Source organism: Clostridium lapidicellarium (genome assembly GCF_041224415.1).
In the GTDB taxonomy this organism is placed as follows: Bacteria; Bacillota; Clostridia; order Clostridiales; family Clostridiaceae; genus Clostridium_B; species Clostridium_B lapidicellarium.
Genome location: NZ_JBGFFE010000004.1, coordinates 1 through 115,343, shown reverse-complemented (window position 1 = coordinate 115,343; position 115,343 = coordinate 1). Strand labels below are relative to the sequence as shown.

The window sequence follows — 115,343 nt, the reverse complement described above, 5'->3', positions numbered from 1 at the left end:
TTATTGTGATTTAAGTAATTTAGAAATACACAGATAGATTATTATCCGTGTATTATAATCATTATTTTAAGTCTTTGATTTGATTTTTTAGTATATTAAAGTATTTGCGTGTAGGTACATTTAATTGAAAAATCTAGGGGTGAAAATCCCTGGAATGAGGTTTAATGCAATATAAGTTTAGATACTGGAGATTTATGGATTAGTGTAATGGATATGTTACTAATGTTACCGAATTTATTAATATGAAATGTTATAATATCCATACAACTTAACTTTAATATGATGTTGAAGGTGATTTTGTTGAAATTAATAGCAATAAAGGTGCATATGGTTAACTGGCTAAAAAATATGGCTTATGGTTCCAAACCAACCGTTAGTGGGTATACAGCTGCTGGACACTGCCCTAATTTTGCCACTCATTGCTGTTTAACATGTGATAGATGTTGGAAAAATTATCATGGTAAGAAATAATTTTGCTTGGATTGTGTATATCCACTAGGATAAGCACTGTTAATTGGCGTTTATTCTCATTTTATTCATAAAATAATTGGATTTGTTGCAAATAGTTAATTAATATGGCACCAAGTTGTAATAGAAACCATGTATACTTATAAGTGTCCTGAGGGAATAAGCCTTAAAGAAAATGAAAATAATTGCTTTATATAAAAATATTATTGGTAATTACTATTACTGGTGTCTGCGGTTGCAGGGCACGTTAAATTTAAATGCAACCGCCAGCAGATTCTTTATAAAATCGATCTCCCTTAAGATTATACAAGATAGGCATCCTAAATGGTGGGTGCTTATTTTGCTTGGAGGAAAATAAAAAATAATGGAAAAGAAAAATAAATAAATTATTCGGATACATGAATGAGCGCCAGATGTCATACAAAAATGTAAGAATAGAAATGAAATTCAAAATGAACGGTGTGGACAAATACTTTACAGGTTAAAAACAGCATAAAAATGCCGTAAAAATTTATAAAATATCATACAGTTAATAAAGATAAACCTGAAAAAGAAAATAACAAGTAACTTTTGGAAGAAGTTACTTGTTTGTATATGGGTTCTTTCTCGTATAGCATGATTTTGTGAATTTACAAATTCTCTGTAATTATTCACTCGCACACTCTATTATTATATTATAGCTGGAACAAAAAATACACTCATTTATGGTATTTTTATTAATTTGATAATTTTCGTGCAAAATAATGTGATTATTTAGCCATGAGCTATTATCTTGGTTCAGGCTATTTTTATTTATTATTTTGCATAAATTAAATTAGTTTATCGGATTTTTCTCTCATCTCAAGCTGAATTTGCGCAGGCAATTGTTGATATATTTCTTTTATATAATCTTTGTCGGTTATAGCTTCGTAAATTGATTTTGAAAGAATTTCAGTAAATTGTTTTTTAGTCAGATCAGATACTTTTTTAAATTTGAATGAACTGACAACAGATTGAACAGCTTTATTTATAGAATTTCTGAGCATAAATACATCACCCCACTTTTAAAAAATAATTCTAGAAAATAGTGTGGAAACCTTTGGGAGATAATGTAATTGTCATAAACTTTTGTTTTGAAATGATTATGGATTTCTATAGTTGTTGATGCTATAATTTTTATATTGGTAAGAAATATAGTAAAAAATGATGCAAGAAAGGTGGACTAAGCTTTAGTAAAATTTGCTAAAGGTAAAATATGAAGGTAAAAAGAGTGAAGGGCAGTACGTTTTGTATCGACACGGGGATGACGTATATACCTTTTTATAAGATCAATGAAAGGGAAATTATCATGCTGGATACGGGATGGGCAGGAGAAAGAAGAGGGATAAATGAAATCCTTCAAAGGAATGGTTTTAAAGTCAAAGGTATAATATGCACTCATGGACATATAGATCATGTGGGAAATAATTCATATTTGAAGGAAAAATATGGATGCAATATTGCTATGCCAGCCTATGAGGCATTTATATGCAGCTCTGCAGTAAATTTAAAACTTTATTATAATAATCAGACGTTATCCGATATAAAAGAACATTTCGGGAGTATGATCTGTAAAACGGATATTATGATTTTAAACCACCAGCATTCGGTGTCTGTAGGTGGTGTTGAATTTAAAATTATTCATACACCAGGTCACAGTCCCGCACATATATGTATTATTACTCCTGATGATGTTGCATATCTTGGAGATTCTCTCATAGGTTATGAAGTCATGAAAGGGGCAAAAATGCCTTATGCTTATATACTTACTGAAGATTTGAAAAGCAAGAAAAAACTTTATGGTTTAAATTTCAGTGAATACATAGTGGCTCATAGGGGGATATTTGACAATATTACAAAACTCGTGGCCGACAATATAAATTTTTATAAAACCAGGGTGGAAAAAATATACGATATAATAAGCGGTTCCATGACAATGGAAGAGATTATGAAATCTGTTATAAAAAAATTCAAACTGCATGTAAACAGCAAGTATAAATATGCCGTTATGACAAAAATGCTCGAGTCCTATGTACAGTATCTGGATGAAATGGGAGTCATAAAATTGGGTGTGGATAATGGGGCCCTTAAATACTCAAAGATAAAATATACGGACTGAAATTTTGTTTTAATTACTTTATTGGAGATGACATGAAAATTTATAATGTCATCTCCCTGTTAATTGAAAATGAATTTATGTCATTTTTTTTGAACTACGAGCAGATTATAACCATTGTAATTTGCATCCGTAGAAATTATTTTGTTTCCCTCTTTTTTTACACTTTGCGGAACATTGTTTATAGGGTCGCCGTCATCTAGGTAAAATCCTACTTTTTGTCCGGATTTTATCTTGGAAAGTTCTATCTTTACTTTTACAAAGTTCATAGGGCATTTTACCCCTCTCAGATCCACAATTTTGAAATCTGAAGTTTTATTCCGGCTGTTAACTTCACAGCTGTTTTCATTTTTTTCTTTTGGAAGTGTTATTTCCAGCTTCCCGTTCAGGGATTTGTACATGGCCTCTACTTTGTTGTAGAGATATTCAACTTCAGGTGCTTTAGATGATATGTCATTTGTCCCGTCAATTTTATAGTCTATAAGATCCTGAAACAATTTTTTAATTGAAGATTTGACATAGCCCGTTTCTATAAAGTTCCTGTTGAATTCTTCAAATATTTCCCTGTCTTTGTTGGAATCCACCCCTCTGAGTACCAGAAGAGTCCTTGCTGAAGACAATGCGGAAGAGTATAGATCTGAGTTTTGTTTTGTATTCTTGTACCTTTCCAGTGATGATTTTGCATTTGACAGATCAAGTTTTATGATGTCCATTACACCCGAACTGCATTCTCCAGGTCCGCGGCCTTTCAGTGAAAATTTTTCACAGGCTCCGAAATCAAAATATATATCCGGATCTTCAACAAATTTATCCACATTGGTGTATTTGTTTATAAGCTGTTGTATGTCTTCGGATTTGTTGCCCAAAAAATCATAAAAATTTTCATGCCCGGAATTTAATTTCAGTTTGGCAAGCTCATATATGAATAACGGTACTTTCTTTACAGGAACATCCCCATAATCATCCCCCATTCTGGCTATATTTGATCCCACTTTACCTCCAAAGGATATGGAATACATAGGTACGAGCCCATTTTTCGTACGCTTGGCTCTTCCATGAAGGCCTATGGCACCTTTTTCATGCTGGGCACAGGAATTTGGACAGCCTGATATAAACAATCTTGGCAGTGCATCTCTTAATTCAGATGAGGCACCTTCAAATTTTTTCTTTATGGCTTTTAAAAGATTTTGTGAAAGACATAATCCAAGCTGGCAGGTGGAGGCGCCAACACAGGTTACAGAATTGTCTATATTGTATATGGAAGTAAAGGTACCCGTTATTTTTATGAGGTCTTCAGCATCTTTTTTCTTTAAATCCCTTATAAAAAAGCCCTGGGTATTTGTGACCCTGATGGATATTTCATAGTTCAATTTTTCTATAAAATCAAAGACTTTATTTAAATTTTCCACTTTTAGATTCCCACTTTGAGGATGAATGTAAACAGAATAATAACCTTTCTGTTTCTGTGGGAACAGTACATTTCTGAATTTCCTGTCTACTTTTATATCTCGGACTATTTTAGCATCAGAATGCAGTATAAATTCATTTTCATCCACTTGTATGTTGAGATCGCCTTTTTTCTTTAATTTGCGTATTTCCCCTTCTAATTCTTCAACAAATTTTTTTCCACCTAATCTCATGAGTATGAATCTTATTCTGGCTTTGTTTTTGTTGGTTCTGTCTCCCTCTGCTTCAAATACGTTTTTAAGACCCTGTATATAGTAGAGTATTTCATCTGCAGGTATAAAATCACTTAATTTTAAAGCTACTCTTGGGCTTCCGCCGAATCCTCCGGCTCCATATACCTCAAAACCTCTTTTGTCATTCACTATTTTTGCAATAAAACCTAGATCTGATATGGTTACATTGCCTGTATCTTTTGAGCTGTTGGAAAAGCCTATTTTGTATTTTCTGGGCATATTCATGGTAGTTGGATCTTTTATGAGATAGTTAGTAGCTGCCTTCATGTAAGGTGTCACGTCAAAGACGTCATCTATTGAAACACCTGAAAGAGGGGAACACTCCACGTTTCGTACGGTATTTCCACCAGTGCCCTTTGTTATTATGCCAACTTCTATAAGAGAATTTAATATTGGATAGGCATCTTTTAAATCCACACTTTGAAATTGAATGTCCTGTCTGGAGGTGAATTTCAATTTACCTTTTGAATATTTTTCGGCCAACTTGCTTATATGTTTGAACTGCTTTAAGGATATGACCCCTCCCGGTATCCTGGTTCTTACCATGTAGGTTTCTTTTTTCCTCTGTTCATATACCCCCATGGAAACCCTGAAGGCTTTAAATCTTACGGGATCTATTTTATCATTTAAATATTCTTCAGACTTTTCTTTTATGTCTTCTATGGATTTGTAATGATCTTCATTTATTTCTATCATAATTTCACTCCTTTTTAAATTATTTTGTATTCAGGTTTTTTAACATTTTTGTCCTTGTCAATTTTAAATAAGTTAAATACCGGCTTTTCTTTTTCAAGAGATAAAATTCCATATAATATTTTATCATCAAAAGCGAGCCTTTTATCTTCTTTGGATGGTCTGGAAGGTGAATACGGGTGGGAATGATAATTTCCAATCATACTGAGCTTTGCAGTTCTCATAAGTTTTACAGCTTTGAACTGTTCGGCGGGATCCATGGAAAAATGCTTACTGCTGTGATCCTTATTCGTCAAAACATATATTTTTTTTATGAGAATATCTTCGCCGTGGTTTAATCCTGCAAGATAACCACAGCATTCATCTGGAAATTCATTTCTGGCCTGCTCTAAAATTTTTTTATACTGTAGTTTGTCTATATATATCATAACCGTCACTTGCTCGATTTCTCTGTTTTAAGATCACAAGCAGCCTGCTTATAGTCTATCAATTTTTTTATCGTGGGGTGATCACCGCATACTTTACAGCTTTTGTTTTTAGATACCTTTATTTTTCTAAACTCCATTTTAATCGCATCGTAAGTTAAAAGGTATCCGGCAAGATTGCTTCCAATTTTGAGTATGTACTTGAGAGCCTCTGTTGCCTGAAGTGTTCCTATAATTCCACCCATTACGCCCAGAACACCTGCTTCCCTGCAGCTTGGGACGACATTTGCTGGAGGCGGCGATTGAAAAATACATCTGTAGCATGGAGTGCCATTATCAGGTATGTAAGTGGTGAGCTGTCCTTGAAATCTTATTATTCCCCCGTGGGAAAATGGTTTCTTGGAAAATACACAGGCATCATTTATTAAAAATTTGGCTGGAAAATTATCTGTACCATCTATTATGAAATCATAGTCCTGATCTTTTATTATATCCAGTATATTGTTTGAATTTACAAGCTCATTATAAGTTATTACATTTACATCCGGATTCAATTTGTTTATGGTTTCCTTTCCGGATTGAACCTTGGGTTTTCCAACGTCTTTTGTCTGGTGTATTATCTGCCTTTGAAGATTTGAAAGATCAACTACGTCTCCATCTACGAGACCCAAAGTCCCCACTCCTGCAGCGGCAAGATACATTGCAGCCGGCGCTCCCAAACCTCCTGTACCTATTATGAGAATTTTTGAGTTCAAAAGTTTTTCCTGGCCTTCTACACCTACCTCAGACAGAATTATATGTCTTGAATATCTTTCTATCTGATCTTCGCTAAAATCCAATGTTTCCACCTCCCATGAAGTATAAAAAATCAATCTTGTCATTTTCTTTTAAAACAGTACTGCTGAAATTGTTTCTGTCCACAAATTCATCGTTTAACTGTACGGAAACCATATCCGGCATTTTTACATTTTCTGTTTTTAAAACTTCTGTTACAGTCACCCCTTTCTTTATGTCCTTGCCTTTTCCATTAATTGTTACTTTCATAGTACCCTCCTTATTGATGAATATAGGATTTTATCTTTTAACCGTTTTGGGAAAAAGACTTTATATTTATATCTTAAGACTTTGACAAAATAAAAAACTTTCCTGTTTTATAATTTACAAGAAAGTCATTTTATAATTTTCTCATCTTTCAGGTAAATTATATAACCTGTTGGAATTGGCACCTTTGAAATAATCAGGTTGCCGGGCGTCATAGGGCCAGTCCCTCTGCCTCTCTTGATAAGAATTCAATATTTAATTTATTAAATACTAACACATTTAAAATAAAATTGTCAATAAACGTAAAAATCATATTGACAATTTTGAGAAAGTGGTATATTATATAAAATAATTCAATTTCTAAAACTTATGAGAGGAAAGAGTAGATAGAGGAATTTAGTTTAAGCGAGTCCGGGGCAGTGAGAGCCGGGTGCTGTAGCCTGTATTGAATGGGTCTTCGAGGTGCCCTGCGAAATGATAGTAGCAGGAGACGGTAGTCTACCGTTAAAAAGACAGGGTATCGAGTAAAATCCGTACCTGAATGAGATAGTTTGTAAATAGGTGGTACAGCGAAATTTTGCATTTCGTCCTTTTGGATGGAATGCTTTTTTTGTTTATCAAAATCTATTTTTCAAATTAATAATGGGTGGCACCGCGGTCATTTCGTCCCAGTTTGTGGATGAAATGGCCTTTTTGCATTTAATATCAATTTATTTGGAGAAAGGTGGTAAAATGATAAATTTGTCTGAAGGGGAGTTTTGCAGTTATAAAAACTTGAAGAAGAATTTTCCGCTGTTCATGAAAAGCAGCGGGGATGAGACGACTCCTATAAGTATTTATTACAGTTTAGCCGGAAAAAATAAATTTCTGCTTGAGAGCATACATTCTGAAAATGAGATAGGCAGGTATTCTTTTATAGGTGTGGATCCATATATGAAAGTGAGAAGTTGTGGAAACGACATATGTGTGGAAAAAAAAGGTTCATTAGAGAAAGTGAAAGGAAAAGTACTTGATTATATTAGAAAATATTTGAATGTTCCCTATGAGACTTTAGGCCTTTCCATTCCGTTTACAGGAGGGGCAGTAGGGTATGTGGGATATGATATTGCAAGGCAATACGAGAAGCTGCCTGATGAAAATAAAGATGATATTCAGACTCCGGAATCCTATGTGATGTTTTATAAAAAGTTTATCTGCTATGATCATTTCAAACATGAAATTTATTTCATTTACAATTTTATGAAAGGGGATAGTGTGACTTATCATGAGGTAGAATTTCAGCTGGAACAGTTAAAAAATATGGTAGGCAGGGGAAATTCATTTCATGAACTTGAGGGAAAAAATGCGGCAAAACATGTTACTTCCAATGTTACGGAAGAAAGATACTGCAAAATGGTGGAAAAGGCCAGAGAATATATAAAGGCAGGCGACATATTCCAGGTGGTTTTGTCCCAGAGGCTGAAGTCAAAGAGTATTTCCGATCCCTTTGACGTGTATAGAAGGCTCAGATCTGAAAATCCATCCCCTTATCTGTTCTATATTGATTTTGGAGAATTTAAGATAGCAGGGTCGTCACCTGAAAGTCTTGTATCTGTGAAAAACGGAAGAGTGACCACCAATCCCATAGCGGGCACAAGACCAAGGGGTAAAAATGTAAAGGAGGATATAAAACTCAGGCAGGAACTTTTAAGTGATGAAAAAGAGAGAGCAGAACATGTCATGCTGGTGGATCTGGGAAGAAACGATATAGGAAAGATAAGTGAATTTGGTAGTATAAATCTGGATAAATTTATGGACGTAGGCTTTTGTTCCCATGTAATGCACATAGTTTCAAAGGTGTCAGGCAGGCTGAAGAAAAATTTGGGATATATAGATGCATTGATATCCTGCCTTCCGGTGGGAACTGTATCCGGAGCTCCAAAGATAAGGGCAATGGAAATAATTGACGAACTGGAGGACAGCAAAAGGGGAATATATTCGGGAGCTGTAGGGTATTTTTCCTTCAATGGAAACATGGATACCTGTATTGCAATAAGGACCATACTTTTTAAAGACGGGTATGCCTATGTTCAATCAGGGGCAGGTATTGTCTATGATTCCGTTGCTGAAAATGAATATAGGGAAACACTTAACAAGGCCAGGGCCATGATAGAGGTGATATAATGATACTTTTGATAGATAATTATGATTCTTTTACCTACAATCTCTACCAGTATGTTGGAGAAATCTATGAAAATGTAAAGGTGGTGAGAAATGATCAGATATCTTTGAGGGAAATAGATGTGCTGAATCCGGATGGGATAATACTTTCTCCAGGACCTGGAATACCTGAAAATGCAGGTATATGTATAGATGTAGTCAGGAAATTTGGAGCTCGGATACCGATTCTGGGAATATGCCTTGGACATCAGGCCATAGGCTGTGCCTATGGGGGCAGAGTGGTGAGAGCGGGGAATATAATGCACGGGAAAACATCCCAAGTGGCTTTAGAACAGAGTGAAATATTTGAACATTTGAAAGATTCCATAGATGTGATGAGATATCACTCTCTTGTTTTAGAGAGAAAAAGTCTTCCCGAGGAGCTTGCTGTAATTGGCGAAAGCCTTGATGACGGGGAAATAATGGCTGTAAAACATAAAAAGTATAGAGTCTATGGACTTCAATTTCATCCTGAGTCCATTCTTACGGAAAATGGGAAGACAATTATCAAAAATTTTGTGGAGGGGATTTGCAATGCTGCAGGAAATAATTGAGGATGTTATAGGTGGAAATGATCTGGGAGAAAAAGAAGCTTATGCTTCCATGAATGAGATCATGCATGGAAGGGCAACTGATTCTCAAATAGGAGGATTTTTGATAGCTCTCAGAATGAAAGGAGAAACTTCTAAGGAGATAACAGGCTTTGCCAGGGCGATGAGGGACAATGCCCTGACCTTAAAGCTTGATTCTGATTATGTCATCGACACCTGTGGAACCGGCGGTGATGGTGGAAAGACCTTCAATATATCAACTGCAGCTGCAATAGTTGCGGCTGCTGCAGGAGTGAAGGTGGCAAAGCACGGTAACAGGGCAGTGTCCAGTAAAAGCGGGAGTGCAGATGTACTTGAAAAGCTTGGATTTGATATAAATTTAAATCCGGAGGATGCCAGAAGAAGTATAGATGAAAATGGTATGGCATTTCTCTTTGCCCAAAAGTATCACAGTGCCATGAAAAATGTGGCAGGTCCAAGAAAAGAATTGGGGACAAGAACTGTGTTCAACCTTCTGGGGCCGCTTACGAATCCTGCCTTTGTAAAAGGACAGGTGCTTGGAGTATATGATAAAGACTTGACTCATCTGACGGCTGAAGTGCTTATGAATCTGGGATGTGAAAGAGCTCTGGTGGTTCACGGAGAGGACGGCCTCGACGAGATAAGCACTACATCTAGGACTTATGCAAGTGAGCTTAAAGATGGTAATATAAAAGATTATACTATAAATCCGGAAGATTTTGATATCAAGGTCTCCAGCATGGATGACATAGCAGGCGGCACAGCTTTTGAAAATGCCAAGTCCATAGTTGAAATTTTAAAAGGCGGTAAAGGTCCCAAAAGGGATATTGTGCTTTTGAACAGTGGAGCGGCACTTTATATTGGGAAAGCTTCCGGGAGTATAGCAGAGGGAATAGATATGGCAGGAGAAATTATAGATTCAAAAAAGGCCTATGAAAAGCTGCAGGAACTTGTGAATTACAGGATATTGTAAGGAGGTGATAAATAAAGTGATACTTGAAGATATAATTGCAAAAAAAATACCCAAGATCAGACGGGAAAAACAAATTGTACCCGCAGCAAAACTTGTTAAAAACTTTAATGATTCGACAAAGAGGGATTTCAAAAGAGCACTGGACAAAAGAGGGATATCCATTATTGCCGAGATAAAAAAAGCTTCTCCTTCAAGGGGAGTGATACTAAAAGATTTTGATGCAGTGAAAATAGCAAGAATATATGAAAAATTGGATATAGATGCAGTTTCCGTACTTACAGAAGAAAATTTTTTCCAAGGAAATGATAGATATATAGGTGAAGTTAAAAAAGTAAATTCAAAACCTGTACTGAGGAAGGATTTTATAATTGATCCATATCAGATATATCAGTCGAAGGCTCTTGGAGCAGATGCCCTGTTGCTTATAACTGCAATTTTAAAAGATAGATTGAAAGAGTATTACAAGCTGGCGGAAAAAACTGGGCTTCAATGTCTGGTGGAGGTTCACGACGAGAGGGAACTTGAAACTGCACTGCAGACGGAATGTAATATCATAGGTATAAACAATAGAAATCTAGAGAATTTTTCGGAGAATTTAAAAAACACAGAAAAACTTATAAAAAAAATACCTTCAGGTATTACCGTGGTATCTGAAAGCGGGATAAAAAACGAGGAAGATGTAAGATATCTGGAAAGTGTTGGAGCAGATGCAGTGCTTATAGGCGAGACCTTTATGAGAAACGTAAATAATGTATCCAGACTCCATGAATTTGTAGGTAATATAAGAATATCAAGTTTTAAATATTAAAATTCAAATATAAAATATTAAATTTGGTAGATTTTCAGTCTTAGCTGAAAATCCTCATTAATTGTGAATTGTAAATTGTTAAAGTTTGTTCTTTGAACTTTATAATAAAGTGGCAGCATTTGAACAAGTATGGGGGGTGCAGCCTGTGACTCTGGTGAAAATATGCGGGATAAGGAGAAGCGCTGATATAGAAATTTTAAATGAACTGATGCCGGACTATGCAGGATTTATATTCTGTAACAGCAAAAGAAAAGTAACTGTAAGTGAAGCAGAAGAGCTTATAAAAAAATTAGACATCAGTGTCGGAAAAGTGGGAGTCTTCAAAAACAATGATGTGGATGAGGTAATTGATGCAGCCCGATATTTGAAATTGGATGTAATTCAGCTCCATGGAGACGAAAATGAAAAATATCTGAATTGTTTGAAAGCTTTTAATATATGGAAGGCAGTTCATATAGATGTAAATCAGGGGTACAGTGAGGATATTGTGCAAAAAATACACAGTACATGTAAGCTGGGAATTGAAGCCTTGCTGCTGGACAGCAGTGTAAAAGGCAAAAGAGGCGGTACCGGAATGAGTTTCAACTGGAATGTATTGAAGGATATTCATATAGACAAAAAATTGGTTCTGGCAGGAGGGCTTAATTCAGGGAATATTGTTCAGGCCATAAAAATTGTTAGACCGCAGGTGGTAGATGTGTCCGGCGGTGTAGAGGAAAATGGTATGAAAAGTTTTAAAAAAATAAAAGATTTCATAGGGAAAGTGAGGAGTATATAATGGAAGGAAGATTTGGAAAATTCGGCGGCCAATACGTTCCTGAGACCGTGATGAATGCAATCACAGAGTTGGAAAGGGAATTCAACGAGGCCATAAAAGATAAAAAGTTCATAGATGAATACAAATATTATCTTAAAGAATATGTTGGAAGAGAGAATCCATTGTATTTTGCCAAAAATATGACGGAAAACCTGGGAGGAGCCAAGGTATACCTCAAGAGGGAGGATTTAAACCACACCGGGGCACATAAGATAAACAACGCCCTGGGCCAGGTACTTCTTGCCAGAAGAATGGGGAAAAAGAAAGTTATAGCTGAAACGGGCGCGGGACAGCATGGAGTTGCAACTGCAACTGTAGCTGCCCTGTTTGGAATGAAGTGTGAGATATTCATGGGTGAAAAGGACATAAAAAGACAGGCCCTTAATGTGTTTAAGATGAAGATATTGGGGGCAGAAGTGACCTCTGTTACTGCTGGAACTGGGACGCTGAAGGATGCAGTAAATGAGGCCATGAGAAACTGGGTCTCAAATATAGAAGATACTTTTTATGTAATAGGATCCGTAATGGGACCTCACCCATATCCTACCATGGTGAGGGACTTCCAGAGAGTTATAGGGGACGAGGCCAGAAGACAGATTCTGGAGAAAGAAGGAAAACTACCTGATTATATTATAGCCTGTGTAGGCGGCGGAAGTAATTCTATGGGTATTTTTTATCCTTTTGTGGAAGATAAATCCGTTAAACTCATAGGGGTGGAAGCAGCGGGAAAGGGACTAGACACAGACAAGCATGCGGCAACCATAGAAAAGGGCTCCGTAGGTGTGATCCACGGAATGATGACCTATGTGCTCCAGGATGAAGATGGACAGATACTTCCTGCCTATTCCATATCGGCAGGTCTTGATTATCCTGGAGTGGGTCCGGAGCATGCATATTACAATGATGTAAAGAGGGCAGTTTATAAATCTGCCACGGACAGGGAGGCAGTGGAAGCATTTGCCTATCTTTCAAGAGTGGAGGGGATAATTCCCGCCCTTGAAAGTGCACATGCAGTGGCCTATGCCATAAAGCTTGCCCCAAAACTTGACAAGGACAAGATAATTATCATAAATTTATCAGGAAGAGGAGACAAGGACATGAATACCATGGCAGCTATAATGGGGGTGGAATTATAATGAACAGGATAGATTTGAAATTCAGCCAGTTGAAGGAAAAAAATGAAAAGGCACTCATACCTTTTATAACGGCAGGTGATCCGGATTTGGAAACTACTGTGAAAATTGTACTTGCAATGGAAAATTCAGGAGCGGATATAATAGAATTGGGTATACCCTATTCGGATCCTCTGGCAGATGGTGTTACAATACAGGCATCTTCAAACAGGGCACTTAAAAATGGAGTGAAGATATTCAAGATAATGGACACAGTGAAAAACATAAGGGAAAAAACACAGGTGCCTCTCGTGTATCTGGTCTACTACAGTTCCATATTCAAGTATGGAATGGAGAAGTTCATAAAAGAATGCAGCAGCTGCGGCATAGATGGACTCATAATACCGGATCTTCCCATAGAGGAGAGAAAAGATATCATAACAATGGGAGGTAAGTATGGAGTGTACCTTATTCCTCTTGTGGCACCTACGTCCAAGGAGAGAATAGAAAAAATAGTAAGGGGTGCCAGGGGATTTGTGTACTGTGTTTCCGTAAACGGAGTTACAGGTGCGAGAAACTCCATAAACACTGATATAAAAGAATATATGAAAATTGTTTCAAGCTACACTGACATACCCAAGGCGCTTGGATTTGGAATATCATCTGCAGCCATGGCTGAAAAATTCAAACCTTACTGCGAAGGTATAATTGTGGGCAGTGCGTTGATTGACAAAATAGCGGAGGGAAAAGATAAGGAGGATATGCTGAATAGTGTGAAAGCATTTATTGGAGAATTGAAAAATGCCTTAAAACAGTGATTTGATTCTGTGTTTTTAAAAATTACGTTGTAAAAGTGTGTGTTAAGAACGCCTCTTTACAGGCGTTCTTTTGATGATTCTCTTTTTTGATATATAGAGCAATTTCTAAAATAATTATTTTGATATTGTTGAAATAGAAACAAAAATTTAATATAATATTATTAATATACCGGCAGATGGGAGGATGAGCCATGAACAAAGAAGAACAAGTCCTAATGGGTTTTTGGGACATATTTAACAAGAGAATTTGGCTTGATGGCTTTAAAATGAAAGCCAGCCTCAAGGATTACAAGCCCTCTGAAGTACATTGCATGGAATATATTGAAAAAAATGCAGATTCCAATGTGACAAAACTTGCGAAAGCCTTTTATATAACAAGAAGCGCCGTAAGTAAATTAACTAAGAAGCTTATAGAAAAGGGTCTTGTCGAAAGCTACCAGAAGCCGGATAACAAGAAAGAAATATATTTCAGGCTTACTAAACAGGGAAAAACAATTAACAAAGTCCATGAGAAACTGCACAAGGAGTTTCAAGAGCGGGATAGGGTTGTGTTTGAGCAGATAACCGAGGAACAATATGACAGTATGCTTAATTTTGTGGAAAAGTATAATAGACATTTGGATGCAGAGATAAAAAAATTAGGTGTAGATATTACGTCTGGTTATTGTGATAAGCTATAGGCAGCCAATTCTATTGAGAGTGGGCTGCATTTTTATTACTAACATTTTGTTGACAAAGACTCAAAAATGCGATAGGGTATCTATGGGTCTTAAGACACAAAATTATTTCAATCAAAATGGCCCCAGGATAATAAGGAGGAAAAAGAATGAATATCATTGGAATTATTGCAAGTCAGCGTAAAGAAGGAAATACCGCCTTTATTGTAAACAAAATACTTGAAGGTGCCAGGGAACAGGGAGCGGAAATCAGATCATTTAGTTTTAGTGATCTTGATATCAAACCATGCCGGGGCTGTTGGGCCTGCCACAAAGGCGATCAGGGTTGTGTTATCAATGACGACATGCAGGAAATTTATGACGCCATTGAGCATACCGATGCCATCGTTTTAGGCTCGCCGATTTACATGGGACAGATGAGTGCCCAGGGTAAGATATTCACAGACAGGCTGTTTGCGAGATTTTCTCCACGGTTTTCTCCATTTTTCAAAGAAAATACTGTGAAACAAAGGCTGATTCTTTCGTTTAACCAAGGTAATCCTGATGCCGGACTGTTTAGACCGTATATTGATTACACGAAACACATATTTGAGGTGCTGGAATTTGATGTTAAAGAGGTGCCTGTCGTTACTGGTTTGCGAAATGAACCGGCATATGAAAGGGAAGATCTACCCATGGTCTTGAAAAATTTCGGTTCGTCGTTGGTTTCGAAATGATTTCTAGATTAAGTAAAAGATAGAGCGTTTATAAAACTGTTCTTAAAGTATTTCTACTCCCATATTGTATCTATTAGTAGCTTATATATCTCTACCTTATTGAAAAACAACAAAGCTAGGGCAGTGAGATTTTCAACGTTGGAGGCAATTTGTAGGGAACTCAAATGCCAGCCGGGGGATTTGCTGGAATATAAAGAAAATGATTAGCGTGAACTTTCAATGCTCCTAAAAGCATAGAATATGTAGTTGAAATGATGGGGATGCTGGACATTATGCAGGCAGCCCTTTTGCCTTTTTTGTCAGTGTATATATTTATGCTGAACTGTTGAAATAGCTGAAATGTAGAAAAAAGTAAAATAATGTTGTATAATGGATTTTGCAATATCAAAAATCAAAAAGAACATTTTAGGGGGTATTATGAATCTTTTTAGAAAAAAGTCATTGAATCAAGTTAAGGAGAGCATTCAAAAAACGGGTTTGAGTAAAAATCTAAGGGCAAAGGATATAGCGGCCCTTGGAATCGGAGCCGTTGTTGGTGTGGGAATATTTGTTGCTACTGGTGAAGGGGCTCATATGGCAGGACCAGCTATAATACTGTCGTTTATATTTGCAGGAATAGTAGCTTGTTTATGCGGTTTGTGTTATTGTGAATTATCCACAATGTTTCCGGTAGCAGGGAGTACATATTCATATGCATATATAGCTTTTGGGGAATTCACAGCTGTGATCATAGGATGGTGTTTGACAGCGGAATATATTGTAGCGGCGAGTGCGGTGGCGTCCGGATGGTCGGGAACATTGAGGGGTATATTACAATCTGCAGGTGTTTCACTTCCCAAGGCTATTTCCACGTCTCCATGGAATGGTGGAATTGTGGATTTACCTGCTATTGCAATAATAATGCTTTTGACGGCGCTGCTCTATACCGGAATGAAGGAGAGCTCAAGAGTAAATAATATGATTGTTGTAATAAAGATATCCGTGATTTTACTCTTTATATTTTTAGGCGTATCACATATAGATACATCGAATTATCACCCGTTTATTCCCAATGGATGGCATGGAGTTTTTACGGGAGCCGGAACTGTATTCTTTTCATTTCTGGGATTTGATGCTATCTCCACTTCAGCTGAGGAGGCCGCTGATCCCAAAAGAGATGTATCAAGGGGCATAATAATGTGTCTTATAGTAGTGTGTATCCTCTATGTATCAGTGGCGACAGTGCTTACGGGAATTGTCCCATATAAGGAAATCGTTTCTGATAATGCGGTACCTGAAGCTTTATTCAGATTGGGTATAAGGTGGGGTTCTGCCCTTGTAGGTGTAGGTGCCATTTTGGGAATGATTTCTACTATGATAGCGGTTTTATATGGACAGGTGAGAGTTTTTATGGCGATGTCGAGAGACGGACTTCTCCCTAAGGCATTTTGCAAAATACACAGCAAGCACAAGACTCCATATATAGCTACTGTAGTTGCAGGGGTAATAGCTTCGACAATAGCGGGATTTTTGCCGCTTAGTGTTATAGTTGAATTTGTAAGTATTGGAACTTTGATGAGTTTTATGGTTGTATCTGCAGGGGTTATATATCTTAGGAAGACCATGCCGAATTTTGAAAGAAAGTTTAAATGCCCTGGAGTTCCGTTTACACCTATAATAACTATAATATGTTGTATAGCACTCTTGGTATCCATGAGGGCTGTAACCTGGATTGGGTTTATAGTCTGGTTGTCTATAGGACTTATTGTATATTTTATCTATGGAAGAAAACACAGTGTATTACAGCAAATTGAAGATAAGAAAAAGATGACTGTTTAGTATTAAAATGGCGAGAAATCATACGCTTGTCTTAGGCGGTATGGTGGATCGCCTTTTTAATTTGATTGAGAAATTGTTATTTTACAAAACTTGTACATTGGCTTGTTATAATAGTATAATGACAATATAATTAATCGAAAGTGAGCTGATATAATGGAAAATATACTTGAGTATTACAAAAATGAGTTGAAGTGGAACCCGCCTTTTGCTGAGATATTTTCTAAATATTCACCGGATGGATTAAAGGGATATTTGGTGATGCGTGAATCTGTTCAAGAGGGACACCTGTCTAAAAAAACACAGGAGTTGATTTTTACTATACTGGACAGCTTGGATAATGAGGTAAGCGGTGCAAAGGCACATGCTGTTGCTGCCATAGAATCTGGATTAACTATGGAGGAATTGGTGGAAGCGTTCATAATTGTAACTATTGTCAAGGGTATAAATGTAATGTGCAAAGCAGGTGTTCAGGCCATTGAGGCGGCAGAAAAAAGATATAAGGAAATAAATTCAAATATATAGGAGGATTAATATGGAAAAGATACAATATGTCTGCCCAAAATGTGGCGGAAGGGAATATGAGTCCGATCAATTTCAAGCAACAGGAGGAAATTTTGCAAAGATATTTGATGTGCAGAATAAGAGATTTGTCACAATAACCTGCAGGAGATGCGGATATACAGAGCTGTATAAGGCTCAGTCCTCAAGCGGATGGAATATTTTGGACCTGCTTATAGGGAACTAGGTACCGTTTATGATTCAATTAGAAAAGTCGATTAATGTTAAATAATAGTTAATTACGGTTAATTTTTTAAAATTTATAGTGCAATCATGCGTCTGGTTTTGTATAATTAGGAGCACAGTTAGGCTGAAATTGGCAATGTGAAAAACTGTGCATTGTCTAAATTGGAGGTTATAATAACATGAATGTTCTTGTGCTCAATGGCAGCCCAAAAGGAGAAAAAAGCAATACACTAAGGATAACTAGAGCTTTTTTGGATGGGCTTGAGAAAGTCAAAAATTGCAATGTGGATATAGTGAATATCGACAAAAAAAATATAGAACACTGCAGGGGATGTTTTAACTGCTGGACCAAAACTCCGGGTAAATGCATAATAAAAGATGATATGGAACAACTCATAGAAAAGTATGTGGTATCAGATATTGTCATCTGGAGTTTTCCGCTTTACTATTTTGGAATGCCGTCAAAAATCAAGGCTTTTCTTGATCGTATGCTTCCCACTAATCTTCCATACATGGATCTGAAAAAAGATGGAACCAGTGGGCACCCGCCCCGGTATGACCTGTCAGATCAAAAATATATTCTCATTTCTACCTGCGGATTTTACAGTGTTAAGAATAACTATGATGCTCTTTTTAAACAGTTTGAGATACTGTTTGGCGGCAAACTGTCAAAAATAATTTGCCCTGAGGGAGAATTACTTCATGTCCCGCAGCTTGAAGGAAAAATTTCAGAGTATCTGTCTTATGTAAAACAGGCAGGTAGGGAATTTGCAGGCAGTGGTGTCATTGACAGTAACACGCGGAATAAACTTAGTGAATTGCTGTATCCTCCTGATGTTTTTGTGGAAATGGCAAATGCCAGCTGGAATATTTCAGAAGGGGATTCTTCACAGGGAAAACTGCCGCAGGACAGAGCTTATAATTTTATAAAACAGATGGCGGCTGTATACAATCCTGAAAGCTACACGAAAGATATTCTAGTTGAAATATATTTTACGGATATCGATAAAACTTATCAACTTTGTCTGGGAAAGCAGAAATGTACTGTCAATATTGAGAATTTTGCTCCATATACAACCAGAATTGAGACGACTTTTGAACTTTGGGAAAAGATTTCGGAGGGAAGGGTCAATGGGGCGGAGGCTCTGATGAAAAAGCAGTACAGGGTGCTGGGTGATTTCAACACGATGCTTAAAATGGATGCCTATTTTGGGACAAAAAGGAAAACGGCTGAAAGGAGACCTGTGGAAAATAAAACAAATATGGCCCTGATTCTGTTTCAGTGGATAGTATTTTGGGTGGTAATTCCTATAAACGAGGTTTGGGGAGGTGCTGCAGGAATTGTCTTTTGTTCTGTTATACCTCTTTTGTCATATAAGTTTAAACTTACAATTTACGATAAAATGAGTATACCATTGGTGTGCATTTTGAGTATTCTGGCAGTGCTCGGGGTGAGTTCAATACCTCTGCTCTGTCTTTCATATATTGTATTTGGGCTTATGTGGATATTGTCCTGTGGGGGCAGAATACCCCTTACTGCATATTATTCATGTAATGATTACAATGGGGAGGATGACTTTCAAAACCCGCTTTTTTTGAAGACAAACAGGATTTTGACTGCAGCTTGGGGTGTGCTTTTTTTAATAATTGCCCTTTTTACTTATTTCTTAATGGAAAGTACCTTATCCAGCTATACCGGTCTTGTAAATTCAATTGCACCTGTGATCATGGGTATTTTTACAAAGTGGTTTGCGAGCTGGTATCCGGCAAAAGTTGCCCGGGGATAATGTTTTAAATAACTTTGTTTCTAAGGATACCTATATTTTCAACCTCACACTCTACAATATCGCCTTTTTTTAGGAATCTTGAAGGATTGAATCCCATGCCAACCCCTGATGGGGTCCCAGTTGCTATGATATCTCCCGGCCTCAATGTCATTCCTGAGGACAGCTCATTTATTATAGTGGGAATGTCAAATATGAAATTCCTTGTATTGGAATTCTGCCTAAGCTCTCCATTTACTCTGCTGCAAAGATTCAATTCTACAGGAAATTTGATTTCGTCCTTGTAGACTACACATGGTCCAAATGAAGTAAATGTATCAAGGCTCTTTCCTCTATACCACTGGACATGTTTTTGTTGAATATCTCTTGCACTTATATCATTCATAATAGTATATCCAAATATATGGTTCTCAGCCCTTTCTTTCGGTATGTTAGTTCCTTCTTTCCCTATTATTACCGCCAACTCAACTTCATAATCCAATTGATTGGTAATATCTGAATGACTGTCTATAAAATCTCCCGGACCTATTGGACTAACAGCCCTCTTTGAAAAATATACAGGATGTTCAGGAATATCTATAGAATCATCTTTAAAACTTTTGGCAGTTTCTTTTACATGGTCTATATAATTGAGGCCCAGACATATTACATCGCTTTCCGTTTTTCCTATAGGTGCGGCTATTGTGACATTGGATTTGTCATATACACTGTTTTTGGGGTAATCTGAATCATTGTATATATATTTTAATTTTTCAATATCTTCATCCTTCAGGTTTTCTATAAGATCCTTCATGTTTTTATACTGACCCTTGAGCTTTATACTGCCGAGATCAATTATATTTTCCATGCTTTTACTGTACATTCCAAGCTTTTTTTCGCCTCTGTCATGTTTAAAAATTATAAACTTCATAATATCACCTTTCCTTTAACATTGTATTTATCTAATGAAGTATTAAATATTTTGTTTTACATTTCCTTTAAATCATAGAAATAAAAATTGTATTTGAACTGGGACAGTAAATATTGACAGAATGAAATAAAAAGATTAACATATATAAAACAAGCATTTTATTAAAATTGAAGAAGAGTGCTGCATTACTGTTTTAAGTAGTATTGCAACACTCTTTTATTTGTTATAAGTGAGGTATTGCAGATGAAGAAAAGACTTGTAGAACTTGATGTATTGAGGGGTATTGCATTTCTCATGGTTGTAGTTCAACATACAATAGGAGGGTATTCCTATTCGAAAGGCATATCATACGGCAGTATGGTTTTATCAAGAGCTATTTATATAATTGCACAACCTGCAGTTAAAATATTTTTGGTATTGATGGGCATGACACTTATATACACCTATATCGATAAATTTCATTGGAAATCATTTTATATAAAAAAGGTGAAATTCTTACTCATACCGTATATAATTTTTTCTATATTGGACATATACCTGCTAAAGGATTGGGGAAAATTAAAAAATATTTTTGGACAAATTGTTACGGGAAATGCAGCATATCACCTCTGGTATATGGGTATGGCTATTAGAATTTATGCTTATTTTCCGGCAATAATTTTTATCACAAGGGTAGTGCGCAAAAAATCCCATGCATTCAAGAGAAATTTTCTTTTATTGTACAGTGCTGCCTATATATTTGTACTTGAAAACAACGATGATATTTGCAGCTTTTTGGGCAAGCTCATATTTGGGAATCCTACAGAACTTCAGCAGAAATTTATAAACGTATCCCCTGCAGCCTGGTTTTTATATTTTGTAATAGGTGTTTATGCAATACTTGGTTATAGAAAGTTCAAGAATATGGCTCTGAAATACGGAAAGGTAATTATTGCACTGTATATGTTTGTTGCAGGGACAGTGTATTGCAGAAGCATAAATTTATTTGGAGACAATTTTTTCATATATGATAAATTCAATTGTGAAATTGATGTAGCAAATGGTATTCTGTGTATGATGTCATTTTATGTGCTTTCATTATATATTGTAAAGAAGAAATTACTTTGCGGCTTCTTTAAATTTATAGCCAGGTATTCCTTCCCATCTTATTTATTTCACATAGTGGTGCTCCAGCATTTTGCCAACAGCATACATCAGACAAAATATTTTTATTCGCCTCTGATTCTTCTGATACTGACGGTGTTCGTAACTTCCTGTATTTTTTACATCGTTGGATTTATTCCGTTTAGCAGATATGTTACAGGAGTTAAAGAAAATTTTAGTTTCCATAAAAAGAAAATTAATGGACCCAATAACTCATTTATAGATAATTACTATTGTCAGAAAGGGAATGTATAAAGTTAATTTTTATAAATACGATATTTATGTACGTAATGTTTTTTATTTAAAGCTGCACTTGTCTATTCAGTATTAAATCAAGCTTCAAACCTGCAATTGTTTGATAGGAGGGTTTATAGATATATGATTGAATGGTACAAATATCCGTGGAGTGAAGTAGTTAAAGAACTAAACAGTGATACATATTATGGACTGGATGAAGAGCAGATAAAGCCTCTTAGAGAAAAATACGGAAAAAATGAAATCATCATGCCGGAAACCAAGAGCTTATTTTACCTTATACTTAAGCAGCTTAAGGAAATATGGGTATTGTTGCTGATATTTTGTACAGTTTTGTTTATATATTCAGGTATTGGAAACTATGGGATTATATCTTTGGCTATCATCTTTTTAAATATATTTTTTACAGTCTTGGAGCAGTATAAAAGAGAAAAAGGTATAAGGGAACTGCAAAAATTGAATTCAGGGGCGGCGAGAGTAATAAGAGACGGGCGGACTATGAGAATACCTTCTGGAGAACTTGTAGTAGGAGATATAGTTATAATTGGCAGGGGTGAAGGTGTACCTGCGGATATGAGAATTGTTGAAAGCAATGATTTGAAAGTAAATGAGTGTTCTGTTACAGGAGAAAATTTTTTAGTTGAAAAATATGAATTCAAAATAGATGATCGGGAACCATCACTTTCTGATATGAAAAATATGCTTTTCAAATCTTCCTATATAGCAGATGGTGATGGTACGGGAATAGTTACAGCAGTTGGTATGGATACCCAGGTGGCTAATATAATAAAACTTTTGCTTGAAAGTGAAGAAAAAAGGGAATTTTTTGGCTCGAGAATAAATAGGGTTATGAATGCTTTTAGCCTTTTGTCGGTAATTTGTGCTTTGGCAATCGGCATACTTATGGATTTTACATTCGGCATAAATATTTACCGTGTTGTAAAGACAATGGCAGTTTTATTTTTAAGTATTATTCCCCAGGTAATGATTGCTGTAATTTCTCTTGTGGGAGTGATTTTGCTAAAAAAGTTCAAAAAAGAGGATATGATTTTTAAGGATCTGCTGAGTGTGGAAAAGTTTTCAAAAGTTTCAGCAATTTGTACAGATAAGGTAGGAGCTTTTTCCAAAAACAAAATGAGAATAGTAAAGGCCTATGGGAGTAATGGCATCGTGGATATAAATGGAGAAACTTTGAGAGACGGCATGGGTGAAAGCCTGTATAGAATGATAAATATAGGGCTTTTATGCAATGATGTAAAATCTGTGAAGACAAACGGGGAAAACTGGGTAAAAAATTTAGTGGAAGCCTCTCTTATAAGGTTTGGAGCTAGAAACGGCGTATATAAAAAGGAACTGGATAAAAAATACGGCAGGGTATTTGAAATTTTGTTTGACAGTGAAAGACGTATAACTACCACTGTAAATAAGATGGACAAGAAGTATAGAGCTCATGTTAAAGGGGCTACGGATTCTATTTTGAGCAGATGTACACATATATTGAAGAACGGTTTGGAAATGGAAATAACGGAAGAAGATATGGAATCTATAAGGAATGCCGACATTAGCATGTCCAACGAAGGCTTGTATGTCGAGGCATTTGCCTATAGGAATTTTAATTATGAACCAAGTATAAAGGAAAATATCGAGAGCAATTTGATCTTTGTGGGATTGATTGGTTTCGACAATATGTTAAAGGAAAATGCATCGGATTCCGTAAAAAAGGCACTGTCTCTTTCAATAAAACCTGTTATCATTACGGATGACAGTAAGCTTACAGCTCTGGCCGTAGGTAAGAAAATGAACATTGCATCTAGAATTTACCAGACAATTTCCGGAGTTGAAATGGACAATATGACGGATGAGGAGTTTGATCGTATTGGAGAAAAAATAATCTTCTTTTCCAGAATAAGTTCCAAACATAAAGTTAAAATAATAAGGGCATTGAAAAGTTATGGTTATATAACAGCTATAACGGGATGGAAACTTACGGACTTGCCTGCACTTAAGATATCAAATGTGGGTATAACCAACACCAAGAGTAAAATAGTAAAGAAATTATGTGATATATTTGTTAAGGATATGGATTTTATGGGATTTTTAAAGACCATAGAGAATTCAAGAAAAATTATGAATATGATAAAAAAGATAATTGTATATATTATAAGCTGCTGTACAGGACTTGCAGTATTTTTGTCAATGCTTTTTTTATATGGTTTTGATACTTCCCGATATGTTGTAATGGAATCTCTTTGGTTTAACTGTGTTGTCATGTTTTTGTCGGCTTTGTCTCTCATGAATCAATATAAAGATGAGGACGGTGATTATATACCATCTACGATTGACAGGGATATAATAGGAGAAAATTGGGGATTTATTTTGCTTGGAGGATTTTCCATGGGAGTTTTGTCTTTTATATCCTTGTATGTGTCCGATCTGTGGCAGAGTAAGTTTTCATTTTTGACCTCCATTTCAATTTTGAATTTCTGTGCCTCAATATTTGTATACAGTTTTTCCAATAAAAAATTTTTTCAAAATAAGATTTCAAATATAATTACGGTTGTAAATATTATTTTGCAATTGGCCGTAACTTTTATTGCGGGCAGGTTCTTGATTATGTTCAATTTGGTCTATTGGGAGATACTTTTTGTATGCGTGCTGATATGGACTGTTTTATGTGTAAACATCAAATTCCACAAAAATCAATATGATTAATAAGTTATTTTTAGGCAAATATGATAATATCGAACTGCATTGTATGGAGGTATCATTATGACCATGAAAAGGCCTTTGGTATTTTATTCTGTATCCTTGTACCTGGGATGTTTATTTGCCCTGTTATTTTTAGACAGTATTTTAGCGGCAGCGATAATGGCTGCTTTTTTTCTTATAATATTATTTTTCACGCTGGAAATTAAAGCTTTTATGATAAATGTAATGTTCTTTTTATTTGGAATACTCAGCTTTTATATGTATTTTGGCATAGATATTCAAAGCCCCGGAAAAATCAGAGTTGTGGGTGTTAAGAACTATTATTTTATAGGAGATTTTAAAGGCAGAAAAATTATACTGGAGGGTAAAACCAAGGGTCTGGAAGAAGGACAGAGGGTAGAGGCAGAGGGTAGATTTAAAAGAGATTTCGATGTTGAAAAGGGAATTATCGGGCATTATTATATGACGGGATACAAGTACTGCAAAAGTGACTTGGTATGCCGCTCTTATGAATTCAAGAAAAATCTTCATGAGAGATTTAAAAATATGATTGGAAAGGAGAGGGCGGCTCTTGTCATGGCTCTATGCTACGGAGAAACATCTTATATAGACAAGGATCAGATGAAAGATTTTCAGGAACTGGGTATAGTTCACGCCGTGAGTGTTTCAGGTTTTCACATGGCTCTTGTGTATATGGTGCTGGAATATACGGTCGGTCTCAGAATAGCCATAGTTGTATCTCTGCTCTATGCATTTTTTACAGGTATGGCGGCGGCAACCATGAGATCATTTATAATGATAGTTATATTTAAATTGGCAAATGTATTTTTTAGGGAATACGACAGCATATCTTCTCTGGCTTTGTCGGCCCTTGTTTTAATTGTATTTAAACCTTATTATATAGTGGATATAGGATTTGATCTATCTTTTTTGGCAACCTTAGGCATACTTTTGTATAATAAGAATATATTTAGGAAGTTATATAGACTACCTGAAAAACTGGCATCAAGTATAAGCTTGACTCTTAGCTCTCAGATTTTTTCAATTCCATATATAGCTTTTACGATACAGAATTTCAGCTGTGGATTTATTTTAGGCAATCTGTTTTTAATTCCACTGTTTTCAATAATAATTGTGCTTGGGAACGGTGCACTGTGCCTGTATTCCTGTGAAATACTGTTCAAGTATGTGTGTAAAGTCATCGGCTTTGTCTTTACTGTGATGGATGGTGCAGGTATAATTGCACTGAAGTTGTGCCCTGAAGTGATGTATTTGAGTTATAGAGATGGGCTGATAGCTATTTTGTTATTTACATCTGTTGTAATGTGCAGGAAAGGATATAGAAAATTCAAATACATCCCTACTGCATGTTTGATGTTTGTAATAATTCAGGAATATGCATTTTTTACCGGCATATCCTTTGTAAATGCGGCCAGCGGAGAAGCTGCTCTTATTGAAAAGGGTCTGAACAAGATTATGATATGCAATTATGATTGTTTGGATGCCAGGTGGATATGGGACATCGAGAAGCAGCAGCCCATAAATAAAGTTATAACTAATCCGCCTGAGAATTTCGCCTATGATTTAGGCGGTGGTTCCTATTTGAAGATAAGTGGTAACTCCGGGAATAACATGGAGATGACACTTGATTCTGGGAGCAGGAAATTTAAATTTTTTTTAGATAAGAGTAATAAGAAGACAAATATGAAAGATTCCCTGGAAAAGGGAAGTTCCTATGTTATAATGTTTAATATGATCTTCAAAGTCAGATGATTACCAATAATAATTAGGGTGGAAGTGAACAAAGGTGATTGATATAGCTGCTTTTAATAAAAACTTGAAAAATGGTCATATAGAAAATTGCTATCTATTCTGCGGAAATGATGAATTCCTTATGAGGGAGAACATAAGGCTGTTGATTAAAAGGGTATTGAAACCCGATTTTATTGATTTGAACTATGTAAAATTTGATGGGAATTCACTGGAAAACTTCGACGCCGTGATAAATGCCTGTGAAACCCTTCCCTTTATGAGCGATAAGAAAGTCGTGCTTGTGTATAGAGCTTCTTTTATGGAAGAAGAAAGGGGTTATAAGAGCAAACTTTCCGGTGAATTTAAAAAAATAAAGGGCTATTTGAAGAATGTACCGCAGCAATGCATTCTGATATTTTACTGTGTATTTAAAAGTAAAAGGGATAAACCGGGCAGAATTATATACAGCCTGGATAAAGATATATGTGTGGTTAAAGCCGATAAAATAAAAGGATATCAACTGGAAAACAAAGTTCAAAAGTTTTTTCAGATTAGGGGTAAGAACATAAGAAAGATGGATCTCAGGATATTTTGCAATCTTATGGAAGGAAACAACCTCAGTGTAATAGAAAATGAAGTGGAGAAGCTGTGCTGTTATACCTGCGGCAGAGATATAAAGAGAGAAGACATCCAGAAAATGTTTTTAAGCGGCAGTGAAGAGGATATTTTTGATGTGGTGAATGCCATCTCGAATAAAAATTTAAAAAGAGCGCTTTATCTGCTGAATGAACTTGTGGACAGCGGTGCTAAAACAAACTATATTTTGTCCATGATAGAGAGACAGTTCAGCATGCTTTTTAAGATCAAATTATTGCTGGAAAGAGGGAAAAAGAAGCCCGAGATCATGAAACTGTTAAAAATCAAATCAGGATATGGATACAGTATAATGGTTCAGCAGAGTAAAAAATTTACCTTAAGACAGCTTAAAAGATCCATAGGACTTTGTCTGAATACGGAAAAAAATATGAAAAGCCTTTCTTTAGATGGAAAAACTGAATTGGAACTTCTTTTGATAAATACAGTCGCATAAATAAATAACCGGTGCTCACCGGTTATTTATTTATGCAGTCAATCCGTTTAATTTCAAAGTCAATTTGGATTTATCCCTTGCTGCTTTATTCTTGTGAATTATACCCTTTGATGCAGCCATATCCAAAGCTTTTACAGCCTCCCTTAAAGTGGCTTTAGCTTCTTCTGCATTTCCATTATCAATAGATGACAAAAACTTTTTTTCAGTAGTTTTCAGTGAAGATTTTATCATCTTATTTCTCAATGTTTTAGTTTGAATAACTTTTATTCTCTTTTTTGCAGATTTTATATTTGCCATGTTTTCACCTCCTTGTGTTTTTATGGAGTTTAAATAAATGTACATTGTCAATTGTACATTGTGAGTTGTCAGTTGTCAATTGTGAAGAGTATATTGTGAATGTTAATGACAAATAATATGTACTGTGAGAACAACTTGGCAAATAAAGGAGTGATATTTAAAATGTTTGATGTGAGGACGGACTTGGCAGTAGAAACCAGGGAGAAATGCTGCAGGGAAAGAGGGGGCGAGGTTCCGGGAGTTGAAGTTGAGGAAACTTTGGAAGATGGTATAAAAGTGACCTATGTGAAAATAATAGAGGATATTGGAGAAAAGATCATGGGGAAGCCCAAGGGCTCCTATATAACTGTGGATATGCCCAGGCTCACCCATTATGATGGTGAGATGAGGGATAAAGTCAGCAGGGTAGTTGGAAAAGTATTGTCGGGTATGATAGATTTGGATAAGGATATGACGGCACTGGTGGTGGGAATGGGAAACTGGAATATAACCCCTGATTCCCTGGGACCCAAAGTTATTTCAAAACTTATGGTCACCAGACATTTAAGGCAGCTGCTGCCTGATAAAATAGACGAGAGAATAAGGCCTGTATGTGTGATATCTCCGGGAGTGCTTGGAATTACCGGTATTGAGACCAGTGAGATAATACAGGGAGTTGTCAGTAAAGTGGAACCAAATCTGATAATTTGTATAGATTCACTGGCATCGAGAAAAATGAACAGGGTAAATTCTACGGTTCAAATAGGAAACAGAGGAATATCTCCGGGCTCCGGGGTAGGCAATAGAAGAATGGAGTTGAGTGAAAAGACGCTTGGAGTACCTGTAATAGCCATAGGAGTTCCTACAGTGGTGGATGCCGCTACCATGGCCAATGACACCATCGACATGGTTCTGGACGAAATGATAAGGCAGACGAAAAAAGGAGAAAAGTTTTATGAAATGTTGAAATCCATAGACAAGAATGAGAAGCATCAAATGATAAAAGGTCTTCTTGAGCCCTACAGGGAAAATATAATGGTTACGCCCAAAGATGTAGACATGGTGGTGGATTCCATTTCGAAGGTTATTGCAAATGCTATAAATATAGCTCTTCAACCTGCATTGGGCTTGAATGATATAAATACCTTTCTAAATTGAAAGATATGTATAAAATTTATAAAAGGGTCCATCCTTATAATAAGGATTTTATTCCTGTCTGGGGGTGACTTTTTTATGAACAGGAAATCTATTGCAGCTGTTCTTGTGGCTTGCAGTATAATAATTTTTCTGGGATTTACAATTATAACTGCAGGACTGCCTAAATTTATAAAGGATGGATCTGATTTTAGAATAAATTGTACCAGGGAACCTTTTGATTTCAGTGTAGATGTGGGAAATTATTCACTTAACATAGACAGAGGCATAGGTGGTAACTTCAGGAGGGGTTCCAGAAAAATTATAGATGTGGTAGGCGGCAAATTATATTCTGGAGCTTCTTATGTAATAGATATGACTCAAAATGTATTTGAAGACATAGAGAGCTATTTTGGAAGATGACCTTCTTTTAACTATAGGGTGATTATGATATAATTTATTCTAGTCGTTATATTCGAAAAAAGACTTGATTGTGGAGAAATTTCATTGATATTGGGGGAAATAGTATGCAGAGTGAAAGACAGAAACATATAAGAAATTTTTCTATAGTTGCCCATATAGATCACGGTAAATCCACACTTGCAGATAGATTGATTGAGAAAACGGGAACTCTTACTGAGAGAGAGATGAGCTCTCAGGTGCTTGACAACATGGAATTGGAGAGAGAACGGGGAATAACGATAAAATCCCAGGCAGTTAGACTTATATATAAGAGATCTGACGGTGAAGAATATATTTTGAATCTTATAGATACACCGGGTCATGTGGATTTTAACTATGAAGTTTCAAGAAGCCTTGCAGCCTGTGAAGGAGCTATTCTTGTAGTGGATGCGACTCAGGGGATACAGGCACAGACATTGGCAAATTGCTATTTGGCCATGGATCATGATCTGGAAATTGTTCCGGTTATAAATAAAATAGATCTTCCAAGTTCCAGACCGGAGGAAGTAAAGCAGGAAATAGAGGATGTCATAGGGATAGATGCGGAAGACGCCCCTCTGGTTTCTGCGAAGACAGGTTTGAATATAGATGAAGTTCTGGAGGCTGTAGTAAATAAGATACCTTCACCACAGGGAGACGAAAATGCACCCTTGAGGGCACTTATATTTGATTCCAATTATGACAGCTATAGAGGTGTAGTTTGTCATATAAGGGTAAAAGAAGGTTGTATTAAGCCGGGAGAACAGATAAAACTTATGGCTGCGGGAAAAGTTTATGAAGTTACTGAAACGGGAATATTTGTTCCGAATTTTATGCCAAGATCAGAATTGAAAGCTGGAGATGTTGGCTATTTTACTGCGTCCATTAAAAATGTAAGAGATGCCAGAGTGGGGGATACGGTGACTGAAGCGGGCAGGGAAGCATCGGAACCCTTAAAAGGTTACAGACCTGTGGTTTCTATGGTATACAGCGGCATATATCCAGCAGATGGGACAAAATATGACGAACTAAAGGAAGCACTGGAAAAACTCAGGGTCAATGATGCAGCACTTTGCTTTGAACCGGAAACATCTGCGGCACTGGGATTTGGCTTTAGATGCGGGTTTCTGGGGCTTCTTCATATGGATGTTGTGCAGGAGAGAATAGAGAGGGAATTCAATCTCGATATAATTACTACAGCTCCATCCGTCATATATAGGATACATAAAACAGATGGTACATTGGTAGAACTCACCAATCCGACCAATATGCCTAAGGCGTCTGAAATAAAGTACATGGAAGAACCTATAGTACAGACATCTATAATAACACCTTCAAAATATGTAGGGGCTGTCATGGAACTTGCCCAGGGAAGAAGGGGCACTTTTAAGGATATGCAGTATATAGAAACTACCAGGGTATCTTTGAATTATGACATCCCGTTAAATGAAATAATATACAATTTTTTTGATGTATTAAAATCAAGGACAAGAGGGTATGCATCTCTTGACTATGAATTGAAAGGTTATAAAACTGCCGATTTGGTGAAACTGGACATACTTTTAAATGGAGAACCCGTAGATGCACTTTCCATGATTGTCCCGGAGGAAAGAGCTTACGAGAGAGGCAGGAAAATAGCTCAAAAGTTGAAAAACATAATACCTAGGCAGCTTTTTGAAGTACCGATACAGGCGGCTGTGGGCGGGAAAATTATAGCTAGAGAGACTGTGAAGGCCATGAGAAAAGATGTACTTGCAAAGTGCTATGGAGGAGATATATCCAGAAAGAAGAAACTTCTCGAAAAGCAAAAAGAAGGTAAAAAGAGGATGAGGCAGGTAGGATCTGTGGAAATCCCACAGGAAGCTTTTATGGCGATACTGAAAACAGATGATTGAGCGGTGAGGAAGATTTGAATAAGAAAAAAACTGTATCTTTGTATATCAATATACCTTTTTGCAAAAAAAAGTGTCTCTATTGTGATTTCCCCTCTTACAGCGGTAAAGAAGAATTCATGTTGGATTATTCTAAAGCACTGGCCAGGGATATAGCTCTTGTAGGGGAGAGAACTGTAAAAACTATCTTTATAGGTGGAGGGACACCCACATATCTGCCTCTAGAAGCTTGGGAAAATATACATGGAGCTTTGAAGAAACTGAATTTGGGAAGCAATATTGAATTTTCAGTGGAGGGAAATCCAGGAACTTTTACAGAAAAAAAATTGAGACTTTTAAAAGTCATGGGAGTCAATAGGTTGAGTATAGGACTTCAAGCCTGGCAGGATTCACTCCTAAAAAAAATTGGCAGAATTCATACTGTGAACGACTTTTTAAAGGGGTATGAGATGGCAAGAAACCTTGAATTTTCAAATATAAATGTTGATCTTATGTTTGGACTTCCAGGTCAGACTTTTGAAAATTGGAAGGAATCCCTTGAAAATGTGGCTGCCCTTAACCCGGAACATATATCATGCTATAGCCTTATAGTTGAAGCACACACTCCTTTTTATAATATGTATAAAAGCCGTGAATTGAAACTTCCAAAAGAGGAGGAAGAAAGGCGGATGTACTATTTTACATTGGAGTTTCTTTATAAAAATGGTTATAATCAGTATGAAATATCTAATTTTGCAAGGAATAAAAAAGAGTGCAGACATAATCTGGTGTATTGGGACTTGAAACCTTATATAGGGTGCGGCTCCGGTGCACATTCCTATATAGACGGCCGCAGATACAGAAGGACATCAGATATAGAGAAGTATATTTCGGAAGGTTCTGAGGGAAAATTTGCGGAGCTGGATAAGCATAAAAACTCCATTTGTGATGATATGGAAGAATTTATGTTCATGGGACTTAGAAAGATAAATGGAATTTCAATAGAGGATTTTAATGATAGGTTCAACAGTAACATTTATTCAATATACGGCAGTGTGATAGATAAATATGTCAAAAATGGATTATTGGTGGTCGATGGAGATAGAATATATTTAAATAGGAGAGGAATAGAAGTATCTAACAGTGTAATGTGTGAATTTATATTGACATGATATTATTTGTATAAGATAATTTGAGCAATCTTGAGAAAACATTATGAAATTCACTTTAAACAGAATAAACTATAGTATTTGTTAAAATAATATAGTTTGTATGGTATTGACAAAAAAAATTATGAGTGATATTTTTTAATCATAGTGGTTAGCACTCAACAGTAATGAGTGCTAATAAAGAGGTGATATTATGGAAATGGATGAGAGAAAGATAAAAATACTTCAGGCAATTGTTAATGACTATATAGATACTGCCGAGCCTGTGGGATCCAGAACCATAGCTAAAAAATATAACTTGGGGGTAAGTTCTGCTACCATAAGAAATGAAATGTCGGATTTGGAGGAAATGGGTTATTTGGAACAGCTTCACAGCTCTTCAGGGAGAATACCTTCCAATAAGGGTTACAGGTTGTATGTAGATAAATTGATGCATATACCCAGATTGAGTCCTGAAGAAATGTATATAATAAAAAGCCAGATTATAACAGATGCGTTATTTGAAGTTGACAAAATAATAAAGCAAGCTATTTATCTTTTGTCTGAGCTTACAAGACTTACTTCAGTGGGGAGGGCGCCTTCTGCAAGAAAAGGCCGTATAAAGCATTTGCAATTGATAGATATAGAATCTAACAGTAACATTTTATTGGTGCTTATAATTGACAGCGGAATTATAAAAAACAACCTTATAAAAATTAAAAGGGCCATTTCTGATAATAACTTTGTTAAATTGAATAATGCGTTGAATTTTAGACTGAAAAATTTATGTGTTGATGACATAAATATAGAGGTTATAAATAAATTAAAGAATGATTTAAAGGGATACGAGGATATAGTGGATGAAATAGTCTGTGTTTTATACGATAAATTGAATGATGTAGATAATTCAGAGATATATATGCAGGGTGCTACAAATATATTTAACTACCCGGAGTATAAAGACATAGATAAGGCCAAAGAATTTTTATCCATGCTGGGTAATAAAAACAAGGTAAGCAGTTTATTAAACAGTGCCTCAAGCATTTCAGTAAAAATAGGAAATGAAAATTATATAGAGGGTGCGGAGGACTGCAGCGTAATATCTGCAGTATATAGCTTAAATGATGAACCTGTAGGTGAAATTGGTGTAATAGGACCTACGAGGATACCCTATTCTAAGGTTATATCTGTACTTGAAAGTGTAGTAAAAGAAATGAACATCATTTTAAATCATACCTATTTTGATGAAAACAGGTAATGTTATGCTAAAATGGATTGTGTAATTTAAAAAATTTGATTTATGGAAAGAATAATAAAATGTTAGTTGGATTGGAGGAAATGTCTAAATGTTGAAAGATGAGGATATGAATGCTCAGAATGGCGAAAATAAAAATGCCGGCGAAAAACCCGATGAGGATATTGAAAGTGAAAAATGTTGTTCAACAGACAAAAAGGTAGATTTAGATGAAAAATCACAAGAATCCGATAGTAAGAATGTAGATGAGAAAGAAAAAAAAGATGAAGAAGAGAAGTCGGAATGTAAATCAGAAACTAAGGAGTCAAAATCTCAGGAAAAGGAAACAGAAGAAAAGAAATTAGATGAAATACAGGAAAAAAGAAAGAAATTGCAGAAAGAACTGAAAAAGGAAAATTTTAGATTAAAGGATGAAAACAGCAAGATTATGAATAAATTCAATGCTATTCAGGATAGACTTTCGAGGACAACGGCCGAATATGACAATTTTAGGAAGAGAACTTCAAAGGAAAAAGAGGGAATTTATTCTGATGCATGCAAAGATATATTGAAGGAAATACTCCCCGTATTGGATAATTTGGAAAGAGCAGTAAAAGTAGAGGGAAATGCTGAGGATTTAAAAAAAGGCGTGGAGATGACTATGAGGCAGTTCAATGCTGCATTGAAAAAACTAGATGTAGAGGAAATACCTACGGAAGGGGAGTTTGACCCTAATATCCACAATGCAGTTATGCATGTGGAGGATGATAAATGTGATAAGAATTCCATAGTAGAGGTGTTTCAAAAGGGATACAAAAGAGGAGATAAAATAATAAGATATAGCATGGTGAAAGTAGCAAATTAAGCTTAAATGAATAATCAACTGAGTTAAATTTAGGAGGTAAGTTAACATGTCAAAAATAATAGGTATTGATTTAGGAACAACAAATTCTTGTGTTGCAGTTATGGAAGGTGGAGATCCAGTAGTTATAGCAAATTCTGAAGGTTCAAGGACCACTCCTTCAGTAGTTTCCTTCCAGAAAAATGGTGAAAGACTGGTGGGTCAAGTAGCTAAAAGACAGGCAATAACAAATCCAGATAAAACTATAATGTCCATAAAGAGACAAATGGGGACGGATCATAAAGTAGAAATAGATGGAAAACAATACACACCTCAGGAAATATCGGCTATGATACTTCAAAAGATAAAATCTGATGCTGAGGCCTATTTAGGAGAGAAAGTAACCGAGGCAGTTATAACTGTACCTGCGTATTTCAATGATAGCCAAAGACAGGCTACTAAGGATGCAGGAAAGATTGCAGGACTCAACGTAAGAAGAATAATAAATGAACCTACGGCAGCTTCTCTTGCTTATGGCTTGGATAAGATGAATACAAATCAGAAGATATTGGTATATGATTTAGGCGGAGGCACTTTTGATGTATCTGTTCTGGAACTGGGAGATGGGGTATTTGAAGTTAAGGCTACAAATGGAGATACCCACCTTGGCGGAGATGATTTTGATCAGAAGGTAATGGATTATATAGCGGATACTTTTAAAGCTGAAAATGGAATAGATTTGAGAAAAGACAAAATGGCACTTCAGAGATTGAAAGAGGCGGCTGAAAAAGCAAAAATTGAATTGTCATCTTCCATGCAGACAAATATAAATCTGCCTTTCATCACTGCGGATGCCAACGGCCCCAAGCACATAGACATGAATTTGACTAGGGCAAAATTCAATGAACTTACAGAGGATCTGGTAAACAAGACCAAGGAACCCATGAAAAAAGCCTTAAACGATGCTGGAATTACAATAAATGATATAAACAAGGTCATACTTGTAGGAGGTTCTACTAGGACACCTGCTGTTCAGGAAACAGTTAAGAACTTCACCGGAAAGGAACCTTCCAAGGGAGTTAATCCAGATGAGTGTGTGGCAGTAGGAGCAGCTATTCAGGCAGGAGTACTTACCGGAGATGTGAAAGATGTACTGCTTCTAGATGTAACACCACTTACTCTTGGGATTGAAACTTTGGGAGGAGTTGCAACTCCACTTATCAAGAGAAATACTACTATACCGACCAAAAAGAGCCAGATATTCTCCACTGCAGCCGACAACCAGACTTCTGTCGAGATCCACGTAGTTCAAGGTGAAAGACAGATGGCAGCAGATGATAAGACTCTTGGAAGATTTACTCTTTCGGGCATAGCACCTGCGCCGAGAGGAATTCCGCAGATTGAAGTTGCCTTTGATATAGATGCAAATGGTATAGTTAATGTTTCAGCTAAAGATAAGGCAACCGGCAAGGAAGCTAATATAACAATTACGGCTTCTACTAATTTGAGCGATAATGAGATAGATAAAGCAGTAAAAGAAGCTAAGAAATATGAGGAACAGGATAAGAAGAGGAAGGAATCCATAGAGGTTAAGAACAATGCGGATCAGCTCGTATATCAGGCAGAAAAGACTTTGAAGGATCTTGGAAGCAAGGTATCAGGAGAAGACAAGAAAAATGTGGAGGATAAGGTCGAAGCTGTCAAAAAAGTGAAAGACGGCGATGATTTGGATACTATAAAGAAGGCTACAGAAGATTTGACCCAGGCACTTTATAAGGTTACATCCAAAGTATACGGACAAAATGCTCAAGCAGGTCAGAACCCTGGAGCAGGTCCAAATCCAGGTGCAGGCCCAAATCCGGGAGCAGGCCCAAATCCTGGAGCAGGTCCAAATCCGGGTACAGGCAATAAAGACGGGTCTGAAAATAAAAATGATGACAATGTAGTTGATGCTGACTACAAAGTAGATGATGATAAATAAGTAATATTTTGCCTTCACGATTGTGTAATAAACGTGTATAATAGTAATAGTTAAGGGATGAGTTTTTGCTCTTCCCTTAATTTAAGTAGAAAATTAGATTTTTACTGTATAATACTTTAATACTTTCATTTTAGGTGGTGAAAAATAAGAATATGGCCAAAAAAGATTATTATGAAATACTCGGCCTTAGCAAGGGTGCCAGTGATGATGAAATAAAGAGAGCATTTAGAAAATTAGCATTAAAATACCACCCTGATAGAAACCAAGGAAATAAGGAAGCCGAAGAGAAGTTTAAGGAAATAAATGAAGCCTATCAGGTACTGTCAGATCCACAGAAAAAAGCTCAGTATGATCAGTTTGGCACAGCTGATTTTAGCGGCGGTGGCTCTGGATTTGAAGGAGGATTTGGTGGATTTGATTTTTCCAATATGGGTGATTTTGGAGATATATTTGATTCTTTTTTTGGAGGAGGATTTGGTGATGGATTTTCCTCGTCGTCAAGAAGAAAGAGAAGGAAAAATGCACCGGAAAAGGGTGCAGATCTCGAATACACGTTGAATTTAACTTTTAATGAAGCAGTTTTTGGTACTGAAAAGGAAATATCTGTAATAAAGAATGAAAAATGTCCTTCCTGCAGTGGAACGGGACTTAAAAAAGGAGCTCATCCACGTACCTGTGATAAATGTGGTGGAACAGGGAAGATAAAGATTCAGAGAAATACTCCTCTTGGAAGTTTTGTGAGCATGAGAACCTGTGACAAATGCGGAGGTACAGGTACTATTATAAGAGACAAAGATGTTTGCCCAGAATGCAAGGGCAGAGGTACTGTCAGAAAACGCAGAAATATAAAGGTGAAAATTCCAGCAGGTGTGGATGACGGCAATGTGATTCCTATAAGAGGACAGGGTGAACAGGGAAAAAATGGAGGAAGTACAGGAGATCTCTATATAAATATTAGAGTGGCAGCTCACCCTAAATTTAAAAGAGATGGATTCGATATTTACATTGACACTCACGTAAGCTTTGGAAAGGCAGCCCTGGGAACAAACATTAAAGTGTCCACTATAGATGGAGACGTGAAGTACGAATTGCCGGGAGGAACGCAGTCTGGAACCGTATTTAGATTGAGGGGAAAGGGTATCCCCAAGATCAATGGAAGGGGAAGAGGAGATCAATACGTAAAAGTGATTGTAGACGTGCCTAGGAATTTAAATGAGAAGCAGAAAGAAGCCATAGTAATGTTGATGGAGGCAAGTGGAGAAATTCCTGCAGGTGGAACTGGGAGAAAGTCATTTATAGATAAATTTAAACGTGGATTTAAATAATTGTGGATGCTGACAGCTTTTTGTTAAGGGCTGTCAGTAAATTTATTCGAGTGTTTAGTTCAGGAGGGAATCTATGCAAAAAGAATGGATGGAAGTGTCAATTACTACCAGCAGCGAAGCTGTGGAAGCAGTTTCTGGAATATTGTATAATACGGGAATTAAGGGGGTGTCCATAGAGGATCCTAAAGATATTGAAATTGAAAAAAAACGTCCCCAGGATTGGGATTATTTTGATGAAGATGTGTTAAAGGTAAAAGATGGTGCTGTGGTAAAAGGATATTATAAAGATGATGAAAACTTTGAAAAATATTTGAAATACATAGAAGATAAAGTGAATAATCTAGGGAATTATGGAATAGACAAGGGGAAAGGTACAGTTACTGTAAATAAAGTTAAAGAAGAGGATTGGGAAAATAATTGGAAACAATATTATAAACCTTACAGGGCCGGGAGTAGGGTTGTAATAAAGCCCATATGGGAAAAATATAATCCTAAAAGGGATGATATAGTGGTCCAGCTTGATCCGGGCATGGCTTTTGGTACTGGAACTCATGAAACGACCAGAATGTGTATAAAATCCCTGGAAAAATACATAAGACCTGATACACGGGTGTTTGACATAGGTACCGGGTCGGGAATACTGGCTATAACTGCGGCAAAACTTGGAGCTAAATATGTTACTGCTGTGGATGTGGACAGGACGGCTGTAGAATCCGCCCTGAAAAATATTAAATATAATGCTGTAGAAAATATAGATGTATTTCAGGGAAATCTTATGGAAGCAGTTTGTGGAAAGGCAGATGTAATAGTTGCCAATATAATTGCAGATGCTATAATATCTTTAACTGAAGATGCAGAAAAATTTTTAGTTCCTGGAGGAATATTCATATCTTCAGGTATAATAAACGATAGAAGTCAGGATGTAGTTGAAAAATTAAAGGGCAGTGGATTTAAAATAGAGGAAATAAATGTCGATGGAGAATGGGTATGCATAGCGGCAAAAAAGGATGATATGAAATAATGAATAAATTTTTTGTACCTGAACAGGATATACACTGTGGAAGGGCTTTTATTAGAGGTGATGATGCAAGACATATAAGCAGGGTCCTCAGGCTTCAGTGTGGAAGTGAGATAAATATAAATAACTGCAGTGGTAGAGAATTTCTGGGTAAAATAGAAAAAACGGAAAAAAATGTGGTCGTTGTAAAGATATTAAAAGAGCTGGAACTTTACAATGAAAGTCCTGTCAATATGTATTTGTTTCAAGGACTTCCAAAATCAAGCAAGATGGATTTGATTGTTCAAAAAGCTACGGAAATAGGCGCATGTGAAATAACTCCCGTTATCACCAAAAGAGTTGTAGTAAAGGGAAATTTTTCCCAATATAAAAAGGTTGGCAGGTGGAACAAGATTGCCGGAGAAGCCTGTAAACAGTGTAAGAGAAGCAGAATACCGCTAGTAAATAATCCCGTTAATTTTGAAAGACTGCTGCAGTCTTTAACTTCCATGGATTTAATTTTTGTTCCCTATGAAAATGAAAAAAATCTTGGAATAAAAAATGTGATTGCTTCTATAAAGAATAAAGATGCCGTAAAGGAAGTGGCGGTGGTAGTTGGCCCTGAAGGCGGGTTTGAGGAGGAAGAAATTGAGCTCCTTAGGAATATGAAATCCTACATAGTTACCCTTGGCCCGAGAATATTTAGAACAGAAACTGCAGGGTTTGTTTCTCTGACACTTCTTATGTATGAATTGGGGGATTTAGGAGGTATTGTCAAGTGAATTCAGTTGACAGCAAAAAGGTTGATTTGTCCCTGGACAATGAGAAATTTTTTCACATTTATGGTCATAATAAAACAGTGGGTCTGTTCACCCTTGGATGCAGGGTAAATCAATATGAAACGGAAGCCATGGCGGAAAAATTTATATCTGAGGGATATAGCGTAGTGAATTTTGAAGATCATGCAGATGTGTATGTAATAAATACATGTACTGTGACAAATATGGGAGACAAAAAATCCAGACAGATGATACATAGAGCTAGGCGAAAAAATAAAAGAGCCATAATAGCCGTAGTGGGATGCTATTCTCAAATTTCTCCCGGTAAAGTATCCAAGATAGAAGGGGTGGATGTGGTTCTGGGCACTAGAAATAAGGGAGATATAATTTATTTTATAAAAAAGGCATGTTTAGAACAGAATAAAATAATAGAAGTCGGTGATGTTCTTAAAAATAGAGTTTTTGAGGATCTCAGCATAGATAAATATCAACATAGGACCAGGGCTTTTGTTAAAATACAGGACGGATGCAACAGATTTTGCTCTTATTGTCTTATTCCATTTGCCAGAGGGGCGGTATGCAGCAAACCTCCTTCCAAAATTTTAGAGGAAGTGGAAAAACTTGCCCATAACAATTTTCGTGAGATCACCCTTTCCGGAATACATATTGCCTCTTATGGAACAGATTTGAAAAGCGGCTGGGATCTTATGAAAATACTTGAGGAAGTAGACGGGGTGAGCGGCATTGAAAGAGTCAGGATTGGCTCTATAGATCCCAAATTTTTTACAGATGACGTCATAGACAGAATAAAAAAATTGAAAAAACTGTGCCCTCACTTTCATCTATCCCTGCAAAGCGGATGTGATGAAACTTTAAGGCGGATGAATAGGCACTATACTGCCCTGGAGTATGAGAGAATAGTCAATGAATTGAGAAACAAGATAGAAGATGTATCCATAACCACGGATGTCATAGTTGGGTTTCCCGGAGAAACGGAAGATGAGTTCAACAAGACCTATGATTTCCTAAAAAAAATGAAACTATCTAAGATTCATGTTTTTAAATACAGCCCCAGAAAAGGCACCAGGGCTGCAGATATGAAAGGACAGATAGATGGGAAGGTGAAGGAAGAGAGAAGCGGTGAAATTATAAAATTGGATAGGAAACTGGAAAAAAAATTTATGGGCAGCTTTTTGGGAAGAAACATGGATGTATTTTATGAAAGTAAATTTCATGGTGATAATAATTGCTATGAAGGTTATACTCCCAATTACATGAAAGTCGTATCAATGGGGAAATCCGGCGAAAATCCGGTGGGGAAAATTTTGCGCACTGAACTTGAAAGTGTGGAAAGTGGTTATATTCGAGGGAAAATAAAAAGTTTTATTTGAATTTAGGAAGGATATTTTATATTGATTATTGAATAATTATCGTTAAAAGGGGGTGACAACTATGGAAGAATGCGTTTTTTGCAAAATAGTAAAAGGTGAAATACCATCTGAAAAAGTATATGAAGATGATACGGTATTGGGTTTCAAGGATATAAATCCAGCTGCACCGGTACATGTACTTATAATACCTAAAAAGCATATAGAGAGTATAAATGATCTTACTGAAGAAGATTCCAATATTATTGCTCATATATATTTGGTTGCAAAGAAGATTGCAAATGAATTTGGTTTGAAGGAAAAAGGATACAGGATTGTGACTAACTGCGGTGAAAAAGCAGGACAGACAGTACCTCATATTCATTTTCATTTACTGGGCGGCAGGACATTTAAATGGCCACCGGGCTAAATTGAAGGTCTTAATTGAAATTGTTGACAGTGTCCAAGAATTTATTGTATAATTGCTATGTGCTATTTGACCTATGTTAACTGTATTTAATTTTTAAAATTAGATTGAGCTAGCGGAGGGAGGGAGATAATATGTCAGAAATAAAAGTTGGAGAAAATGAAACTATCGAAAGTGCATTGAGAAGATTTAAGAGAAAATGCGCTAGAGCTGGTGTTCTTTCTGAAGTTAGGAAAAGAGAGCACTATGAAAAACCAAGTGTAAAGAGAAAGAAAAAATCGGAAGCTGCTAGAAAGAGAAAGTACAAATAAATAGAATTCTTTGAAAGAGGGGACCAAGTAACAAATGTCTCTTAAAGAAAGATTGCAGGAAGACTGGAAACACGCTTTAAAGTCAGGTGATAAACTAAAGGCAGATACTATAAGCATGGTCAAAGCTGCCATTTTACTGGTTGAAAAATCCAATGGGAAAAGACTTGACGATGATAAAAAGATCATGGATATAATATCAAAGGAAGTAAAGCAAAGGCGTGAATCCATACGTGAATTTGAAAAGGGTAAAAGGCAGGATTTAATAGATGAGACAAAATCTGAAATAGAGATTTTGTTGAAATACCTTCCTCAGCAGTTAAAGAAAGAGGAAATTTCCGAAATTGTTCGGAAAGCAGTTAATAAAGTAGGTGCACAGAGTATACGGGACATGAAGAAGGTTATGTCAGTTGTGATGCCTGAAACCAGGGGCAGGGCAGATGGCAAACTTGTAAGTCAAATAGTCAAACAGTATCTAAATAAATAGAATAGAAAGGTTGGGATTTTATCTCAACCTTTTTTATAATATGAAAAATTAAATAGTTCACAGCTTTAAGTAATTTATCATCCATGTATCTCATAAATTAATAAAGGTAATACAGTTGGGATATAAATTCTTAGAGGTGGTATTGTGAAAAATAAAATGTATGATACAAAGCAGAACATTGCAGATAAACTTGATTTGCCAAAGGATATAATTTTAAATATGCCTCAGATTAAAATTATAGGAAATGATGAGATAATAATAGAAAATCATAAGGGCATTATATTGTTTGAAGACAGCCAGATAAAAATTAATTCAGGTATAGGGTTGATATCCATATATGGAAGTAAATTTGAAGTGCTTTTTATAGGTGGGAGCACTATAACCATAGGAGGAAAATTTAAATCCATAGTTTATGAGGGAAACTGATAGATTTTCTTTTAAAAATTATAGAAATGGAATAATTTTAATTGAGATACAATCTCTTATACCTGAAAAGTTTATTAACCTTATGTGGGAAAATGGCATCTATATGAAAAATATAAGGAAAAAAAGCATTACTACTATGACCATGAAGATAAATCTTAAGGATTATGATAAAGTAGAATATATAGCTAAAAAAACTGATGCCAGAATAAAAATAATCGGAAGAAGGGGCATTGCCTTTTTTGTGATTAAGCTCAAGAAAAAGATAACCTTAGTGTCGGGAATAATTTTATTTGTTGCAGTGATATACTGTCTATCCACATTTGTATGGAAAATAGAAATAGATTCTTCGGGAGAAATTGCACCCTATAGAATAAGACAGCAGCTTAAATCCTATGGGATAAAACCGGGTACAAATAAGAGTAAGATAGATGTATATAGTGTAGAGAAGGATCTCATGAGAGACAATGATGATATAATGTGGGTGAAGGTCAGGCTTCAGGGCTCTGAATTGAATATAAACGTAGTTGAGAAAAAATCTCCTCCTGATATAAGTGAGGATAATACGCCCTGTAACCTTGTAGCGAAGAAAGACGGAAAAGTACTGAGAGTATATACCACTTTAGGTACTCCCGTTGTGAAAGCCGGCGACGAGGTGAAAAAAGGGCAGCTTCTTGTTAAGGGGGAGCAGGGAATTGAAGGTTCCAGTTACAGCGTGCACGCTGCAGGATATGTCATATGCAGCACCATGTATGAAAGCAGTGCCCTTGTGAAAATAAACGGTGTAAAAGATGTAAGGACGGGGAGGAAGATGGATAATTATTATATTAACCTGGGAGGCAAAAAGATATATCTAAAAAAAGATAATGATAAATTTAATAAATATGATAGAATAGAGGAAAGCAAATTTATTTTTGGCAGAGAGACTTATTTTGAGGTCAAAAGGAAAATGATAAAAGGGGATGCCCAGAAGATAGTAAAGGATACAGGAGAAAAACTTTATAAAAATATATGTTCCAATTTAGATAAATCCGTAAAAATTGTAAATAAAAATATCACCTATGAACCAGGTGAATCCTACAAAGTGAAAGTCCAGGTTACAGCGGAGGAAAATATAGCTGTTTCTGATGCAGAACCAAAGTGAATTTATAGAGCAGTAAAAAACAAAGGGTGATTTTAATTGAAAAAATTGTCATTGAGAAAGCTTTTTTTAGAAAAAAGAACTGAGAGGATAATTGCTTTTATAGCAAGTTTTGTATTCATCTATTCTTTGCTGGCATCCGGATTTACAACGAAAAAATATAATCTGTCCGAGGGAGATATTGCAAAAGCTGATATAAAAGCTCCTAGGGACGCCAAGGATGAATTGTCTACAGAAGCAAAGATACAGCAGGCAATAAATGCCGTCCCAATCCAGTACAATAAAAAGCCTGAAGTCAAAACAGAAAGTTTAAATAAATTAAATGATTTTTTTTCAAAGGTGACGCAACTGGATAATTCCCAGTTAGATCAAAAGAGCAAATTACAAAAATTAAAAAGTGAAAGCAACATAAGTTTAAATGATGACGATTTTCTGTATATTATGGAGCTTAATAAAGATGAAATAAAACAGCTTCAGGACTTTTTGCAAAAAAGTATAGCAGATATGTATGACAGCAACAATATAAGCGACAATACCCAGAAAAACAATCAGGAGGATATTAAAAAAGCCCAGCAGAGTATACTGCTTAAAGTGAGCACTTCAAATTTCAATAAGAATTTGAGACAGCTTGCCACTGATATAGGATTTTCCCTGATTTCGCCTAATTTTTTTTATGATAATGACAAAACGGAGGAATTGAGGAAAGAAGCAGAGAAAAAAGTTATGCCTGTCATGGTAAAAAAAGATCAGATTATAGTGAAGGAAGGGGAACCTGTAACTAAATATCAGATAAAAATGCTCGAGAATTTCGGACTTTTGAATAACAGTCCCTATTTTCAGTGGCATATCTATTTTCCGCTGGCTTTATTGGTACTTTTGATACTGGCTGTTCAATGGGTTTATTTGTATAAATACAATAGAAAAATTTATGAAGATCCAAAAATGCTTGTAATGATAAATGCACTTAGCTGCCTAAGTGTGCTTTTATCCAGGACTATTGATCTTGCCTCGCCGTTTTTGATACCTTTGGCATTTGTACCCATGATAATGACGCTGCTTTTAAATAACAAGGTATCAATGGTTGTGAATGTGCTGAACTGTGTCTTTATAAGTGCAGCAGTGGAATTTAGCCCCGATATAACCATACTGGCCCTTGTGAATGCAGTGGTTGGAGCCATTATACTAAAAAAGATGCAGCAGAGAAATGACATATTGTTTGCATCCATGTATATGCTTGTTATAAATGGAATAATTACTTTTTCAATGGGTTTTTTGCTCAGCAATAATTTGGTGGATGTCACTAAAAGAGGAATTTTTGCAGGAGTTGCGAGCATAATTTCTGGAATACTGGTTATAGGATTTCTTCCTCTATTTGAAGGGGTGTTTAATATAGTTACCACTATAAAACTTTTGGAACTTTCAAATCCAAATAATACTTTATTGAAGAAACTTTTAATTGAAGCCCCCGGTACTTATCATCACAGTATATTGGTTGGCAATTTGGCAGAAGTGGCGGCCGAAAAAATTGGAGGCAATCCCCTTCTGGCCAGAGTTGCAGCTTACTATCATGATATAGGAAAATTAAAAAGACCATATTTTTTCAAAGAAAATCAACTTGGAAAAGATAATCCCCACAATAAATTGACTCCTAATTTGAGTACTTTGATAATAATGTCCCATGTAAAGGACGGGGTGGAAATGGCGGAAGAATATAAACTGCCCAAGATAATAAAGGACATCATAGAGCAGCATCACGGCACCTCTCTTGTAAAGTATTTTTATTTGATTATGAAAAATTCAAGTAAGGATCCTGATGATGTAAATGAAGACGAGTTTAGGTATCCGGGTCCGATACCGGAGACCAAAGAAGCAGGTATAATAATGCTGGCTGATGGTGTAGAGGCTGCTGTGAGGTCTATTGGGGACCCTGACAAGGGTAAAATTCAGAGTATGGTAAACAATATAATAAAAGATAGATTGGATACGGGCCAGCTTGATAATTGCGATTTGACCCTGAAGGATATAAGTAAAATAAAAAATGAGTTCTTCAGAGTATTGGTTGGCATATATCATCATAGGATAGAATATCCATCAGATAAATTTTCTGATAAAGTCATGAATAAATTGAAACAGGAGGATAAAAAGTGATTTTTTTGGATAATAGACAGGATAAAATAGATGTTACGGAAAATTTGAGGAAAAATGTCAAAGAAGTTATAGAACATGCTTTAAAGGAGGAAAATGTAAATATACCCTGTGAAGTGAGTGTAATTTTTGTAGATAACAATTATATAAAAAATATAAATAGGGAAAATAGAAATATAGATAAGATCACAGATGTATTGTCTTTCCCGATGTTGGAATATCCTAAAGGCCAGGTGTTTAAGGATGTATACATAGATTATGATTTTCAGCCCAGTGATATGGATGGGAAAAATTTAGTGCTGGGGGATATAGCAATTTCTCTTGAAAGGGCGGAGCAGCAGAGCAGAGAATTTGGCCACTCATTTTTGAGGGAAGTGTGTTATTTGACAGTGCATTCCCTGCTTCACCTTTTGGGATATGATCATATAAAAGAAGAGGACAAGAAAATTATGAGAAAAAGGGAAGAAAAAATATTGCAGAAATTTGAACTTTAAGGGATAATTTTAAATATGGTGGTTGGTTATATAATGAAAGTTAAAAAATTATTGGATAGCTTCAATTATGCGATTGAGGGAATAATATATTCAGTTAGAACACAGAGAAATATGAAAATACATATGGTAGCGGCTGTTTTAGTACTTACAATGTGTTTTTTCTATGATTTGAGCAAATTAGAAATTTTGGCTATTATAATAACCATAAGTATGGTCATTATGGCGGAACTTTTTAACACGGCAGTGGAATTTGCCATTGATGCTACTACTAATTATTACCATCCTCTAGTTAAAATTGCAAAAAATGTAGCAGCAGGAGCAGTGCTCATTTCAGCCATAAATGCTGTGGCAGTAGGATATATAGTATTTTGGGATAAATTAAAATATATAAATTTTATGGTTATGAAAAAGGTTAAGAATACAAATCCCTATACAATATTTATAATACTTGCTATTGTATTTATAGCAACCATAGTTGTAAAAGCTATTTTTGGAGAAGGTACTCCTCTTAAAGGAGGAATGCCAAGCGGACACAGTGCTATAGCCTTTTCCATAGCTACTACCATAGCTTTGATAACCGGACAGCTTGCGGTAGTTGTGTTGAGCTACCTCATGGCCTTTATAGTTGCCCAGAGCAGAGTGGATTCAGAGGCACATTCTGTCAGAGAAGTGGTTTTTGGAGCTGTATTTGGTATTTTAATAACAGTATTTTTATTTATAATATTTGGGTAAGGAGAAAAGCTATGTTTAAATCAGGATTTATTACGATAATAGGGAGACCCAATGTAGGAAAATCTACACTTGTAAATGGCATTATAGGAGAAAAATTGTCGATTGTATCCCGTAAACCACAGACTACCAGAAATAATATAAATGCTATTTTGACTAAAGATAACTTTCAACTGATTTTTGTAGATACCCCGGGCATACATAAACCAAAAGATAGGTTGGGGGACTATATGGTCAAATCTGCTGAAGGCTCCATGAACGATGTGGACTTAATACTTTTTTTGACTACACCTAAGGATGTGATACATGAAGGAGACATACATATATTGGAGAATATAAGTGCAGTCAAGTCGCCTGTGTTTTTTGTATTGAACAAAATAGATAAAAATCCAGCTTCAAAAGTAGCAGTAACTTTGAAAAATTATTCTGAATTGTTTAATTTTAGGGAATTTGTACCTATATCCGCATTGAAGGGAAAAAATGTAGATGAACTTGTGGATCTCATGGTAAAATATATGCCAGAAGGTCCTAAATATTACCCGGAAGATGCCATTACCGACAAACAGGAGAGATTTATAGTTTCTGAGATCATAAGGGAAAAAGCTCTCAGGCTGCTTTCTAATGAAGTTCCCCATGGCATAGCCGTTGAAATAATTTTCATGAGGAAAAATTCTGGGGGAATATGCAACATAGAGGCAAATATAATTTGTGAGAGGGAATCACATAAGGGGATAATAATAGGCAAAAATGGGTCAATGCTAAAGAGAATATCTTCTTATGCAAGAATGGATATTGAAAAATTTCTGGATTCCAAAGTTTACCTTAGAGTTTGGGTAAAAGTCAGAAAAGAGTGGAGAGACAACGATAGGCTGCTGAAAGAATTGGGCTATAAGATGTAGTTTTTGCCAGAAAGAAAAGTTTTTTTCTCCTTAAAAAAAGGATATAATATAAATATAAGCGGGGGAGATGATTATCTGGCTGTATTTAAAACTAGAGCTGTAATAATAAAAACTCAGGATGTAAGAGAATCTGACAAATTAGTCTGGCTTTTTACTGAAAAATTAGGTAAGGTATCTACTGTAGCTAGGGGGGCAAAAAAAAGCAGAAGCCCACTGTTTTCGACCACGCTTCAGTTTTGCTATGGAGACTATGTTTTATATAAAGGAAAAAGTATGTATGTAATAGATGAAAGTATGCTGATAGATTCTTTTCAAGATTTGTTGGACGACTTAAAGGATTTGACCTATGCTTCTTATTTTTGTGAACTTATGGATATAGCAATGAATGATGGAGAAAAAAATGAAATTATGTTCAAACATCTAGTTTCTGCATTTTATCTTATAAGAAGCCATGCAGTGGATATTAAAACCCTGGCCAGATCTTTCGAACTGAAAATTTTACAGGCCACAGGATATGGACTTAATTTTGATTACTGCTGTATGTGCGGAAAAAAAATCACTTCATTTAATTACTTTAGCTTTCAATATTTAGGGGGAGTGTGCGATAAATGTAGAAGAACCAATGGTATGAACATAGATTATGCTGCTGGAAGCGCACTTAAATATTTATCAAAAGCTTCTCTTGAAAGTGCATATAAGGTTGTATTGTCTGATAGAGTAAAAAGAGAGCTGTATAAACTTTTGAACCTTGTTATTTCCCAGAATTATTTCAAAAAGCCTAAAAGTCTTGAAACTTTAAGGTATCTTGAAAATTTTGAGAAAAATAAAATCTAAAAGGAGAGAAAAACATGAGTGAAATAACATTGGAAAAAATCGATATTATAAGAGAGAGAACAGGAGTTGATTATACTGAGGCAAAAAAAGCATTGGAGGTCTCTGAAGGTAATGTAGTTGATGCTCTTATATATATAGAGCAAAATAAGAAATCTGCTAAGGATAGTCTGTACACCACCAAGGATGAGTTTCTAGAATGGCTTAAGAATTTGGTAAAAAAGGGAAATATAAACAGAATAAAGATAAAAAAAGATGACAAGGTGGTAGTCGATATTCCAGTGAATGCAGGCATTGCAGCAACTTTAACAGCTCTTGTATGGCCGCCGCTTATAGCTATTGGGATATTGACTGCGGTAATTACACAGGTAACTATAGAGATAACAAAAGATGATGGGACCGTAGAAGTGGTAAACAAGGTAATAAAGGGCGGAGTGAAAAATACTGTAAATGATATGAAAGACAAGGTATTTGATGCTGCATCTTCTTTTAAGGATAAATTTAAGGACAAAGACAGTAGGCAGGATGGTAAAAACACGTATAAATATACCGTGAAGTTTGATGATATGGATAATGAAGATTCCGATGAAGACAAGGACAAAAATTAATATTTTATAATAATGTGATATAATAACTTTATAACTTGTAATTTTAAGTGCTGTTGTTAAAAATTCCTCTTAGTAAATATTACAAAAATTATTGACTTACTACAAAGGGAGAGGGTGAGTACCATTAAATTATCACCAAGACAAGAGAAAATAATAAAGTTGGTAAAAGATAATGCGCCCATAACAAGTGAAAAGCTGGCATCCCGCTTGAGTGTCACAAGGGCGGCACTTAGGCCGGATCTGGCCATACTTACTATGACGGGTATATTGGAGGCAAAGCCTAAGGTAGGATATATATATTCCAAGAAACCTTCCTATAGTCTTATATATGACTATATAATGGATATAAAAGTAAAAGACATAATGTCAAAACCGGTAATAGTAGACGAAAACACTACTGTCTATGATGCCATAGTATATCTGTTTTTAAATGATGTGGGCACTTTGTTTATAGGAGATAAAGGAATTCTGGTAGGTGCTGTTTCCAGAAAGGACTTTTTGAAGATAGCTATTGGGAGCACTGATATGCACAAAATACCTGTGGGAATAATAATGACCAGGATGCCCAATATAATATTTGTTGAAAAAAATGATGTGGCCTATCTTGCAGCCAAGAAGATAATGGAGCATGAGGTAGACAGTCTGCCGGTAGTTGAAAAAATTCGGGATAGTTTAAATAATGAGGTACTTAAAATCGTAGGCAAAGTTTCAAAAACAAATATAACAAGACTTTTTGTAAAGATAGGGGAAAATAAATAATCTGGTAAAAAATTAAATATTGGAACAGGAAGATGGCATGTTAAATTTTATATGTAAAGGAGGGGTGTTATGAATGAAAGATAAAAAATATGTTTATCTTTTCAATGAGGGAAATGCTAGTATGAGGGATTTACTGGGTGGAAAAGGCGCAAATTTAGCAGAAATGATAAACATTGGTATACCTGTTCCAGAAGGATTTACCATAACTACAGAGGCCTGTATCAAGTATTATGGAGAGAACAAAACTATATCCGAAGACATTATAGAGGAGATTTATAGTGCACTTGGAAAAATTGAAAAGAAAACGGGTAGAGAATTTGGAAATAAAGAAAATCCTCTTTTAGTATCTGTCAGATCAGGGGCAAAAATTTCCATGCCTGGAATGATGGATACTATACTTAATTTAGGCTTAAATGACGAAACGGTGAAAGGATTGGGCAGGCTTGCGGGAAATGAGAGATTTGCCTATGATTCCTATGGGAGATTCATTCAGATGTTTTCAACTGTAGTTATGGGAATTGAAAAGAAAAAATTTGAAGATGTACTGGATAATGCAGAGAATGCAGAACTTACAGTATCCGATTTAAAGGAAATAATTGTGAAATTTAAAAAAATTTACAATGATGAGACAGGAAGTAATTTCCCTCAAAATCCTGAAAGGCAGCTATTGCAGGCCATTGCCGCTGTATTTATGTCCTGGTATAACCCGCGGGCTGTAATATACAGAAAATCAAATGGAATTTCAGATAAATGGGGTACGGCTGTAAATGTACAATCCATGGTATTTGGAAATATGGGAGAAACTTCGGGCACAGGTGTGGCATTTACCAGAAATCCTGCTACCGGAGAAAAATCCGTATTTGGTGAATATCTTATAAATGCCCAGGGAGAAGATGTTGTTGCAGGAATTGGAATACCACAGCCCATAATAAATTTGAAAGAAGATCTTCCGGAGTGTTATTCCCAATTCATGAATATTGCACATAAATTGGAAAATCACTACAGGGATATGCAGGATGTGGAATTTACCATAGAACGGGGAAAACTGTATTTTCTCCAGACCAGGAGCGGGAGGAGAACTGCACAGGCTGCACTTAGAATAGCAGTGGATATGGTGGAAGAAAATTTAATCGGAAAGGAAGAGGCTGTACTCAAAGTTGAACCCAGACAGCTGGATACCCTTCTGCATCTAAATTTTGATAGGGATGAGCTAAAAAGAGCGGATGCGATAGCAAAGGGGCTTCCTGCATCACAGGGAGCTGCCTGCGGAAGAATATATTTTACATCAGAAGATGCAAAAAAACACCATGATCACGGTGAAAAGGTAATACTTGTGAAAACTGAAACCTTACCTGAAGATATAGAGGGAATATCAGCTTCAGAAGGTATACTTACTACAAAAGGCGGAATGACTTCTCGTGCAGCTGTAACGGCTAGGGCAATGGGAATTTGCTGTGTAACCAGCTGTAACAATTTGATAATAGATGAAAAGGCAGGAAATTTTAAAGTTAAGGACAGGCTCTACAGGAAAGGTGACTATATATCGCTGGACGGCAGCACCGGGAATGTATATGGAAAATTCATGCAGACAGTGTTACCTGAAGTGTCAGGTTATTTTAGTATATTCATGGGCTGGACGGATGATATAAAGAAAATGGCAGTTAGAGCCAATGCGGATACTCCGGGGGATGTCAAAAAGGCAGTTGAATTTGGAGCCGAAGGAATAGGGCTTTGCAGGACGGAGCGTATGTTCTTCAATGAAGACAGGATATCTTACATTAGAGAAATGATAGTTTTCAGTACAGAGGAGCAGAAGAGAAGGGCATTGTATAAACTTTTGCCTAAACAAAAAGAGGATTTCATCAAAATATATGAAGCTGCAGGAGAAAGATCCGTAACGATTAGGCTCCTGGATTCATCACTATATGAATTTTTACCTGCGGATGAAAGTTCCATAAAGAATTTGTCTGATAAAATGGGTGTGAATTTTCAGAAGTTAAAAAATACTGTAAGATCTTTTCATGAATTCAATCCCATGATGGGACAAAGAGGCTGCAGGCTTGCCATTTCTTATCCTGAAATAGCGGAAATTCAGACCAAAGCTATTATGGAAGCTGCTATTGACGTTAAAAGGGAAAAGGGATATAATATAGTTCCAGAGATAATGGTACCTCTTGTAGGAGGGGTAAGAGAGTTAAAATATGTGAAAAATATAGTTGTAAAAACGGCGGATGAAGTGATAAAAGCCAGTGGTATTGAATTGGGATATAAAGTAGGTACGATGATAGAGGTTCCAAGAGCTGCGCTTACTGCTGACAAAATAGCGGCAGAAGCTGAATTTTTTTCTTTTGGGACAGATGATTTGACTCAGATGACTTTTGGATTTTCAAGAGATGATCTAAGCAAATCCTTGAGTTCATATTGTGATAAGAAGATATATGAGTTTGATCCATTTCAGAAGATAGATCGAGCTGGAGTGGGTAAACTCATAGATATGGCTGTAAAATTAGGCAGGGAAACGAAAGCTGATATAGGACTTGGAATATGCGGCGAACAGGGAAGAGATCCTTCATCGATAGAATTTTTTCACGATATTGGATTTGATTATATTTCTTGTCTTCCTGTTAAAATACCTGTGGCAAGGTTAGCTGCAGCCCAGGCTCAGATAAAGGATCCAAGGTAGATTAATGGTTGAAAATAGGTAGTTTTTAAAAGTGGATGATATTAAAAGATAATTAACCGACCTTTTGCTTTTTAGGGAAAGGTCGGTTTTATGTGCGGAAGTTTAAAGTCATTGGAAGGTAGTATCAAATTTTTTTTCTATATATTTTCCAAATTCTATTGTGAATTTAAGTTGATTTTGACAGCTGCTGGAATATTTTTTTAATAAATAGATAAAAGAATTATGATTGCACTTCAATATATTATTATAATAATCCCTCGATATTTTCCAAAATTTTTGAGGAAACGATAGATAGGAAATAATATATTTGTAGTCATCTAGGGTCAGCGGGAAAGTTTTTTCATAGAGTTCCAGACAGGATATGGTGGTATCAAGCCTCCAATTGGTGGAGTTCCTTTTTAGGAACCTTCTGAAAAAATAGGATATATCATGGGCACAGTAATCTATACTGCATTTGTCGAAATCAATTACCCAGATATTATTTTCTTCATCAAATATTATGTTTTTGTTTACGTAATCTAAATGACATAGGCTGACACTTAGATTTTTATAATTTATGTTTGAAGATATTCTGGCTGATATTTTGGCCAGCATGAAATTTATTTCAAAGTATCGTAAAAATAATGTAGAAAATTTGTCCTTGTATTTAAAAGCTAAATTTGAGCAATTTAAAAGTTGATTTAAGTGTTTTTGAAAAGATATATATATATTTTCAAAATTTACCCTAAGTTTACTTCCGTCTATTGGAAAAAAATTTTTGCTTACGAGATGCATCTTGGATAAATTGGAAATTGCATATAGTAAATGCAGACTATCGTCATAGCTGCATTTGACTCCTATTATCCAGGGAGTCATTATGAAGAGCATTCCTTTGTATTTTACGAAACGATTTTTTCGGATTGTAGGCAGTATTCTGGGAACTCTGATCCCATTTCGAGAAAGCCATTCTATTGCTGAATATACGAAAAGCAAATTGCTTTCGTCGAAGTATACCTTTTTTAAACAGTAATTTTTGTTTGAATAATTTACCTTATATACGGCTCTTTGTTTATCTGTATTTTTAAATTTAATTCTGATTATATCTGCATCTGCCATATCATAATGAGGCAAAATGTATTTTTTTACGTTTTCCTCAGATAATAAATCCATATAAAACTCCTTAAAATTTCTTTCTCTATAATAATATTAAAAGTTTCTTTATATTATACATTTTCATTAAAAAAAGGAGTTTTCAGCTGTGAAGTAGAATAAATTTATGAGGTGATTGCTGTGAAGATAAGGGAAAAGATAGAGCACAAAGAAAAATTGATACTGATACCTCAAGCTGCCTTTTCTGTTGAAACAATGGGAAGGAATGTAAAGGAAAAAAAGGATGATATAAGAACCGATTATATGATAGACAGAGACAGAATAATACACAGCAAATCTTTTAGAAGATTAAAGCATAAAACTCAGGTATATATAAAGATGCCGGGAGATCATTATAGAACTAGGCTTACTCATACATTGGAAGTGAATCAGATAGGAAAGACCATAGGCAAGGGAATAGGATTGAATGAGGATTTGATAGAAGCTATAGCCATGGGACATGATATTGGACATGTGGCTTTTGCCCACAGTGGTGAAGAACTGCTCGATAAACTTCTGCCGCAGGGCTTTAAGCACAATGAAAACAGTGTGAGGGTACTTACTAGAATAGAAAAACAGGGCAAGGGGCTTAATTTAACAAGGGAAGTACTGGATGGGATATTACATCACAGCGGTTTTACAGATAAGTCAAAGGCCTTTACCCTGGAGGGACAGGTAGTCAGATACAGTGACAAGATAGCTTATGTGAATCATGACATAGATGATTCCATAAGGGCTGGGCTGTTGAATGAAAGCGACATACCTGGTATTGCCATAAAAGTATTGGGGAGAACCAACAGCAATAGAATAGATACTCTGGTTAAAGACTGCATTTATACTACTATGGAAAATATTAAAAATGGAATAAAACAAGTTGCTCTCAGCAATGAAGTATTTGATGCACTCTGTGTACTCAGAAATTTTATGTTTAAAAAAATATATAAAGGAGATATATTGAAGGCCGAGAGAGATAAAGCTAAATTTGTACTTGAACAGGTATTTAACTATTTTTTCAAACATCCGGACAAAATGCCTGAATTTTATTTTAACATTGTAAAGGAAGAGGGTATTTACAGGGGAGTGGCGGACTATATATCCGGAATGAGCGATGATTATTGTCTTATAATGTTTCACAACATATATGTACCTAAGTTTGTTATATGTTAAGGAATAATTTCTGCTATTATATGGGTAAAATACAATTGGGTAGTAACTGAAATTGAAGGATATTTAATTTCTGTAAAGAATATATATAATATATTCTTACTTGGGAATAAAAATTTTTAGCATTAAAGAAGGAATATAGTAATTTATGTCGAATATATTTATCCTTGGACGCAATAATTTGGGTTTATTAATTTTTAAGATAGGTGGGATTATTTAGTGATATCGGAAGATGTCATTCAAAAAGTAAAAGAAGAAAATGACATAGTGGATGTAATATCTGAAAGTGTGAAGCTTAAAAAATCGGGGAGAAATTATATGGGATTATGTCCCTTTCATCATGAAAAAACTCCATCTTTTAGTGTATCAAGAGACAAACAGATATACAAATGCTTTGGATGCGGAGAAGCGGGAAATGTATTTACATTTATAATGAAGTATAAAAATTTAAGCTTTCCAGAAGCAGTGAAGTTATTGGCAGATAGAGTAAACATAGATATAGATTTTGATAAGGGCAGCAGCCATAGAAAGAATACTTTTCAGAAACTTTACAAATTAAATACGTCGGCTGCAAGGTATTTTTTTAACTGTTTAAAGAAAAGTGAAAGCGCTAGGAATTATTTGTCGAACAGGGGTATAACTGAAAATACCATAAGGAGATTTGGATTGGGATATTCTGTTGACAGCTGGAATCATATGCTTAACTTTTTAAAAAATGAGGGATTTACGGAACTGGATATGGTTTCTGCAGGACTCATAATCAAAAGCCAGAAGGGAAATTATTACGATAGATTTAGAAATAGGATAATTTTTCCTGTATTTAATAGCAGGGGGAAGGTAATAGGATTTGGAGGAAGGGTACTTGATAATTCAAAACCTAAGTATTTAAATTCACCGGAGACTTCTCTATTTAAGAAAGGCACTAACCTTTACGGACTAAATTTTGCACTGAAGGGGAATTTTTCAAGAGTGCTTATAATTGTAGAGGGTTATATGGACTGTATATCTCTTCATCAATGCGGCATAACCAATGTGGTGGCTTCGCTGGGAACAGCCCTTACTGTAAATCAGGCTAGACTTATGGCAAGATATGCAGATAAAGTTATAATATCTTATGATGCAGATACGGCTGGTCAGATGGCAACGGTACGTGGTATGGATATACTAAAGAAAGTTGGCATGGAAGTTGAGGTACTGCAGATACCGGACGGCAAGGATCCAGATGAATTTGTCAGGGACAACGGCAGAGAGGGATTTTTGAAACTTGTAGATAAAGCTGTTCCCCTTATAGAGTATAAAATCCAAAATATAAGGGAAAGCGTGAATTTTAACAGTACGGAAGGTACTGTTAAATATGCAGAGAAAGTACTTGAAGTACTGGCAAAAGTGGATCCTATAGAAAGAGAAGTGTATTTGAAGAAATTATCGGAAGAAACAGGCATAAGAGATCAGGTACTTTATGATATGTTAAATGAGAGGAATATCCAAAAAAATGTAAAAAAACATGAAAATATGAATATAGATATGGGTTTTGGACAAAAATTATATTTAGAACCAGCATATTTAAAGGCGGAAAGGGCTCTCTTAAAGTTAATTCTTGAAAATGAGGAGGCTTTTAAATATTCACTGGATAAAATAGGTGCTGAGGATATTATACTGGAAAGTCACAGGAAAATATATGGATATATAGTGAAGAATATGAACTATGATGTAGAAAAACGAAAAAAATTGATAGAGGTAAAGTGCGATGATGTGAATACATCTAAAGAGTGGGTAGAGATTATGGATACCAGGATATTATATGATAATTATGATTATAGAGGTTTAATAGATGATTTTGTAAATAAGATTAAAAAACATAGATTAGAGGAATCCAAAAATTATATTATTGGTGAAATAAAAAAGTTCGAATCTGAGGGAAGATTGAATGAATCTTTGAAATTGGCACAAAAGTTAATTGAAATACAGAAAAGGATTGGTGAGTTGCAGTAATGGTTAAAGGAGGCAAGAAAATGAAGAGTAGAAATTCAAAAATACAGCTAGTCAAAAAGCTTATAGAAAAAGGGAAGAAAAAAGGCACTTTAACTTATAAAGAGATAATGGATGAATTGGAAGAGGTGGATTTAAGCCCTGAACAGATAGAGAAAATATATGAAACACTCGAATCCATGGGTGTAGAAGTAACTGGAGATTTAAATGGGACTAATAAAGATGAAAAGAATTTGGATTTGTCGGTTCCGGAAGGTGTGGCCATAGATGATCCAGTTAGAATGTATTTAAAAGAAATAGGAAAAGTTTCATTGCTCTTGCCGGAAGAAGAAATATCCCTTGCCAAGAGAATAGAGGCGGGAGATCAAGAAGCTAAAAAGAAACTTGCGGAAGCTAATTTGAGATTGGTAGTCAGTATAGCGAAGAGGTATGTAGGCAGGGGAATGTTGTTTCTGGATTTAATCCAGGAAGGAAATTTAGGGCTTATAAAAGCAGTTGAAAAGTTTGACTACAGAAAGGGGTACAAATTCAGCACCTATGCTACCTGGTGGATAAGGCAGGCAATTACAAGAGCAATTGCAGATCAGGCAAGGACTATAAGAATACCTGTCCATATGGTGGAGACAATAAATAAACTTATCAGAGTTTCCAGGCAGCTGCTTCAGGAATTAGGCAGGGATCCACATCCTGAAGAGGTAGCCAAGATAATGGAAATGCCCGTGGATAAAGTTAGGGAAATTATGAAGATAGCCCAGGAACCCGTATCCCTTGAAACCCCTATTGGAGAAGAGGAAGACAGCCATCTTGGAGATTTCATACCGGACGACGAAGCACCTGCACCGGCGGAAGCGGCAGCTTTTACAATGCTCAAGGAACAACTCATAAATGTTCTTGACACCTTGACTCCCAGGGAGGAAAAAGTGCTGAGGCTGAGATTCGGGCTGGATGACGGAAGGGCAAGAACTTTGGAAGAAGTCGGGAAGGAATTTAATGTGACTAGAGAGAGAATAAGACAGATAGAAGCCAAGGCTCTTAGAAAACTGAGGCACCCGAGTAGAAGCAAAAAGTTAAAAGATTATTTAGATTAAAGCACCAATTAAAGGTGCTTTAATTATTTTATGATATAATTATTAACAAAGAAGGTGATAGTGAAGTGAAAATTACCTATAGAGCTGCAAAAGGAGTAGGTGTGTATTTTATTATAGGTTTGATGATTTTGTATGATGCCGTACTTATATTTTTAATAAATTTTGTGAATTCCTATGAGATATATAATTTATTAAAATTTACATTGCTCTTTTTAAATTTATATCAGCTTTATTATATTGTTATTTGTGGTACTCTTAAATATTCGATGGATGAAGATAATTTGTATATAACCAGTGCGCTTAGTCTTAAAAATGAAGAAATTCCATTTAAAACTATTCAGATGTACCAGAGCTCACAGGGACATATAAGGGGAGTTAAATTATCAGGATACGGTAAAAATAAATTTGCAATAGGTAGATCTTTTATTGATAAGATAGGTAACACCTATATGTTTGTCACTTCGACTAAAAATGTAGTGTATTTAAAAACAGATACTGCAAATTATGGATTATCTCCGGAGAATTTTAAAAAATTTACAGAAGAATTAGAAAAAAGAAGGATAAATTGTTTTAAATGGGAAAATAGACTGAGTAAGAGTATTTCCATAAACAAGGAACCTAAATTTTTCATTCCATTTATAATTACTTCTATAGTTGTTGTTTTACTTGCGTTGATACCGATAATCTTATACTTGTATGGAAAATTACCAGATAGAATGCCCGTTAGTTTTGACACGAGATTTATGGCTGTAAAGTTTGGGACAGGCAAACAATTTGCATTCAAACAGATGTCTTATGGAATCTTAAACATGGGAGTACTTTTTTGTATGTATTATGCAGGATATATTTACTCAAAATATGATAAAAGGTATTCTTATAAATACATATATATATCTTTTATAGTGGCACTGTTTTATTTTATCATGCAGATTAGAATACTCTGCACGTTTAGATAGGAGAAGTATATGGAAATCAGTTCAAGGCTAAAAACTGTTGCGTGTATGGTGGATAAATGCCGCTGTGCAGCGGATATAGGTACGGATCATGGATACGTGCCTATTTATCTGATAAAAAATCATATTTGCAGCAGGGTTATAGCATCAGATATAAATATAGGTCCCATAAAGAAGGCTATGCTCAATGTAAAATCTGAGAATTTAAGCGGCAGGATAGATTGCAGACTTGGAGAAGGTCTTTCCACCATAGCTCCTGGAGAAGCAGAGGAAATAGTGATTGCAGGGATGGGAGGAAATCTTATAGCGGATATAATAGAAAGCCATATTGATGTATTTAGAAAGTCAGATTCTTTTGTACTTCAGCCCATGCAGAATTCAGAGGTACTGCGGGAGTATATCTATAAAAAAGGTTTTAAAATATTAGATGAAGAATTATGTATTGACGAAAATAGATTTTATGAGATAATTAAAATAGAATATGCTTCTGATATAGAGAAAGTTGACAGTATATTTTATGAAGTTGGAAAAATTTTAATAGAAAAAAAGCATAGGTATCTCTCAAAATTTATAGAAAGCAAGATAGAAAATTACAGGAAAATAATTTTGAATATAAAGGGCCATACCGAACTGGCCAATAGAAGGAAAATAGAGCTACAGGCTAAAATAAGGAAATTGCGGGAGCTGATATGATGCAGTTGAAAATAAATGATATAAAGAATATAATTGAAAAGTATGCACCTCCTAGACTTAAGGAAAGTTATGACAACGTAGGACTTATGGTAGGAGATATGGAATGTGAGGTCACTTCCATATTGGTGTCATTGGACTGCACTTTGAAGGTTATAGAAGAGGCACAGCAAAATAAATGTAATCTTATATTTACCCATCATCCACTTTTGTTTAAAAGGCCGGACAGTATAACTGTGGGCAGCTTGCTTGGCAAAAAGATAATGATGCTGATAGAAAATCATATAAATGTTTATTCCTGTCATACCAATCTTGATTCTGCACAGGGAGGAATAAATGATATAATTATGGAGATGCTTGGGTTTGATTCCAGTGACGTCATTGAACCTGTGAAAGTTGATGGCAGATTAGAATATAGGGATGGAATAGGAAGGATAAGCCGTCTTAGAGAACCTATTATTTTAAGCGAGCTCTGCAATAAGGTAAAAAGGTGTCTGGAAATACCTTCAGTTAGGTATGTGGGAAATGAGTTTAAGCTTATAGAAAAGATTGCAGTGATAAATGGAAGCGGACAGAGTTATTTTAATGAAGTAAGATTGCAGGGAGTCGATTGCATAATTACAGGAGACACCACTTATCATTATGTCAGTGATTTTGAAGAACAGGGTATAGCGGTAATTGATGCAGGTCATTTTGGGACTGAATGGCCAGCTATGAAAAAGGTAGCTGTGTTTTTGCAAAATAAAATAAAATCCCTTGGATTTGAAAATAATGTGATTTTATCAAAAGTTAACAGAGATCCATATAAATGTAAGTAGAAATGAATTTAAATTCATTTCTACTTTTTTGTATTAAGTGATTTTAAAGTTCAGGTAGCAGAAAGGGGAAGAGAAAATAAATGTTAGATTTACTTTTAAAAATTCAGCAGGATAGAGAGATTATAAAAAAAGCGGAAAAAGTTTTAAAGGAAAGACCCAATAATGATTTTATGAAAGAGAAAAAGAAACAGTTCGATGAAAAAAAATCAGAATATAAGAATGTAGATTCCAAGCTTAAAATGGTTAAGGAAAGCATCGAGCAGTTTGAAAAAAAACTTCAGGATGTAAGAAAAGAATTGAAACAGGAAGAGGATAAACTTTATGGAAATATGAAATATGATTTGAAATTCATAAATACTCTGGAAAAATCTATTAAATTAAAGGAAGACGAAATCAAGGATCTTGAAGAAAAGAGTTTGGATATGATGTGTGAAGAGGAAGATCTGTCAAAGGAAAGAGATGTTCTCAGAAAAAAATTAATCGATATAAAAGATGAATTTTATGAAAATAAAAAATTTGGGAATGACAAGATAATTGAAACTAAAAAGAATATGGAAGAGGCTGAAAAGGATATATTGAATTGTGAGAAAAAACTTCCCCCAAGATTATTGGATAAATTCAATGAGTTATGTTCTGTTAAAGGAACTGGAGCCGCGAAAATATTGAACGGGGTGTGCTCAGGATGCAGGATGAAAGTATCTGCCGTGACTATAGATGAGATCAAAAATCACAAGAATATAGTTTATTGTGACAATTGCGGGAGGATAATATATTATGGCGGCGATTCTAAATAATCTGTGGTTTTCTATATAAAAAATTTGAATTACTATTGTAATATAATAATAACTATGATAAGATGAGTAACGTAAGTAAACCAGACAATCGCTGCTTTAAAATTACAATTACAGCAGAGGAAAGTCCGAGCTTCATAGGGCAGGGTGCTGGGTAACTCCCAGTCAGGGTGACCTGAAGGAAAGTGCAACAGAAATATACCGCTGCAGAAACAGATTATATTTGATTTTGACTGCAGTAAGGTTGGAAAGGCGAGGTAAGAGCTCACCAGCGCAGGGGTGATCCTGCGGCTGTGTAAACCCCATCTGAAGCAAGATCGAATAGGAAAGCATGAGAAAAGTGGCCCGCTTTGCTTTCGGGTAGTATCGCTGGAACCCACTGGCAACAATGGGTCTAGATAGATGATTGTCTAATACAGAACTCGGCTTACAGATTTACTTACGGGCTGAAAACACTAGGCTGTGTGCTTGGTGTTTTTCATTTTGCCATACTCTTAAACGGATACATATATTTATAAAATGAATTATATAAATATATGAATGATTATATAATTTTTAGGAGGATGAGGTTATATATGTACAGAAAGAGTTTAAAATCAATTGCAGTTGTTGCATTTATGTCTTTGATTTTGACCACAGCTTTGTCAATTGGCCCGGTTAAGGCAGAAAACAGCAAAATTGTAAGGATGAGCGGTGTCAACAGATACGCGACTGCTGCCCGTGTAGCAAAGGTAAATTGGCCTAATGGAAGCGACAATGTGGTGTTGGTATCCGGGGAACAATATGCAGATGCAGCCAGTGCTTCAGTACTGGCCAAGAAATTGGATGCACCTATAATTTTAACTACACAAAATACATTGGATCCATATGCTAAAGATGAAATTGATATGTTAAAACCTAAGGTTATATATGTGATTGGCGGAGTTGGTTCTATTTCACAGAATATAAGAAATGAACTCAAAGACAATTATGCTCTGGCAGAATTGGGTGGAGCTAACAGATATGAAACCAATGTGAAGATAGCCGACAGATTGGTTAAATTAGGTGTTGATCCCAGCAATGTAGTGATTGCCAGCGGAAATGGATTTTCCGATGCCCTTTCAGCAGCACCGGCAGCAGCTTCCAAGGAGGAGATATTGCTGCTGGCAGATAATAATCAATCTTTAACTAAACCGGTAGTGGATTTTATAAAAACGAATAAGTCCAATGCGGTAGTTGTTGGAACTGAAAATGTGATAAATGACACTATCTATAATTCCCTTGGAGCAACTAAGAGGATAGATGGTGGGGCAGACAGGTTTGATACCAATTTGAAGGTATTAGATGCATTTAAGGACAGTTTTAAGGCTGGTAAGTTATATGTTGCAAGTGCAAGCCCATCGGTTCCGGACAATATGTATGCAGATGCACTGGTGGCCTCTGCAGTGGCTGGAAAATATTCAGCACCCCTTGTATTAGTGGATAAAGATTCAACGGAAGCTACAAATAACGCTGTAGCATATATAAAGAAAAATGCTACATCAGACACTGAAATAGGTATAGTTGGTGGATGCGGAGTCATATCCCAGAATTTTGAAGATGAAATAGCACCTATATATAATAAGGATTCAGAATAACTCAGTATGGTTAAATTTGTATTTAGCTCTTAACATTTTTGACTTTTTTATTTATAATAGATCTTAAAAACTTGGAGATGATATAATGAAAATAAGTCATGAATGCTGGCAGTGCGGGTGTGAAAAATTGGATTATGGGGGATCAAGATACTGTGTATTTGACAGCAGTTCAGGGCCGGTAATCATGAAAGATGAACCTGATGAATGTTTATTTGTTGATAAAGATAGCCATATCTTTGGGGATATCTACGATGAATTTCAAAAAAAGGGTTCACAGAAATAGTTTAAAATACAAAGAGTTTTGGAGAAATCCAGAACTCTTTTTTTAGCAAAATAACAGGACTTTACAAAAATTTCGATTGGTATATAATTTATAAATAACGGCTCTATTGACTTAAAGAATTTGGTATGAATTTTAAATTTAAGGAAAGGTTGTAATATACATATGAACCCGATAGCTTTTTCTATAAATGGTTTTGAAATAAGGTGGTATGGGATAATAATAGCTTTGGGAATATTGGCGGCTATTTTACTGGCTGATTCAAATTGTAAATATAAAAAGTATAATTTTGATATCCTGATAGATGTATTTTTAGTGTCATTTCCCTTTGCAATAATAGGTGCCAGAGCTTATTATGTTATTTTCCGATTTCAATACTATAAAGATAATTTGTTTGATATGATAAATATAAGGCAGGGAGGACTTGCAATTCACGGCGGACTTATACTTGGTATTTTGGCTGCTTATGTATTTAATAGATATAAAAAATTAGACTTCATAAAATTACTGGATTTTGCAGCTCCATCTATAATACTTGCCCAGGCAATAGGCAGGTGGGGGAATTTTTTTAACAGTGAAGCTCATGGAGGTCCTGTAAGCTATGAGTTCATAAGCAAGTTTCCACTTTTTATACAAAAAGGTATGCACATAGATGGTGTCTATTACCATCCTACATTTTTATATGAATCCGTCTGGAATCTGGCAGTATGCATTATTTTAATTTATATTTTAAGAAGAAAATATGAAAAGGGAGCTGTGATTTCGGCTTATGTGGGGTTATATTCTTTTGGAAGATTTTTTATAGAGGGGCTTAGAACAGACAGTTTAATGCTGGGAAATATAAGAGTTGCCCAACTGGTGAGCCTGATAGGGGTGACACTCAGTATAGTTTATTTATTATATCTGAGAGCTAAAAAAAACAAGGATGTATCTCAATCATAGATTTTAAAAAAGAAGCTGAATAAGCTTCTTTTTTAATTTGCAGCAGATAACGGTGATTATTATGGAGTGTTTACTAGTATAAGTTAAATGTATTATAATTAGTTATAGAATGGAAATTATCTATAAAAATTCAATATAAAATTAAAACATGATGACATATTCATTTGATTTCTATTCGTCAGAAGTTTAAAACAATTAATTTATATTTTTTATGGAGGGAGGGATTAACTTGAAAAATAATTTTCCCAATTTAGACTATATAATAAATGTAAATAATTTTCAGAAAATTCAAGATGCCATATCTAAAGTGGCGGGTACATCTTTATTGACTGTTGATTATAAAGGAACACCTGTTACAAAACATAGTAATTGTAGATAATCAGTATTTAGGAGCATTGGTGGGCGGTCAAATTCTAATTAAAGGGAATTACGAAAAAAATGAACTTGAATGTATATCTGAAGATATGTTCGCAAAAGCAAGGCTATTTAATAAAAAAAAGATTGAAGAATCGTATAAAAAAATTAAGACGTTTTCACTGGATAAAATTAAATCAATTGCTAATATGATATTCCTCATTAGTAATTATATAGTGGAGGAAGCTTTGTTAAAGATAAAATTGAATGAAATGAATGAGGAAATATTAAGGACAAGTAAAAATAAGAATGTAGAAGAAACTTTATTAAAGATGAAACTAAATGAAATGAGTGAAATAATATCAATGACAGGTAGAAATAAAAATATGAAAGATATAAATATAATGCGGGAAAAAGAATCTGATAGAGTATATAATTTAATCGATGCCCATAATAAGGAAATTTATAATAATACTTTTGAAGTAAAAGAACAGAGGAACAACATAATTTTGAAACCAGCTTTGGAATATATTAAAAATAACTGTTGTCATAGTATTAGTCTAGATGAAATGGCATCCTTATGCAATATTAGTTCCAGCTATTTTAGTAAACTTTTTAAAAAGGTCACTGGTGAAAATTTTTCCAATTATATAAATAAATTAAGAATGAAAAAAGCAAAAGAACTACTTGAGAGTTCGGATATTTCTATTAAAAATCTTTCTATAGATTTAGGCTTTGAAGATTGTGGATATTTTGTAAAAGTATTTAAAAAATAGTTGGTGTTACACCATCTTCATATAGACTACAGCATAAGTTTAAACACAATGAAGTACAATGAATAGATGTATTTAGTGCAAAAAGATATAATTGCTATAAAAAAAGTAAACGTTTTATTACATCAAGATTACAGAATAATTCAATGAATATTGTCTGCCGATTTACTATAATTTAATTATAAACTAACTGATAAGTAAAGGAAATTTCTAATTTGTCAAGTTAATAATACAGAGTATAAGGTCAGAGACTTTATACCCATTTTTGTTTTCAAAAGGAGAGTCATCAATGGAAGAAAAATTTATTTGCAAATAAATATGAGGAGGTAATAGAGTGTTACATATTTACGATTCAATAATAATTGGAGGAGGACCAGCAGGTTTATCGGCAGGTCTCTATGCAGCAAGATCTAAAATGGACACTTTGCTAATAGAGAGGGCAAAATATGGAGGACAGATAACTACAACGGATGAACTTGAGAATTATCCAGGTTCCATTGAGAATTGTACAGGAACGAGTTTAAGTGAGAGAATGAAAAATCAAGCTTTGGACTTTGGTGTGAAATTTGCTAAAGATGAGATATTAGATGTTGATATTGAGGGTATAATTAAAGTTTTAAAGAGTAAAAAAAATGTCTATAGAGCTAGAACAATAATAATTGCCACAGGTGCAAATCCGAGGCTGTCAGGTTTTAAAAATGAGAAAGAATTGAGAGGAAGGGGAATCTCCTATTGTGCAACCTGTGATGCGGATTTCTTTACAGACCTGGATGTGGCAGTAGTGGGCGGTGGAGATTCAGCCATTACAGAAGCTATCTACCTTACGAAATTTGCAGAGAGCGTTACAGTCATACACAGGAGAGATGCCCTTAGGGCGACAAAATCTCTGCAGGACAGGGCTTTTCACAATCCTAAGATAAAATTTATATGGAATTCCATTGTGGAAGGGGCTTTAGGGGATGAAATATTGGAAGGATTACTTATAAAGAACAAGATTACAGGTGAAACCAGGAATTTGAAAGTAGACGGGTGCTTTGTATTTGTAGGGTATGAACCTATATCACAGCTGTTTCAGGGGAAGGTAACTATGGATGAAAAAGGTTATATTGTGACAGATGAGGATATGAGAACTAATATTTCAGGAGTATTTGCCGCAGGTGATATAAGAAAAAAATCTTTAAGACAGGTTATAACTGCAGCGGCAGATGGTGCTGTAGCAGCAACTACTGCAGAGAATTATATAGAAGAAAATAAAAATTAAAAGGGAGGAAATTGTAATGATTGAATTGACAAAACAAAATTTTGATGAAGAGGTTTTAAATTGTGATGATAAACCTGTATTTGTGGACTATTGGGGAGATAAATGCGAAATATGCAAACAGCTTATGCCGGGAGTGCATGGACTGGAAAAAGTATATGGCTACAAAATAAAATTTGCCAGCCTTAATATAAGCAGTGCAAGGAGGTTGGCAATTTCTCAAAAAGTTCTAGGATTGCCGACGATGATTATATATAAAAACGGTGAAAAAATGGCCGCTATAACTGCAGATAAAATAAGCACTCTTGATGATGTGAAGAGCTTTATAAAATCTACATATGATAAGCTTTAAAATTAAATGAAGTTCAAAATAAATATTAAAAAAGGAAGAGATAAAATGTTAAAGGGTAAAAAGGTAATTGCGATAGGAGACAGGGATGGCATACCTGGCCAGGCTATTGAGGCCTGTGTAAAATCAGCCGGAGCAGAGGTTATATTTGCTTCTACAGAATGTTTCGTTTGAACGGCTGCGGGAGCTATGGATCTGGAGATCCAACAGAGAGTAAAAGATCTAACGGAAAAATACGGTGCGGAAAATATAGTTGTAGTTTTAGGTGGAGCAGAGGCAGAAGCATCAGGCCTTTCTGCAGAAACGGTAAGTGCGGGAGATCCGACTTTTGCTGGGCCGCTTGCAGGAGCAGCACTTGGACTTGCTGTTTATCATATAGTAGAACCTGAAATAAAGGAAGAATGTGATGCTGCAATTTATGATGAACAGTGCGGTATGATGGAAATGGTTCTTGATGTAGAAGATATTATAAGTGAGGTAAAGACTATAAGAGACCAGTATTCAAAATATAATAAATGATACAGATAATTTCATTAAAAAGGAAAAGCGTTTGGCAAAAAATAATTTTGATATTAGAATAAAAAATAATAGCATGCAGGAATGCATGCTATTATTAAAATAAATAGGAGGTTTTAAAATGAATTTTCCCGTTGTTAAGCAGGCTTCTTATGTTTTAATCAATACACCGGATATGGTGGTACATAATGGTACTACTCAAACTTTGGAAAGGAAGACAAATCCGGATTCGGATTACCTGAAGCAGATAAAAAATCACTTGAGATCCTTTGAGGATGTGGTATCCTATGCTCCTAATCAGACTTATATAGGGAATATGACACCTGAGAGTTTATCCGAAATAAAAAGACCCTGGTATTTAAGCAGGGTGGATGGGGCCAGCAGGTTTGGCAAGTTTGGAGAGATAATGTGTCAGGATGAGTTTTATGGATTATTGAAGATATCCGATGTATTTGATCTGGTGATTCTGGAAAAGTCATTTACAGAGACTGTAAAAGAAAGCTTTGCAAAGCATCCAGTTTTAAGCGGCAGAATTGATGAATTAAAAGAAGGAGAAGACATAGAGAATATAAAGAATCTCGTAGACAATGGAATAGCAGAAGGCCTTTACAGGGATGACAAGCTGGTGGGATGTGTAAAAAGAGCCCATGAATTTGATCCGAATCTGTCAGCACATACCATGATTGAAAACTTGTCAGTAAAGGCATCAGGTGTTTTAGCACTTATGTACCTTGTAAAAAACTTTAAATTGGATGTAAGTCAAATTGATTATCTAATAGAATGTTCAGAAGAAGCAGTAGGTGATATGAATCAAAGGGGAGGGGGGAATACCGCCAAAGCCTGTGGTGAAATAGCAGGAATAAAAGGTGCTACTGGAGTTGACATGAGAGGTTTTTGTGCGGGGCCTGCCCATGCACTGATTACAGCTGCGGCACTGGTCCAGTCTGGTGTGTATAAGAATGTGGTAGTGTTTGCAGGCGGATGCACTGCCAAACTCGGGATGAATGGAAGGGACCATGTGAAAAAAAATATACCTATCCTGGAAGACTGCCTCGGGGGTTTTGCAGTTCTTGTGTCTGAAAATGATGGGATAAGCCCGGTACTTAGAACTGATGTAGTGGGGAAACATACAATAGCCCACGGTGCTGCCCCCCAGGCTGTAATACAGGCCTTGGTGCTTGATCCACTGGCCAAGAACGGAATGAAAATTACGGATGTGGATAAGTTTGCACCTGAAATGCAGATACCTGATATAACAGAACCTGCAGGTGCCGGGGATGTGCCGACACAAAATTATAAGATGATAGGGGCCCTGGCAGTCAAAAGCGGACAGCTTGAGAGAAAACAGCTGCCTTTATTCGTCAAGAAACATGGTTATCCCGGATATGCATCCACTCAGGGACATATACCATCCGGCGTTCCTATCATAGGACACGGCATAGAACATATAATGGGTGGAAAGCTGAACAATTTTATGGTAATAGGTAAGGGAAGTTTGTTTCTTGGAAGAATGACGAATCTGTTTGATGGAGTATCTATACTTGTAGAAAAAAACAATGGTGATAAAGAGGAGAACACTGAAGTATCCAAAGATGAGGTAAAGAAGATCATAGCACAGGAAATAAGGAAATTTGCCCAGCAGTTGATGAATGATTAGAATTTTTGATACAGAGGAGGGGAATTATGGACAGGACAAAAAAACTGATTGCGGAAGCATTTGAGGATATAGCCGATGGTATAGAAAAAGGAAGCTTTAAAAAAAGATCCAGAATAGGACTTACAGTTTATGGCTCGGAGCATGGAGTAGAGGAGATGATAAAAGCTGCACAGTTGGCGGGGAGTAAATACGGTGATTTTGACATAGTGCTTATAGGGCCGAAGATTGACTGTGGGTTTGAATCTGTAGAAGTAAGCAGTGCAGAAGAAGGCCATAAGAAAATGGTAAGCCTTCTTGAGGAAAAGAAGATAGATGGGTGTGTGACACAGCATTTTGATTTTCCAATAGGGGTATCAACTGTAGGAAGAATAGTTACACCGGGCAGCGGAAGAAATATGATAATTTCAACCACTACAGGTACTATGGCCACGGGTAGGGTGGAGAGTATGGTTAAAAACTCCATAGCTGGTATTGCAGTTGCAAAGTCCATTGGTATAGATAATCCAACTGTGGGAGTTTTGAATGTAGATGGAGCCAGGGGTACACAAAGGGCACTTGAGGAACTGCAGAACAGGGGATACAAAATTAATTTTGCTCAATCTCTCAGGAAAAATGGAGAAGCACTGATGAGAGGAAATGACCTGCTCTCAGGTACCCCGGATGTGATGGTTTGTGACTCGCTGACAGGAAATCTGCTCATAAAAATTTTTGCAGCCTATACTACGGGAGGAAATTATGAGACTCTGGGATATGGATATGGTCCTGGAATAGGAGAAAATTATGATAAGCTGATAAATATAGTATCCAGGGCTTCTGGGGCACCTCTTATCTGTGAAGCACTTAAATACTGTGCGATGTGTGCAGAAGGCAAAGTACTGCGGGTGGCGAAGAATGAATTTCAAAAAGCAGAGGCTGCAGGGCTGGAGGAAATATTGAAAAAGGATAAACCCTCAAAGGTTGAAGAGGTGAAAGTACCACCTAAGGAAGTTGTGACCTATGCAATACCGGGAATAGATATACTGGAACTGGACAATGCCTGCAGGGTATTATGGGAAAAGGGTATATATTCTGAAAGCGGAATGGGCTGCACTGGGCCTGTGATTCTGGTAAGTTCTCAAAAGGGTGAAAAAGCCGTAAAAATTTTGAAGGAAGCAGGATATAAATAAGAGGGGAGGGATAAGGTAACCCTCTTATTTATTTTCAAAGGTTCCGTATTTATCATGACAATAAATTACAATGAAATGAGTTCAGCTAGTATAAAAAAGTACAATTTCTAAAAAAAAGTAAACGTTTTATTACATTAACATTACCGAATAGTTCAATGAATATTACCTACTAGTTTACTATAATTTAATTATAAACTTGACTCAAGTTACAAATATTTTTATGACAATTCATGACTTGAATATAGGAAAGGGATGATTATAGTTATGAGTAAACGTCTGCAAATCGATTATATCGATGTTAAAAAGGTTCAATTCGGAAATAAATCCGAGCTGGTTGACGGTGTATTGACAGTTGATAAGGAAGAACTTTATAACCTAATTAATAATGACTTGTTTGCATGGATGAATATCCAATTGGTATGCCCTGGTGAGAGCTGCAGGATGTTGGCGGTGCATGACATCATGCAGCCGCGCTGTAAAAAAGAACATCCAGAAGAATCTTATCCGGGAATTTGGGGAAAGCTGGCACCTGCAGGTGAAGGGGAAACGGTAGCACTTAGAGGTGTAGTCGTTTCGGACATTTATTATGCAAAGTGTAATGTTAAATATTATATGGATATGGGCGGCCCATGTGCGAAATATACTCATTTTTCAAAACATTATCATATAGTTATCGATGCTGCACCAGCTGATGGTGTCAGTGATTTGAGTTATGCGGAAGCGTTAAAACATGCTTCACTGACAGCAAATGTATATTTGGCTAAGCTAGGTATTGATCTAAAACCGGATGAAACAGAAGTTTTTGAACTCGAACCAGTTGGCCCAGGAAAGGATGGCAAACCTCTACCTAAAGTGGCATACTTTGTTACCCATATGGCCTCGCATGATACTTGGAATATATTGTACTATGGGCAAAGTGCACTTAATTTTCTCCCTATCGTAGTTCAGCCTACGGAAGTGCTGGATGGAGCTTTCCTATGGAAATATTGGGAATGCAATTATTACCTGCAAAACGAGTTGTATATAAGGGAACTTATGAAGCGTCATGGCAAGGATCTTGAATTTGTAGGAGTTGTTTTCGCGAATAACGTTATGAAAATTGATGGAAAAAATACCATGGGCATGATTGGAGCGACATTATGCCGTGATACATTAAAAGCGGATTGTGTCGTGATCAATAAGTCAGGTATGGGACATTGCCAGCTTGATTCGGCGCTGGCTTTTAACTGGGCAGAAAAAATGGGTATGCCGTGTGTAATGAATCTTTCGGCTGTGTCCAATGATCGCCCAGGTGATATGCTGGTAATCTCTGATCCTAAAGTTGATGCTGTTGTCAACAGCGGGCGCAATTATACGCTTCATCACCCGAGAGTTAAACGACTGATTGGGGAGAAAGCTGGAGTTCCTAGTTTAGCTGGTGTTGATCCCTGGGGGCCTTTTGATCATACCACCAATTTTGCGTATCAGGGAATATGGTCTCAGTTGGGAGATTGCTACGTGACTACAGATTCAAATATTCCATGGAAAGAAGAGGTGTAAATCATGGCTAAAAAGTATCGAATAGTTCATTATATAAACCAGTTTTATGGGGGATTTGGTGGAGAAGATACTGCAGGTATGGATATAGTTGTTAAAGAAGAGCCTGTGGGATCAGGTTTAGCAATGAAAAATATGTTTGGTGACAAAGCGGAAATTGTGGCTACGATTATTTGCGGGGACAATCATATTGCTGAAAATCTGGAAACAGTAGTGCCTAAGGTAGTTGAAATTGTAAAAAAATACAATCCGGATATGTTCATTGCCGGTCCTGGCTTCAATGCTGGAAGATATGGAATGGCCTGTGGCGCGACGACAGCAGCAGTTGTTGAAACCCTGAAAATTCCGGGCGTTACAGCATTATATGCTGAAAATCCTGGAACTGATGTGTATAAAGATCGCTGCTATATTCTCAAGACAGAAAACAATGCCAGAAAGATGAGAGAAGTTATAAAAAAAGTAGTTGATTTTTCCCTTCGATTGGTGTCAGGAGAAGCAATTGGGGATGGCAAGAAGGAAGATTACCATGGAAGCGGCCCAGCCATTGAAATCGATTATTCAATACCAGCACCAAAACGAGCCATTAACATGCTTTTAGCTAAGTATTACAATAAGTCTTATAGAACGGAAGTGGTTATGCCCAATCATGAAAAAATTCCAGTTCCGGTACTTGATAAACCCTTGTCAGAAGCAAAAATTGCACTTGTTACTGATGGAGGCTTAGTACCGAAGGGAAATCCTGATAATATGGTTGTTACTAATTCGACTTGTTTTAAATATCACTCAATTGAAGGAAAAGACAAATTAAGTCCTGAAGATTATGAGGTAAGACATCAAGGTTATAATAATGCCTTTGTTCTTGAAGATCCCAATCGACTTGTACCGGTTGACGCAATGAGGGTACTTGAAAAGGAAGGCGTTATTGGTTCTTTATTTGATTCGTATTTTACAACTGCAGGTGTGATGACTCCCATGGAGAAAGGTAAGAAATTTGGTGAAGGTATTGCCAAAATAATGAAGGAACACAATGTTGATGCGGCTATATTAACGTCCACCTGAGGAACTAGTTCTCGCTGCGGTGCAGTGATGACAAAAGAAATTGAACGAGCAGGTATTCCCATCGTTCAAGTGACGAACTTGACGAAAATCGCCGAAGGTATAGGTTCTAACAGAATTCTTCGAGGAAACAGCGTCTTGCATGTTTTTGGTGATCCTTCGCTGCCAAAGGAAAATGAAGTGGCCTATCGCAAAAATGCTGTCAAAAAAGCTTTAAAAATGCTTGAAGAAGTGCCGGAAGAGGGTAAATCAGTAATCGAGGAAATTTAGGCAAAAGGCAGGTAATGCAATAATATGGCAATATGTTAAAATTAAAAGGAGGTTATTCTTTATGGTTAAGAATAATAAATATAATGTTAATACAACTGACCCAATACCTGTGAATGTTGTTGATCCTTCTACAAAAAAAATATGGACGGCTGAATTATGTCATGATTCAGATGGATTTTTTCTAAAGCAATCCTCCGATCAAAGCAAGAACGCAGAGTTATTTTTGAGTCCGGGCTGGATTGATTTACATGCCCATGTTTACTATGGTGTAGGAGCCATATCCATACCCCCGGATTCAATTGGATTTGATACCGGTGTTCATTTTATAGCTGATGCTGGAAGTTCGGGTGAAGCTACCATTACTGGATTGAGAAAATATGTTGTACCTGCCTTTAATACTCCCATTAAAGCTTGGTTAAATATATGTTCTACTGGTTTGGCACAAATACCTGAAGCTACAGATATTTCTGCAATGGATGTAGCAAAAACGGTCAGAGCTGCTAATGCAAATCGTCCCTTTGTTTGCGGCATCAAAATCAGAGCGGAAAAAACCACTGTCGGTGCAATGGGTATACAGCCGGTAAAACTTGCAGCTAAAGCTGCACGAGAAGCGGGAATGCGCCTTATGGTACACATTGGACTTCCAATGCCGTGTATTGAGGATATATTGGATATTTTGGCTCCAGGTGATGTAGTATCACATATTTATCATGGAAAATTAAATTCACCCTGGACTTCTGAAGGTAAACCAATTCCTGCTATGGAAAGAGCTTTGAAACGTGGTGTTCTTATGGATGTGGCCCATGGGATAGGCAGCTTTAGTTTTGAAGTTGCAAAGAAGGCAATAGCGGCCGGATATCCTCCATTTACTATCAGCTCTGATGCCCACGTTTTAGGCATAAACGGTCCTGTTTATGATCTTCCGACCACAATGACTAAATTATGTGCTGCGGGTATGAATCTTATAGATGTGATAAAAGCGGTGACAACATCACCTGCTAGTATATTACAGTTAGATGATTGGTGCAACTTGAAGGGAAAACTGCACAATGCAACATTGTTTAAACTTAGTACATCTGCTCCTGCATCCAGAAAATTTATTGATTGTGTTGGCAAAGAAATTTTCTCTGAGAAATACATTATTCCTGCAGCTATAATTACGAAGAAGGGAATTAAATGGTTGGAGTATCCTCCTGAAAATATAAAAGTAAACATTGATCCTGCGGTACACATATAAGATTGAATATTGAAAGTTAAAAAAGCCTGCTGCATAATTAATTATATGCAGCAGACCTTATTTTTTATTCTGTTAAAGTTAACTGAAGTGTTTTAGTGTTTCCATTTCTGTAGACCACAATTGCAACTGTATCACCGGAATTATGTGTCGATTTTATCTGATTTATTTCTTCTACGGTTTTTATGGATTTACCGTCAAATTTTTGTATTATGTCTCCTTCCTTTAATCCGGATTTTTCAGCTGGACTGGACGGTTCAACTTGCTTTACATAAACTCCCTGAGGTATGTTATATTGTTTTGACAAGCTGGAATCAATGTCTATGCAGGCAATTCCAATCTTTAATATAGGTTTTAAAAGACCATTCAGTTTGGAAGCAACAGTATTTATTGGAATGGCAAATCCTATGCCTTCAACTCCGTTTCCACCTACTTTGGCTGAATTTATTCCTATTACCTGTCCTAGTGAGTTTACAAGGGCACCTCCACTATTGCCCGGATTTATTGCTGCATCCGTCTGTAAAAAGTTCTGGGTGGTATTTCCCACTGTAACTTCCCTTTTCGTAGCACTTATAATGCCGCTTGTAACAGAACCCAAGAGTTCCTTGCCTAGAGGGTTGCCTATGGCTACTACCGAATCGCCAACCTGGACGTTGTCAGAATTTCCAAGTTCCGCTACTGCTGGCATCTGAGTTTTAGAGGTCACCTTTATTACAGCCAAATCTTGGTTCTGATCATAATTTACAACTTTGGCCGGAACGGTTTTTTTATTGCTCAATATCACGCTTATGCTTTGGGCACCTTGTATTACATGGTAGTTTGTAAGTATATATCCGTCAGAATTTATTATTATACCTGAACCCATTCCATCATCTTCACTGCTTTGATCGTCTGAAAAACCAAATATATCCGAGTATTCCGATATTGACTTGGTGGAAACTCCAACTACGGTCGGACTTACTTTTTTAGCTATTTGAGCTATGGTGAGGCCGTTTTTGTTTGAAGTGGATACAGGAGAAGCTTGTGTCTGCGGAGCCCTTGTTCCTGTTGAATTCATGCTTTCATAAAGTGGTGTGTTTTTGAAAAAGTCTGTATTTGGAACCACGTATAAAAAAGCTGCGATAGATAAAAAACCACCTATTAAACTGGATATCACTATTACTGCTATATAGGAGAAAAATTTTTTACCTTTTGGATGTGTGTGTTTTTGGGAAAGCTTGTTTTTAAAACGTGATAATATGCTCATCTTTGTGGTGTTCTGATTTTTATTGTAATTATCATCCATATGAAAATCCTCCTCTATAAATTATTAGACTATATTATGATTATATAATAAATTTTTTTTGTTACAGTTATATGTCAAAACTGTAAACTAGTTATGACAATTCAGTTTATGTGTGAATACTTCTTACACTTCATTGACAAAACAATAAAAGACTGCTATCATATTTATAAACCGACCGACGGTTTATAATAAATGTGAGGTGAATTATTTTGAAGCAGGAGAAAAGAGTTCTTTTAACTAAAAGTAAAATATTAAATGCAGCTATAAAGCTATTTTCAGAAAAAGGATATAGCAAAACGACTATGCAAGATATAATGCTGTTAAGTGGGCTGTCAAAAGGAGCTATATATCATTATTTTAAAAGCAAACAAGAGATTTTGGATTATCACATAAATTCTCAAAAAAAATTAGTTACAAACCAATTGAAAGATTTGGCTGAAAATCCTACTTTGACAGCTAAACAGAAAATCGAAAATATTATAGACCAACTTTTTTCAAATGAATCACTGATTGAATTGACTGGCAATAAATGGGCTGAGAAAGTTCCTTTTGCATTACTGGACACTCTGAGAAATTCATTAAACGTATTATCTGGTTATATTGAGGAGATTCTTGAACAAGGTAATATCGACGGGGAATTTGCCTGTATTTATCCAAAGGAAGTATCTCAAATACTTATTGTTTTAATTGATATATGGCTTGACCCTGTTATTGTTAATTCCAGTTATGAAGAAATGTGTAATAAAGTGGATTTTATTATTCTGTTCTTAAGAAAATTAGAGATTCCCATTATTAGTGATGAAAGCGGGCAGAAAATTAAGGAAAGGTTAAAGTGCTACTATGTCTAAAAAAGCAAAAATACTCATGGTAAATCTCCCATTTTCAGGTCATACGAATCCTACATTGGAATTAGCAGAAATATTTGTGTCATTGGGACATAAAGTTTCTTATATACATTCTCCAGATTGGAAAGACAAGGTCGAAAAGACAGGTGCAAATTTTATAGCATATGATGATTATCCTGTAACTTTATCGAACTTTCAAAAGGAAATAAAAAGTTGGGGTGCTGCGTACCGAACGGTGCAGCGAATTGGAAAAGAATATGATTGCTTAATATATGAGATGTTGTTTTTGCCAGGAAAATCATTAGCTGATCAATTAGGAATTCCTTCTTTCCGTTTGTTTTCAACATTTTCTCTCAATGAAAAAGTTCTAAGTGATTTCGGAATGACTGGCGGTTGGTATATGACGTGTATATTTCGCTTCCCTCATCTTTGCAAAATGATATCTAAAATTTTGAAAAGAAAGTTTAATTTGCGATATGCAAGCATAGCACAGGAAATTGTAGAGAATGCACCTAAGCTAAATTTTACTTATACGGTTAAAGATTTTCAAATTTACTCTAACGAGTTTGAAGATAATCATTATAAATATGTGGGATCATCGTTAGGCGGAAGAAAAGAAGGTGATTTTGATTTCACTAAAATGAAAGGACCCATTATATATATTTCTCTTGGAACATTACTAAATACATCGGCTAAATTTTTTAAGAAATGTATTGAGGCTTTTCGAGACCAGCCTTTTTCTGTAATTATGTCTATTGGAAATACTGTGAAGATTGAGCAGCTTGGTGAAATACCAGATAATTTCTTTGTTTATTCATTTGTTCCGCAATTAAAGGTATTACAAAAAGCTTCTCTTTTTATTACTCACGGAGGAATGAACAGTGTAAATGAAGCATTGTTTTATGGCGTACCAATGCTGGTAATACCTGTAGGAAACGACCAACCCATGGTCGCTCGGCAAATCAAAAACTTGAATTTGGGTAAATATATAGAGCATGAGAATGTGAATCCAGCTTTATTATTAGAAACATCAATGGAGATATTAAGAAATAAAACTTTTAAAGATAGATTAAAAAACTTTCAGACAAAGTCACAATCCGCAGGAGGAAATACAGAAATTGCTCGACAAATATTGGCGGAGCTAAACAAATATTAAAGAGTCAGAATCATAAGTTGACAACAAAATGTAAAAAAAATATTGCTATAATTGTTAAGTTATTATATAATTAGTTTTCGTACAATTAATTGGGAGGAAATTTTATTTGGAACGTTCAACTAAATTAAGGAATGAAAAAGTAAGTAAATTATTGCTGGAATTTTCAATACCTGCTATAATCGGCATGTTGGTTAATTCCATGTATATTGTAATAGATAGAATATTTATAGGAAGAGTTGTAGGTGCAATGGCCATATCTGGAGTGAGCTTGACTTTCCCAATCGGGATACTGATAATGGCATTTAGTATGCTTATAGGAATCGGTGCTGCTGCAAGTATTTCCATAAGACTTGGGCAAGACAAAAAAGATGAAGCGGAACATATATTGGGCAATGCATTTGTGCTTCTTATTGTAATGTCGATGGTAGTTACCATACTGGGACTTATGTTTGTGGAACCCATGCTCATAGCTTTTGGGGCGAGCAAAAACACACTTATCTATGCTAAGGAATTTATAAGTATAATAATTGCAGGTTCAGTATTTCAAACAATGGGCTTTGGACTCAACAACATAATACGTTCTGAGGGAAACCCCAAAAAGGCCATGTTTACAATGCTTGTAGGTGCCATAACGAATATAGTTCTGGATTATATATTTATATGTCTGCTCCATTTTGCCATAAAAGGTGCAGCTGCAGCTACTGTAATTTCTCAGGCCGTAAGTATGATATGGGTACTTTACTATTTTCTGGGTGGGGACAGCCTTCTCAAGATAAAAAGGGAAAATCTGATCTTAAAAATAAGAATAATAAAACAGATATTCTCCATAGGAATGTCACCTTTTGCCATGCAGCTGGCGTCAAGCCTTGTAAATGTAATTCTGAACAGAAGCTTGTTTATATATGGAGGCGATTTGGCAATAGGAGCTATGGGAATAATAAATAGTATAACAACTATAATATTTATGCCCATATTTGGAATCAACCAGGGTTCACAGCCAGTTATCGGTTTCAATTACGGGGCTAAGCTGTATGACCGTGTCAAAAATGCACTTAAGCTGGCAATTATAGCGGCGACGGTTATATCCACATTGGGGGCACTGTGTGCCTACATTTTTCCCTATGTATTGGTGGGCCTGTTTAATAAAAATGATGTGAACCTCACAAATATAACAGTAAACGGCATTAAAATATTTATGGCAATGTTTCCCATACTGGGTTTTCAAATAGTAAGTTCAAATTTTTTCCAGGCCATAGCAAGGGCTAAAATATCCATATTTTTATCACTTTCCAGGCAGGTAATAGTTCTTATTCCAATGCTCCTTATGCTTCCCAGAATATTTGGCCTCAATGGAGTGTGGCTTGCAGCTCCTGTTTCCGATGGAATATCTTCTGTTCTTACAGCCATATTTTTATTTCTTGAAATTAAAAAATTGAAAACACCCGGTATGTCAAATTTAATGTAAATAAGGTGATTTTTATGATATATGTGATTGGCATATTATGCATGCTTGTATTTGCTGCAGTGAATTTATATATTGGAATAACTATTTTTGAAACTTTTAGATATTTTATGCCATCTGTGAATTCATATATCTATTGGACTATATTTTTGCTTATTGTACTTTCATTTTTTATAGGAAAGCTTTCAAAAAAAATTCTACCTGAGTCTGCAAGTAAAATATTCTATACAATAGGCTGTTATTGGATGGCTGCAATCTTTTATTTTATAATGGCCGTGGTGGTATTTCAAATTATCAATTTGCTTCATTACTTTTTTCCCTGCATTTATATTTATGACAGAGTTCGATGGAAGGCCATATTTTATACTATTTCAATGTCGGTTATCTCTATTGTTTTGATAGATGGTACCTATAATGCCAATTCAATAAAACTGTCCAAGTACGATTTACAGGTTGAGAAGGATATGACGGGTGTTGAAAAATTGAATATAGTAATGGTGTCTGATATTCATGCAGGTAGAATAATAGGGAAAAACAGGCTGGTAAAACTGGTGAAAAATATAAATCTTGTAAAACCCGATCTGGTCATTTTGGCAGGTGATGTCATAGATGATGACGTTAATTTGAACGAGCTTGGAGATATACTTGAACCTTTGAAAAATATAAATTCTGTCTATGGTGTATATGCAGTACTTGGAAATCATGAATATATAGGTGGAAATACAGATTACATGGTGCGGGAGTATAGAAAATTGAATATAAAATTGTTGGTAGATGAGCCTGAGGATGTGGACGGCAAATTTTATATAATAGGACGAAACGATACGGCCTGCAGGAATTTTACAGGCAGGGAGAGAAAAGACATATTTCAGCTGGCAGAAGAATGTGACAGAACTAAATTGTTGATAACAGTAGATCATAAGCCGATAGATCTGAAAAATTGTAAAAATGCAGGAATAGATATTCAGTTTTCCGGGCATACCCACAGGGGCCAATTATATCCTTTGAATTTTATAACCAGAAAAATTTTTAAAATTGACTGGGGGCATTTAGAGGACTGTGGATTTAATATCATAGTTTCTTCAGGTTTTGGGACCTGGGGGCCACCGGTGAGGGTTCACAGCAGATCTGAGATCGTTCAAGTCGTTTTGAGGGGAGCTTCAGTTTAGAGATTTTTGATAAAAAGGGGGCAGTTTTTAGTGGATGAAGGCCGGGAAACCCATGTATTGGGTGAAAAATACGAAAAATCTATGAATTCAGAGGAGAGGAAAAAAAAGGGCAGCTTCTATACTCCGTATCATATAGTGGATTACATAGTTAAAAATATTATGTATGATTTGGATGTTAGAAAAAATCCTTTCATAAAGGTACTGGATCCTTCCTGCGGCAGTGGATATTTTTTAATAAGAGCGTATGAAATTCTAATAGAAAAATTCAGCAAAAACTTAAAATTTATAAGAGAAAATTTTAAAAATGAAAATTATAAAATCAAAGACAAGTATGGGATTAGATATGTAAAGGGCACGGAATATTGGCAGTATTCGAATTTGAGTTATCACGTACTGACAAAATGCATATATGGGGCCGATATAGATGAATTTGCCGTAAAACTGGCAAAAATAAATTTATGCAATAAAAGTGGAGCCGATATAGGACTTGAACACAATATCATATGCTGTAACAGTTTGATAAAATGGGAGAAGGGCGATGGCAAGAAACAATGCTGCGGCCTGAAGCCTGAAGAAATATCTGAATTCTGGGAGAGAAAATATGACTGCATACTTGGAAATCCACCATGGATATCTCTTAGCAGGAAATATAAAAAGAACATAGAGAATTATTTGGTGGATTACTATGTTGAAAATTACGGCGGCAATACCTATTTACCTAATTTATATGAATATTTTATAAAAAGATCTATGGAACTTTTAACACCTCACGGAAGGTTTGGATTTATAGTTCCGGACAGGTTGGCCAGTAATCTTTGCTACAGGGATTTTAGAAGGAGCCTGCTTGAAAATTATAGTATATTGAACTTGACTTTTGGAATAAAATTTCCAAGGGTGAATGCTGACTCTATGATAATTATAGTTGAAAACAACGCCAGGAAGCATAATAGAGTGAACATCGACATATGTGAAAAGAGGGTATATACTGTAAGCCAGCAGCAGTATCTAGGGAACCTGAATTTTGAATTTTCCCACTGCTGTAGTTCCAATAGCCTGTTTTTAAAGAAGCATATTGAAGAATCCAGTAAAAAACTTTCCGACATATGCAGCACTTTCACCGGTTTTATAGGCTGCAGTGCTAAAATCACTTCAAATAGGGCAAGCTGCAGACAGATAGAGGTACTGAAAGGTGAAAATGTAGGGAAATTTAAAATATCCGGCAACTTTTATTATGACTTTATTCCTGAAAATATAAAGGGCGGGACCAAGGATATGAAAAAGCTTGCCAGAAAGAATAAAATAATTATCAGGAAAACCGGGAAAAACTTAATTGCCGCCCTGGACCCCAGGGGGTATATAATAGAACAGTCACTGTATGGAATAATATGCAAGAATAGAGATTTTACATCCCTCTATATTTTGGGAATATTGAATTCCACACTAATACAGTGGTATTATCTCAATTTTTTAATAACAAATATCAATTCAACCCCTCAAATAAAAAAATACAGCCTGGATCAGATACCTGTACATGAGTGCGGTTTGCGGGAAAAATCAGAAGTGGAAAAATTAGTACATAAAATAATATGTGGAAATGGAGAAGAGAATTTGTCTGAGAAAAAATTGGACGAATTCGTGTTTGATCTATATAATATTGACTGTAAGCAGAGATCTTTCATAGTAAATGAGGTAAAGACGGCGAAAAAACGTGGGGGGAATGGTATGTGATAACTTTATTTTGCATTTTATTTATAATATTGATATTTTGTTTGCTTCTGTCCATAGTTGGAATCATAGTTTTTCCCATTATCGGATTTGTGATAGCCATAGTATTTTTTGCAGCTGTAGTTGGTATTGTATTTAAAATTGTATTTTCCATTCCTTTTTTAATTTTTGCTGTAATACTGCTGGCAGTTTATATGCTTAGATAGAGACAATATGGTATAAATATTCGCCATGTAGTGAACTATAAATAAGACAGGTTTTTTATGGTATTTATGTGTGGGAATGTTATTGACTTATTATGTGTATGATGTTAATATAATTACGTAAATTTAATAAATTCTTTAGAAGAACATTCGTATAATCTTGATATAATACGGTTCAAGAGTTTCTACCAGGAGACCAAAACTCCTGACTATGAGTGGATTCCAGGGAGAAAATATTTTTAAGTGTTTTCTAATTTGGATTATTCCATAATTCATGTTAGAAATTTTTTTATTTTGGAGGTATTTACATGGAAGTTAAAAAATCTAGACTGGACTCATTTTTTAAGCTAACTGAGAATCACACTGATGTAAAAACAGAAATTTTAGCGGGCTTTACTACTTTTATCACTATGGCCTATATAATTTTTGTGAACCCAAGTGTGCTTATGCAGGCCGGCATGAACACCAGAAATCTTATGGGGGATGCTGCAGTCAAAGCAGGACTTTCTGCAATCAATGATCCTATAGTAGCATCAATATTTGTAGCAACTTGTATAGCAGCGGCTGTCGGAACTTTTGTAATGGCACTTTATGCGAATCTTCCCTTTGCACAGGCACCTGGCATGGGATTGAATGCATTTTTTACATATAGTGTTTGTATAGGAATGGGATACAGGTGGCAGCAGGCACTGGCGGCTGTTTTAGTATCGGGAATAATATTTATAATAATTACGGTTACATCTATTAGAGAAAAAATTGTCGATGCCCTTCCGTATAATTTAAAACTTGCCATATCGGGCGGAATAGGATTGTTTATAGCACTTATAGGCCTTAAAAATGCAGGTATCGTCGTATCTGATCCCGCTACTCTGGTGGCTTTTGGAAAGCTGACTACACCTCATGTACTTGTTGCAATCATAGGTATTTTAATTACAACCATACTCATGGCAAGAAATGTCAAAGGATCCATACTTATAGGGATAATTTTAACCACCATAATTGGCATACCCTTTGGTGTAACGCATACTTCGGGAATAAAGCTCATAAGTGCCCCGCCTTCGCTGGCACCTACATTTTTTGCATTTGATTTTAAAGGCCTCCTTGGAATAGGGAAAGCAGGCTTGGTAGGTGCCATCAGCAGTTTGGTCATGGTAATCATAACTTTTACGCTGGTGGATCTGTTTGATACTATAGGCACGCTTGTGGGAACAGCCGAGAAAGCAGGCATGGTTGATGAAAACGGAAAAGTCAAGAACATGCACAAAGCACTTTTGTCAGATGCACTGGCAACTACTGTAGGCTCTCTTCTTGGAACAAGTACAGTGAATACATATGTGGAATCCACTGCCGGTGTTACGGCAGGAGGAAGAACTGGTCTCACGTCCTTTACTGTGGGAATACTTTTTATACTTTCACTGTTCTTTTCTGGATTGGTCGGCATAGTTCCCACTGAAGCTACAGCCCCGGCACTTATAATCGTAGGTGCACTTATGATGGGAGTAGTTACTAAAATAGATTTCAGTGATTTTACAGAAGCACTTCCGGCATTTTTCGCCATAGCTTTTATGCCATTTAGTTACAGTATAGCAAATGGTATTGCGGCGGCTATAATATTTTATCCGATTGTCAAGGTGGTTACAGGTAGATATAAGGAAGTTCATCCGATAGTATATGTACTTGCCGCTCTTTTCATATTCAGGTTTGCAATGCTTTAAATTATAAACATTGATGAAATATTAGTATATAAGGTTGAAATTTCCTCATTAATAAACTATTATATTATAAATGACGTTGTATAAATAACAAGTGATAGGTGGTTTTTTAAATGAGCCGGAAATTGAAGTTTGCAGTGTGTTTTGTCACCATAGTGTTTATGGCTGTTTTGCTGACGGAATTTCAAATAGTGTTTTTTGGAGAAGATACCAAACCTGAAAAATCGGACTGCATAATTGTGTTGGGATGCAGAGTATATGGCATTACACCCAGTCCGTTTCTAATTGGAAGATTGAACAGAGGACTTGAGCTTTATCAAAATGGCTATGGAAACTATATTATTGTGTCTGGAGGAAAGGGCCAGGGAGAAAATATATCTGAAGCGGAAGCCATGAGGACATATCTGGCATCCAGAGGAATGGACAGCTCCAGAATTATAGTGGAAGACAAATCTGCATCTACTATGGCAAATTTAATAAACTCTAAAAAAATAATGGACACGATGGGTTTTAAAACTGCTGTCATAGTATCCAATAAATATCACTTGAAAAGAGCTTCTTTAATGGCAAAGAGCCAGCACATAAAGGGAAGCTATGCGGGAGTATTCATGTCTTCCTATAAAATGAGGGAAATTGGTGGATATATCAGGGAAATACCTGCCATTTGGAAATATTATCTTCTAAAGGCTAGTTAAAATCCGGTTTCAACTGTTAGATTAAAAAACAAACTGCCCTGCAGTTAACCGCAGGGCAGTTTGTTTTTTTAATCTACAAAGCTATTCCAGTAATTTGAATAATCCAGTACTATTGAATCTGATTTTGCATCTCCTACATTGTAACAATAAGCCAGTTCTTTTATAAAATCTTTTGCTGAAAGTCCCGACTCGGAGATTATGTCATCAATTTGTTCTCGCAGATTTTCAGGTATTTTGGAAATACAGGAAGTAGTATTCATTTTGATAATCCCCCCTAAGGATATTAATATATTATATACTATATTCTCATGATAAGCTATATATAACTCATATTGTACCTTAAATGTAGCACTTTGCTTGTAACATGTCAATAAAGAATAGCCTACTTTTTGTTTTATGCTAGAGATTTAAAAAAATTTATTGTACACTCGGCCATCAATTCATGTCCTAGTGTAGAGGGATGCAGGCCATCTACAAACAGTCGGTTTGCACCTATGTCCTTTAATTTTTCACGAAAGCAGTCATAATAATCTATATAGTGAAATTTGTTCTCATCACAAAAACTTATTATCCAATTTCTATAGTTCTCCTGAAGTTTGTTTATCTTATTATAATTCAAGGTGCTGTCCCATTTTTTTTCAGCCATGAGTTTGTCTACAGCAGGTTCTATGCCTATTATTGAAATTATTTTATAATTTACTGCATCTTTTACAATGAGTGTTATATTGTCTGTTACTATTTTTAAAGATCTATTGCTCATAAAATCATTACTTCCGCCCATGATGATGACATAATTGGGATGATTTTTTATTACGTCTTCATAAGAACGGGATAACATTCCGGAGGTTGTATCTCCATTTGCGCCTTTATTTAAGACCTCCATTTGAAGGGGCTCTTTTATGAGTGACACCCAGTTTTCCTTTGCAGGAACACCATATCCAAAAGTTAAACTGTCTCCTATGCATACTAATTTCATCTTTGAATACCTCCTTGTTTTATTCAGCTTTTATAATTAATGTTATAATTATGTTTTTTTAAGGATAATGTTCGATATGATACGAACATTGTTATTGTTAATTGAAATACAATTTTAATTTAGACGAATATTATAAGATAAATTAAAATTAATATATTGAATTATACAATTTCCTATGTTAATATAATTATATCAGAAATAAATATAAATGTAGTATCCATATAATCCTAATAATCTGGTTTAGGAGTTTCTACAGGAAACCGTAAATTTCCCGTCTATGGATTGAGTTGTGAAATCACTCATTTTTAGGATTCTTAGAAATTTACGGCTGTAGATTTCTAAGAATCTTTTTGATTTAGTCAATTGTAAATTGTTAATTGTAAAAGGAGGATGTATTTATGAAAGTAGCAATTATATTTGGCAGTAGTTCTGACATAGATAAGATGAAAGGTGCAGCTAAAGTTCTAAAAGAATTTGGTATAGAATATAAAGCTTATATCCTGTCTGCCCATAGAGTCCCGGAAAAACTTTTGGAAACTGTGAAGAAACTGGAAAATGACGGCTGTGAATGCATAATTTCTGGAGCAGGTCTTGCGGCCCATCTTCCAGGAGTCATTGCAGCAAATACCACATTGCCGGTTATAGGAGTTCCACTTAATGCAGCAGTTGGAGGACTTGATTCTTTGTTTTCAATAGTGCAGATGCCGAAATCAATACCTGTAGCTACAGTTGGAATAAACAACAGCTATAACGCAGGTATGCTTGCAGTTGAGATTTTAGCACTTAAATATTCTGAAATTAGGGATAAATTGCTTAAGTATAGAAAAGATATGAAAGAAAAATTTATAAATGAAAATGGAAAAGGAGTGGAATTATAAAATGGAAAAGGAAAAAATGATTTACGAGGGAAAGGCAAAAAAAGTTTATGATACTGATGATAAAGATAAGGTTATAATTTATTATAAAGACGATGCTACAGCTTTTAACGGACAGAAGAAAGGGCAGATTCAAGACAAGGGTGTAATGAACAACACAATCACTTCCATGCTGTTTGAGCTTCTTGAAAAACATGGGATACAGACTCATTTTGAAAAAAAATTGAGCAACAGGGAACAGCTTTGCAAAAAAGTAGACATAATTCCTCTGGAAGTCATAGTGAGGAACGTAGCAGCAGGAAGTATGGCAAAGAGACTTGGATTAAAAGAAGGGACACCTCTCAAGACTACGGTGTATGAATTGAGCTATAAAAATGATGAACTGGGTGATCCGCTTATAAACGACTACCATGCAGTTGGAATTGGAATTGCCACTTTTGATGAATTGAAGACCATATATGATATGACAAAAAAGGTAAATGATGTTTTGAAGGAGTTCTTTTTGAAGCAGGGAATAAAACTCATTGATTTTAAAATTGAATTTGGAAAATTTAACGGTAAAATACTTTTGGCTGATGAAATATCGCCGGATACCTGCAGACTGTGGGATGCAAAGACAAATGAAAAATTGGATAAGGATAGATTTAGAAGAGATTTGGGAAATGTGAAGGAAGCTTATGAGGAGATATTGAAGAGAATAAGTAGTAAATAAATCCTTGTTGTATGGGTATAAAAGGAGAGAATTTTATGTGCACTTTATTAGAGGATAAATTTAAAGATGAATGTGGTGTTTTTGGTGTATTTTCCAAAAATAACCTGGATGTGGCATCTCTTACCTATTATGGATTGTATGCCCTTCAGCACAGGGGACAGGAAAGTGCGGGAATTGTGGTTTCTGATGGAAATGAGTTCAAGTACCATAAAGGTATGGGACTTGTAGCAGATGCCTTTGACAGGAAATTACTTGGATGTCTAAAGGGAAAAATTGCAATAGGGCATGTGAGGTATTCTACGGCAGGATCCAGTACTTTGAGCAATGCACAGCCCCTTATAGTTAAATGTAAATTAGGACCAATTGCCATAGCACATAATGGAAATCTGGTGAATGCAGATGTGATCAGGGCGCTTCTGGAAGATGCTGGATACACTTTCCAGACTTCTGTGGATTCAGAAGTTATATTGAGCCTTATTGCACGGGGGGTCGAAAAAGATATTGGCAGGGCCATAGTGGATGCAATTCAAGCTGTAAAGGGATCTTACGCCATTGTTATTTTAACCAGGGATAAGCTTATAGGCGTCAGGGATCCAAATGGAATAAGGCCTCTCTGTATAGGTGAATTAAATGGCGATTATATAATCTGCTCTGAAAGCTGTGCACTGGATTCCATAGGTGCGAATTTTGTAAGGGATGTAGCTCCGGGGGAAATTGTCATAGTGGATAAGGACGGAATTAAATCCATAAACTTTGCTGAAAAGACAAAGTGTGAAACGTGCTCTTTTGAATATATATATTTTGCAAGGCCAGACAGCACTATAGACGGGATAAATGTCTATACTTCCAGAATCAAAGCAGGAAAGGTGCTTTACAGGGAAAGCCCTGCAGAAGCCGATGTGGTAATAGGTGTTCCCGATTCGGGAATACCGGCGGCCCTTGGATATTCCGAGGCATCGGGCATCCCATATGCTATAGGTTTTATAAAAAATAAATATGTAGGCAGAACTTTCATATCACCTTCCAAAGAACTTAGATCCAAGGCGGTGGCCGTGAAATTAAATCCACTTAAAGTGAATGTAGAAGGGAAGAGAGTTGTAATAGTAGATGATTCAATAGTAAGGGGCACCACCAGCAGAAAACTTGTGGAAATACTTAGAAGGGCCGGAGCCAGTGAGGTACATTTCAGAGTCAGTTCACCTGTGGTAAAATATCCCTGCTATTTTGGCATTGATACCCCTTATAGAAAGGATCTCATAGGTGCCAATGCAAGTGTGGAGGAGATAAGAGAGGAAATAGGAGCGGACAGCCTGGGATATATAAGTATAGATGGTATTTTAAAATCATTGGACTGCAGCGGTAAAAGAGGATATTGTGTAGGATGTTTCAGCGGAGTCTACCCTATATCTGCGCCTATGGAAAAGGATAAAAATTATTTAGAGTAAAGGATGGTTTTTAATATGACAACCTATAAGGATGCTGGTGTAAACATTGAAGAAGGTTATAAATCCGTAAAGCTTATGAAACGGTATTCGGCCAGTACTTTTACTCCCGGTGTATTAAACGGGATTGGAAGTTTTGCAGGCATGTTTGAGTTAGGTGATTATAAAAATCCAGTGCTTGTTTCTGGTACTGATGGAGTTGGAACAAAGTTGAAGATAGCTTTTCAAATGGGTGTTTATGATACTGTTGGAATAGATTGTGTTGCCATGTGTGTAAATGATATCCTGTGCCATGGAGCAAAACCTCTTTTCTTTCTGGATTATTTGGCTTGTTCTAATTTGAAGGCAGATGTTGCAGCGGATTTAGTTAAGGGTGTGTCAAAAGGATGCATTCAAGCGGGATGTGCGCTGATCGGCGGTGAAACAGCTGAAATGCCCGGGTTTTATGCCAAGGGTGATTACGATATGGCAGGTTTTACTGTTGGAGCCGTTGAAAAAGACGATATAATAGATGGAAGTAAAGTGGAAGAAGGGGATGTGCTTGTTGGCATAGCTTCAAGTGGGGTTCACAGCAATGGTTATTCACTTGTGAGGAGTCTTGTGGGAGATCTTGAAAAGAGTTTTGGCGGCAGTACATTGGGGCAGGTACTGCTGACTCCTACAAAGATATATGTTAAACCTGTTGCCAGACTTTTGCAAAAATTTAATATAAAAGCCATGGCCCATATAACCGGCGGAGGTTTCTTTGAGAATGTACCAAGGATGTTCAAGGGGGATTTTACCGCTGTTATAGATAAAAAGAGCTATAAAATTCCTGACATATTTAAATACATAATGGATTTGGGAGTGGGTGAACGGCAGATGTACAATACTTTCAACATGGGAATAGGTTTTGTATTGTGTGTAAAACCTTCAGATGCCGACAGTGTGGTGTCGGAGCTTGAAAAAATGGGAGAAAAGGCGTACGTAATAGGTAATGTAAAAAAAGGAGAAAGAAAAGTATGTTTAAAATAGCAGTTTTGGCCTCTGGCGGTGGAACGGATTTTCAATCCATAATAGACGGTGTGGAAAGCGGATACCTTGAAAACTGCAGTATTGAGATGCTTATATCGGATCGTCCTGGTATACATGCCATTGAAAGGGCTAAAAAACATGGTATTGAAAATAAAGTATTGGATAGTAAGGTTTATGGAGCCGGCCTATCGGATGAAATATTGAAATTGCTGCATGGAAAAGTGGATTTGATAGTATGTGCAGGATGGCTTTCCATATTGCAGGGGAAACTTATCTCAGAATTTAAAAATAAAATAATAAATATACATCCTTCTCTGATACCATCATTTTGTGGAGACGGCATGTATGGCATTAAAGTACATGAATCTGCAGTTAAAAAAGGTGTGAAGGTATCGGGATGTACAGTACATTTTATCGATTCAGGTACTGACAGCGGACCTATAATTTTTCAAAAAGCAGTACCTGTATATTTTGAAGATACCGCCGGGGATCTTCAAAAAAGAATATTGAAAGAGGAACATAGGGCGCTTCCCAGGGTCATTAAACTTGTTTCTCAAAATAAAGTGTCGGTAATACAGGGAAGAGTTAAAATTGGCAAATAAGAATAATTGGAGGGTCGATTATGATAAATCGTGCACTTATAAGTGTCTATAATAAACAGGGTTTGCTTGAATTGGCGCAGTTTTTGGCAGGCAGGGGAGTCGAAATAATATCTACGGGCGGGACGTATAAATACCTTTTGGACAATGGCATAAGGGTTACGGAAGTGTCAGAAGTTACAGGATTTGATGAGATACTGGATGGCAGGGTTAAAACCCTGCACCCGGCAATACACGCAGGAATACTTGCCAAAAGGGATAATAAAGAGCACATGGATACAATAAAAAGCAAAAACATACTCCCCATAGATATGGTTGTTGTAAATTTGTATCCTTTTTTTGATAAAGTATGTGAAGATATAAGCTTTGATGAAAAAATAGAGTTTATAGATATAGGCGGGCCGGCCATGATAAGGGCGGCAGCCAAGAATTTTAAAGATGTGGTAGTAGTTACGGATGTTAAGGATTATTCTCCGGTAATTGAGGAGATAAAATCATCAGGGAATGTAAAATATGAGCTTAAGAAAAAGCTGGCAGGAAAGGTATTTAACCTCATGTCCGCCTATGATGGCGCAATAAGTAATTTCCTGCTGGACGAAGAATATCCTGAGTACCTGAGCCTGTCTTATAAAAAATCCCAGAATCTGAGGTATGGGGAAAATCCTCACCAGAGTGCGGCATATTATACTGAAACTGTGGGAAAAGCTCCCATGAAAGATTTTGAGCAGTTAAACGGAAAGAGGCTTTCCTACAACAATATGAGAGATATGGATATGGCATGGAAAGCGGTAAATGAATTTGAGGAAATATGCTGTGTTGCAGTAAAACACAATACTCCCTGCGGTGCGGCAATTGGCAGGGATCTCCACGAGGCCTATGTGAGGGCTTATGAATGCGATCCCACTTCCATATTTGGAGGAATTATAGCTTTTAATAGAAAATTGGATGTGAGTACTGCAGAGGAAATAGTAAAAATTTTTGTGGAAATAGTTATAGCTCCCGATTTTGATAAAGAAGCTGTTGAAACGCTTAAGAAGAAAAAGAACCTCAGAATAATAAAATGTGAAGCCAAACCCACGAATGGATATGAAATAGCAAAATTGGACGGAGGGGTACTCGTACAGTCGGCTGACACGAAACTTGCGGATAAAATGAAGGTTGTAACTGAAAAAAGCCCTTCAAAAGAGGAAATGGACAATTTAATATTTGGGATGAAAGTTTGTAAATACGCAAAGTCCAATGCAATCGTAGTGGTTAAAGATTTTATGGCTAAGGGAATTGGATGTGGGCAGGTAAACAGGATATGGCCCGCTTGTCAGGCGCTTGACAGGGCAAAGGATGGCACAGTACTTGCATCTGATGCTTTCTTCCCATTTGACGATGTGGTAAAGGAAGCTGCTAAACATGGAATAAAGGCCATAATTCAGCCTGGCGGCTCCATAAGGGATGCGGACTCCATAAAGGCATGCAATGAAAATGGAGTATCTATGGTGTTTACGGGAATAAGACATTTTAAGCATTAACTTAAAATAAAGGGGGTATTTATGAAATGAAGGTACTTGTGGTGGGATCCGGCGGAAGAGAACATGCCATTTGCTGGAAGATGGCACAGAGCCCTGAGGTGGATAAAATATTTTGTGCCCCGGGAAATGGCGGTATAGAAATAGAAGATAAATGCAGTAATGTGAACATAACGGATATATGTTCCCTTATGGATTTTGCATTGAGAGAAAAAGTAGATCTAACTGTAGTAGGTCCGGAAAATCCGCTTGTAGAAGGAATTGTGGACAAATTCAGAGGCAGTGGTCTTGATATATTTGGACCCTCTTCTAAAGCTGCAATGCTGGAGGGAAGTAAGATTTATTCCAAGAATTTTATGAAAAAGTACGGCATCAGAACTGCAGAATATGCTGCTTTTGACAATATAGACAATGCTTTAAAGTATGTTGAAACTTGCAGCTACCCCGTAGTTGTAAAGGCAGACGGGCTGGCGGCCGGAAAAGGCGTTACAATATGTAAGAATCATGGTGAAGCGGAATCCGCACTTAATGACTCCATGATAAAAGACGTATTCAAAGGTGCAGGCAAAAAAGTAATTGTTGAAGAATTTCTCCAAGGGGTTGAAGCCTCAATACTGGCTGTAACGGATGGAAATACTATTATTCCCTTTATATCCTCAAAAGATCATAAGCAAATTTATGATGGGGGCATAGGCCCAAATACCGGGGGCATGGGGGCGATAGCACCGAATCCCTATTGCAGCAGGGAGGTCTTGCAAGATTTTAAAGAAAATATAATGCTTCCGACTCTGATGGGAATACAGCAGGAAATTTTAGATTACAAAGGCATAATTTTTTTCGGACTTATGATAACTAAAAAGGGTGTCTATCTTCTGGAATACAATGTAAGGATGGGGGATCCTGAAACACAGGCAGTTCTCCCCCTTATGAAAAGTGATTTTGTAGATCTTATTCAAGCTTCCCTTTCAGGAAAACTTTCGGATTTTAACCTTGAGTGGGAAAAAGGTGCCTGCTGCTGTGTAGTAGCGGCTTCCAAAGGATACCCTGCAAAATATGAGACAGGATTTGAGATAAGCGGTTTTAAAAGGGAAAATAATATTTTCGCGGCAGGTGTCAAGGGGGAAGATGGAGTTTTTAAAACCTCCGGCGGAAGGGTATTGTCTACCTATGGAACTGGCGGCAATTTGAAATCTGCTGTTAAATATGCCTATGAAAACTTGAAAAAAGTAAATTTTAAGGGAATGTATTTTAGAAAGGATATAGGGAAATAATTCAAATATCAAATCTCAGGGGTTTTCGGTTTTATCCGAAAACCCCTCGTTAATTGTAAATTGTGAATTGTAAAGTGGAAATAATTTTAAGATAATAGTAAAATATAAAATAGTGTTTATTTTATGGAGGTTATTTTAATATGAGTGATGTAGGAAAGAGGAGAATGAGAAAAAAGAAGAAAAAAAAATCTCCTTTTAAGACGTTTTTTCTATTTATAATCTATGAGCTTGTAGTGGTTGTGATTACCACTCCCTTGCTTGTATTTTATGGACCTTTTAAAAATGTTAGAAATCAGATAGTTGGAACGGCTATGGCAACTTTTACTCATCAGTATATAGCCACTTTATTTTTGTCAAAGGACAAAATAAACCAAATACTTCAGGAGGAAAAAAATGGTCAGACTACCAGTGCTGAAAGTGAAAACCCCAATGAAGTCAACATAAGCCATGCTGGTGATAAAAACATAAAGAGATATGATATAGATACTTCAAAATTCAATGGTTATATACTGGAAATAGATGATCCTAGGAGAATACGCATAGGGTATACAAGCAAACTCAGGGAAGTAGGGGAAAGAACCAGTGAAATAGCAAAACGAAATGGTGCGGTGGCTGCTATAAATGGAGGAGGATTTTCAGACAGGACCAGCAGTGGAAAACTCTGGGTAGGAACAGGGGCTTATCCTGAAGGAATTGTGATATCAGGTGGAAAACTTGTATACAGCGATGTGGGTCCAAATGAAAATATAAATGTAACAGCCTTTACTTCAAATGGAAGGCTCATAGTAGGAGATCATACTATAAATGAATTATTTTCCCAGGGTGTAGTAGAAGCCATTTCCTTTAGAAATTCTTTAATAATAAATGGAAAAACTGTGGCAGTACAAAATGAAGGATTGAATCCTAGAACTGCTATAGGACAAAAAGCGGATGGAACTGTAGTTATGCTGGTTATAGACGGTAGAAAAGGGTTCAAGATGGGTGCTTCATTAAAGGATGTACAAAATATACTTCTCCAGCAGGGAGTTGTAAATGCAAGTAATCTAGATGGAGGATCTTCTGCCACCATGTATCTAAACGGAGAGGTCATAAATAATCCCAGTGATTGGAATGGAGAGAGAACCGTAGCTACAGCTATATACGTAAAACCCTAGAGGAGAGTGGATTTATGAAAAACTTTAAGAGAATAATTAAGTGGACTCTTATACCTATAGTTATAGAATTAGTAGGCCTTTTATGCCTGAATCAGTTTTATTTTAATGGAAATACCAACTTCAGCATAAAAAAAGTGGATACTTCTTCGACTCAGGCCGAACACAAAATAAAAGTAAAAATACCGGAAGATGCCGAACAAATTAAGGTATCCAACAGCGGGAATTACATATCCTATTATGATGGCATGGCACTGCAGGTGGTTGACACTGTCAAAAATGATGTAAAAGAGGTCAATCTTGAAAATGAGCTCTCCTATTATACCTGGAATCTTGATACTGACACTATATTTATAGCTGAGAAAACGAGTACGGGAGGAAATTCAAGCAATCTAAAATTTGAATCATATGATGCAAAACGTGATGAAATCTATCCTCTAAAGAATTTGGAAAAGAATCAGGAACTTTCAATATTGCTTCCGGACGACTCCTATGAAGTTAAAGACGTTGCATTTTCAGGTGCAAGTAATGTTGCATATGTGATGAGCTGTGGAAACAATTATATAGACAGCAGAATATACAGAATTGATGTAATGATAAGAATGAATTTGGTGGATTTTATAAAGTGCAAGCTCGGCAATATAGGGGCTGTAAATGGTACTAACGGTGATGAACTCATATATGAAGACAGAACTTCGAATAGAATTAGAACTGGAAGGGGAGGTATAATAGCAACTGGTGAAAATGCCATGCATTATCTTCTGAATACAGATGAGGACAATAATATTTACATAGGAAACGGTGAGAATAATAAAATTGACAAGATTTTTGTCACAAACCTTAAAGCCGGCGGCAAAAAAGTGTATACTCTTCCGCAGTATGTGAATAAGAACAGTATATATGTTGCGAGAGACGGAAAAATATATGTGGATAACCCCAGCTCAGGCGAGGTTAAAGAATTGACTACGGGCAGGGTGACAAAGTACAATGGTAAATTGTTATCTATATATGAATATGGAGTTATAAGCCGGGATGGAAATAAGGTCGTGAACAGCTTATTTTAGGAAAACAGCTCGGGACTTAAAAACTATGCTTTTATTCCTGAGCTGTTTATTATGGTTAATTTAATTCTAAATTAAAAATATTCTCAATATTGTTAATTGATATTGATTTAAAATATATGACCAATATTTATTTTAAATATTGCTGAAGTGCTAAAAAAATATATATAAAAATGATATAGTCATATTTTTTAAAAATAATTTTATTTATAAAAACCCAAAATGTCAATATATATGGGCTATAAATCAAAAAATAAAGTTTACCGTTAATATTCTGAAAATTGTATATATTAATTTTAGTGAGTAAATTTATGCTATAATTATAATAGTTTAAAATTTATTAATATTGTTTTTGAAAGGAGTGTATGTATGGCTGCGAATAATTCTGTATTTAGGACGAGAGATCTAAATAAATTATTGGCTGAAACGAGGGGAAAAAAGGCATTAAAAAAGGTATTGGGACCTCTTGAACTGATGATGTTGGGGATAGGTGCTATAGTTGGGACAGGCATTTTCGTATTGACAGGAACTGCAGCTGCAAATTATGCAGGACCAGCACTAATATTATCTTTTATATTTTCTGGAGTTACATGTTGTTTTGCTGCACTGTGCTACTCGGAGCTGGCTGCAATGATTCCTGTGGCAGGTAGTGCCTATACCTTCGGTTATGTAGGCCTAGGTGAAATATGGGCCTGGATGATAGGCTGGGACTTGCTTATGGAGTATATGGTAGCGGTTTCAGCGGTGGCAGTTGGATGGTCCGGTTATATAGTGGCGCTTATAGAATCGGCGGGGGGAAAATTGCCGGCAGCAATTATAAACCCTCCAGGACTAAAAGGTGGAATGATAAATTTACCTTGTATATTGATCTTGTTTGTAATACTGCTTTTCCTCATTAGGGGCATGACCCAGACTGCAAAACTCAACGATATACTTGTCGTGATAAAATTAAGTGTGGTAATACTGTTCATAGTTGTGGGGGCAGCACACATTAAACCGGTTAACTGGCACCCGTTCTTCCCGTATGGTGTTAGTGGAGTTTTTAAAGGTGCGGCAATTGTATTCTTTGCCTATATAGGTTTTGATGCTGTTTCTTCGGCAGCTGAAGAAGTTAAGAATCCACAAAAGGACCTTCCTATAGGCATAATAGGTTCACTGCTTGTCTGTACTGTATTGTATATATTTGTTGCAGCAGTGTTGACAGGAGTACTTCCGTATTATACTTATAAAAATACTGCGGCTCCAGTGGCCTTCGCCCTCCAGAAAATAGGTATTACCTGGGGTTCGGCGGCAGTTTCTGTCGGCGCAATATGTGGACTTACTTCTGTACTTCTGGTTATGTCCTATGGTTCAACACGTATATTGTTCTCGCTGTCCAGAGATGGTCTGCTTCCTCAAGCTTTTTCAGACGTACATCCTAAATATGGTACGCCTGTAAAAAGTACTATAATCGTTGGAATCATAGTTATGCTGCTGTCAGGATTTGTTTCTTTGGACAGACTCGCTACCCTTACAAATATAGGTACGTTGTTTGCGTTTATTATAGTATCCGCCTCTGTTATAGTCTTAAGGAAGAGAAGACCGGAATATAAAAGACCTTTTAGATGTCCGTGGGTGCCTTTTGTTCCTATAATGTCAATGATATTGTGCTGCTGGCTGGTGGTGGATCTGCCTGTGTTTACCAAGAAGGTATTTGTAATATGGCTTGCTATAGGGCTTGTAATCTATTTCGCCTACAGCAGAAGACACAGTGTAATGAATGGGGAAGAAGAGGAAACACCTTCTCCGACAGATGGAAATTAATATATAGAATAATATGGAGGATTGCTGCGTAAATTTGATTGTGGGGGCAATCCTCTTTTTAATGGACTTATAATTATACTATTGCAACCATAATTATTCATTTTTTAGATATTTTTATATATTATGTGAAATATTATATTGTGAAAATACAGTATATGAAACAAGTTGAATATTTTATAATATAATGATTATTGTGACTAATAGATATAATAAGTTTTATTATGCTATTATATTAAGAGTATGTAAATTCTATGTAAATTTCATACTCTTAATTTTTTTCATTTATTGAAAGGAGACAGCATGTATGGGAAAATCAAATTCGATTTTCAGGACAAAATCCATAGAGGAATTATTGAATAATTCCAAGTCAGAAAAAGGAGGGTTGAAGAAAAGTTTAGGTGCATTTGAATTGACAATGATGGGAATTGGAGCAGTTATAGGGACAGGCATTTTCGTACTTACTGGAGTTGCAGCTGCAAATTATGCAGGACCTGCATTAGTACTTTCATTTATTGTTTCAGGTATGACCTGTGCATTTGCTGCATTGTGCTATGCAGAATTATCTGTAATGATGCCCGTAGCGGGAAGTGCCTATACATATGGTTATGTAGGTCTTGGAGAAATATGGGCATGGATTATAGGATGGGATCTGATACTTGAATATACAGTAACGGTAGCAACGGTTACCGTGGGTTGGTCTGCCTACGTGGTCCAAATACTTCAGGCAATAGGGATTAATATACCGGCTGCTTTTAGCAACCCACTTGGATTAAATGGCGGTATTATAAATTTACCCTGCATATTTATATTGGCTATAATCATTGCATTCTTGATTAAAGGGGTTAGTCAGAGTGCTAAATTAAATGATGTTTTGGTGATAATAAAACTTGGAGTGGTTATTCTCTTTATAGTCCTTGCATCGGGACATATAAAGCCGATTAATTGGCATCCGTTTTTCCCATATGGGGTAAATGGAGTATTTAAGGGAGCCGCAATAATATTTTTTGCCTATGTTGGATTTGATGCAATAGCAACTGCGGCAGAAGAGGTCAAGAATCCTCAAAAGGATTTGCCAATTGGCATAATATGCTCACTTCTCATATGTACCCTGCTTTATATTTTGGTTTCGGGAATTTTAACCGGTGTATTGCCATACTATGTTTATAAAAATACTGCAGCTCCGGTAGCATTTGCACTTCAGAAAATAGGCATTTCTTGGGGGTCTGCCTTGGTTTCAGTCGGCGCTCTCTGCGGCCTCACTTCAGTGCTTCTGGTTATGTGTTTCGGAGGTACCCGTATTTTGTTTTCGCTTTCCAGGGACGGACTTCTCCCGAAGATATTTTCAGACATAAACCCAAAATACGGTACGCCGGTAAAAAGTACAATCTTAATAGGAATTGTAGCTATGGTCCTTTCAGGATTTTTACAAGTTGGAAGGCTGGCAGAAATGACTAACATAGGTACTTTGATTGCATTTATAATAGTTTCCCTGTCTGTAATTATTTTAAGAAAGAAAAGACCTGATTTGGAAAGAAAGTTTAAATGTCCGGGAGTTCCGGTTACTCCCATAATTGCAGTTGTATTTTGTTCAATACTGGTTTTTTCTCTACCCACTTTCACTAAAATAGTATTTGTAATCTGGCTGGGTATAGGATTTTCTATCTATTTTATATACGGGCGAAAACACAGTACTATGAATAACGGGTAAATTTTTTGAGAATATTGTAAAAATGTGCCTTAATTGGCCTGTTAGGTCTTTTTTAAGGCACATTACATTATACAACATGACTTTATTTTGACCTGAAAAAATATAATTTACCATCTTCCACAGAATGATCTATGAGCTTATCATTGTACAGGTAGGATAAAAAGGCGGACACACCGCTGAGATCCAGATGATATTCATAGAAGTTTAAGGACAGACCGTTTAAAATAGTTATGTTTTCCAGTATGTCTTCCCTGGTGAGGGGCTGATCCAGAAGATCCAGAATTTCGTTTTTGTAATTGTATATATTAGATATGTTTTTATCCGCTAATTTTGATATTTCTCCTCTTTCGATTAATTTTTCCGAATGTCCTATTAAAAAATAATCTGCATCTATATCTTTTATTTTATTTAAAGATGATAAACTCTCTTCTATATTGTATAAATACGGGAAAGAATATTTATCCAGTATTTCACTGCTGAATATTGAGTCTCCCAAAAAGCACACTTTTTCAGGAGTTATTATCCCTATGTGTTCTATGGAGTGACCCGGCAGTGTAATTACATTGAATTTCTCATCATTTAATTTATTTATTCCATAGTCCAGAATAAAATCCACATCTATGGGTTTGTTGCTTTTGTCAAAAGCTCTTGAAGGATAAGATGAAGAGAGCATTGAAGGAAAAAGTTCCTGGTTCTCCATAAGTATACTTTCTTTTTTGGAAGCATACACAAGGCAGCCCGGATAATTTTTTTTAAAATACAAATTGCCCCCACAATGGTCCAGGTGGCCGTGAGTATTTATTATAAATTTTGGGTGAATTTTATTTTCAATAAGTAAGTTATCTATTTTTTTAGCTTCGCTGTTGTTTATACCCGTGTCTACAATCAGACAGTTTTTATTTTTAAATATGAATATTCCACAATTGGTTGGTCCGTCTATATAATATGTATTGCCCTTTATTTTATTCAGATTCATATAATACATTTCATCTCCTGAGGTTCTAATATCAAAGCATCAAATGCTTCAAATAAATAATAGCATATTTTATTAAATTTTGAAATTTATAAATGAAGGTGATATAATTTTTAATAAGTATTTTTTATACTTAAATTGACCTGGGCATTTCAGGAAAATATAATAAAATAGTGGAGGTGTGTTTTTTGGATTCTACTTTTACGGGTCTGTTGACTTTTTTAGGGTTTATAGGTATTATTCAAGGATTGGCAATGAAATACAGCAGGACAGTACGCAAAAAATTCATGCTGGATGCAGAAGGTGTGGATAAAAAGTACATTAATTTTAAAATAAATTTTCTCATTGTAGTTGGTATGGTGATATTGATGATTGAACTGATTACATATTTTAATCCACAATTGGGCAGTAAGCTGGAAATATTGCTGTCGGCATTTTTACTTTTGTCGATTACTTCTGATCTTATATACAGAAAAAGAAAAAATAAGCGCAGACGATGATCAAATGGTTTTCATGTTGCAGATATCTCTGTTGGGACATCGTGAGCAATCATGGTCTTTTTTGTTTAAGGGCAAATTTTCATCGGCTCCGTATATATATGCCATGGAATGGTCGGAAGAAAGCATATAGCCTTCCGTTACAGTTAAATTTAAAAAATTTTTGGCATCCAGTTTTTCAAGTATGTTTTTTTGATATTCAAGAGGAAGCTCTCCGTCGCCGGGTGATATTCTGCAGCTTAACCCTAGATTCAATTCTTTGGATTTTTTGTAGATGTGGGTGAAAAGCTGAGAACTTGTTTCAAACAGGTAGGAAGTGAGCATTGCATCCATTACCATTCCCCTTTTCATATTTCCATAGGAAAAAAACTCGCTTATTTTTTTACTGCAGTTATCTCCGAGAGTTATGATGCAGTACACCATGTGGCTGTAGTTTTTCATGACATTAAAGGAAAGATGGCTGTCATTTTTTTCTATGCTGAATATGCCTACGGGTTCTGCCGTTTCATATACTGTAGGAAGAAGCAAGTTGTACAGCCCTTCTATTTCATTTTCTTCCAATAACTCTCCATAGGATTTTAAAGTTCGAAATACCTGTGATTTATTTAGTTTAAAGTCGAAGTCCAATACAACTTCCATGTCAATTTACCCCCATTTATATAAACTTACCTCCATTATATAACATCAGTTTTGATAATGCTAAGTTATATTTTTTTTATTTCCCGAAAGTAGTTTGAGGAGAGTGTCTTGACATGCTCATAAAATAAACATAGAATATAAATAAATATTTATTTATTTATATTCTGGGATGGTGATATGAAATGGCTAGAATTGCGGATCCTAAAAAAATGAATAATATCAAAAAAGCAGTAATGGAATGTATAGTAGATTACGGCTATTCTGGAGTATCAATTGCTTTGATTTGTAAAAAAGCGGGGGTTTCACCCGGATATTTATATAGATACTATAACAGCAAGGAAGAGTTGGTAGAGGAATTGGTGGATTCAGAAATGAGCACCATAATTGATAACTTTATATCGGATATCAATTCTTCTGCCACAATGTACGAGGCCGGATATAAAATAATAAGAAAATTATTTATGAGTGCAAATAAAAAACCAATGCTGGCAAAATTTGCTGCTTCAGTTGTGATGGATCTGAGAATATTGACAAAAGAAAAACTTAATAAATTCAAATATGTCTTAAATTTAGCCGAAAAATGGATTGAACTGGGACAGAGAACTGGTGAGATTAAATCTAATGTAACTACTACTGAAGTACTGACTGTATCTTTTACAATCCCATTTAGCTATTTGTCGTTTTCGTTGGAATTAGAAAATAATAAAAAATTCACAGAAAAAGATGTCAAAAGGATAGCAGAAATATGTATCAATGCATTAAAGTAAATTCCGATTTATTAATGAATGAACATTTATTTATCTTATAGAAGAAGCGGAGGTACAATAAATATTTTGTTGTTTTATGGGAGCGATATGATATGATAAAGAATATTGTTAAAATATTTAAAAGAGATGTAAGGACCGTAATAAGGAATAAAGCAGCACGTACAATTATAATAGGATTGTGTATAATGCCATGTTTATATACACTGGTAAATGTAAAGGCAATCTGGAACCCTTATACCAGCGCCAGGTTAAATTATATTTCCATAGCTGTTGTGAATAAAGACAGGAGTGCCGCAGTAGAGAACAAAAATATCAATGTTGGAAATGAAATTGTAGATAATCTTAAGAAAAATCATAATATTGGATGGAAATTTGTCAATTCTAAGGAAGCCGATCAGGGAATGAGGGACGGGAAATACTATGCGGAAATTGAGATACCTGAAAATTTTTCTTCTGATCTTTCAAGTATAATTACGGACAATCCCAAGAGGGCACAGATACTCTATAAGGCAGATACAAAGACAAGCCCTATAGGAACTATGATAACTGAAAGTGCGGCCAAGTCCCTTGTAAACTCTATAAAATCTAATTTTACATATGCAGTAAATAAGGCTATATTCTCTTCCCTTAATGTTATAGGCGAAAAAGCAGACAGGAATAAGTCCCAGATAATAAATTTGAAAGATCTGATAATAGCATTGGGTGACAATATGGATTTTGTTACAACTGCACTTGGAAGTGTAAATGATGATGCCAATGATATTGCACAGATTTTTGAACAGTTAAAACCTGTCATTTCTGCATCTGGAAATAACGACATGGCATACCAGATACCTTATAACAGCGGGGAACTTGTGGAGTCTATAAAGCTTTCCCTGAATAATTCGTTTAACAATGTCCAAATAAATTTGGATAATGCCAAGGCAGATATTTACAGGATTCAAATGCTTGTATCCGATTTGAATTTAGTGAATGAAAACTCAAATTCTTCGAATGTGAATTCTACGGTAGACAAGATAAATTACCAGATATATGTGTTGGACATGGAGGTAAATGCTTCAATAAATTTTTTGCAGTCAGTGAATAATTTTGCACACAACAGGGGTATATCAACCCTCTTAAATTCTTTGAATGAAGTAAAGAATCTGCTGAATGCTGAAAAAAACAATGTAAATAGTCTTCAGAAAAATTTAAATGACACGAATCAGATAAGCAGCGGAATAAAGAATTCCATAATTAAAAATACGTCAGATGTGAGTTTAAAACTAATTGATTCCATTAACCAGTATAACGGCGGAGTAAGAGGACAGTTAAATTCCGTTGCCGATGATTTGATTTCATCTTCCAATAGTTCTGCAGATATTTTAAAGACTGCAGAAGGTATAGACAAGCAGGGCACGAAATCCATAGATACTTTGGTGGATGGAAGCAGACTCATAGCTGATTCATCTGGGGATCTGGAAAATAAACTTCTTCAGTTCAAAAATCCAATTTTGAATGTAAGTAACAAGCTGAAGCTCACAGATAACAGCGATATAGTTAAGATAATAACCATACTTCAAAACAATCCTGAGCTCATGGGAAATTTCATGGCCAACCCATTTAATATAAAAGAAGAAAATATTTATACAGTTCCAAACTTTGGATCGGCTTTTGCACCTACTTATATGACAATTTCCGTATGGGTAGGCTGTACTATGCTTGCAGCAATGCTTAAAACAACGGTGGCAGAATTTGAGGGCTCAGAAAATTTATCATTGAGGGAAAAATATTTTGGAAAAATGCTGTTTTTTGTTTCAATTTCTATAATACAATCTCTTATAATTGTATTTACTACCAAGTTCATACTTCATGTTTATACTGAGAATTTCTTTCTCATGATAATGGTAGGACTGTTTTCATCAATTGCATTTTCAACAATGGTGTACAGCATGGTATCCATATTTGAAAATATTGGCAAAGCAATGGCTGTTTTATTGATTGTAGTGCAGCTGACGGGAAGTGGTGCCCTCTATCCCATACAGCTTAACCCGCTGCTTTTTAGAATATTTCAGCCGCTGTTTCCATTTACCTATAGTTTAAGCGGATTCAGAGAGTCAATTGGAGGGCCTTTTGCAGGCACTGTAGTTCTGGATTTTTCAATACTTTCTCTCATGACTGTAATTAATGTATTGCTTGGATTTTTCTTGAAAAAACCCTTGTATGGGATAACGAGCAAACTTCACAGCAAATTTATGGAGTCGGGCATTGGAGTATAAATATTAGTAATGGGAGTGACACCGTATGAGAGTTATATTTAGAATAATAAAAAGGGATTTTAATAGTATAGTAAAAAGTCTTCCTGTATTTATAACGATTTTGGTATTTTGCTTTCTTCCATCTACCTATGCTATTTTTACCATAAAAGCATCCTGGAATCCCTATTCAAAATCTAACATGAGCAGGCTTCCCATTGCAGTGGTCAATAGGGATGAGGGCAGCAATATCAAGGGAAAAACTATAAATGTGGGAAATCAAATTACGGATGAATTGAAAAAAGACAAAAGTGTAAAATGGGTTATCATAGATGAATGGCAGGGAAATTATGGACTCAATACCGGAAAGTATTACTCTTTGATAGAAATTCCCGAAGATTTTTCAAACAAGCTTCTGACTCTTGCCACTTCGGATCCGCAAAAGCCAAATATAATATATAAATCCAACGAGAAGCTGAATGCAGCTGCTACCAAGATCACAAGCCAGGTAAAAGATACACTGGCAGACCAGATTAAATCAAACTTTATAAAAATATGTGACAGGAAAGCTATTAAGCAGATGAACTCGCTTGGTAAAAAATTAAATAAGAACAAGCCTGAGATTTTACAGATTAAAGATTCAATGGAAAATTCCATTAAGGCCATAGATAAAACAAAAAAATATTTTTCAGAAGTAAATGAAAATTCAAAGGGAATACAGGATTATTTGAATAAACTTAAAAGTGATGTCCCAAAGCTCTCTAAGCAGATCAGCAGCCTTCAGGATATTGTAAATCATGAAAAATCTCTTGCACAGTCTACAAAGCGTGTCATAAATTCAGCCCAGAATAATCTGACAGGGGGAATAAACAAGCTCCAGACACAAAACACACAATTTCAATCTCTTTTGTCAAGCCTTGAAAATATGAACAATGAATTTTCAGGTTCTTCTGTCACAAACAGCACTATAAATCAGATGGATAATTTGAATAATTCAATGCTGGAGGAAATCGACAGTGATTTGAAGATACTCAATACCATAAATGATATACTGCCTAACAACGGGGTGGCAGGACTTATAAATGCACTTAACGTGATGAAAAATTCAATAAGGGCGGAGGAAGGTTATCTTGCACAATTGAAGCAGCTTGTTAACAGCGGCGGTTCGAAAGAAAATATAAATTCAATCATAGATCAGATTTCCATAGTGGGAAATGAACTGTCGTCGGATGCAGTGAATGTGTCCAATTCATTTTACTCAAGTACCAGTCAGGCACTGGATGATGTGAACAATAATATCGATATGGGCCTGGAAAATTATAATGATATACTTGAATATACAAGAAAGGTTGTTCCGCAGCTCAATTCTCTGGTAAATACGGGTAATTCCGTCAGTGAAATATCAATTTCCCATGTGAACAAGGTAAATAAAAGGCTTGGAGATATTCAAAACAAATTAAATCAGCTGAACAGCAATATGAATATGATAAATGAAAAAAACCTTGACCGCATAATAGATATAATGGAGAAAAATCCTGAAATTTCAAGCTTGCTGTCGTCACCGGTGGAGCTAAAAAATGTCCAGCTCTACAATCTTGGATTGTTTGGATATGGAGTAACTCCTTTTTTCACTACGCTGTCAATATGGGTTGGTGTACTTCTCCTTTCAGTTATACTTACATATGAATGCAGGGAATTTGAAGATGGGACAAAAGTCAGTATGATTCAGGCATATGTGGGGAAACTATTTCTTTTTATAGCTATTTCTTTAATACAGACATCCATAACTTTACTTGGAGAATTTTTGCTTTTGGGAATAAGACCCGTGAATATACCTGCCATGATAGGAATTGCATTTGCGGTAAGCATCACATTTACCATAATAGTATTCACCTGCGTCTTTATGTTTGGAAATGCAGGAAAGGGCCTGGCTGCAGTTATCATGATACTGCAGATTTTTGGAACGGGCGGTGTGTACCCTCTTGAAATTGTTTCAAAAAGACTGGCTTCCCTGGCTCCATTTTTACCATTTACTTATGCCATAAACGGGTTCAGGGAGGCAATAGCAGGTCCCAATTGGGCTCATTTTCTTAAAATACTTGTTATACTTGCGGTTTTTGCAGGCATATTTCTTCTCATTGCCCCATTTAAAAAAGTATTTGAAAAACAGATACAGCAGATGGAAGATGACTTCAAAAAATCACAGCTGTAAGATATGGTAATTACCTTACAGCTGTTGAAAAATGTGATTTCAAGAAAGTATTAGCTCTAGTGTGGATAGTGTATTTAGGCACTCTTCTTTTTTATCTGTCATCATTAGTTGGATTGACGTTCCAAAAAGTGTGCCTAATATCAACCTTGATAATGAACTTGGTGAACATGATTTTAAATTTTCATATTTTATAGAATCATTTACTATATATTTTTCAATTAATTTAGCTAAGCTATCAAAAAGATCTTTAAGGAATTTCTTTAAAGATTCCGACCAAAGTGCCATACTGGTTAAATCAAAGAAGATCTTGAATAATTCAGGCTTTTTAATCAATGTTTCTTTGAAATATTTTATCAGATATACTGAACTTTCACTTTTTGTGGTGCCTTTTTTTAGATTGTTTTCAATTTCATTAAAATATTTTTTGAATAACATCTCTATCACTTTTTTAAAAAGTCCTTCTTTATTTTTATAATAATAATTTAACTGACTTAAAGCAACGCCGGCTTCATTTGCGATATCTCTTGAGGAGACATTTGCGTATCCCTTTTCGGAAATACATCTGAAAGCCGCATTTAATATTCTTTCTGCTTGGCTAGTATTTTTAACCTTTTCGCCCATTCAAATTCAACTCCTATATAGCCTCAAATTAATTAACATTACAAATAATATATTATCATACTGGGATATGTTTTTAAATTTGACCATCAATATTCTTTTTTGATTTTACTTATTTTATTTTTATTCTTACATTTTATATTTGAATTTGCTTCCTTCTTTATAATGAATTTGTTCATAAACATCTGCTGAAATATCTGATATACATTGCTTATTATCCAGTAAAGCCCCATACCTGCGGGCACTTGGAATGAAATAAATCCGGTCATGATTGGCGACAATAAAAGCATATTTTTCTGTAGGGAATCCTGCATTTTATTTTCGGATGTACTTGGCATATCCTGTGAAGAATATCTGACAGATATGTATGTAGTTACTACAGCCAGGACAGGTATTATCATCAAAGTCATGTCATGGGCACTCATGCTGTGAAAATTGAAACTTGGGATGTAGCCCAGATTTATTCCGAAAAAATTCATGTTGAGCAGTTGGCTTTTATTGAGTATGGAGTTTACCGGATGCAGCTTATCCATGTTGTTGCTGTAATAATTTATTATACTCAGATCGTGCATATTTTTCACAGTTATCATATTGTGAGGTATAGTGCTGAATAATTTATCAATTATGGAAGAATTCATTCCAAACATATACTTTAGAGGCTGTGATATAACGTAGTAGAGAGAAAATAGAATCGGTATCTGCAGCACAGCGGCAGGCACCCACCCGCCGGGTTTATGTCGTTCTCCCTGTACAGCTCCATCATATGCTGATTTAACTTTTCACTGTCATTCTTGTATTTTTCCTGGAGCTTTTTCATTTTAGGCTGGATTTCACCCATTTTTGAAGTTGACCTGTACTGCTTTATATACAGCGGGAGCAGTAGTGTTCTTATAATGACTGTCAGCAGAATAATGGCAATCCCATAATTCTTAAATGATAGTATTTCATATATGAATCTCAAGAGGTGTCCTATGGGATATGCAACAAAATCAAAGATAGTGTTTTATCCTTTCTTATTAATATTTAGGTATATATTTTTTCTATCTCCTTGATACAGTCTTTATTTCCTTTATTAAGTGTTTCTGTAAAAGCACAGTATTTGTCTACAGAAGATACTATCAATGATTCCCCGTACTTTGGCGGTTTCAGTGTCAGTGGCCACATATGCTTTGCTATTATATCCTTTTCTACATCATTTAAAACAAAGTACATGTTTGCGTTTTTCAGTGCCAGGATAGGGTGGACGAAGGCATGTAATCCATTTTCAGGTTTTGATGTATGCCAGTCGTACAAGAACATATCATGGAGCAGGCCTCCTCTGGCTGCAGAGCGATAATTCAAGTTTAAATATCTGCATATGACATAGCTTTTGTAGGAAACATTGATGCAGTGTTCAAGGCACGACAGGCTGCCGTGCTGTACAAAATTTTGCATGGATAGGACAACGGGGCTGGCGATTAGATCATTAATGCATTTTCTATATTCAATATCCAGATCAACTTTAGAGTATGTTTTTAAATGCAATTTTGATTTTATAGATCTTATCATTTACTGCACCTCTGATATTTTGGTTTGCCATTTCTAAAATTAAGATCATCATTCTGGGACATGCCTTTAAAAATCTTTCATATTTCATTATTTTATTGTAGTAAGTACCTTCTGAAAAATTTAAGCGGTTGACAATTATATTTCTGAGCTTTAATGCATCAATTGTAGACTTTACTGTGTCAAGCATAAAATAGATCATTAAAAACAGTACAATATAGCTTTTAGCTTTATAGGGCACATATAAGAATGCCGAGGATGCCAGCGGCTGAATTATTTGAACTACCAAAAATGCAAGTATTCCCCATAACAGCGAGTATTGAGGACATATATACCCTCTGATATTTGCATAGTTGTCACTGTAATCCCACCATTTGCAGTTGAAAAGTTTTTCCAGAATAAAACCAGTTGCATATTCCAGCAATGTAACCATGACAACAGACAGTGAAATACCTATGAGGATGGGATGATTTTCAGAATAAGTGCCTGTTAGTGATGATATCTGCAGCACCAGAACAGCTCCGGTGCCATATATCGGGCAAAAAGGGCCGCTTAAAAATCCTCTGTTGACAAAGCTTTTTCTATTCATACTTGCAAAAATGGTTTCAATTGTCCATCCCAGAAAAGAATAAAAGGTAAAAAATAAAAATAAGGTAATGTAACTATTCATAATATTTCACCCCAAAGTACATTAATAATTCGTACGTTCGAACGAAAATATTTTATCATATATAGATCGTGCAGTCAATTGAATTTTATTAATTATATATGAATAAACTGCTAAATATTTGTATCTGATTTGTGATTTGAAATGAAAATAAAAATTATTGACAAGTGTAATTATATTGCATACAATTAAATTGCATACAATATAATATGGAGGTGAGATAAGATATGGATATTTACGACTACACCGTAAAGAACAATAAAGGCATTGATGTTTCCATGAAGGAATATGAGGGAAAAGTACTGCTGATTGTCAATACGGCTACAAAATGTGGATTTACACCGCAGTATAAGGGACTTCAGGATTTGTATGAGAAATATCAATCTCAGGGGTTTGAGATACTTGATTTTCCGTGCAATCAATTTGCCAATCAGGCACCGGGAAGTAATGAAGAAATTGCAAATTTCTGTAATATTAAATATGGAATTACTTTTGCTCAATTCTCAAAAATTGATGTGAATGGGAAAAATGAAAGCCCGCTTTACACTTATCTGAAATCCCAACAGGGCGGAACCTTCGGAAATAAGATCAAGTGGAATTTCACAAAATTTCTTGTAGATCGAAAGGGCAATGTAGTTGAAAGATTTGCACCGGTAACAGCACCTGAAAAGGTAGCTGTAAAAATAGAGAAGTTACTTTAAAAATTAGGAGATAAATCTTATTATGAGAATGTGACAAAAGCAAGTAAATGAGTTATAAAATTATTATCTAGAAAACTATCGATGCCATAGTTGGCAAATAAGGAGGAAAATGTGATGAAAATAGCGGTAAGGTATTATACGAGGACAGGCAATACCAAAAAACTTGCGGATGAGATAGCAGAAACAGTAGGTGCGGAGGCAAAAACAGTAAATGAAAAATTGACGGATGATGTGGACGTACTGTTTCTTGGGAGCTCTGTATATGCTGCAGGTGTGGACGCTCAGGTTAAAAAATTTATTGAAGATATAGATGTTACTTTTGGTAAGATTGTGAACTTTAGTACTGCGGCAATCCTTAAGTCCACCTATTCGCAGGTAAAAAAACTTGCAGATAAAAGGGGAATAAACGTAAGCAGCAGGGAGTACCACTGCAGAGGTTCATTTGGACCTATTCATAGGGGAAAGCCGGATGCTGCCGATTTGAAAAGAGTAAGTCAGTTTGCAAAATCGTTTTTAGAGGGAAAACGGTAAATTTAATTGTGTACAATACTGCAAGCTTTGCAAAAGGAGTATATACGTTGTGAAGAATATATATGATGTTTTAAAACTGGAAAATCAATTATGTTTTCCAATTTACGCATGTGCAAGGGAGATAGCTAAAAAATATAAACCATTTCTTAATAGAATAGACCTGACATACACACAGTATATTGCCATGATGGTAATATGGGAAAAAGAAAAGTTAAATGTTAAGGAACTTGGAAAATATCTTTACCTTGACTCCGGTACTCTGACGCCGGTCTTGAAGAAACTTGAGTCCAAGGGATACATTAAACGCACCCGTTCGAAATATGATGAAAGAAATCTTATTGTTACACTGACCGATAGGGGAGACAAACTTAGGGAGCAGGCAGTTGAAATTCCCATGCAGGTTGGGAAATGTGTGAAACTTAAACTAGAAGAGGCACAGGAACTGTATAAGCTGCTTTATAAAATGCTGAACAATATGAATGAAACTGCTCTGACGTAATGACAATGCAAGTCCATCAAAAGGGGAAAATACTTGTCTTAAATTCACTCATAAAATTTTACACCATTGTTTGATATTTCAAGTATCAATCTGGCTATTTCACTGATAGGCTTCTTCATACCCTCTTTCAGCCATTTTTGGATAGTGCAGATACTGCCGCTTGCTAAAAAATGAAATATATATTCTGAATCTTCTTTTTTGAGAAGATTATTTTCTTTTATTGGTATGAAATGCTGCCTTCCTATAATTTTTATGATTTCCTGTTGAAAACTCGTGTCACCGTTTGAATTAAGCAGAAGATCAAAGAGTTCTGAATTTTCCTTTACATATTCTAGAATCTTTTCAATTCCCACAGTGGAAACATTATTTTTGTTTTTAAAATCATAACTGCTTATATATTGATTAATTTCGTCGATAGTTTCATTTTCTATTTGCTTTAGCAAATCATATTGGTTTTTATAATGGGCATAAAATGTGGCACGATTGATGTCGGCATCTTCACAGATTTCTTTTATGGAAATTTTGGATATATTTTTTTGCTTTAATAATTTGATAAAGCTCTGTCTTATGACCATTTTTGTGTATTTAACCCGTCTGTCAGTTTTCTCTTTTTTCATGATAATTTCTCCCATATAAAGTGATTCTTAGGTCCTGCGCAGCAGTGCTTATCTCCCACTTCGAGAAGCAGGGAGTATTAGCAATGGTAGCGTTCGGATAAAAAAATTTTGTGACTTATTAAACGATTTATGAGAATTTGTTTTCTAACTGTCATTTTTTAATAATATGATTGTTGTATTTATATCATGATGTTAGTATACTATATTAAAGAAAAATAATCAACATATTGTTTAACAAAAGTTGGGAGGATATTGAATGTCATTTATAGACTTTGAAAATGTTAAAAAAGAATACACTGCTGGAGATGTTACAATTGCTGCAGTAAAAGATTGTTCTTTTTCAATTTAAAAAGGCCAGCTGGTTGTAATACTTGGCCCGTCCGGTGCAGGAAAAACAACTGTATTGAATATGCTGGGTGGAATGGACAGCCCCAGTGGTGGCAGAATAGTAGTTGACGGCAATGAAGTTCATAACTATACCAAAAAAGAACTTGTGAACTACAGACGCAGCGATATTGGGTTTGTATTTCAGTTTTATAATCTTATGGAAAACCTAACTGTGCTTGAAAATGTGGAGCTCGCCTGTCAGATATGTCCGGATCATGTTGAACCCAAAACTGTATTGAAACGGGTAGGTTTATCCGAAAGAGTCGACAATTTTCCTGCACAGTTGTCTGGGGGCGAGCAGCAGCGTGTTGCCATAGCTAGGGCCATAGCAAAAAATCCAAAATTGCTCTTGTGTGATGAACCCACCGGAGCACTTGACAGTGTGACAGGTCAGCGGGTTATTGAACTTTTACAAAATACATGCGGACAAATGGGCACCACAACTGTCATAATAACACACAATGCCGCCATAGCAGGAATTGCAGATAAGATAATCAGAATCAAAAATGGAACTGTGGAAGATGTTTCCACAAACAAGAATCCTAAAAAAGCCAAAGAAATTGTGTGGTGATAAAATTGCTGTTTAAAAATATTCTTATTAAGATAAAAAAGTCTTTTGGAAGATATATATCGCTGTTTATAATCGTCATGGTTGGTTTTGGATTCTTTATAGGATTGAATGAAGCCTCGTCGGATATTATTAATTCTGTTGATAAGTATTACAAAGCCCATAAGCTGATGGATTTTAAAGTAGTCAGCACGATAGGATTGACGGATAAGGATGTAAAGGCGATTGAATCGTTAAAAGGTATACAAGATGTTGTACCAAGTCATTCTCTGGATGTTCTTGAGGAAAATAAGGCAATAAGAGTGCATGAAATCGAAAATTCGGTGAACACTGTAAAACTGGTTAGGGGACGAATGCCAAAAACGGACAGGGAATGTATTGCAGATAGCAGGAAATATAAAGTCGGTGATAAAATCACAATTGACAGTGACACAGGTAAAAAATTAAAGAATACAGCATTTACCGTTGTGGGTACTGTAAAATCACCGTTATATGTGGATACTGATTATGGCAATACTACAATCGGAAGTGGAAAACTTACATCATTTATATTTGTCAATAAAGGTAATTTCAATATGGATGTCTATACTGAAATTTACATTACTGCGTCCGGTACTGGAAATGTAAGGTCATATTCGCAAAAATATGATGTTATATCGAAACGGGTTAATGATGAGCTGATAAAATTAAAACCTAAAATGGAAAATGCAAAATGGTACATTTATAACAGAAATGATGCTGTAACAGGGTACAAGAACCTAAAAGGTGCTGAAGATACCATTACCTCAGTGGCAGCTGTTTTCCCCTTGTTCGTCATATTGATTGTCATGCTTATGACATCTAATACGATGGCCAGGATGATCATGGAAGAGCGAAAAGAAGTTGGGACACTGGCTTCACTTGGATTTAAAAATGCACATATTATTTTAACATATCTGTTTTATGTGCTGTCTTCCACTGTCCTTGGCACTATAACGGGATTTTTTATATTTGGAAACATTATTCCAAATATCATATATTCCACTTTTGGTAAGTTTATTCTGCCGCCGCTTACCATTCAGTATGACATTACAAGTTTATTGATATCATTAGTAGTTGTTGCAGCTCTTATGACAGGTGTAACGGTCTTCTTCTGCAGCAGGGCGTTAAAACAGCAGCCTGCCGTTTTAATGCGTCCCGTTCCGCCGAAGAACGGACAGAGAATCCTGCTTGAAAAAATAGGATTCATATGGAAACATCTTTCCTTTAACAGCAAAACTACGATGCGTAATATATTTCGATATAAGCCGAGGGTTCTTATGATCATTGTCGGGGTAGCCGGTTGTACAGCTCTGTTGGTAACTGGATTTGGAATAAAGGACAGCATAAACGGTATAGCAGAAAAGCAGTACGGTGAGATTTTTAAATACAATACCTTGATTATGCTGAAAAATGATACTGCAGATATTGGCGGGGATCTAAAAGGACTGCTGGCGAGAGAAAAGGTTGGAAACCCTCTTTTGCTCAGACAGGAAACCCTTAAAGCCGGATCGGACAGCCAGTCACTGGATACCTATTTGGTGGTACCGGAAAATGAAAATCTGTTTGGGAAATATTATAATCTGACAAGCCAATTGACAGAAAATAGTATTAAGATGAATGATGGTGGTGTTGTAATTACCCAGAAGCTTGCTGAAGTTTTAAAGATAGGCAGGGGTGGTACAATTAAAGTAAGGGATGCGGACAACAACCTGTATTCGCTGAAAGTATCCGACGTTGCCGAAAATTATATGCAGAATTATATTTATGTGAGCAAAAATTTATACGGCAAAACATTCGGAAAAGATGTTTCCTATAATGTGATTGCAGCCAACTGCGGACAGAATAAAGATATGCTGGCCAAAAATCTGCTGAAGGACGGTTCCGTTATAAATGTGACTTTCAGAGATGACGTCCTGCAGCAGGCCGGGAGTGGGAATAAAAGCCTGAATAATATTGTTGTCCTGTTGGTTGTTGTTGCATCAATGCTGGTGATAATTGTACTCTATAATTTAACGTCAATCAATATGAGTGAAAGAAAACGTGAAATCGCTACATTGAAAGTTCTTGGATTTAATGATAGAGAGACGAATCAATATATTTACCGTGAGACATTTTTGCTTACGCTAATTAGTATAGGTGTTGGTTTACTGGTTGGAATTCCATTTCATCGATTTGTAATAGGTGCAATAGAAAGCGACACAGATGTATATTTCAAAAATATACACGCTGCCAGTTTTATATGGTCATCTCTCATTATTATGCTTGTTTCTGGCATTATGCAGATAGTTACGTATTTCAAGATCAAGAAAATTAATATGATTGAGTCTCTGAAGTCTGTTGAATAATATGTTCCCTCTGCAGTGAAACTACAGTTTCCATGTGGAACGAGTCGTTCGTTTTGATAGATTGACACCATTAATCAGTGCGAGGAAACAAATCTATTGAGTTTGTCTGTTTTCGGAAACAAATCAATAGCATGATTATAGTTCCTATCGTTTATGGAAACAAGTCAATGAATGCGTTCCGGCGGAAACAGTCCACCGCCCTGACCGAATATGACGGGCCGCTTGTCCGGCGACTGATTAAAAAGATCACAGTCTACGAGGACAAATTCACAGTGGAATTCAAGTCCGGCGTAACGGTGGATGTGGATGAATAATCATGAAAATGATAAAAGACACTCTACGAGATTTTTGGCGTGGAGTGGAGGCCTTTGTTATGAGAGGGCGTACCTGGATTTGTATAAATCAAATCCAGGTACGCCATTTTTATGTATGGGAAACTGGTAATAGTGGAAATAATAAGNACGCCATTTTTATGTATGGGAAACTGGTAATAGTGGAAATAATAAGTATAAATAATTTTTGAAAGGAGACTCATCATGAATGTATTAGAAATACCAGATATTGATTTAAAAAAAGAATTAAAGAAATGTAACAGTATGGAAGACTTAGTGGGTAAAAATGGACTTATGCAAAGATTATTTGGAGGCATAATACAGCAGTTTTTAGAAGCAGAAATGGAAGAACACCTGGGAAGAGAAAAGTATATAAGATTATCTGATGAAAATAAAGATTATAGAAATGGGTATAGTCCCAAAAATATTAGAACTAGTTTTGGACCGGTTAAAGTAAATGTACCAAGAGATAGAAAATCTGAATTTGAGCCT

108 protein-coding genes, 1 other RNA gene, 3 pseudogenes and 3 riboswitches are annotated in these 115,343 nt (G+C 35.8%); of the genes and pseudogenes, 94 read left to right on the top strand and 18 right to left on the bottom strand.

The genetic code is table 11. The features are described from left to right. Positions 1-1,277: 1,277 nt before the first annotated feature. Complete coding sequence (locus tag AB8S09_RS04955) at positions 1,278-1,493, bottom strand: hypothetical protein (protein ID WP_294183644.1); 216 nt, start codon at positions 1,491-1,493, stop codon at positions 1,278-1,280. Between the two features lie 209 nt (positions 1,494-1,702). On the opposite strand from AB8S09_RS04955, the gene AB8S09_RS04950 reads away from it, so the two are divergent. Next, complete coding sequence (locus AB8S09_RS04950) at positions 1,703-2,605, top strand: MBL fold metallo-hydrolase (RefSeq protein ID WP_294183645.1); 903 nt, start codon at positions 1,703-1,705, stop codon at positions 2,603-2,605. 80 nt (positions 2,606-2,685) lie between these two features. On the opposite strand, the gene AB8S09_RS04945 is transcribed toward AB8S09_RS04950, so the two are convergent. Genes AB8S09_RS04945 through thiS form a run of 4 tightly spaced genes read right to left on the bottom strand, consistent with a single transcriptional unit; the run spans position 2,686 to position 6,464 of the window. Continuing rightward, a complete protein-coding gene (locus tag AB8S09_RS04945; RefSeq protein WP_369868595.1) occupies positions 2,686-4,998 on the bottom strand; it encodes a ferredoxin-like domain-containing protein in 2,313 nt (770 codons plus the stop codon). A gap of 14 nt (positions 4,999-5,012) precedes the next feature. Next, a complete protein-coding gene (locus AB8S09_RS04940) occupies positions 5,013-5,423 on the bottom strand; it encodes a M67 family metallopeptidase (RefSeq protein ID WP_294183651.1) in 411 nt (136 codons plus the stop codon). Between the two features lie 5 nt (positions 5,424-5,428). Then, on the bottom strand, positions 5,429-6,259 hold the full coding sequence (locus AB8S09_RS04935; protein ID WP_294183653.1) for a HesA/MoeB/ThiF family protein: 831 nt from the start codon (positions 6,257-6,259) through the stop codon (positions 5,429-5,431). Then, positions 6,249-6,464 (bottom strand): sulfur carrier protein ThiS, encoded by a 216-nt coding sequence (gene thiS / locus AB8S09_RS04930; RefSeq protein WP_294183655.1) that lies wholly within the window; start codon positions 6,462-6,464, stop codon positions 6,249-6,251. Before thiS ends, AB8S09_RS04935 begins: the two co-directional genes overlap by 11 nt. Before the next feature lie 138 nt (positions 6,465-6,602). Beyond that, a riboswitch (SAM riboswitch) is annotated at positions 6,603-6,708 on the bottom strand. A gap of 485 nt (positions 6,709-7,193) precedes the next feature. On the opposite strand from thiS, the gene trpE reads away from it, so the two are divergent. The 14 genes and pseudogenes from trpE (at position 7,194) to AB8S09_RS04860 (ending at position 19,502) form a co-directional block, all read left to right on the top strand. Next, the gene (trpE, locus tag AB8S09_RS04925) at positions 7,194-8,624 is read left to right on the top strand and encodes an anthranilate synthase component I (protein ID WP_294183657.1); all 1,431 of its coding nucleotides are present in this window, start codon (positions 7,194-7,196) and stop codon (positions 8,622-8,624) included. Beyond that, the gene (locus AB8S09_RS04920; protein WP_294183659.1) at positions 8,624-9,214 is read left to right on the top strand and encodes an anthranilate synthase component II; all 591 of its coding nucleotides are present in this window, start codon (positions 8,624-8,626) and stop codon (positions 9,212-9,214) included. The genes trpE and AB8S09_RS04920 overlap by 1 nt, the downstream gene beginning before the upstream one ends. Then, positions 9,195-10,205: an anthranilate phosphoribosyltransferase gene (gene trpD, locus AB8S09_RS04915; RefSeq protein WP_369868594.1), complete on the top strand. Its 1,011-nt coding sequence runs from the start codon at positions 9,195-9,197 to the stop codon at positions 10,203-10,205. The genes AB8S09_RS04920 and trpD overlap by 20 nt, the downstream gene beginning before the upstream one ends. Positions 10,206-10,221: 16 nt before the next feature. After that, positions 10,222-11,013, top strand: a complete 792-nt coding sequence (trpC, locus tag AB8S09_RS04910; protein WP_369868593.1) for an indole-3-glycerol phosphate synthase TrpC — start codon at positions 10,222-10,224, stop codon at positions 11,011-11,013. A gap of 145 nt (positions 11,014-11,158) precedes the next feature. Continuing rightward, positions 11,159-11,791 (top strand): phosphoribosylanthranilate isomerase, encoded by a 633-nt coding sequence (locus AB8S09_RS04905; protein ID WP_369868592.1) that lies wholly within the window; start codon positions 11,159-11,161, stop codon positions 11,789-11,791. Next, the gene (gene trpB / locus AB8S09_RS04900; protein WP_294183668.1) at positions 11,791-12,966 is read left to right on the top strand and encodes a tryptophan synthase subunit beta; all 1,176 of its coding nucleotides are present in this window, start codon (positions 11,791-11,793) and stop codon (positions 12,964-12,966) included. The genes AB8S09_RS04905 and trpB overlap by 1 nt, the downstream gene beginning before the upstream one ends. Beyond that, the gene (trpA, locus tag AB8S09_RS04895) at positions 12,966-13,760 is read left to right on the top strand and encodes a tryptophan synthase subunit alpha (protein ID WP_294183670.1); all 795 of its coding nucleotides are present in this window, start codon (positions 12,966-12,968) and stop codon (positions 13,758-13,760) included. Before trpB ends, trpA begins: the two co-directional genes overlap by 1 nt. A gap of 191 nt (positions 13,761-13,951) precedes the next feature. Then, positions 13,952-14,440 carry a MarR family transcriptional regulator gene (locus AB8S09_RS04890; RefSeq protein ID WP_294183673.1) on the top strand — a complete coding sequence of 163 codons (489 nt, stop codon included), beginning with the start codon at positions 13,952-13,954 and terminating at the stop codon, positions 14,438-14,440. A gap of 146 nt (positions 14,441-14,586) precedes the next feature. Next, the gene (locus tag AB8S09_RS04885; RefSeq protein ID WP_294183678.1) at positions 14,587-15,153 is read left to right on the top strand and encodes a flavodoxin family protein; all 567 of its coding nucleotides are present in this window, start codon (positions 14,587-14,589) and stop codon (positions 15,151-15,153) included. Positions 15,154-15,246: 93 nt separating this feature from the next. Next, positions 15,247-15,360: pseudogene (locus AB8S09_RS04880) on the top strand (helix-turn-helix domain-containing protein); the annotation flags it as partial. Between the two features lie 210 nt (positions 15,361-15,570). Further along, positions 15,571-16,971, top strand: coding sequence for an amino acid permease (locus tag AB8S09_RS04875; protein ID WP_369868591.1), 1,401 nt, complete (start codon positions 15,571-15,573; stop codon positions 16,969-16,971). Positions 16,972-17,124: 153 nt separating this feature from the next. After that, positions 17,125-17,493, top strand: coding sequence for a carboxymuconolactone decarboxylase family protein (locus AB8S09_RS04870; RefSeq protein WP_369868590.1), 369 nt, complete (start codon positions 17,125-17,127; stop codon positions 17,491-17,493). Positions 17,494-17,503: 10 nt separating this feature from the next. After that, the gene (locus AB8S09_RS04865; RefSeq protein WP_294183683.1) at positions 17,504-17,716 is read left to right on the top strand and encodes a zinc ribbon domain-containing protein; all 213 of its coding nucleotides are present in this window, start codon (positions 17,504-17,506) and stop codon (positions 17,714-17,716) included. 178 nt (positions 17,717-17,894) lie between these two features. After that, the gene (locus tag AB8S09_RS04860) at positions 17,895-19,502 is read left to right on the top strand and encodes an NAD(P)H-dependent oxidoreductase (RefSeq protein WP_369868589.1); all 1,608 of its coding nucleotides are present in this window, start codon (positions 17,895-17,897) and stop codon (positions 19,500-19,502) included. A gap of 4 nt (positions 19,503-19,506) precedes the next feature. Here the strand turns inward: AB8S09_RS04860 and AB8S09_RS04855 are convergent, their stop codons facing one another. Beyond that, positions 19,507-20,409: a fumarylacetoacetate hydrolase family protein gene (locus AB8S09_RS04855; protein ID WP_369868588.1), complete on the bottom strand. Its 903-nt coding sequence runs from the start codon at positions 20,407-20,409 to the stop codon at positions 19,507-19,509. A gap of 243 nt (positions 20,410-20,652) precedes the next feature. Here AB8S09_RS04855 and AB8S09_RS04850 point away from each other — a divergent pair, with 243 nt between their 5' ends. The 4 genes from AB8S09_RS04850 (at position 20,653) to holA (ending at position 27,358) form a co-directional block, all read left to right on the top strand. Continuing rightward, positions 20,653-21,807: an acyltransferase gene (locus AB8S09_RS04850; protein ID WP_369868587.1), complete on the top strand. Its 1,155-nt coding sequence runs from the start codon at positions 20,653-20,655 to the stop codon at positions 21,805-21,807. 123 nt (positions 21,808-21,930) lie between these two features. Then, positions 21,931-24,519, top strand: coding sequence for a cation-translocating P-type ATPase (locus AB8S09_RS04845; RefSeq protein ID WP_369868586.1), 2,589 nt, complete (start codon positions 21,931-21,933; stop codon positions 24,517-24,519). 57 nt (positions 24,520-24,576) lie between these two features. Next, on the top strand, positions 24,577-26,289 hold the full coding sequence (locus AB8S09_RS04840; RefSeq protein WP_369868585.1) for a ComEC/Rec2 family competence protein: 1,713 nt from the start codon (positions 24,577-24,579) through the stop codon (positions 26,287-26,289). 34 nt (positions 26,290-26,323) lie between these two features. Further along, complete coding sequence (gene holA / locus AB8S09_RS04835) at positions 26,324-27,358, top strand: DNA polymerase III subunit delta (RefSeq protein ID WP_369868584.1); 1,035 nt, start codon at positions 26,324-26,326, stop codon at positions 27,356-27,358. A gap of 30 nt (positions 27,359-27,388) precedes the next feature. Here holA and rpsT read toward each other — a convergent pair whose 3' ends face one another. Then, positions 27,389-27,655 (bottom strand): 30S ribosomal protein S20, encoded by a 267-nt coding sequence (gene rpsT, locus AB8S09_RS04830; RefSeq protein WP_294183700.1) that lies wholly within the window; start codon positions 27,653-27,655, stop codon positions 27,389-27,391. Between the two features lie 162 nt (positions 27,656-27,817). Here rpsT and gpr point away from each other — a divergent pair, with 162 nt between their 5' ends. From gpr to ppdK, 24 genes are all read left to right on the top strand, one after another. Next, a complete protein-coding gene (gpr, locus tag AB8S09_RS04825) occupies positions 27,818-28,792 on the top strand; it encodes a GPR endopeptidase (RefSeq protein WP_369868583.1) in 975 nt (324 codons plus the stop codon). 75 nt (positions 28,793-28,867) lie between these two features. Continuing rightward, the gene (locus AB8S09_RS04820) at positions 28,868-29,191 is read left to right on the top strand and encodes a hypothetical protein (protein WP_369868582.1); all 324 of its coding nucleotides are present in this window, start codon (positions 28,868-28,870) and stop codon (positions 29,189-29,191) included. 104 nt (positions 29,192-29,295) lie between these two features. After that, complete coding sequence (lepA, locus tag AB8S09_RS04815) at positions 29,296-31,104, top strand: translation elongation factor 4 (RefSeq protein ID WP_294182364.1); 1,809 nt, start codon at positions 29,296-29,298, stop codon at positions 31,102-31,104. 14 nt (positions 31,105-31,118) lie between these two features. Further along, positions 31,119-32,252, top strand: coding sequence for a radical SAM family heme chaperone HemW (gene hemW, locus AB8S09_RS04810; RefSeq protein WP_369868581.1), 1,134 nt, complete (start codon positions 31,119-31,121; stop codon positions 32,250-32,252). Between the two features lie 190 nt (positions 32,253-32,442). Next, positions 32,443-33,486 (top strand): heat-inducible transcriptional repressor HrcA, encoded by a 1,044-nt coding sequence (gene hrcA / locus AB8S09_RS04805; RefSeq protein ID WP_369868580.1) that lies wholly within the window; start codon positions 32,443-32,445, stop codon positions 33,484-33,486. Between the two features lie 106 nt (positions 33,487-33,592). Further along, on the top strand, positions 33,593-34,327 hold the full coding sequence (gene grpE, locus AB8S09_RS04800) for a nucleotide exchange factor GrpE (RefSeq protein WP_440132414.1): 735 nt from the start codon (positions 33,593-33,595) through the stop codon (positions 34,325-34,327). A 46-nt stretch (positions 34,328-34,373) separates the two neighbouring features. Then, complete coding sequence (gene dnaK / locus AB8S09_RS04795) at positions 34,374-36,284, top strand: molecular chaperone DnaK (protein ID WP_369868578.1); 1,911 nt, start codon at positions 34,374-34,376, stop codon at positions 36,282-36,284. 152 nt (positions 36,285-36,436) lie between these two features. Continuing rightward, positions 36,437-37,609, top strand: coding sequence for a molecular chaperone DnaJ (gene dnaJ / locus AB8S09_RS04790; RefSeq protein ID WP_369868577.1), 1,173 nt, complete (start codon positions 36,437-36,439; stop codon positions 37,607-37,609). 73 nt (positions 37,610-37,682) lie between these two features. After that, a complete protein-coding gene (prmA, locus tag AB8S09_RS04785) occupies positions 37,683-38,630 on the top strand; it encodes a 50S ribosomal protein L11 methyltransferase (protein ID WP_369868576.1) in 948 nt (315 codons plus the stop codon). Then, positions 38,630-39,388 (top strand): 16S rRNA (uracil(1498)-N(3))-methyltransferase, encoded by a 759-nt coding sequence (locus AB8S09_RS04780; protein ID WP_369868575.1) that lies wholly within the window; start codon positions 38,630-38,632, stop codon positions 39,386-39,388. The genes prmA and AB8S09_RS04780 overlap by 1 nt, the downstream gene beginning before the upstream one ends. A 56-nt stretch (positions 39,389-39,444) precedes the next feature. Then, entirely contained in the window at positions 39,445-40,776 is a 1,332-nt protein-coding gene (gene mtaB / locus AB8S09_RS04775; protein ID WP_369868607.1) for a tRNA (N(6)-L-threonylcarbamoyladenosine(37)-C(2))-methylthiotransferase MtaB, read from the top strand. Positions 40,777-40,837: 61 nt separating this feature from the next. Beyond that, positions 40,838-41,182 (top strand): histidine triad nucleotide-binding protein, encoded by a 345-nt coding sequence (locus tag AB8S09_RS04770; RefSeq protein WP_294182372.1) that lies wholly within the window; start codon positions 40,838-40,840, stop codon positions 41,180-41,182. A gap of 131 nt (positions 41,183-41,313) precedes the next feature. After that, a complete protein-coding gene (gene rpsU / locus AB8S09_RS04765; RefSeq protein WP_294182373.1) occupies positions 41,314-41,490 on the top strand; it encodes a 30S ribosomal protein S21 in 177 nt (58 codons plus the stop codon). Positions 41,491-41,524: 34 nt separating this feature from the next. Next, complete coding sequence (locus AB8S09_RS04760) at positions 41,525-41,974, top strand: GatB/YqeY domain-containing protein (protein WP_294182374.1); 450 nt, start codon at positions 41,525-41,527, stop codon at positions 41,972-41,974. 156 nt (positions 41,975-42,130) lie between these two features. Further along, entirely contained in the window at positions 42,131-42,400 is a 270-nt protein-coding gene (gene yqfC / locus AB8S09_RS04755) for a sporulation protein YqfC (RefSeq protein WP_369868606.1), read from the top strand. Then, positions 42,387-43,541, top strand: a complete 1,155-nt coding sequence (gene yqfD / locus AB8S09_RS04750; protein ID WP_369868574.1) for a sporulation protein YqfD — start codon at positions 42,387-42,389, stop codon at positions 43,539-43,541. Before yqfC ends, yqfD begins: the two co-directional genes overlap by 14 nt. Positions 43,542-43,577: 36 nt before the next feature. Further along, a complete protein-coding gene (locus AB8S09_RS04745; RefSeq protein ID WP_369868573.1) occupies positions 43,578-45,686 on the top strand; it encodes an HD family phosphohydrolase in 2,109 nt (702 codons plus the stop codon). Beyond that, complete coding sequence (gene ybeY / locus AB8S09_RS04740; protein ID WP_369868572.1) at positions 45,683-46,177, top strand: rRNA maturation RNase YbeY; 495 nt, start codon at positions 45,683-45,685, stop codon at positions 46,175-46,177. Before AB8S09_RS04745 ends, ybeY begins: the two co-directional genes overlap by 4 nt. A 33-nt stretch (positions 46,178-46,210) precedes the next feature. Next, entirely contained in the window at positions 46,211-46,909 is a 699-nt protein-coding gene (locus AB8S09_RS04735) for a diacylglycerol kinase (RefSeq protein WP_369868571.1), read from the top strand. An 11-nt stretch (positions 46,910-46,920) separates the two neighbouring features. Then, the gene (era, locus tag AB8S09_RS04730; protein ID WP_369868570.1) at positions 46,921-47,805 is read left to right on the top strand and encodes a GTPase Era; all 885 of its coding nucleotides are present in this window, start codon (positions 46,921-46,923) and stop codon (positions 47,803-47,805) included. 54 nt (positions 47,806-47,859) lie between these two features. Further along, positions 47,860-48,639, top strand: a complete 780-nt coding sequence (gene recO, locus AB8S09_RS04725) for a DNA repair protein RecO (RefSeq protein WP_369868605.1) — start codon at positions 47,860-47,862, stop codon at positions 48,637-48,639. A 14-nt stretch (positions 48,640-48,653) separates the two neighbouring features. Continuing rightward, positions 48,654-49,244, top strand: a complete 591-nt coding sequence (locus tag AB8S09_RS04720; RefSeq protein ID WP_369868569.1) for a DUF4342 domain-containing protein — start codon at positions 48,654-48,656, stop codon at positions 49,242-49,244. A gap of 114 nt (positions 49,245-49,358) precedes the next feature. Then, positions 49,359-50,003, top strand: coding sequence for a transcriptional regulator CcpN (gene ccpN / locus AB8S09_RS04715; protein WP_294182382.1), 645 nt, complete (start codon positions 49,359-49,361; stop codon positions 50,001-50,003). Positions 50,004-50,076: 73 nt separating this feature from the next. Beyond that, on the top strand, positions 50,077-52,686 hold the full coding sequence (ppdK, locus tag AB8S09_RS04710) for a pyruvate, phosphate dikinase (protein WP_369868568.1): 2,610 nt from the start codon (positions 50,077-50,079) through the stop codon (positions 52,684-52,686). A gap of 108 nt (positions 52,687-52,794) precedes the next feature. Here ppdK and AB8S09_RS04705 read toward each other — a convergent pair whose 3' ends face one another. Continuing rightward, a complete protein-coding gene (locus AB8S09_RS04705) occupies positions 52,795-53,835 on the bottom strand; it encodes a CotS family spore coat protein (protein ID WP_294182384.1) in 1,041 nt (346 codons plus the stop codon). A gap of 120 nt (positions 53,836-53,955) precedes the next feature. On the opposite strand from AB8S09_RS04705, the gene AB8S09_RS04700 reads away from it, so the two are divergent. The 21 genes from AB8S09_RS04700 to AB8S09_RS04600 all read left to right on the top strand — a co-directional run bounded on the left by AB8S09_RS04700 (position 53,956) and on the right by AB8S09_RS04600 (position 74,317). Then, positions 53,956-54,981, top strand: a complete 1,026-nt coding sequence (locus AB8S09_RS04700; protein ID WP_369868567.1) for a deoxyguanosinetriphosphate triphosphohydrolase — start codon at positions 53,956-53,958, stop codon at positions 54,979-54,981. 216 nt (positions 54,982-55,197) lie between these two features. Beyond that, positions 55,198-56,970, top strand: a complete 1,773-nt coding sequence (gene dnaG, locus AB8S09_RS04695; protein ID WP_369868566.1) for a DNA primase — start codon at positions 55,198-55,200, stop codon at positions 56,968-56,970. Beyond that, entirely contained in the window at positions 56,970-58,055 is a 1,086-nt protein-coding gene (gene rpoD, locus AB8S09_RS04690) for an RNA polymerase sigma factor RpoD (protein ID WP_294182387.1), read from the top strand. Before dnaG ends, rpoD begins: the two co-directional genes overlap by 1 nt. Before the next feature lie 65 nt (positions 58,056-58,120). Next, positions 58,121-59,011, top strand: coding sequence for a PH domain-containing protein (locus AB8S09_RS04685; protein WP_369868565.1), 891 nt, complete (start codon positions 58,121-58,123; stop codon positions 59,009-59,011). Between the two features lie 9 nt (positions 59,012-59,020). Beyond that, on the top strand, positions 59,021-59,701 hold the full coding sequence (locus AB8S09_RS04680) for a tRNA (adenine(22)-N(1))-methyltransferase (RefSeq protein WP_294182388.1): 681 nt from the start codon (positions 59,021-59,023) through the stop codon (positions 59,699-59,701). Further along, a complete protein-coding gene (locus AB8S09_RS04675) occupies positions 59,701-60,516 on the top strand; it encodes a Nif3-like dinuclear metal center hexameric protein (RefSeq protein WP_369868604.1) in 816 nt (271 codons plus the stop codon). The genes AB8S09_RS04680 and AB8S09_RS04675 overlap by 1 nt, the downstream gene beginning before the upstream one ends. An 80-nt stretch (positions 60,517-60,596) precedes the next feature. Continuing rightward, a complete protein-coding gene (locus AB8S09_RS04670; RefSeq protein WP_369868564.1) occupies positions 60,597-61,310 on the top strand; it encodes a zinc ribbon domain-containing protein in 714 nt (237 codons plus the stop codon). A 72-nt stretch (positions 61,311-61,382) separates the two neighbouring features. After that, an RNA gene (rnpB, locus tag AB8S09_RS04665) (RNase P RNA component class A) lies at positions 61,383-61,753 on the top strand. A gap of 129 nt (positions 61,754-61,882) precedes the next feature. Beyond that, positions 61,883-62,923, top strand: coding sequence for a cell wall-binding repeat-containing protein (locus AB8S09_RS04660; RefSeq protein ID WP_294182390.1), 1,041 nt, complete (start codon positions 61,883-61,885; stop codon positions 62,921-62,923). An 85-nt stretch (positions 62,924-63,008) separates the two neighbouring features. Continuing rightward, complete coding sequence (locus AB8S09_RS04655) at positions 63,009-63,206, top strand: hypothetical protein (protein ID WP_294182391.1); 198 nt, start codon at positions 63,009-63,011, stop codon at positions 63,204-63,206. 162 nt (positions 63,207-63,368) lie between these two features. Continuing rightward, the gene (gene lgt / locus AB8S09_RS04650) at positions 63,369-64,145 is read left to right on the top strand and encodes a prolipoprotein diacylglyceryl transferase (RefSeq protein ID WP_294182392.1); all 777 of its coding nucleotides are present in this window, start codon (positions 63,369-63,371) and stop codon (positions 64,143-64,145) included. Between the two features lie 229 nt (positions 64,146-64,374). After that, positions 64,375-64,524, top strand: a complete 150-nt coding sequence (locus AB8S09_RS04645) for a PocR ligand-binding domain-containing protein (protein ID WP_369868563.1) — start codon at positions 64,375-64,377, stop codon at positions 64,522-64,524. A gap of 19 nt (positions 64,525-64,543) precedes the next feature. Then, positions 64,544-65,275 (top strand): helix-turn-helix domain-containing protein, encoded by a 732-nt coding sequence (locus AB8S09_RS04640; protein WP_369868562.1) that lies wholly within the window; start codon positions 64,544-64,546, stop codon positions 65,273-65,275. Between the two features lie 331 nt (positions 65,276-65,606). Beyond that, positions 65,607-66,533, top strand: coding sequence for a thioredoxin-disulfide reductase (gene trxB, locus AB8S09_RS04635; RefSeq protein ID WP_369868561.1), 927 nt, complete (start codon positions 65,607-65,609; stop codon positions 66,531-66,533). A gap of 16 nt (positions 66,534-66,549) precedes the next feature. Beyond that, complete coding sequence (locus AB8S09_RS04630) at positions 66,550-66,882, top strand: thioredoxin family protein (protein ID WP_369868560.1); 333 nt, start codon at positions 66,550-66,552, stop codon at positions 66,880-66,882. A 45-nt stretch (positions 66,883-66,927) separates the two neighbouring features. Next, positions 66,928-67,398 (top strand): glycine/sarcosine/betaine reductase complex selenoprotein A, encoded by a 471-nt coding sequence (gene grdA, locus AB8S09_RS04625; RefSeq protein WP_369868559.1) that lies wholly within the window; start codon positions 66,928-66,930, stop codon positions 67,396-67,398. Positions 67,399-67,516: 118 nt separating this feature from the next. After that, positions 67,517-69,052 carry a glycine/sarcosine/betaine reductase complex component C subunit beta gene (gene grdC, locus AB8S09_RS04620; RefSeq protein WP_369868558.1) on the top strand — a complete coding sequence of 512 codons (1,536 nt, stop codon included), beginning with the start codon at positions 67,517-67,519 and terminating at the stop codon, positions 69,050-69,052. A gap of 26 nt (positions 69,053-69,078) precedes the next feature. Then, a complete protein-coding gene (gene grdD, locus AB8S09_RS04615) occupies positions 69,079-70,218 on the top strand; it encodes a glycine/sarcosine/betaine reductase complex component C subunit alpha (protein WP_369868557.1) in 1,140 nt (379 codons plus the stop codon). A gap of 252 nt (positions 70,219-70,470) precedes the next feature. Then, on the top strand, positions 70,471-71,757 hold the full coding sequence (farE, locus tag AB8S09_RS04610; protein WP_369868556.1) for a fluoroacetate reductase subunit FarE: 1,287 nt from the start codon (positions 70,471-70,473) through the stop codon (positions 71,755-71,757). A 3-nt stretch (positions 71,758-71,760) separates the two neighbouring features. Beyond that, positions 71,761-73,080, top strand: a complete 1,320-nt coding sequence (locus AB8S09_RS04605; protein ID WP_369868555.1) for a glycine/betaine/sarcosine/D-proline family reductase selenoprotein B — start codon at positions 71,761-71,763, stop codon at positions 73,078-73,080. Between the two features lie 61 nt (positions 73,081-73,141). Continuing rightward, positions 73,142-74,317: a hypothetical protein gene (locus tag AB8S09_RS04600; RefSeq protein WP_369868554.1), complete on the top strand. Its 1,176-nt coding sequence runs from the start codon at positions 73,142-73,144 to the stop codon at positions 74,315-74,317. 64 nt (positions 74,318-74,381) lie between these two features. Here the strand turns inward: AB8S09_RS04600 and AB8S09_RS04595 are convergent, their stop codons facing one another. Next, positions 74,382-75,599 carry a S1C family serine protease gene (locus tag AB8S09_RS04595; protein WP_369868553.1) on the bottom strand — a complete coding sequence of 406 codons (1,218 nt, stop codon included), beginning with the start codon at positions 75,597-75,599 and terminating at the stop codon, positions 74,382-74,384. A 209-nt stretch (positions 75,600-75,808) separates the two neighbouring features. Between AB8S09_RS04595 and AB8S09_RS04590 the strand changes: the two genes are divergently transcribed. The 8 genes from AB8S09_RS04590 (at position 75,809) to AB8S09_RS04555 (ending at position 84,566) form a co-directional block, all read left to right on the top strand. Further along, positions 75,809-76,447, top strand: a complete 639-nt coding sequence (locus AB8S09_RS04590) for a TetR/AcrR family transcriptional regulator (RefSeq protein WP_369868552.1) — start codon at positions 75,809-75,811, stop codon at positions 76,445-76,447. Next, positions 76,440-77,600: a macrolide family glycosyltransferase gene (locus AB8S09_RS04585; protein WP_369868551.1), complete on the top strand. Its 1,161-nt coding sequence runs from the start codon at positions 76,440-76,442 to the stop codon at positions 77,598-77,600. Before AB8S09_RS04590 ends, AB8S09_RS04585 begins: the two co-directional genes overlap by 8 nt. Before the next feature lie 106 nt (positions 77,601-77,706). Further along, on the top strand, positions 77,707-79,065 hold the full coding sequence (locus AB8S09_RS04580; RefSeq protein ID WP_294182398.1) for an MATE family efflux transporter: 1,359 nt from the start codon (positions 77,707-77,709) through the stop codon (positions 79,063-79,065). 14 nt (positions 79,066-79,079) lie between these two features. Next, positions 79,080-80,231, top strand: a complete 1,152-nt coding sequence (locus AB8S09_RS04575) for a metallophosphoesterase (RefSeq protein ID WP_294182399.1) — start codon at positions 79,080-79,082, stop codon at positions 80,229-80,231. A gap of 30 nt (positions 80,232-80,261) precedes the next feature. After that, positions 80,262-81,959 carry a TaqI-like C-terminal specificity domain-containing protein gene (locus AB8S09_RS04570; protein WP_294182400.1) on the top strand — a complete coding sequence of 566 codons (1,698 nt, stop codon included), beginning with the start codon at positions 80,262-80,264 and terminating at the stop codon, positions 81,957-81,959. Beyond that, the gene (locus tag AB8S09_RS04565; RefSeq protein ID WP_294182401.1) at positions 81,956-82,162 is read left to right on the top strand and encodes a hypothetical protein; all 207 of its coding nucleotides are present in this window, start codon (positions 81,956-81,958) and stop codon (positions 82,160-82,162) included. Before AB8S09_RS04570 ends, AB8S09_RS04565 begins: the two co-directional genes overlap by 4 nt. A 127-nt stretch (positions 82,163-82,289) precedes the next feature. Further along, positions 82,290-82,391, top strand: a riboswitch (purine riboswitch). A 76-nt stretch (positions 82,392-82,467) separates the two neighbouring features. Further along, positions 82,468-83,874, top strand: a complete 1,407-nt coding sequence (locus tag AB8S09_RS04560) for an NCS2 family permease (protein WP_294182402.1) — start codon at positions 82,468-82,470, stop codon at positions 83,872-83,874. Between the two features lie 110 nt (positions 83,875-83,984). After that, positions 83,985-84,566 carry a YdcF family protein gene (locus AB8S09_RS04555; RefSeq protein ID WP_294182403.1) on the top strand — a complete coding sequence of 194 codons (582 nt, stop codon included), beginning with the start codon at positions 83,985-83,987 and terminating at the stop codon, positions 84,564-84,566. A 68-nt stretch (positions 84,567-84,634) separates the two neighbouring features. Here the strand turns inward: AB8S09_RS04555 and AB8S09_RS04550 are convergent, their stop codons facing one another. Both AB8S09_RS04550 and AB8S09_RS04545 read right to left on the bottom strand, forming a co-directional pair. After that, positions 84,635-84,826, bottom strand: coding sequence for a hydrolase (locus tag AB8S09_RS04550; RefSeq protein WP_294182404.1), 192 nt, complete (start codon positions 84,824-84,826; stop codon positions 84,635-84,637). A 134-nt stretch (positions 84,827-84,960) separates the two neighbouring features. Next, positions 84,961-85,542 (bottom strand): GDSL-type esterase/lipase family protein, encoded by a 582-nt coding sequence (locus AB8S09_RS04545; RefSeq protein ID WP_294182405.1) that lies wholly within the window; start codon positions 85,540-85,542, stop codon positions 84,961-84,963. Positions 85,543-85,739: 197 nt separating this feature from the next. Next, a riboswitch (purine riboswitch) is annotated at positions 85,740-85,840 on the top strand. 100 nt (positions 85,841-85,940) lie between these two features. Here AB8S09_RS04545 and purE point away from each other — a divergent pair. The 11 genes from purE (at position 85,941) to bcaP (AB8S09_RS04490) (ending at position 98,698) form a co-directional block, all read left to right on the top strand. Then, positions 85,941-86,420 (top strand): 5-(carboxyamino)imidazole ribonucleotide mutase, encoded by a 480-nt coding sequence (purE, locus tag AB8S09_RS04540; RefSeq protein WP_294182406.1) that lies wholly within the window; start codon positions 85,941-85,943, stop codon positions 86,418-86,420. A 1-nt stretch (position 86,421) separates the two neighbouring features. Then, positions 86,422-87,129, top strand: coding sequence for a phosphoribosylaminoimidazolesuccinocarboxamide synthase (gene purC, locus AB8S09_RS04535; protein ID WP_294182407.1), 708 nt, complete (start codon positions 86,422-86,424; stop codon positions 87,127-87,129). 35 nt (positions 87,130-87,164) lie between these two features. Beyond that, a complete protein-coding gene (purF, locus tag AB8S09_RS04530; protein WP_294182408.1) occupies positions 87,165-88,574 on the top strand; it encodes an amidophosphoribosyltransferase in 1,410 nt (469 codons plus the stop codon). Positions 88,575-88,589: 15 nt separating this feature from the next. Beyond that, positions 88,590-89,585, top strand: a complete 996-nt coding sequence (purM, locus tag AB8S09_RS04525; RefSeq protein ID WP_294182409.1) for a phosphoribosylformylglycinamidine cyclo-ligase — start codon at positions 88,590-88,592, stop codon at positions 89,583-89,585. Beyond that, positions 89,573-90,187 carry a phosphoribosylglycinamide formyltransferase gene (gene purN / locus AB8S09_RS04520; RefSeq protein WP_294182410.1) on the top strand — a complete coding sequence of 205 codons (615 nt, stop codon included), beginning with the start codon at positions 89,573-89,575 and terminating at the stop codon, positions 90,185-90,187. The genes purM and purN overlap by 13 nt, the downstream gene beginning before the upstream one ends. 20 nt (positions 90,188-90,207) lie before the next feature. Beyond that, on the top strand, positions 90,208-91,707 hold the full coding sequence (gene purH / locus AB8S09_RS04515) for a bifunctional phosphoribosylaminoimidazolecarboxamide formyltransferase/IMP cyclohydrolase (RefSeq protein WP_294182411.1): 1,500 nt from the start codon (positions 90,208-90,210) through the stop codon (positions 91,705-91,707). Between the two features lie 26 nt (positions 91,708-91,733). After that, positions 91,734-92,975, top strand: a complete 1,242-nt coding sequence (gene purD, locus AB8S09_RS04510; RefSeq protein ID WP_369868548.1) for a phosphoribosylamine--glycine ligase — start codon at positions 91,734-91,736, stop codon at positions 92,973-92,975. A 140-nt stretch (positions 92,976-93,115) separates the two neighbouring features. Continuing rightward, the gene (locus AB8S09_RS04505) at positions 93,116-94,129 is read left to right on the top strand and encodes a phosphodiester glycosidase family protein (protein ID WP_369868547.1); all 1,014 of its coding nucleotides are present in this window, start codon (positions 93,116-93,118) and stop codon (positions 94,127-94,129) included. A 14-nt stretch (positions 94,130-94,143) separates the two neighbouring features. Further along, a complete protein-coding gene (locus AB8S09_RS04500; protein WP_294182414.1) occupies positions 94,144-95,190 on the top strand; it encodes an NHL repeat-containing protein in 1,047 nt (348 codons plus the stop codon). A gap of 366 nt (positions 95,191-95,556) precedes the next feature. Further along, complete coding sequence (gene bcaP / locus AB8S09_RS04495; RefSeq protein WP_294182415.1) at positions 95,557-96,990, top strand: branched-chain amino acid transporter BcaP; 1,434 nt, start codon at positions 95,557-95,559, stop codon at positions 96,988-96,990. Positions 96,991-97,294: 304 nt separating this feature from the next. Further along, the gene (gene bcaP / locus AB8S09_RS04490) at positions 97,295-98,698 is read left to right on the top strand and encodes a branched-chain amino acid transporter BcaP (RefSeq protein WP_294182416.1); all 1,404 of its coding nucleotides are present in this window, start codon (positions 97,295-97,297) and stop codon (positions 98,696-98,698) included. Positions 98,699-98,780: 82 nt separating this feature from the next. Here the strand turns inward: bcaP (AB8S09_RS04490) and AB8S09_RS04485 are convergent, their stop codons facing one another. Beyond that, entirely contained in the window at positions 98,781-99,674 is an 894-nt protein-coding gene (locus AB8S09_RS04485; protein ID WP_369868546.1) for an MBL fold metallo-hydrolase, read from the bottom strand. 176 nt (positions 99,675-99,850) lie between these two features. Here AB8S09_RS04485 and AB8S09_RS04480 point away from each other — a divergent pair, with 176 nt between their 5' ends. Continuing rightward, positions 99,851-100,171, top strand: coding sequence for a hypothetical protein (locus tag AB8S09_RS04480; protein ID WP_294182438.1), 321 nt, complete (start codon positions 99,851-99,853; stop codon positions 100,169-100,171). Here the strand turns inward: AB8S09_RS04480 and AB8S09_RS04475 are convergent, their stop codons facing one another. After that, positions 100,172-100,807 carry a 5-methyltetrahydrofolate--homocysteine methyltransferase gene (locus tag AB8S09_RS04475; protein ID WP_294182418.1) on the bottom strand — a complete coding sequence of 212 codons (636 nt, stop codon included), beginning with the start codon at positions 100,805-100,807 and terminating at the stop codon, positions 100,172-100,174. Between the two features lie 182 nt (positions 100,808-100,989). Between AB8S09_RS04475 and AB8S09_RS04470 the strand changes: the two genes are divergently transcribed. The 3 genes from AB8S09_RS04470 (at position 100,990) to AB8S09_RS04460 (ending at position 106,020) form a co-directional block, all read left to right on the top strand. Beyond that, positions 100,990-101,574 carry a TetR/AcrR family transcriptional regulator gene (locus AB8S09_RS04470; protein WP_294182419.1) on the top strand — a complete coding sequence of 195 codons (585 nt, stop codon included), beginning with the start codon at positions 100,990-100,992 and terminating at the stop codon, positions 101,572-101,574. Positions 101,575-101,666: 92 nt separating this feature from the next. Further along, entirely contained in the window at positions 101,667-103,832 is a 2,166-nt protein-coding gene (locus tag AB8S09_RS04465; RefSeq protein ID WP_369868545.1) for a YhgE/Pip family protein, read from the top strand. A 25-nt stretch (positions 103,833-103,857) separates the two neighbouring features. Continuing rightward, on the top strand, positions 103,858-106,020 hold the full coding sequence (locus AB8S09_RS04460; protein ID WP_294182421.1) for a YhgE/Pip domain-containing protein: 2,163 nt from the start codon (positions 103,858-103,860) through the stop codon (positions 106,018-106,020). Between the two features lie 39 nt (positions 106,021-106,059). Here AB8S09_RS04460 and AB8S09_RS04455 read toward each other — a convergent pair whose 3' ends face one another. The 4 genes and pseudogenes from AB8S09_RS04455 to AB8S09_RS04440 all read right to left on the bottom strand — a co-directional run bounded on the left by AB8S09_RS04455 (position 106,060) and on the right by AB8S09_RS04440 (position 108,853). After that, a complete protein-coding gene (locus AB8S09_RS04455) occupies positions 106,060-106,641 on the bottom strand; it encodes a TetR/AcrR family transcriptional regulator (RefSeq protein WP_294182422.1) in 582 nt (193 codons plus the stop codon). A gap of 86 nt (positions 106,642-106,727) precedes the next feature. Then, positions 106,728-107,599, bottom strand: a pseudogene (locus AB8S09_RS04450) (YidC/Oxa1 family membrane protein insertase). A gap of 62 nt (positions 107,600-107,661) precedes the next feature. Continuing rightward, a complete protein-coding gene (locus tag AB8S09_RS04445) occupies positions 107,662-108,186 on the bottom strand; it encodes an HD domain-containing protein (protein ID WP_294182424.1) in 525 nt (174 codons plus the stop codon). Continuing rightward, entirely contained in the window at positions 108,140-108,853 is a 714-nt protein-coding gene (locus AB8S09_RS04440) for a putative ABC transporter permease (RefSeq protein WP_369868544.1), read from the bottom strand. Before AB8S09_RS04440 ends, AB8S09_RS04445 begins: the two co-directional genes overlap by 47 nt. 224 nt (positions 108,854-109,077) lie before the next feature. On the opposite strand from AB8S09_RS04440, the gene AB8S09_RS04435 reads away from it, so the two are divergent. The 3 genes from AB8S09_RS04435 (at position 109,078) to AB8S09_RS04425 (ending at position 110,581) form a co-directional block, all read left to right on the top strand. After that, positions 109,078-109,551, top strand: a complete 474-nt coding sequence (locus tag AB8S09_RS04435; protein ID WP_294182426.1) for a glutathione peroxidase — start codon at positions 109,078-109,080, stop codon at positions 109,549-109,551. 114 nt (positions 109,552-109,665) lie between these two features. Further along, the gene (locus AB8S09_RS04430; protein ID WP_369868543.1) at positions 109,666-110,082 is read left to right on the top strand and encodes a flavodoxin family protein; all 417 of its coding nucleotides are present in this window, start codon (positions 109,666-109,668) and stop codon (positions 110,080-110,082) included. A gap of 49 nt (positions 110,083-110,131) precedes the next feature. Beyond that, positions 110,132-110,581 (top strand): MarR family winged helix-turn-helix transcriptional regulator, encoded by a 450-nt coding sequence (locus AB8S09_RS04425; protein ID WP_294182428.1) that lies wholly within the window; start codon positions 110,132-110,134, stop codon positions 110,579-110,581. A 44-nt stretch (positions 110,582-110,625) separates the two neighbouring features. On the opposite strand, the gene AB8S09_RS04420 is transcribed toward AB8S09_RS04425, so the two are convergent. Beyond that, entirely contained in the window at positions 110,626-111,198 is a 573-nt protein-coding gene (locus AB8S09_RS04420) for a TetR/AcrR family transcriptional regulator (RefSeq protein ID WP_294182429.1), read from the bottom strand. Between the two features lie 256 nt (positions 111,199-111,454). On the opposite strand from AB8S09_RS04420, the pseudogene AB8S09_RS04415 reads away from it, so the two are divergent. From AB8S09_RS04415 to AB8S09_RS04400, 4 genes and pseudogenes are all read left to right on the top strand, one after another. After that, positions 111,455-112,156: pseudogene (locus AB8S09_RS04415) on the top strand (ABC transporter ATP-binding protein). After that, a complete protein-coding gene (locus AB8S09_RS04410) occupies positions 112,150-114,519 on the top strand; it encodes an ABC transporter permease (protein WP_369868542.1) in 2,370 nt (789 codons plus the stop codon). The pseudogene AB8S09_RS04415 and the gene AB8S09_RS04410 overlap by 7 nt, the downstream one beginning before the upstream one ends. Positions 114,520-114,825: 306 nt before the next feature. Further along, positions 114,826-114,963 carry a hypothetical protein gene (locus AB8S09_RS04405; RefSeq protein ID WP_369868541.1) on the top strand — a complete coding sequence of 46 codons (138 nt, stop codon included), beginning with the start codon at positions 114,826-114,828 and terminating at the stop codon, positions 114,961-114,963. A 92-nt stretch (positions 114,964-115,055) separates the two neighbouring features. Next, positions 115,056-115,343 (top strand): transposase (locus tag AB8S09_RS04400; protein WP_369868540.1); only part of this gene is annotated, 288 nt, incomplete at its 3' end.

What these genes read in the sequence shown, in the direction of transcription:
- AB8S09_RS04585 (WP_369868551.1), top strand. Translation starts at nt 76,440, where the DNA reads ATGTCTAAAAAAGCAAAAATACTCATGGTAAATCTCCCATTTTCAGGT.
- purC (WP_294182407.1), top strand. Translation starts at nt 86,422, where the DNA reads ATGGAAAAGGAAAAAATGATTTACGAGGGAAAGGCAAAAAAAGTTTAT.
- AB8S09_RS04705 (WP_294182384.1), bottom strand. Translation starts at nt 53,835, where the DNA reads ATGGATTTATTATCTGAGGAAAACGTAAAAAAATACATTTTGCCTCAT.
- bcaP (WP_294182415.1), top strand. Translation starts at nt 95,557, where the DNA reads ATGGCTGCGAATAATTCTGTATTTAGGACGAGAGATCTAAATAAATTA.
- rpsU (WP_294182373.1), top strand. Translation starts at nt 41,314, where the DNA reads ATGTCAGAAATAAAAGTTGGAGAAAATGAAACTATCGAAAGTGCATTG.
- AB8S09_RS04550 (WP_294182404.1), bottom strand. Translation starts at nt 84,826, where the DNA reads ATGAATACTACTTCCTGTATTTCCAAAATACCTGAAAATCTGCGAGAA.
- AB8S09_RS04875 (WP_369868591.1), top strand. Translation starts at nt 15,571, where the DNA reads ATGAATCTTTTTAGAAAAAAGTCATTGAATCAAGTTAAGGAGAGCATT.
- AB8S09_RS04760 (WP_294182374.1), top strand. Translation starts at nt 41,525, where the DNA reads ATGTCTCTTAAAGAAAGATTGCAGGAAGACTGGAAACACGCTTTAAAG.
- bcaP (WP_294182416.1), top strand. Translation starts at nt 97,295, where the DNA reads ATGGGAAAATCAAATTCGATTTTCAGGACAAAATCCATAGAGGAATTA.
- AB8S09_RS04485 (WP_369868546.1), bottom strand. Translation starts at nt 99,674, where the DNA reads ATGAATCTGAATAAAATAAAGGGCAATACATATTATATAGACGGACCA.
- prmA (WP_369868576.1), top strand. Translation starts at nt 37,683, where the DNA reads ATGCAAAAAGAATGGATGGAAGTGTCAATTACTACCAGCAGCGAAGCT.
- AB8S09_RS04440 (WP_369868544.1), bottom strand. Translation starts at nt 108,853, where the DNA reads ATGAATAGTTACATTACCTTATTTTTATTTTTTACCTTTTATTCTTTT.
- AB8S09_RS04860 (WP_369868589.1), top strand. Translation starts at nt 17,895, where the DNA reads ATGAATGTTCTTGTGCTCAATGGCAGCCCAAAAGGAGAAAAAAGCAAT.
- dnaK (WP_369868578.1), top strand. Translation starts at nt 34,374, where the DNA reads ATGTCAAAAATAATAGGTATTGATTTAGGAACAACAAATTCTTGTGTT.
- purH (WP_294182411.1), top strand. Translation starts at nt 90,208, where the DNA reads ATGATAAATCGTGCACTTATAAGTGTCTATAATAAACAGGGTTTGCTT.
- yqfC (WP_369868606.1), top strand. Translation starts at nt 42,131, where the DNA reads ATGTATGATACAAAGCAGAACATTGCAGATAAACTTGATTTGCCAAAG.
- AB8S09_RS04505 (WP_369868547.1), top strand. Translation starts at nt 93,116, where the DNA reads ATGAGTGATGTAGGAAAGAGGAGAATGAGAAAAAAGAAGAAAAAAAAA.
- purE (WP_294182406.1), top strand. Translation starts at nt 85,941, where the DNA reads ATGAAAGTAGCAATTATATTTGGCAGTAGTTCTGACATAGATAAGATG.
- AB8S09_RS04660 (WP_294182390.1), top strand. Translation starts at nt 61,883, where the DNA reads ATGTACAGAAAGAGTTTAAAATCAATTGCAGTTGTTGCATTTATGTCT.
- AB8S09_RS04475 (WP_294182418.1), bottom strand. Translation starts at nt 100,807, where the DNA reads ATGGAAGTTGTATTGGACTTCGACTTTAAACTAAATAAATCACAGGTA.
- ppdK (WP_369868568.1), top strand. Translation starts at nt 50,077, where the DNA reads ATGAAAGATAAAAAATATGTTTATCTTTTCAATGAGGGAAATGCTAGT.
- purF (WP_294182408.1), top strand. Translation starts at nt 87,165, where the DNA reads ATGTGCACTTTATTAGAGGATAAATTTAAAGATGAATGTGGTGTTTTT.
- AB8S09_RS04920 (WP_294183659.1), top strand. Translation starts at nt 8,624, where the DNA reads ATGATACTTTTGATAGATAATTATGATTCTTTTACCTACAATCTCTAC.
- AB8S09_RS04680 (WP_294182388.1), top strand. Translation starts at nt 59,021, where the DNA reads ATGGAAATCAGTTCAAGGCTAAAAACTGTTGCGTGTATGGTGGATAAA.
- era (WP_369868570.1), top strand. Translation starts at nt 46,921, where the DNA reads ATGTTTAAATCAGGATTTATTACGATAATAGGGAGACCCAATGTAGGA.
- AB8S09_RS04470 (WP_294182419.1), top strand. Translation starts at nt 100,990, where the DNA reads ATGGCTAGAATTGCGGATCCTAAAAAAATGAATAATATCAAAAAAGCA.
- AB8S09_RS04595 (WP_369868553.1), bottom strand. Translation starts at nt 75,599, where the DNA reads ATGGATGATAATTACAATAAAAATCAGAACACCACAAAGATGAGCATA.
- AB8S09_RS04435 (WP_294182426.1), top strand. Translation starts at nt 109,078, where the DNA reads ATGGATATTTACGACTACACCGTAAAGAACAATAAAGGCATTGATGTT.
- AB8S09_RS04555 (WP_294182403.1), top strand. Translation starts at nt 83,985, where the DNA reads ATGAGCCGGAAATTGAAGTTTGCAGTGTGTTTTGTCACCATAGTGTTT.
- AB8S09_RS04405 (WP_369868541.1), top strand. Translation starts at nt 114,826, where the DNA reads ATGAATAATCATGAAAATGATAAAAGACACTCTACGAGATTTTTGGCG.
- AB8S09_RS04735 (WP_369868571.1), top strand. Translation starts at nt 46,211, where the DNA reads ATGAAAGTTAAAAAATTATTGGATAGCTTCAATTATGCGATTGAGGGA.
- grdD (WP_369868557.1), top strand. Translation starts at nt 69,079, where the DNA reads ATGGACAGGACAAAAAAACTGATTGCGGAAGCATTTGAGGATATAGCC.
- trpA (WP_294183670.1), top strand. Translation starts at nt 12,966, where the DNA reads ATGAACAGGATAGATTTGAAATTCAGCCAGTTGAAGGAAAAAAATGAA.
- AB8S09_RS04500 (WP_294182414.1), top strand. Translation starts at nt 94,144, where the DNA reads ATGAAAAACTTTAAGAGAATAATTAAGTGGACTCTTATACCTATAGTT.
- rpoD (WP_294182387.1), top strand. Translation starts at nt 56,970, where the DNA reads ATGGTTAAAGGAGGCAAGAAAATGAAGAGTAGAAATTCAAAAATACAG.
- grpE (WP_440132414.1), top strand. Translation starts at nt 33,593, where the DNA reads ATGAATGCTCAGAATGGCGAAAATAAAAATGCCGGCGAAAAACCCGAT.
- gpr (WP_369868583.1), top strand. Translation starts at nt 27,818, where the DNA reads ATGTTTGATGTGAGGACGGACTTGGCAGTAGAAACCAGGGAGAAATGC.
- AB8S09_RS04940 (WP_294183651.1), bottom strand. Translation starts at nt 5,423, where the DNA reads ATGATATATATAGACAAACTACAGTATAAAAAAATTTTAGAGCAGGCC.
- dnaJ (WP_369868577.1), top strand. Translation starts at nt 36,437, where the DNA reads ATGGCCAAAAAAGATTATTATGAAATACTCGGCCTTAGCAAGGGTGCC.
- AB8S09_RS04720 (WP_369868569.1), top strand. Translation starts at nt 48,654, where the DNA reads ATGAGTGAAATAACATTGGAAAAAATCGATATTATAAGAGAGAGAACA.
- AB8S09_RS04820 (WP_369868582.1), top strand. Translation starts at nt 28,868, where the DNA reads ATGAACAGGAAATCTATTGCAGCTGTTCTTGTGGCTTGCAGTATAATA.
- grdC (WP_369868558.1), top strand. Translation starts at nt 67,517, where the DNA reads ATGAATTTTCCCGTTGTTAAGCAGGCTTCTTATGTTTTAATCAATACA.
- AB8S09_RS04890 (WP_294183673.1), top strand. Translation starts at nt 13,952, where the DNA reads ATGAACAAAGAAGAACAAGTCCTAATGGGTTTTTGGGACATATTTAAC.
- AB8S09_RS04545 (WP_294182405.1), bottom strand. Translation starts at nt 85,542, where the DNA reads ATGAAATTAGTATGCATAGGAGACAGTTTAACTTTTGGATATGGTGTT.
- AB8S09_RS04430 (WP_369868543.1), top strand. Translation starts at nt 109,666, where the DNA reads ATGAAAATAGCGGTAAGGTATTATACGAGGACAGGCAATACCAAAAAA.
- lgt (WP_294182392.1), top strand. Translation starts at nt 63,369, where the DNA reads ATGAACCCGATAGCTTTTTCTATAAATGGTTTTGAAATAAGGTGGTAT.
- AB8S09_RS04655 (WP_294182391.1), top strand. Translation starts at nt 63,009, where the DNA reads ATGAAAATAAGTCATGAATGCTGGCAGTGCGGGTGTGAAAAATTGGAT.
- AB8S09_RS04575 (WP_294182399.1), top strand. Translation starts at nt 79,080, where the DNA reads ATGATATATGTGATTGGCATATTATGCATGCTTGTATTTGCTGCAGTG.
- AB8S09_RS04445 (WP_294182424.1), bottom strand. Translation starts at nt 108,186, where the DNA reads ATGATAAGATCTATAAAATCAAAATTGCATTTAAAAACATACTCTAAA.
- AB8S09_RS04865 (WP_294183683.1), top strand. Translation starts at nt 17,504, where the DNA reads ATGGAAAAGATACAATATGTCTGCCCAAAATGTGGCGGAAGGGAATAT.
- AB8S09_RS04950 (WP_294183645.1), top strand. Translation starts at nt 1,703, where the DNA reads ATGAAGGTAAAAAGAGTGAAGGGCAGTACGTTTTGTATCGACACGGGG.
- purN (WP_294182410.1), top strand. Translation starts at nt 89,573, where the DNA reads ATGTTTAAAATAGCAGTTTTGGCCTCTGGCGGTGGAACGGATTTTCAA.
- AB8S09_RS04870 (WP_369868590.1), top strand. Translation starts at nt 17,125, where the DNA reads ATGGAAAATATACTTGAGTATTACAAAAATGAGTTGAAGTGGAACCCG.
- AB8S09_RS04780 (WP_369868575.1), top strand. Translation starts at nt 38,630, where the DNA reads ATGAATAAATTTTTTGTACCTGAACAGGATATACACTGTGGAAGGGCT.
- AB8S09_RS04465 (WP_369868545.1), top strand. Translation starts at nt 101,667, where the DNA reads ATGATAAAGAATATTGTTAAAATATTTAAAAGAGATGTAAGGACCGTA.
- AB8S09_RS04630 (WP_369868560.1), top strand. Translation starts at nt 66,550, where the DNA reads ATGATTGAATTGACAAAACAAAATTTTGATGAAGAGGTTTTAAATTGT.
- trpB (WP_294183668.1), top strand. Translation starts at nt 11,791, where the DNA reads ATGGAAGGAAGATTTGGAAAATTCGGCGGCCAATACGTTCCTGAGACC.
- AB8S09_RS04770 (WP_294182372.1), top strand. Translation starts at nt 40,838, where the DNA reads ATGGAAGAATGCGTTTTTTGCAAAATAGTAAAAGGTGAAATACCATCT.
- AB8S09_RS04670 (WP_369868564.1), top strand. Translation starts at nt 60,597, where the DNA reads ATGTTAGATTTACTTTTAAAAATTCAGCAGGATAGAGAGATTATAAAA.
- AB8S09_RS04840 (WP_369868585.1), top strand. Translation starts at nt 24,577, where the DNA reads ATGACCATGAAAAGGCCTTTGGTATTTTATTCTGTATCCTTGTACCTG.
- AB8S09_RS04420 (WP_294182429.1), bottom strand. Translation starts at nt 111,198, where the DNA reads ATGAAAAAAGAGAAAACTGACAGACGGGTTAAATACACAAAAATGGTC.
- thiS (WP_294183655.1), bottom strand. Translation starts at nt 6,464, where the DNA reads ATGAAAGTAACAATTAATGGAAAAGGCAAGGACATAAAGAAAGGGGTG.
- trpD (WP_369868594.1), top strand. Translation starts at nt 9,195, where the DNA reads ATGCTGCAGGAAATAATTGAGGATGTTATAGGTGGAAATGATCTGGGA.
- AB8S09_RS04945 (WP_369868595.1), bottom strand. Translation starts at nt 4,998, where the DNA reads ATGATAGAAATAAATGAAGATCATTACAAATCCATAGAAGACATAAAA.
- AB8S09_RS04600 (WP_369868554.1), top strand. Translation starts at nt 73,142, where the DNA reads ATGGTTAAGAATAATAAATATAATGTTAATACAACTGACCCAATACCT.
- AB8S09_RS04455 (WP_294182422.1), bottom strand. Translation starts at nt 106,641, where the DNA reads ATGGGCGAAAAGGTTAAAAATACTAGCCAAGCAGAAAGAATATTAAAT.
- AB8S09_RS04850 (WP_369868587.1), top strand. Translation starts at nt 20,653, where the DNA reads ATGAAGAAAAGACTTGTAGAACTTGATGTATTGAGGGGTATTGCATTT.
- AB8S09_RS04885 (WP_294183678.1), top strand. Translation starts at nt 14,587, where the DNA reads ATGAATATCATTGGAATTATTGCAAGTCAGCGTAAAGAAGGAAATACC.
- purM (WP_294182409.1), top strand. Translation starts at nt 88,590, where the DNA reads ATGACAACCTATAAGGATGCTGGTGTAAACATTGAAGAAGGTTATAAA.
- AB8S09_RS04955 (WP_294183644.1), bottom strand. Translation starts at nt 1,493, where the DNA reads ATGCTCAGAAATTCTATAAATAAAGCTGTTCAATCTGTTGTCAGTTCA.
- AB8S09_RS04675 (WP_369868604.1), top strand. Translation starts at nt 59,701, where the DNA reads ATGCAGTTGAAAATAAATGATATAAAGAATATAATTGAAAAGTATGCA.
- purD (WP_369868548.1), top strand. Translation starts at nt 91,734, where the DNA reads ATGAAGGTACTTGTGGTGGGATCCGGCGGAAGAGAACATGCCATTTGC.
- hrcA (WP_369868580.1), top strand. Translation starts at nt 32,443, where the DNA reads ATGGAAATGGATGAGAGAAAGATAAAAATACTTCAGGCAATTGTTAAT.
- AB8S09_RS04460 (WP_294182421.1), top strand. Translation starts at nt 103,858, where the DNA reads ATGAGAGTTATATTTAGAATAATAAAAAGGGATTTTAATAGTATAGTA.
- AB8S09_RS04855 (WP_369868588.1), bottom strand. Translation starts at nt 20,409, where the DNA reads ATGAAGTTTATAATTTTTAAACATGACAGAGGCGAAAAAAAGCTTGGA.
- AB8S09_RS04845 (WP_369868586.1), top strand. Translation starts at nt 21,931, where the DNA reads ATGATTGAATGGTACAAATATCCGTGGAGTGAAGTAGTTAAAGAACTA.
- trpE (WP_294183657.1), top strand. Translation starts at nt 7,194, where the DNA reads ATGATAAATTTGTCTGAAGGGGAGTTTTGCAGTTATAAAAACTTGAAG.
- farE (WP_369868556.1), top strand. Translation starts at nt 70,471, where the DNA reads ATGATTATAGTTATGAGTAAACGTCTGCAAATCGATTATATCGATGTT.
- lepA (WP_294182364.1), top strand. Translation starts at nt 29,296, where the DNA reads ATGCAGAGTGAAAGACAGAAACATATAAGAAATTTTTCTATAGTTGCC.
- rpsT (WP_294183700.1), bottom strand. Translation starts at nt 27,655, where the DNA reads ATGGCAAATATAAAATCTGCAAAAAAGAGAATAAAAGTTATTCAAACT.
- yqfD (WP_369868574.1), top strand. Translation starts at nt 42,387, where the DNA reads ATGAGGGAAACTGATAGATTTTCTTTTAAAAATTATAGAAATGGAATA.
- AB8S09_RS04560 (WP_294182402.1), top strand. Translation starts at nt 82,468, where the DNA reads ATGGAAGTTAAAAAATCTAGACTGGACTCATTTTTTAAGCTAACTGAG.